113 protein-coding genes (2 of these 113 running past the window's edge) are annotated in these 111,416 nt (G+C 65.4%); 46 read left to right on the forward strand and 67 right to left on the reverse strand.

Annotated features, from left to right (window positions below; all coding sequences use genetic code 11):
- The 15 genes from QTH97_RS06925 to QTH97_RS06995 form a co-directional block, all read right to left on the reverse strand.
- Window positions 1-259: the 5' portion of an ABC transporter substrate-binding protein gene (locus QTH97_RS06925; RefSeq protein WP_286567355.1), read on the reverse strand. The gene continues 899 nt to the left of window position 1, outside the view; only the first 259 of its 1,158 coding nucleotides appear in the window; the start codon lies at window positions 257-259; its stop codon lies off the left edge, out of view.
- 41 nt (window positions 260-300) lie between these two features.
- Window positions 301-768 (reverse strand): aromatic-ring-hydroxylating dioxygenase subunit beta, encoded by a 468-nt coding sequence (locus tag QTH97_RS06930; RefSeq protein ID WP_286567561.1) that lies wholly within the window; start codon window positions 766-768, stop codon window positions 301-303.
- Complete coding sequence (locus QTH97_RS06935) at window positions 768-2,093, reverse strand: aromatic ring-hydroxylating dioxygenase subunit alpha (protein WP_286567356.1); 1,326 nt, start codon at window positions 2,091-2,093, stop codon at window positions 768-770. The genes QTH97_RS06930 and QTH97_RS06935 overlap by 1 nt, the downstream gene beginning before the upstream one ends.
- A 28-nt stretch (window positions 2,094-2,121) precedes the next feature.
- Window positions 2,122-3,267, reverse strand: coding sequence for an ABC transporter substrate-binding protein (locus tag QTH97_RS06940; protein ID WP_286567357.1), 1,146 nt, complete (start codon window positions 3,265-3,267; stop codon window positions 2,122-2,124).
- Between the two features lie 115 nt (window positions 3,268-3,382).
- Window positions 3,383-4,540, reverse strand: coding sequence for an ABC transporter substrate-binding protein (locus QTH97_RS06945; protein ID WP_286567358.1), 1,158 nt, complete (start codon window positions 4,538-4,540; stop codon window positions 3,383-3,385).
- A gap of 128 nt (window positions 4,541-4,668) precedes the next feature.
- Window positions 4,669-5,400, reverse strand: coding sequence for an SDR family oxidoreductase (locus QTH97_RS06950; RefSeq protein WP_286567359.1), 732 nt, complete (start codon window positions 5,398-5,400; stop codon window positions 4,669-4,671).
- Complete coding sequence (locus tag QTH97_RS06955) at window positions 5,397-6,209, reverse strand: cyclase family protein (protein ID WP_286567360.1); 813 nt, start codon at window positions 6,207-6,209, stop codon at window positions 5,397-5,399. Before QTH97_RS06955 ends, QTH97_RS06950 begins: the two co-directional genes overlap by 4 nt.
- A 127-nt stretch (window positions 6,210-6,336) precedes the next feature.
- Entirely contained in the window at window positions 6,337-7,590 is a 1,254-nt protein-coding gene (locus QTH97_RS06960) for an SDR family NAD(P)-dependent oxidoreductase (protein ID WP_286567361.1), read from the reverse strand.
- An 82-nt stretch (window positions 7,591-7,672) separates the two neighbouring features.
- Window positions 7,673-8,848 (reverse strand): thiolase family protein, encoded by a 1,176-nt coding sequence (locus QTH97_RS06965; RefSeq protein ID WP_286567362.1) that lies wholly within the window; start codon window positions 8,846-8,848, stop codon window positions 7,673-7,675.
- Window positions 8,845-10,467: an AMP-binding protein gene (locus QTH97_RS06970; protein ID WP_286567363.1), complete on the reverse strand. Its 1,623-nt coding sequence runs from the start codon at window positions 10,465-10,467 to the stop codon at window positions 8,845-8,847. Before QTH97_RS06970 ends, QTH97_RS06965 begins: the two co-directional genes overlap by 4 nt.
- Window positions 10,468-10,474: 7 nt before the next feature.
- Entirely contained in the window at window positions 10,475-10,957 is a 483-nt protein-coding gene (locus tag QTH97_RS06975; RefSeq protein WP_286567364.1) for an aromatic-ring-hydroxylating dioxygenase subunit beta, read from the reverse strand.
- A 141-nt stretch (window positions 10,958-11,098) separates the two neighbouring features.
- Complete coding sequence (locus QTH97_RS06980; RefSeq protein ID WP_286567365.1) at window positions 11,099-12,412, reverse strand: aromatic ring-hydroxylating dioxygenase subunit alpha; 1,314 nt, start codon at window positions 12,410-12,412, stop codon at window positions 11,099-11,101.
- 14 nt (window positions 12,413-12,426) lie between these two features.
- A complete protein-coding gene (locus tag QTH97_RS06985) occupies window positions 12,427-13,419 on the reverse strand; it encodes a PDR/VanB family oxidoreductase (protein ID WP_286567366.1) in 993 nt (330 codons plus the stop codon).
- Between the two features lie 16 nt (window positions 13,420-13,435).
- Entirely contained in the window at window positions 13,436-14,929 is a 1,494-nt protein-coding gene (locus QTH97_RS06990) for an indolepyruvate oxidoreductase subunit beta family protein (protein ID WP_286567367.1), read from the reverse strand.
- A gap of 12 nt (window positions 14,930-14,941) precedes the next feature.
- The gene (locus tag QTH97_RS06995) at window positions 14,942-17,125 is read right to left on the reverse strand and encodes a thiamine pyrophosphate-dependent enzyme (protein ID WP_286567368.1); all 2,184 of its coding nucleotides are present in this window, start codon (window positions 17,123-17,125) and stop codon (window positions 14,942-14,944) included.
- Window positions 17,126-17,209: 84 nt separating this feature from the next.
- Here QTH97_RS06995 and QTH97_RS07000 point away from each other — a divergent pair, with 84 nt between their 5' ends.
- On the forward strand, window positions 17,210-17,740 hold the full coding sequence (locus tag QTH97_RS07000) for a MarR family winged helix-turn-helix transcriptional regulator (protein WP_286567369.1): 531 nt from the start codon (window positions 17,210-17,212) through the stop codon (window positions 17,738-17,740).
- 4 nt (window positions 17,741-17,744) lie between these two features.
- On the opposite strand, the gene QTH97_RS07005 is transcribed toward QTH97_RS07000, so the two are convergent.
- The 6 genes from QTH97_RS07005 to orn all read right to left on the reverse strand — a co-directional run bounded on the left by QTH97_RS07005 (window position 17,745) and on the right by orn (window position 24,437).
- Complete coding sequence (locus tag QTH97_RS07005) at window positions 17,745-18,689, reverse strand: quinone oxidoreductase family protein (RefSeq protein ID WP_286567370.1); 945 nt, start codon at window positions 18,687-18,689, stop codon at window positions 17,745-17,747.
- Window positions 18,686-19,486, reverse strand: coding sequence for an alpha/beta fold hydrolase (locus QTH97_RS07010; RefSeq protein WP_286567371.1), 801 nt, complete (start codon window positions 19,484-19,486; stop codon window positions 18,686-18,688). Before QTH97_RS07010 ends, QTH97_RS07005 begins: the two co-directional genes overlap by 4 nt.
- Window positions 19,483-20,481 (reverse strand): 3-hydroxybutyryl-CoA dehydrogenase, encoded by a 999-nt coding sequence (locus QTH97_RS07015; RefSeq protein WP_286567372.1) that lies wholly within the window; start codon window positions 20,479-20,481, stop codon window positions 19,483-19,485. The genes QTH97_RS07010 and QTH97_RS07015 overlap by 4 nt, the downstream gene beginning before the upstream one ends.
- Entirely contained in the window at window positions 20,471-21,544 is a 1,074-nt protein-coding gene (locus QTH97_RS07020) for an NAD/NADP-dependent octopine/nopaline dehydrogenase family protein (RefSeq protein WP_286567373.1), read from the reverse strand. Before QTH97_RS07020 ends, QTH97_RS07015 begins: the two co-directional genes overlap by 11 nt.
- Window positions 21,545-21,779: 235 nt before the next feature.
- The gene (locus QTH97_RS07025; protein WP_286567374.1) at window positions 21,780-23,639 is read right to left on the reverse strand and encodes a DEAD/DEAH box helicase; all 1,860 of its coding nucleotides are present in this window, start codon (window positions 23,637-23,639) and stop codon (window positions 21,780-21,782) included.
- Between the two features lie 201 nt (window positions 23,640-23,840).
- On the reverse strand, window positions 23,841-24,437 hold the full coding sequence (gene orn / locus QTH97_RS07030) for an oligoribonuclease (protein ID WP_286567375.1): 597 nt from the start codon (window positions 24,435-24,437) through the stop codon (window positions 23,841-23,843).
- 114 nt (window positions 24,438-24,551) lie between these two features.
- Here orn and QTH97_RS07035 point away from each other — a divergent pair, with 114 nt between their 5' ends.
- The 3 genes from QTH97_RS07035 to rsgA are packed head-to-tail and all read left to right on the forward strand — an operon-like array spanning window position 24,552 to window position 27,137.
- On the forward strand, window positions 24,552-25,829 hold the full coding sequence (locus QTH97_RS07035) for a M48 family metallopeptidase (protein ID WP_286567376.1): 1,278 nt from the start codon (window positions 24,552-24,554) through the stop codon (window positions 25,827-25,829).
- Window positions 25,830-25,838: 9 nt separating this feature from the next.
- Complete coding sequence (locus tag QTH97_RS07040; protein WP_286567377.1) at window positions 25,839-26,177, forward strand: 4a-hydroxytetrahydrobiopterin dehydratase; 339 nt, start codon at window positions 25,839-25,841, stop codon at window positions 26,175-26,177.
- Between the two features lie 18 nt (window positions 26,178-26,195).
- On the forward strand, window positions 26,196-27,137 hold the full coding sequence (gene rsgA, locus QTH97_RS07045; RefSeq protein WP_286567378.1) for a ribosome small subunit-dependent GTPase A: 942 nt from the start codon (window positions 26,196-26,198) through the stop codon (window positions 27,135-27,137).
- Window positions 27,138-27,257: 120 nt separating this feature from the next.
- On the opposite strand, the gene hisC is transcribed toward rsgA, so the two are convergent.
- The 7 genes from hisC to rpsP all read right to left on the reverse strand — a co-directional run bounded on the left by hisC (window position 27,258) and on the right by rpsP (window position 32,441).
- Window positions 27,258-28,343, reverse strand: coding sequence for a histidinol-phosphate transaminase (hisC, locus tag QTH97_RS07050; RefSeq protein WP_286567379.1), 1,086 nt, complete (start codon window positions 28,341-28,343; stop codon window positions 27,258-27,260).
- A 22-nt stretch (window positions 28,344-28,365) separates the two neighbouring features.
- Window positions 28,366-29,367, reverse strand: a complete 1,002-nt coding sequence (locus tag QTH97_RS07055) for a CobD/CbiB family protein (RefSeq protein WP_286567380.1) — start codon at window positions 29,365-29,367, stop codon at window positions 28,366-28,368.
- Between the two features lie 101 nt (window positions 29,368-29,468).
- Complete coding sequence (locus QTH97_RS07060; RefSeq protein ID WP_286567381.1) at window positions 29,469-30,185, reverse strand: CoA pyrophosphatase; 717 nt, start codon at window positions 30,183-30,185, stop codon at window positions 29,469-29,471.
- A gap of 169 nt (window positions 30,186-30,354) precedes the next feature.
- The gene (gene rplS / locus QTH97_RS07065; RefSeq protein WP_286567562.1) at window positions 30,355-30,738 is read right to left on the reverse strand and encodes a 50S ribosomal protein L19; all 384 of its coding nucleotides are present in this window, start codon (window positions 30,736-30,738) and stop codon (window positions 30,355-30,357) included.
- Between the two features lie 100 nt (window positions 30,739-30,838).
- Window positions 30,839-31,585 carry a tRNA (guanosine(37)-N1)-methyltransferase TrmD gene (trmD, locus tag QTH97_RS07070; protein WP_286567382.1) on the reverse strand — a complete coding sequence of 249 codons (747 nt, stop codon included), beginning with the start codon at window positions 31,583-31,585 and terminating at the stop codon, window positions 30,839-30,841.
- A 22-nt stretch (window positions 31,586-31,607) separates the two neighbouring features.
- Complete coding sequence (rimM, locus tag QTH97_RS07075) at window positions 31,608-32,162, reverse strand: ribosome maturation factor RimM (protein WP_286567383.1); 555 nt, start codon at window positions 32,160-32,162, stop codon at window positions 31,608-31,610.
- 15 nt (window positions 32,163-32,177) lie between these two features.
- Window positions 32,178-32,441, reverse strand: coding sequence for a 30S ribosomal protein S16 (gene rpsP / locus QTH97_RS07080; protein ID WP_028248676.1), 264 nt, complete (start codon window positions 32,439-32,441; stop codon window positions 32,178-32,180).
- Window positions 32,442-32,608: 167 nt separating this feature from the next.
- Here rpsP and QTH97_RS07085 point away from each other — a divergent pair, with 167 nt between their 5' ends.
- Window positions 32,609-33,130, forward strand: coding sequence for a GNAT family N-acetyltransferase (locus QTH97_RS07085; RefSeq protein WP_286567384.1), 522 nt, complete (start codon window positions 32,609-32,611; stop codon window positions 33,128-33,130).
- Complete coding sequence (locus QTH97_RS07090; RefSeq protein ID WP_286567385.1) at window positions 33,127-33,579, forward strand: TM2 domain-containing protein; 453 nt, start codon at window positions 33,127-33,129, stop codon at window positions 33,577-33,579. Before QTH97_RS07085 ends, QTH97_RS07090 begins: the two co-directional genes overlap by 4 nt.
- Window positions 33,580-33,583: 4 nt before the next feature.
- Here QTH97_RS07090 and QTH97_RS07095 read toward each other — a convergent pair whose 3' ends face one another.
- The 5 genes from QTH97_RS07095 to hda form a co-directional block, all read right to left on the reverse strand.
- Complete coding sequence (locus QTH97_RS07095; protein ID WP_286567386.1) at window positions 33,584-34,594, reverse strand: inorganic phosphate transporter; 1,011 nt, start codon at window positions 34,592-34,594, stop codon at window positions 33,584-33,586.
- 15 nt (window positions 34,595-34,609) lie between these two features.
- Entirely contained in the window at window positions 34,610-35,254 is a 645-nt protein-coding gene (locus tag QTH97_RS07100; protein WP_028248672.1) for a DUF47 domain-containing protein, read from the reverse strand.
- Window positions 35,255-35,348: 94 nt separating this feature from the next.
- Window positions 35,349-35,807, reverse strand: coding sequence for a 2-amino-4-hydroxy-6-hydroxymethyldihydropteridine diphosphokinase (gene folK, locus QTH97_RS07105; protein ID WP_286567387.1), 459 nt, complete (start codon window positions 35,805-35,807; stop codon window positions 35,349-35,351).
- On the reverse strand, window positions 35,804-37,387 hold the full coding sequence (gene pcnB / locus QTH97_RS07110) for a polynucleotide adenylyltransferase PcnB (RefSeq protein ID WP_286567388.1): 1,584 nt from the start codon (window positions 37,385-37,387) through the stop codon (window positions 35,804-35,806). Before pcnB ends, folK begins: the two co-directional genes overlap by 4 nt.
- Window positions 37,388-37,417: 30 nt before the next feature.
- Window positions 37,418-38,104: a DnaA regulatory inactivator Hda gene (hda, locus tag QTH97_RS07115; protein ID WP_286567389.1), complete on the reverse strand. Its 687-nt coding sequence runs from the start codon at window positions 38,102-38,104 to the stop codon at window positions 37,418-37,420.
- A gap of 198 nt (window positions 38,105-38,302) precedes the next feature.
- Here hda and purM point away from each other — a divergent pair, with 198 nt between their 5' ends.
- From purM to QTH97_RS07140, 5 genes are all read left to right on the forward strand, one after another.
- Window positions 38,303-39,343, forward strand: coding sequence for a phosphoribosylformylglycinamidine cyclo-ligase (gene purM, locus QTH97_RS07120; RefSeq protein WP_286567390.1), 1,041 nt, complete (start codon window positions 38,303-38,305; stop codon window positions 39,341-39,343).
- Between the two features lie 95 nt (window positions 39,344-39,438).
- Window positions 39,439-40,416 (forward strand): AI-2E family transporter, encoded by a 978-nt coding sequence (locus QTH97_RS07125; RefSeq protein WP_444813401.1) that lies wholly within the window; start codon window positions 39,439-39,441, stop codon window positions 40,414-40,416.
- A gap of 110 nt (window positions 40,417-40,526) precedes the next feature.
- Window positions 40,527-41,105 carry an isochorismatase family protein gene (locus QTH97_RS07130; protein WP_286567392.1) on the forward strand — a complete coding sequence of 193 codons (579 nt, stop codon included), beginning with the start codon at window positions 40,527-40,529 and terminating at the stop codon, window positions 41,103-41,105.
- Window positions 41,102-41,716 (forward strand): DJ-1/PfpI family protein, encoded by a 615-nt coding sequence (locus QTH97_RS07135; protein WP_286567393.1) that lies wholly within the window; start codon window positions 41,102-41,104, stop codon window positions 41,714-41,716. Before QTH97_RS07130 ends, QTH97_RS07135 begins: the two co-directional genes overlap by 4 nt.
- The gene (locus QTH97_RS07140) at window positions 41,698-42,720 is read left to right on the forward strand and encodes a GlxA family transcriptional regulator (protein WP_286567394.1); all 1,023 of its coding nucleotides are present in this window, start codon (window positions 41,698-41,700) and stop codon (window positions 42,718-42,720) included. Before QTH97_RS07135 ends, QTH97_RS07140 begins: the two co-directional genes overlap by 19 nt.
- Before the next feature lie 16 nt (window positions 42,721-42,736).
- Here the strand turns inward: QTH97_RS07140 and QTH97_RS07145 are convergent, their stop codons facing one another.
- Genes QTH97_RS07145 through murJ form a run of 3 tightly spaced genes read right to left on the reverse strand, consistent with a single transcriptional unit; the run spans window position 42,737 to window position 45,628 of the window.
- On the reverse strand, window positions 42,737-43,156 hold the full coding sequence (locus QTH97_RS07145; protein ID WP_286567395.1) for a bleomycin resistance protein: 420 nt from the start codon (window positions 43,154-43,156) through the stop codon (window positions 42,737-42,739).
- Window positions 43,156-44,007: a SirB1 family protein gene (locus tag QTH97_RS07150; RefSeq protein WP_286567396.1), complete on the reverse strand. Its 852-nt coding sequence runs from the start codon at window positions 44,005-44,007 to the stop codon at window positions 43,156-43,158. Before QTH97_RS07150 ends, QTH97_RS07145 begins: the two co-directional genes overlap by 1 nt.
- Before the next feature lie 55 nt (window positions 44,008-44,062).
- Window positions 44,063-45,628, reverse strand: a complete 1,566-nt coding sequence (murJ, locus tag QTH97_RS07155) for a murein biosynthesis integral membrane protein MurJ (RefSeq protein ID WP_286567563.1) — start codon at window positions 45,626-45,628, stop codon at window positions 44,063-44,065.
- A gap of 119 nt (window positions 45,629-45,747) precedes the next feature.
- On the opposite strand from murJ, the gene rpsT reads away from it, so the two are divergent.
- A complete protein-coding gene (gene rpsT / locus QTH97_RS07160; protein ID WP_286567397.1) occupies window positions 45,748-46,062 on the forward strand; it encodes a 30S ribosomal protein S20 in 315 nt (104 codons plus the stop codon).
- Between the two features lie 121 nt (window positions 46,063-46,183).
- On the opposite strand, the gene QTH97_RS07165 is transcribed toward rpsT, so the two are convergent.
- Entirely contained in the window at window positions 46,184-46,519 is a 336-nt protein-coding gene (locus tag QTH97_RS07165) for a DUF3579 domain-containing protein (protein ID WP_286567398.1), read from the reverse strand.
- Window positions 46,520-46,681: 162 nt separating this feature from the next.
- Here QTH97_RS07165 and QTH97_RS07170 point away from each other — a divergent pair, with 162 nt between their 5' ends.
- The 6 genes from QTH97_RS07170 to QTH97_RS07195 all read left to right on the forward strand — a co-directional run bounded on the left by QTH97_RS07170 (window position 46,682) and on the right by QTH97_RS07195 (window position 52,974).
- Window positions 46,682-47,887, forward strand: coding sequence for an aspartate aminotransferase family protein (locus tag QTH97_RS07170; protein WP_286567399.1), 1,206 nt, complete (start codon window positions 46,682-46,684; stop codon window positions 47,885-47,887).
- On the forward strand, window positions 47,884-48,813 hold the full coding sequence (gene argF / locus QTH97_RS07175; RefSeq protein ID WP_286567400.1) for an ornithine carbamoyltransferase: 930 nt from the start codon (window positions 47,884-47,886) through the stop codon (window positions 48,811-48,813). The genes QTH97_RS07170 and argF overlap by 4 nt, the downstream gene beginning before the upstream one ends.
- 80 nt (window positions 48,814-48,893) lie before the next feature.
- A complete protein-coding gene (kynB, locus tag QTH97_RS07180) occupies window positions 48,894-49,538 on the forward strand; it encodes an arylformamidase (protein ID WP_286567401.1) in 645 nt (214 codons plus the stop codon).
- Complete coding sequence (gene kynU / locus QTH97_RS07185) at window positions 49,535-50,821, forward strand: kynureninase (RefSeq protein ID WP_286567402.1); 1,287 nt, start codon at window positions 49,535-49,537, stop codon at window positions 50,819-50,821. Before kynB ends, kynU begins: the two co-directional genes overlap by 4 nt.
- 10 nt (window positions 50,822-50,831) lie before the next feature.
- Window positions 50,832-51,674 (forward strand): tryptophan 2,3-dioxygenase, encoded by an 843-nt coding sequence (gene kynA / locus QTH97_RS07190; protein ID WP_286567403.1) that lies wholly within the window; start codon window positions 50,832-50,834, stop codon window positions 51,672-51,674.
- Between the two features lie 49 nt (window positions 51,675-51,723).
- Window positions 51,724-52,974 carry an SMI1/KNR4 family protein gene (locus tag QTH97_RS07195; RefSeq protein ID WP_286567404.1) on the forward strand — a complete coding sequence of 417 codons (1,251 nt, stop codon included), beginning with the start codon at window positions 51,724-51,726 and terminating at the stop codon, window positions 52,972-52,974.
- Window positions 52,975-52,976: 2 nt separating this feature from the next.
- Here QTH97_RS07195 and QTH97_RS07200 read toward each other — a convergent pair whose 3' ends face one another.
- From QTH97_RS07200 to QTH97_RS07215, 4 genes are read right to left on the reverse strand one after another with little or no spacing between them, the layout of a single operon-like run.
- Complete coding sequence (locus tag QTH97_RS07200) at window positions 52,977-54,155, reverse strand: FAD-dependent monooxygenase (protein ID WP_286567405.1); 1,179 nt, start codon at window positions 54,153-54,155, stop codon at window positions 52,977-52,979.
- 13 nt (window positions 54,156-54,168) lie between these two features.
- Window positions 54,169-54,447, reverse strand: a complete 279-nt coding sequence (locus QTH97_RS07205; protein WP_286567406.1) for a DUF6587 family protein — start codon at window positions 54,445-54,447, stop codon at window positions 54,169-54,171.
- A gap of 1 nt (window position 54,448) precedes the next feature.
- Window positions 54,449-56,347, reverse strand: a complete 1,899-nt coding sequence (gene feoB, locus QTH97_RS07210; RefSeq protein ID WP_286567407.1) for a ferrous iron transporter B — start codon at window positions 56,345-56,347, stop codon at window positions 54,449-54,451.
- The gene (locus QTH97_RS07215) at window positions 56,340-56,621 is read right to left on the reverse strand and encodes a FeoA family protein (RefSeq protein ID WP_286567564.1); all 282 of its coding nucleotides are present in this window, start codon (window positions 56,619-56,621) and stop codon (window positions 56,340-56,342) included. Before QTH97_RS07215 ends, feoB begins: the two co-directional genes overlap by 8 nt.
- 535 nt (window positions 56,622-57,156) lie before the next feature.
- Between QTH97_RS07215 and QTH97_RS07220 the strand changes: the two genes are divergently transcribed.
- The 3 genes from QTH97_RS07220 to QTH97_RS07230 are packed head-to-tail and all read left to right on the forward strand — an operon-like array spanning window position 57,157 to window position 59,326.
- Window positions 57,157-57,429 carry a hypothetical protein gene (locus QTH97_RS07220; RefSeq protein WP_286567408.1) on the forward strand — a complete coding sequence of 91 codons (273 nt, stop codon included), beginning with the start codon at window positions 57,157-57,159 and terminating at the stop codon, window positions 57,427-57,429.
- Window positions 57,429-58,301 carry a VirB8 family type IV secretion system protein gene (locus tag QTH97_RS07225; protein ID WP_286567409.1) on the forward strand — a complete coding sequence of 291 codons (873 nt, stop codon included), beginning with the start codon at window positions 57,429-57,431 and terminating at the stop codon, window positions 58,299-58,301. Before QTH97_RS07220 ends, QTH97_RS07225 begins: the two co-directional genes overlap by 1 nt.
- Complete coding sequence (locus QTH97_RS07230) at window positions 58,298-59,326, forward strand: XVIPCD domain-containing protein (RefSeq protein ID WP_286567410.1); 1,029 nt, start codon at window positions 58,298-58,300, stop codon at window positions 59,324-59,326. Before QTH97_RS07225 ends, QTH97_RS07230 begins: the two co-directional genes overlap by 4 nt.
- Window positions 59,327-59,365: 39 nt before the next feature.
- Here the strand turns inward: QTH97_RS07230 and QTH97_RS07235 are convergent, their stop codons facing one another.
- Window positions 59,366-62,233, reverse strand: coding sequence for an aconitate hydratase (locus QTH97_RS07235; RefSeq protein ID WP_286567411.1), 2,868 nt, complete (start codon window positions 62,231-62,233; stop codon window positions 59,366-59,368).
- Between the two features lie 130 nt (window positions 62,234-62,363).
- On the opposite strand from QTH97_RS07235, the gene QTH97_RS07240 reads away from it, so the two are divergent.
- Both QTH97_RS07240 and QTH97_RS07245 read left to right on the forward strand, forming a co-directional pair.
- On the forward strand, window positions 62,364-63,185 hold the full coding sequence (locus QTH97_RS07240) for a helix-turn-helix domain-containing protein (RefSeq protein ID WP_444813402.1): 822 nt from the start codon (window positions 62,364-62,366) through the stop codon (window positions 63,183-63,185).
- A gap of 116 nt (window positions 63,186-63,301) precedes the next feature.
- Window positions 63,302-63,802 (forward strand): pyridoxamine 5'-phosphate oxidase family protein, encoded by a 501-nt coding sequence (locus QTH97_RS07245; protein ID WP_286567413.1) that lies wholly within the window; start codon window positions 63,302-63,304, stop codon window positions 63,800-63,802.
- 64 nt (window positions 63,803-63,866) lie between these two features.
- Here the strand turns inward: QTH97_RS07245 and QTH97_RS07250 are convergent, their stop codons facing one another.
- From QTH97_RS07250 to QTH97_RS07270, 5 genes are all read right to left on the reverse strand, one after another.
- Window positions 63,867-66,452 carry a bifunctional aconitate hydratase 2/2-methylisocitrate dehydratase gene (locus QTH97_RS07250; protein WP_286567414.1) on the reverse strand — a complete coding sequence of 862 codons (2,586 nt, stop codon included), beginning with the start codon at window positions 66,450-66,452 and terminating at the stop codon, window positions 63,867-63,869.
- Between the two features lie 71 nt (window positions 66,453-66,523).
- A complete protein-coding gene (locus QTH97_RS07255) occupies window positions 66,524-67,087 on the reverse strand; it encodes a hypothetical protein (RefSeq protein ID WP_286567415.1) in 564 nt (187 codons plus the stop codon).
- A 27-nt stretch (window positions 67,088-67,114) separates the two neighbouring features.
- Entirely contained in the window at window positions 67,115-68,134 is a 1,020-nt protein-coding gene (locus QTH97_RS07260) for an HpcH/HpaI aldolase/citrate lyase family protein (RefSeq protein ID WP_286567416.1), read from the reverse strand.
- A gap of 8 nt (window positions 68,135-68,142) precedes the next feature.
- Window positions 68,143-68,919 (reverse strand): trans-aconitate 2-methyltransferase, encoded by a 777-nt coding sequence (gene tam / locus QTH97_RS07265; RefSeq protein WP_286567417.1) that lies wholly within the window; start codon window positions 68,917-68,919, stop codon window positions 68,143-68,145.
- Window positions 68,920-68,931: 12 nt separating this feature from the next.
- Window positions 68,932-69,918: a malate dehydrogenase gene (locus QTH97_RS07270; RefSeq protein ID WP_286567418.1), complete on the reverse strand. Its 987-nt coding sequence runs from the start codon at window positions 69,916-69,918 to the stop codon at window positions 68,932-68,934.
- A 184-nt stretch (window positions 69,919-70,102) separates the two neighbouring features.
- Here QTH97_RS07270 and QTH97_RS07275 point away from each other — a divergent pair, with 184 nt between their 5' ends.
- From QTH97_RS07275 to accD, 19 genes are all read left to right on the forward strand, one after another.
- Complete coding sequence (locus tag QTH97_RS07275) at window positions 70,103-70,873, forward strand: GntR family transcriptional regulator (RefSeq protein WP_444813392.1); 771 nt, start codon at window positions 70,103-70,105, stop codon at window positions 70,871-70,873.
- Window positions 70,874-71,008: 135 nt separating this feature from the next.
- Window positions 71,009-71,455 (forward strand): succinate dehydrogenase, cytochrome b556 subunit, encoded by a 447-nt coding sequence (gene sdhC, locus QTH97_RS07280; RefSeq protein WP_286567420.1) that lies wholly within the window; start codon window positions 71,009-71,011, stop codon window positions 71,453-71,455.
- A 13-nt stretch (window positions 71,456-71,468) separates the two neighbouring features.
- The gene (sdhD, locus tag QTH97_RS07285; protein WP_286567421.1) at window positions 71,469-71,834 is read left to right on the forward strand and encodes a succinate dehydrogenase, hydrophobic membrane anchor protein; all 366 of its coding nucleotides are present in this window, start codon (window positions 71,469-71,471) and stop codon (window positions 71,832-71,834) included.
- Between the two features lie 4 nt (window positions 71,835-71,838).
- On the forward strand, window positions 71,839-73,647 hold the full coding sequence (gene sdhA / locus QTH97_RS07290) for a succinate dehydrogenase flavoprotein subunit (protein WP_286567422.1): 1,809 nt from the start codon (window positions 71,839-71,841) through the stop codon (window positions 73,645-73,647).
- A gap of 31 nt (window positions 73,648-73,678) precedes the next feature.
- Window positions 73,679-74,380: a succinate dehydrogenase iron-sulfur subunit gene (locus QTH97_RS07295; RefSeq protein WP_286567423.1), complete on the forward strand. Its 702-nt coding sequence runs from the start codon at window positions 73,679-73,681 to the stop codon at window positions 74,378-74,380.
- A 13-nt stretch (window positions 74,381-74,393) separates the two neighbouring features.
- Window positions 74,394-74,696 carry an FAD assembly factor SdhE gene (locus QTH97_RS07300; protein WP_286567424.1) on the forward strand — a complete coding sequence of 101 codons (303 nt, stop codon included), beginning with the start codon at window positions 74,394-74,396 and terminating at the stop codon, window positions 74,694-74,696.
- A 25-nt stretch (window positions 74,697-74,721) separates the two neighbouring features.
- On the forward strand, window positions 74,722-76,032 hold the full coding sequence (gltA, locus tag QTH97_RS07305; RefSeq protein ID WP_286567425.1) for a citrate synthase: 1,311 nt from the start codon (window positions 74,722-74,724) through the stop codon (window positions 76,030-76,032).
- 149 nt (window positions 76,033-76,181) lie between these two features.
- Window positions 76,182-76,322 (forward strand): entericidin A/B family lipoprotein, encoded by a 141-nt coding sequence (locus QTH97_RS07310; protein ID WP_286567426.1) that lies wholly within the window; start codon window positions 76,182-76,184, stop codon window positions 76,320-76,322.
- 118 nt (window positions 76,323-76,440) lie between these two features.
- On the forward strand, window positions 76,441-77,385 hold the full coding sequence (locus tag QTH97_RS07315; RefSeq protein WP_286567427.1) for a LysR family transcriptional regulator: 945 nt from the start codon (window positions 76,441-76,443) through the stop codon (window positions 77,383-77,385).
- 31 nt (window positions 77,386-77,416) lie between these two features.
- Entirely contained in the window at window positions 77,417-78,838 is a 1,422-nt protein-coding gene (gene leuC / locus QTH97_RS07320) for a 3-isopropylmalate dehydratase large subunit (protein WP_286567428.1), read from the forward strand.
- 17 nt (window positions 78,839-78,855) lie between these two features.
- Entirely contained in the window at window positions 78,856-79,506 is a 651-nt protein-coding gene (gene leuD / locus QTH97_RS07325; RefSeq protein WP_286567429.1) for a 3-isopropylmalate dehydratase small subunit, read from the forward strand.
- A gap of 28 nt (window positions 79,507-79,534) precedes the next feature.
- On the forward strand, window positions 79,535-80,623 hold the full coding sequence (gene leuB, locus QTH97_RS07330) for a 3-isopropylmalate dehydrogenase (protein ID WP_286567430.1): 1,089 nt from the start codon (window positions 79,535-79,537) through the stop codon (window positions 80,621-80,623).
- A gap of 89 nt (window positions 80,624-80,712) precedes the next feature.
- Complete coding sequence (asd, locus tag QTH97_RS07335; RefSeq protein WP_286567431.1) at window positions 80,713-81,855, forward strand: aspartate-semialdehyde dehydrogenase; 1,143 nt, start codon at window positions 80,713-80,715, stop codon at window positions 81,853-81,855.
- A 107-nt stretch (window positions 81,856-81,962) separates the two neighbouring features.
- Entirely contained in the window at window positions 81,963-84,797 is a 2,835-nt protein-coding gene (locus QTH97_RS07340) for a motility hub landmark protein FimV (protein ID WP_353655624.1), read from the forward strand.
- A 26-nt stretch (window positions 84,798-84,823) separates the two neighbouring features.
- Window positions 84,824-85,636 (forward strand): tRNA pseudouridine(38-40) synthase TruA, encoded by an 813-nt coding sequence (gene truA, locus QTH97_RS07345; RefSeq protein ID WP_286567432.1) that lies wholly within the window; start codon window positions 84,824-84,826, stop codon window positions 85,634-85,636.
- Window positions 85,633-86,319, forward strand: a complete 687-nt coding sequence (locus QTH97_RS07350; RefSeq protein ID WP_286567433.1) for a phosphoribosylanthranilate isomerase — start codon at window positions 85,633-85,635, stop codon at window positions 86,317-86,319. Before truA ends, QTH97_RS07350 begins: the two co-directional genes overlap by 4 nt.
- Window positions 86,320-86,376: 57 nt before the next feature.
- Window positions 86,377-87,654 (forward strand): tryptophan synthase subunit beta, encoded by a 1,278-nt coding sequence (gene trpB / locus QTH97_RS07355; RefSeq protein WP_286567434.1) that lies wholly within the window; start codon window positions 86,377-86,379, stop codon window positions 87,652-87,654.
- Entirely contained in the window at window positions 87,651-88,496 is an 846-nt protein-coding gene (gene trpA, locus QTH97_RS07360; RefSeq protein WP_286567435.1) for a tryptophan synthase subunit alpha, read from the forward strand. The genes trpB and trpA overlap by 4 nt, the downstream gene beginning before the upstream one ends.
- A gap of 24 nt (window positions 88,497-88,520) precedes the next feature.
- Window positions 88,521-89,393 (forward strand): acetyl-CoA carboxylase, carboxyltransferase subunit beta, encoded by an 873-nt coding sequence (gene accD, locus QTH97_RS07365; RefSeq protein WP_286567436.1) that lies wholly within the window; start codon window positions 88,521-88,523, stop codon window positions 89,391-89,393.
- A gap of 130 nt (window positions 89,394-89,523) precedes the next feature.
- Here the strand turns inward: accD and QTH97_RS07370 are convergent, their stop codons facing one another.
- Complete coding sequence (locus QTH97_RS07370) at window positions 89,524-90,084, reverse strand: YggT family protein (RefSeq protein ID WP_286567437.1); 561 nt, start codon at window positions 90,082-90,084, stop codon at window positions 89,524-89,526.
- A gap of 49 nt (window positions 90,085-90,133) precedes the next feature.
- Between QTH97_RS07370 and QTH97_RS07375 the strand changes: the two genes are divergently transcribed.
- The 4 genes from QTH97_RS07375 (at window position 90,134) to QTH97_RS07390 (ending at window position 94,244) form a co-directional block, all read left to right on the forward strand.
- Complete coding sequence (locus QTH97_RS07375) at window positions 90,134-90,781, forward strand: LON peptidase substrate-binding domain-containing protein (RefSeq protein ID WP_286567438.1); 648 nt, start codon at window positions 90,134-90,136, stop codon at window positions 90,779-90,781.
- Window positions 90,782-90,907: 126 nt separating this feature from the next.
- Window positions 90,908-92,464: a lysine--tRNA ligase gene (gene lysS / locus QTH97_RS07380; protein ID WP_286567439.1), complete on the forward strand. Its 1,557-nt coding sequence runs from the start codon at window positions 90,908-90,910 to the stop codon at window positions 92,462-92,464.
- On the forward strand, window positions 92,458-93,738 hold the full coding sequence (locus tag QTH97_RS07385; RefSeq protein WP_286567566.1) for an Hsp70 family protein: 1,281 nt from the start codon (window positions 92,458-92,460) through the stop codon (window positions 93,736-93,738). The genes lysS and QTH97_RS07385 overlap by 7 nt, the downstream gene beginning before the upstream one ends.
- The gene (locus QTH97_RS07390) at window positions 93,735-94,244 is read left to right on the forward strand and encodes a M48 metallopeptidase family protein (protein WP_286567440.1); all 510 of its coding nucleotides are present in this window, start codon (window positions 93,735-93,737) and stop codon (window positions 94,242-94,244) included. The genes QTH97_RS07385 and QTH97_RS07390 overlap by 4 nt, the downstream gene beginning before the upstream one ends.
- Before the next feature lie 16 nt (window positions 94,245-94,260).
- On the opposite strand, the gene nagZ is transcribed toward QTH97_RS07390, so the two are convergent.
- The 19 genes from nagZ to QTH97_RS07485 all read right to left on the reverse strand — a co-directional run.
- Window positions 94,261-95,334: a beta-N-acetylhexosaminidase gene (gene nagZ, locus QTH97_RS07395; RefSeq protein WP_286567441.1), complete on the reverse strand. Its 1,074-nt coding sequence runs from the start codon at window positions 95,332-95,334 to the stop codon at window positions 94,261-94,263.
- On the reverse strand, window positions 95,331-95,726 hold the full coding sequence (gene acpS, locus QTH97_RS07400; RefSeq protein ID WP_286567442.1) for a holo-ACP synthase: 396 nt from the start codon (window positions 95,724-95,726) through the stop codon (window positions 95,331-95,333). The genes nagZ and acpS overlap by 4 nt, the downstream gene beginning before the upstream one ends.
- On the reverse strand, window positions 95,723-96,478 hold the full coding sequence (locus QTH97_RS07405) for a pyridoxine 5'-phosphate synthase (RefSeq protein WP_286567443.1): 756 nt from the start codon (window positions 96,476-96,478) through the stop codon (window positions 95,723-95,725). Before QTH97_RS07405 ends, acpS begins: the two co-directional genes overlap by 4 nt.
- The gene (gene recO, locus QTH97_RS07410) at window positions 96,475-97,233 is read right to left on the reverse strand and encodes a DNA repair protein RecO (RefSeq protein ID WP_286567444.1); all 759 of its coding nucleotides are present in this window, start codon (window positions 97,231-97,233) and stop codon (window positions 96,475-96,477) included. Before recO ends, QTH97_RS07405 begins: the two co-directional genes overlap by 4 nt.
- Before the next feature lie 15 nt (window positions 97,234-97,248).
- Window positions 97,249-98,217: a GTPase Era gene (gene era, locus QTH97_RS07415; protein ID WP_286567445.1), complete on the reverse strand. Its 969-nt coding sequence runs from the start codon at window positions 98,215-98,217 to the stop codon at window positions 97,249-97,251.
- Complete coding sequence (rnc, locus tag QTH97_RS07420) at window positions 98,214-98,957, reverse strand: ribonuclease III (RefSeq protein ID WP_444813393.1); 744 nt, start codon at window positions 98,955-98,957, stop codon at window positions 98,214-98,216. Before rnc ends, era begins: the two co-directional genes overlap by 4 nt.
- A 98-nt stretch (window positions 98,958-99,055) precedes the next feature.
- Entirely contained in the window at window positions 99,056-99,412 is a 357-nt protein-coding gene (locus QTH97_RS07425; protein ID WP_286567447.1) for a DUF4845 domain-containing protein, read from the reverse strand.
- A gap of 33 nt (window positions 99,413-99,445) precedes the next feature.
- Window positions 99,446-100,417 carry a signal peptidase I gene (lepB, locus tag QTH97_RS07430; protein WP_286567448.1) on the reverse strand — a complete coding sequence of 324 codons (972 nt, stop codon included), beginning with the start codon at window positions 100,415-100,417 and terminating at the stop codon, window positions 99,446-99,448.
- A gap of 3 nt (window positions 100,418-100,420) precedes the next feature.
- Window positions 100,421-102,232, reverse strand: coding sequence for a translation elongation factor 4 (lepA, locus tag QTH97_RS07435; protein ID WP_286567449.1), 1,812 nt, complete (start codon window positions 102,230-102,232; stop codon window positions 100,421-100,423).
- Window positions 102,233-102,756: 524 nt separating this feature from the next.
- The gene (locus QTH97_RS07440; RefSeq protein WP_286567450.1) at window positions 102,757-104,235 is read right to left on the reverse strand and encodes a DegQ family serine endoprotease; all 1,479 of its coding nucleotides are present in this window, start codon (window positions 104,233-104,235) and stop codon (window positions 102,757-102,759) included.
- Between the two features lie 86 nt (window positions 104,236-104,321).
- Window positions 104,322-105,386, reverse strand: coding sequence for a MucB/RseB C-terminal domain-containing protein (locus QTH97_RS07445; RefSeq protein WP_286567451.1), 1,065 nt, complete (start codon window positions 105,384-105,386; stop codon window positions 104,322-104,324).
- 19 nt (window positions 105,387-105,405) lie between these two features.
- Entirely contained in the window at window positions 105,406-106,041 is a 636-nt protein-coding gene (locus tag QTH97_RS07450) for a sigma-E factor negative regulatory protein (protein WP_286567452.1), read from the reverse strand.
- A gap of 13 nt (window positions 106,042-106,054) precedes the next feature.
- Window positions 106,055-106,729 (reverse strand): RNA polymerase sigma factor RpoE, encoded by a 675-nt coding sequence (gene rpoE, locus QTH97_RS07455; protein WP_286567453.1) that lies wholly within the window; start codon window positions 106,727-106,729, stop codon window positions 106,055-106,057.
- On the reverse strand, window positions 106,726-107,193 hold the full coding sequence (locus QTH97_RS07460) for a YgfX family protein (RefSeq protein ID WP_286567454.1): 468 nt from the start codon (window positions 107,191-107,193) through the stop codon (window positions 106,726-106,728). Before QTH97_RS07460 ends, rpoE begins: the two co-directional genes overlap by 4 nt.
- 31 nt (window positions 107,194-107,224) lie before the next feature.
- On the reverse strand, window positions 107,225-108,469 hold the full coding sequence (fabF, locus tag QTH97_RS07465) for a beta-ketoacyl-ACP synthase II (RefSeq protein ID WP_286567455.1): 1,245 nt from the start codon (window positions 108,467-108,469) through the stop codon (window positions 107,225-107,227).
- A gap of 94 nt (window positions 108,470-108,563) precedes the next feature.
- Window positions 108,564-108,803: an acyl carrier protein gene (gene acpP / locus QTH97_RS07470; protein WP_007830471.1), complete on the reverse strand. Its 240-nt coding sequence runs from the start codon at window positions 108,801-108,803 to the stop codon at window positions 108,564-108,566.
- 99 nt (window positions 108,804-108,902) lie between these two features.
- Window positions 108,903-109,646, reverse strand: a complete 744-nt coding sequence (gene fabG, locus QTH97_RS07475) for a 3-oxoacyl-ACP reductase FabG (RefSeq protein WP_286567456.1) — start codon at window positions 109,644-109,646, stop codon at window positions 108,903-108,905.
- A gap of 23 nt (window positions 109,647-109,669) precedes the next feature.
- A complete protein-coding gene (fabD, locus tag QTH97_RS07480) occupies window positions 109,670-110,623 on the reverse strand; it encodes an ACP S-malonyltransferase (protein WP_286567457.1) in 954 nt (317 codons plus the stop codon).
- Between the two features lie 47 nt (window positions 110,624-110,670).
- Window positions 110,671-111,416, reverse strand: partial view of a beta-ketoacyl-ACP synthase III gene (locus QTH97_RS07485; RefSeq protein WP_286567458.1) — the 3' portion only. The gene runs 232 nt beyond the window's last position; only the last 746 of its 978 coding nucleotides appear in the window; the start codon falls outside the window, past its right edge — the gene reads right to left on this strand; the stop codon is at window positions 110,671-110,673.

A 111,416-nucleotide genomic window follows, 5' to 3' on the forward strand; every position in this document is an offset into this window, starting at 1 on the left:
GCGCATTGCGGCCGGCCGTGGTCGGGTCGGAGCCGTCGTCCAGCACGATGAGCTGGATCTTGCGGCCATTGACTTCGGGCTTGTACGCGAGGGCTGCCTGCATGCCCTTGGCGTACGGCACGCCGAGCGAGGAGTTGGGGCCGGAGAGCGAAACGCTCAGACCGACTTTGAGATCGGCCGCGAACGCGCTCATCGCGAAGCCGGCACCCAGTGCGGCGGCCAACGCGGTGCGCGTCAAGGTCTGCATCAAGCTCTTCATGTCGTGACTCCTGGTGGGGGTGGAATGGTTGAGCAGCTCGCTCAGATGAACAACTGAATGGCCGGCAATGCGCGTCCGGCGTTGAGAAGGTCGACGCGCTTCTGGCGGATGGCCCAGCCGCCGGGCGTACGCACGAGCCGATGGCGGCAGGTGCCGGCGAGCAGGATCTGATCGTCCCCTCGTGCCTCGACGTAGATGAAAGGCGTGCGCAGTGTCAGTTCGCCGGTGGCCTCGTCCTCGTGCTCGATGGCGGAACGCTGCAGCACGTGCTGGCAATGGCTCGCGGGATGTTGCGAGTGCGCGCGCGGATTCTTCAATCGGTCGACGCGCAACTGCAGCAGCAGCCGGTCTTCGTAAGCCAGGGAGTTGTGGGAGTACGGGTCCGCCTGGGCCGCACCCAGCAGCGGCACCCAGTAGTGGCCGTCTTCGGTGAACAGCGCCAGCCAGTCGTCGAAACGGCCCGCGTCGAGCAGCGCCGCCTCGGCGGCGATGAAGTCTTCCGGCTGCATCACGCCGCCGTCTCCATGCCGGCCGTCATGAACTTCGCCCACGCACGGAACTGGTTGCGCATCAACAGCTCGTTGGTGCCATTGGTCGTGATCGAGGCCTGCGTGAGCTCGGCCGGATCGAAATTGCGATGCAGGCTCACCCATTCGTTGCCTTCGGCGCGCAGACCCTGCTGCATGCTCTCGAAGAGATGCACGTCGTCGTGGGCAACCACCGACATCGGCGAGAAGACGAGCCGGTTGTAGTTCATCGCACGCTCGAAAAGCAGATCGGGCGCACCGGCGGCGCGGAAGCTCCAGGCCTCGATCATCGTGCGATTGGCCGCCAACGGGCGGATGACTCGGATTGCCTGCGGCGAGCCTTTCACCGACAGGCTGGGAAAGAAGACGGAATTCTGCGGCGAGCGCTGCAGGATCTCCGCAGCGCGCTCGGCACCGTGCGCGGCGCGCATGGCTTCCTCGTACTCGGGCAACTGCGCGTAGTTCGAATGGATACTGAAGTTCACGCCGAGCACGCTGTGGCCATTGGCGAAGACGCGGCCGCCCATCTTGTCGAAGAAGTCGTAGCCGGAACCGAAGGGCAGGATCTGTTCCATCGCCATCGGTTTGGGCGCATCGGGCGCCTGCCCCTGCCACAGGGCATCGGCCGCCTGCGTGGCGGACTCGTGCGTCGACATCGGATGCACCGTGTCGTTGATGTTCTCGAGGTACATCTTCCAGTTGCAGTGGATGATGTTGCGCATCACGCCGCCGCCGACCGTCAGACGGCCTTCGGGCGAGCGGTCGACCATGTTGTCGATGGCATGCAGCACCTCGCCGAAGTAGCTCTCGAATTCCGGGCCTTCATCGGAGAGGCGCGCGAAGACGAAATCCCGGTAGACGTGGACGTGCCTGATCGCGGTGAGCCCCTGCCCCGATTCGCATTCCTTCAGCCGCGTGCCCTCGTACCCGCTCTTGAGCGGAATGGCGAGCGGCGCGCCGTCGAGCTTGTAGGTCCAGGCGTGGTACGGGCAACGGAAGAACTTGCCCGTGTTGCCACACTCGTCGGTGACCAGCCGGCTGCCCTTGTGCGCGCAGCGGTTGTAGAACACGCGGATTGCGCCGTCGGGCTGGCGGACCATCATGACCGGGCGGCCCGCGAGGTCGAGCGACCAGTAGTCGCCGGCGTTGGGCACCTGGCTCGCGTGGCCGACGTAGAGCCAGGTGTTGGCAAAGAACTGCGCCTGTTCGAGCGCGAAGAGTTCTTCGTTCAGGTACACGTCGCGATGAACGCGGTCGTCCTGCACCAGCGCTCGAATCGCGTCAGGACGGTTGCGGTAGGTGTTCATCGCGGCGCTGCCTGAAGCTGGGTCGACGTCAGGGCACCAGCTTCCACTGGCCCTTTTCGCTGCGCACGATGACGACGGCGCGCTGATCGGAACCGTAGCGGTTGTCGGGCTTGAAGTTGTAGATGCCGTGCGTGCCGGTCAACTCCTTCGTGCTGACGATCGCGTCGCGCAGCGCCGTGCGGTACTGCGGCGTGCCGGGCTCGCCCTTGACGCGCGAAGCCGCATCGGCGAGCAGCAGGTAGGCGTCGTAGGTGTAGGAGGAGAAGGCATCGGTCGGCACGGAGCCGTTGACCTTCTTGTACGCATCGCGGAAGCCCATCGACACCTTCTTGATCGGGTTGCTGTCGGGCAACTGGTCGGCCACCAGCACGGGGCCGCTCGGCACCTGCAGGCCTTCGATGGACGCTCCGCCGACGCGCACGAAGTCTGCGTTGATAAGGCCGTGCGTGCCGTAGATCTGGCCCTTGTAGCCACGGTCGGCGAGCGCGAGATAGGGCAGCGCGCCCGGCGTTCCGGAGTTGCCTGCGAACACCGCATCGGGTCGGGCCGAGATGATCTTCAGCACCTGGCCGGCGACGGAAGAATCGCTGCGCGCGTAGCGCTCGTTCGCGACCACCTTGATGCCTGCGGCCTCGGCGCTCTTCACCAGCGAGTCGTACGCCAGGTCGCCCAGCGCGTCGGAGAAGCCGATGAAAGCAACCGTCTTGACGCCGGACTTCTTCATGCGCTCGACGACGGCCGCAACCATCAGCGGGAAAGGTTGCGACACAGTGACGGTCCACGCGCCCTCGGGGCCGGGGATGGTGACGGGCGTGGGCGAGATCAGCGGCGTGTTCAGCTCGCGCGCCACTGCTGCGATGGCCATCGCACCGGGCACGCCCGAAGTTCCGATGAGCACGTCGACCTTGTCCTCGACCACGAGCTTGCGCGCATTGCGCCCGGCCGTGGTGGGGTCCGACGCATCGTCGAGCACGATCAGCTCGACCTTGTGTCCCGCAAGCGCGGGATGCTCGGCGATGGCGGCCCGGATGCCCTTCTCATAGGGAATGCCGAGCGCAGAGACCGGACCCGAAAGCGAGCTGATGAAGCCGACTTTCAGGTCGGCCGCCGTGGCGTGGGCGGCAGCGAGAGCGACGGCCGTGAGGCCGATGAGTTGAGCGATGGTTCGAATCATCTGAGGCTTTCAAAAGGGTTTCAGGAGTACCGCGGAACCGGCTTTGCCTGGCCGCAGGTACTGCCCCCTGCAAGGGGGTGGGCGGCCACACGAAGTGGGCAAGCCCGGGGGTGTTTCACGGAACCAGCTTCCATTGGCCTTTTTCGAGCTTGACGATGACGCGGGAGCGTTCGTCCGAGCCGTAGCGGTTGTCGGGTTTGAAGTTGTAGACGCTGTGGGTTCCGACCAGCTCCTTGGTGCTGACGATGGAATCGCGCAGTGCGACGCGGTACGCGGGCGTGCCCGGCTCGCCCTTGGTACGTGCCGCGGCGTCGAGGAACAGCAGCCATGCATCGAAGGAATACGCCGAGAACGCATCGGTCGGCGGAGCACCGTTGGCCTTCTGGTAGGCCGTGCGGAAATCCATCGACACCTTGCGGATCGGATTGGCGTCGGGCAACTGCTCGGCAACGATGACCGGGCCGGTCGGTGCCAGGAGGCCTTCGACCGCCGTACCACCGACGCGGACGAAGTCGGGGTTGATGAGCGCATGCATGCCGTAGATCTGGCCCTTGTAGCCACGATCAGCCAACGCGAGGTAAGGCAATGCGCCCGGCGTACCCGAGGTGCCGGTGATGACGGCGTCGGGACGCAGCGCGACGATCTTCAGGACCTGGCCGGTGACCGACGAGTCGCCGCGCGCATAGCGCTCGTTCGACACGATCTTGATGCCGGCCGGCTCGGCGCTCTTCTGCAGCGCGTCATAAACCAGATCGCCCCAGGCATCGGAGAAGCCGATGTAGCCGACCGTCTTCACGCCCGACTGCTTCATGCGCTCGACCACCGCGCTCACCATCAGCGGCGCCGGCTGCGGCAGCGTAACCATCCATGCGCCTTCGTCACCCGGCAGGTTGGCATTGGCAATGGAGATCAGCGGCGTCTTGGTTTCGCGTGCGACGGCGGCGATTGCCAGTGCACCCGGCGAGCCGGCCGTGCCGATGATGACGTCGACCTTGTCCTCGTCGATGAGCTTGCGGGCGTTGCGTGCGGCGGTGGAAGGGTCCGATGCATCGTCGAGTTGCACCATCTGGATCTTGCGGCCGTTCAGTTCCGACTTATAGGCCACCGCGGCCTTGATGCCCTTCTCGTATGGAATGCCGAGCGACGACACGGGGCCCGACAGCGAGGTGATGAAACCCACCTTGAGATCGGCTGCCCATGCACTCGCGGCAGACAGGGCGCTGAGGCCAGCGGCAATGCCCGCCAGGGCACAGATTCGGGTCAGGACTTTCATGCAAACCTCCAGGGGGTGAACAAGCACATGATTTATGAACTATTTAGATGTCAAGAATGCTAGCGAGCCGTTGGCGTGGTGACAAGCGAGGGAACGATGAGTTGAGTGGAAGTGCGCGCGTCGCACCGCTAGAGGGCCAAACTGCCCACGCTGGTGCCGCCGCACACGTAGAGAACCTGCCCCGTGACGAAGCTGCTCGCGGGGTCCACAAAGAAACGCACGGCCCGTGCCACATCCGCCGATTCACCCAATCGCTTGACAGGTATCGATGCCGCAAGGGCGCGTTCCTTCTCGCTGCCGGCTTCGACGACGTCGTAGAACATGTCGGTGCGAATCGGTCCGGGCGCAACGACGTTGACGGTGATGCCGTCGCCCGCGAGTTCCAGCGCCCAGGTGCGCGCCATGCCCAGCATGCCGGCCTTGGTCGCCGAGTAGTTCGTGCGTGTGGCGAGGCCCAGCGCCGCGCGCGACGACAGGAGCACGACGCGGCCGAAACGCTTCGCGCGCATGGCCGGAAGCGCTGCCTGAACGAGCTGTATCGCGCAACCGAGGTGAAGATCGACCAACGCATCGAGATCGTCGAGCTTCACATCCGCCAGCAGCGCGGGGCGGATCACGCCGGCGTTGTGGACCACCGTCGTCAACTCGAAGCGGTTGACCAGATCTGTCACCGCTTGCGCCGTTGCTGCGCGGTCCGCGAGATCGACTTCGATGCTGTGCAGCTTCGGGTGATCGATGCCGGAGGGGCGGCGCGCGAGCGACACCACCTCGTAGCCCTGGGCCAGCAGGTCTTCGCAGATCGCCTTGCCGATGCCCGCGCTGCCGCCGGTAACCGCGGCGACCTTGGGTGCTGCGCTCATGGCTGTGCTCCGATCAGCGCAAGAACGCGCAAGGGACTGCCACTGCCCTTCTCTATCTTGAGCGGCGGGCAGATCAGCACCGCGCCGGATGGCGGCAACAGATCGAGGTTGCTGAGGCATTGCAGGCCGTAGCGCCCGGCGCCGTGCATGTAGTAGTGGCAAGGGTACGGCGGCCTGAGGTGGTAGCCCTGTCCCGCGTCGGTGCCGATGGCTTCGGAGCCGAAGCCGAGCACGTCGCGCTGCTCGACCAGGAAGCGCACGGCTTCGGTGCTCGGTCCCGGCGTGTGCTGGCCCGTCTCGTCGAAGTTCTGATAGGCCTCGGGGTCCTGGCGCTTCGACCAGTCGGTGCGCATCAGCACCCAGGCGTCCTTCGGGATACGCCCGTGGCTCGCTTCGTATTGCTCGATGTCCTCGATGGTGAGCAGGTAGTCGGGGTCGTCCTTCACCTGCGGCGAACAATCGATCACGCAGGCGGGCGCAACGAAGTGCTGCACGGGAATCGTGTCCACCGAGTTGTTCGGAAGGTCGCGGCCGGAGATCCAGTGGATGGGCGCATCGAAGTGCGTGCCCGTGTGCTCGCCGCAGGAAAAGTTGTTCCAGTACCAGCCCGGGCCGCGCTCGTCGTACTTCGACACTTCCTCGATGCGGAAGGGCCAGCACTGGCCCATCTCGGGCGGCAGCGCGATCTGCGGGAACTCGGGCGTCAGGGTCTGCGTGAGGTCGATCACGCGGATGCGTCCCGTCGCCATTGCGCTCACCAGCCCACCGAGGATTTCGGCGGTGGACATCATTTGGGTGGCAGTGGTCATTGCGTCGTTCCTGAACTTGGTTGGGTCATCTGCCGGAAATACCGCGGATCCGGCTCTGCCGGCCCGCAGATATGGCCCCCTGCAAGGGGGTGGGCGGCCACACGAAGCGGGCAAGCCTGGGGGTGTGTCATTGGCCGCCCGCAGCGAGTTCGCGTTCGAGAATCTTGGGGTTGTCGCGCCAGCGCTCCAGCCATTCCTGCGCCACGTCGCCGGGATACACGTCCTCGACGCCGTCCCGCAACGCCTTGACGATCGCATTCGCCAATGCGCCGCCGCCAAGCTTGGGCGGTGGCGTGTGCTGGTTCCATTCGTCGTCGATGGGGCCAGGGAACACGTTGACCACGCGGATGCCGGCCGGCCGCATTTCGGCGCGCAGGCATTGCGCGAGCGAATGCGCTGCCGCCTTCGACGCGCTGAAAGTGCCGTGCGGAGGGAAATTGCTCAGCGCATAGATCGACAGCAGGTTGACCCACGCCGTCGCCCCCGTCACGCCGTCGGCAGACCGCCCCCTGAGCGCCGGACCGAACTCCTGCGCGAGCCGCAGCAAGCCGAAGTAGTTGATGTCCATCTCGGCCTTGGCAACGTCCGTGCCGCGCCGCGCGCCGATGCCGAAGCTGCGATGCACCTCGGCGTTGTTGATCACGATGTCGACCTTGCCGCCGATCTCGCCGGCCAGTTCGCTCACCGAGCGACCATTGGTCAGGTCGAGCGGCACCAGCGTGACTTGCGGCAAGGCGGTGATGTCGTCGAGCCCGCCCATCTTCTTCCATGGCTCGGCATGGCCGACCCACACGATGTCCGCACCGGCCTTGACCAGCGCACGCACGATCGCCTGCCCCACCTCGGTCTTGCCATCGGTCACAAGGACCTTGCGGAATTTCGGGTCGCTCGTCATTTCTCTCAGCATCTTGTCGTCAGCCATGTGGAGGCTCCCTTCGTTCGGAAATCCAATGAGTACGGCCTGGCCCGCGCGATCGAGCCGGGCGCCGACGCGCACGCGAGCGGGTGCATCGCCGACTTCACCATGCAGGTGGACCATCAGCGTCGGTCCTGCGTCGAGGTGCACGAGACCCAACCGCCACGGCAACCGCTCGCGAAAGAACAGGTCATTGCTGTGGTGCAGGGTGGTGCTGCTGAGCAGTTCGCCCTCGCCGCTCTGCTCGCGCCAGTGCAGGCGCGGCGAGAGGCATTTGTGGCAGGCCTCGCGCGGCGGGTATTGCACGGTGCCGCAGTCCTCGCAGGTCTGCAGTTCGAAGCGGCCTTCGGCGGCGGCGGCAGTGATGCCGAGCGCCACGCGCCCGCGCGCCCATGGCGGCAGATTCATCTGCCGCGTGCGGAGCACCGGATTCTTGCGCTTGGGGCGCATCAGGGGCATCGTCATGGCGCCTCCGCCGGGCCTCCCCAAGGCAGGCGCGCAGCCCCCTCGGGAGGCAGTGCAGCCGCGCAGCGGCAAACGTGGGGGTTCATCGTTCTGCCCTCCCGAGGATGACTGCGCCTGTGCACAGGCAACGGTCGTAGGTCACCATGCCGAAGCCGGCGACAAGGCCCATCTGGGCACCAGGCACGGTACGCGGCCCTGCAGTGTCCGTGAGTTGCCGGATGGCCTCGGTCATGCCGAGGAAGCCGCCCGCCGCGCCGGCCTGCCCGGCCGAGAGTTGGCCGCCGCTGGTGTTGTTGGGAAAGCTGCCGTCGTTCGTCATCGTGTGCGAACGCACGAAGGCGGAGCCCTCGCCTTTCTCGCAGAAGCCGAGGTCCTCGAACTGCATCATCACGATCACCGGGTAGTCGTCGTAGGTCTGCACGAAGTCGATCTCCGAAGGTGCTGCACCTGCCTGGGCGTAGAGATCGTCCCGGTCCACGCGCCAGCCGCCGCGGATCATCACGGGATCTTCCGAGTACGCGTTGTGCCGCTCGATTGCGCCGCGAATCACCACGTGGGCCAGCCCCAGGTCGCGCGCACGTTCCTCGCTCATTACCAGGAAAGCTTCCGCGCCCGCGCAGGGCATCACGCAATCGAACAGGTGGATCGGATCGGAGATCGGCCGCGCGGCGATGTACTCATCGAGCGTCAGCGGCTTCTTGAACATTGCGTGAGGGTTCCTGAGCGCGTTGCTGCGCTGGTCGACCGCGATGCGGCCGAAATCCTCGCGGGTCGCGCCGAAGGTACGCATGTAGTGCGCGGTAATGAAGGCGAAGATCGAATTGGGTCCACCCGATCCGTAGGGATAGGTCGCGTCGCGCGCGAAGTTGCTGAAGCTGCCCAGCGTCTGACGGAAGGAGTCGACGTGGTTGGTATCGGCCGCGACACAGGCAACCACGTCGGCATCGCCCGACTGCACCGCACGCGCCGCGCGCCGCAGGCACATCACGCCCGAGGCGCCACCGGTCGGCATGTGGTCGAGCCAGCGCGGCGAGAGGCCCAGATGCTGCGTCACGCCGACCGCCGTGTCGGGCGCGAGCGAGAAGCTGCTGACGCAGAGGCCGTCGATCTGCTCCTTCTTGACGCCGCTGGCCTGCACCAGCGCCTCGATCGCCTGGCCGAGGAACCAGTGCGCGGTGCGCGTCGAATAGCGCACGTAGGGCACGGTGACCGGCACGGCGACTGCCACGCCTTCGTACGAGAGTCGGCGTTTCGTCATCCTTGCCTCTTTTTCATCGAGCGCGTGTCGATGCAGTGGGCCTGCCCGGGCAGCGCCTGCGCGAGTTCGCGCAACTGGCCGCGCTGGATCTTCTGCGAGGCGGTGAGCGGCAGCGCATCGACGAAGGCGATGTAGCCCGGTGCCTTGTAGTAGGCCAGTTGCGCGAGCGCATGCTCCACGATGCTGGCCGCGACCTGCGAGGGCGAGGACGCGTCCACGTCGTCGCGCATGACGATGCAGGCCAGCACCTCGTCGCCGCGCACCGCATCCGGCGTGGCGGCCACAGCGGACGTCTTCACGGCCGGGTGCTGGTTGAGCACGCTCTCCACTTCGACCGCCGAGATGTTCTCGCCGCTGCGGCGGATCACGTTCTTCTTGCGGTCGACAAAGTAGTAGTTGCCTTCGCCATCTCGCCGCACCATGTCGCCGGTGCGGAACCAGCCGCCGGCCCAGGCTTCGCGGGTTGCTTCCTCATCCTTCAAGTAGCCGGAGAAGAAGTAGCGCTTGGGGTCGGCACCCGAAGACCGCACCAGCAGTTCGCCCGGCGTTCCGTCGGGCGCGTCGCGGCCTTCGTCGTCCACGAGCCGGATCTCGACGAACGCCTCGCGGCGGCCGAAGCAGCTCGTGCCGACATGGCGCGGCTCATGGTTCGCCATTACGCAGGCAGCGGCGCCGGTTTCCGTCATGGCCCAGGCCTCGACCAGCGGGAAGCCGAAGCGCGACTCGAAAGGCGCGTGGTTCTTCCGGTCCACGCCGGCACCAAAGCCCCAGCGAATGGCGTGCTCGCGGTCGGACGCCATCTCGGGTGCCGACAGCAGCATGGCGGGCATCACCCCCAGGTAGTGCGCGATGGTCGCGCCGCTCTCGCGCGCGCTCTGCAGCCACGATTTCGGATGGAAGCGATCGAGCTGTACCAGGCAGCCACCCGCGACCAGCACGACCATCGTCGAGAACGCCATGGCGTTCACATGGTTGAGTGGCAGCGGGGTGATGATGCGCTCTGCATCGGGGCGGACCGGGCAGAGGTCGCCGAGTTCCGCATACCACTGGCCCGCCCGCAGGAAGTATTCATTGCTCAGCATGCAACCTTTCGGGCGGCCGGTGGTGCCCGAGGTGTAGAGCAGCGCGCATTCGGTGGCGACCCCGATCGCCTCCGCGGCGCGTGGAGGCACGGTTCTCGATGGCGGCACGGCGGCGTCCGGCCCCATCGTCTCGAAGGCGATGCCAGCCGTCTCGGCGGCGGCTCGCAGGTCATCCGCGCGATGCGGGAGCGTCACGGCCAGGCCGATCTCGCTGTGACCGATCAGGTAGCTCAGTTCCGCCGCGCGCATTTCGGCATTGATCGGTACCACGCTCACGCCCAACGCGTTCAGCGCAAACCAATGGAAGAGAAAGGCCGGCCGGTTTTCCAGCAGCAGGCCGACGCGATGACCGTGGCCGTAGCCTGCCTTGGCGTAGGCCAGCTTCAGCCGCTCGACTTCGGCGGCAGCCTTGCTCCAGGAAATGGGGCCGGGTTCGACGCCGTAGGCCGTCGCAGTGACCAACTCGGTGAACAGGAACTCGGCGTGTGGCGTGCGCCGTGCGCTTGCGCTGAAGGCGTCGTGAACGGTAGCGTTCATGGTCTGCCTAGATGAAGAGCTGCACGGCCGGCAGGGCGGCATCGCAGTTGAGCAGGTTCACACGCTTCAGCGTCATGCGCAGCGCGCCGCCCTCCACCGAGAGGTGGTGGAAGAAGGTGCCTACGTAGAACTGCAGCTCGTCACCCTGCGACTCGGTGTAGTGGAACTCCGTGCGCACGACATAGCGATTCGCATCGGCATCGAATTCCTCGACCGTCGGCGTTTGCAGCAGGTGGTGGCAACGGCTCGGCGGCTGCTGCGAGAACGCGCGCGGGCTCTTGAGGCGCTCGATGCGCAGGTCGCGCAGCAGCTTGTCCTCGTAGAGATGCGAGGTGTGGTTGATGCCGTCCTCCTGGTCGGGGACGAGCGGGACCCAGTAGAACGCGTCGTCGGCGAAGAGCGCATTCCATTCCTCGTAGCGCTTGGCATCAAGCAGGCGCGATTCGTTCACCACGAAGTCGATCAGGTCCTGGCGAGTCATTTCGGTCATTCCATCATCTCCATCACACTGCAACACCCGCACGCCGCCAGTTCGCGAAACACCGTGGAACCGGCTTCGCCGGGCCACTGGTGTTGCCCCCTCGAAGGGGGTCGGCGAAGCGACACGAAGTGCGCGAAGACTGGGGGTGGGTCACATTGTTTCCGTCATGTAGCGGGCCCAGGTACGGTACTGGTTGCGCATGGGGAGTTCGCTGGTGCCGACCGTGGTGATCTCGCCGCCGGCGGTCTCCGCGGGGTCGTAGTTGCGATGCAGGCTCACCCACTCGTTGCCGCTCGCACGCAGCCCGGCCTGGATGCCGCGATAGGCTTGCAGGTCGTCATGACCCACCACCGAGAACGGCGAATTGATCAGCCGGTTGTACATGGTCGTGCGCTGGAGCAGTTCGGGCGGAGCACCCTTCAGGCGGAAGGTCCAGCTCTCGATCAGCGTCTTGTCCACCGAGATCGGACGCACCACGCGGATCGCCTGGATCGCACCCTTGATGGTGAGGTTCGGGTAATACACGGTGTTGTGCCGCGCCATGCCGAGGATCTGCGCGGTGCGCTCCTCGCCGTAGGCCGCCTTCATCGCGCTGTCGTACTCGGGGATCGCCTTGTACTTGCTGTGGATGCTGAAGTTCACTCCCGTGAAGCTGTGGCCGTTGTCGTAGGTGCGAACGCCCATGTCCTCGAAGAACTTGTAGTCGGACATGAAGGGCACGAACTGCTCGATCGCCATGGGCTTCGGCTCGTCGGCCGGCTTGTCGGCCCACATGTTCTTGGCGGTGCCGGCGGAGGATTCGTGCGCCACCATGGGATGCATGGTGTCGTTGAGGTTCTCGACGAACATCTTCCAGTTGCACTGATGCATGAAGCGCAGGCACCCGCCGGCGATTTCCAGTTCGCCCTCGGGCGAGCGGTCGGCCATGTTGTCGATGGAGCTCAGCGAGCCGCCGAAGAATTCCTCGAAGTCGGGACCGACATCGTTAATCTTGATGAAGATGAAGCCGCGGTAGCTGCGCACATTCTTCAGCGTGGTCAGGCCCTTGGCTGATTCGCACTCATGCAAATGCGTACCTTCGTACCCGTTCTTCAGCGGGATCGACAGCAGCGAGCCATCGGTCTTGAAGGTCCACGCGTGGTACGGGCAGCGGAAGAACTTGCCGGTGTTGCCGCAAGGCGCAGTCACCAGGCGCGAGCCCTTGTGCGCGCAGCGGTTCATCATGGCGCGCACCGAGCCGTCGGTGTGGCGCACGATGATCAGCGGACGGCCTGCGATCTCTGTGTTGAGGTAGTCGCCCGGCTTCGGGATCTGGCTTTCGTGGCCGGCGTAGTTCCAGGTGTTGGCGAAGAAATGTTCCTGCTCCAGTTCGAACAGTTCGGCGCTGGTGTAGAGGTCGCGGTGCACGCGGTCGGGCTGCACCAGTGCACGCACGGCTTCGGGGTTGCCTCGGTAGGAAGTCATGTCTTTCGTCTCCTTCAGATGTCCAGCACCAGCCGCTGCCCCTTGATGCGCGAGATGCAGATCTGCATGACGTTGCCCTCGGCCTTCTCGCGCGCGGTCAGCACGTAGTCGCGGTGGTCGATCTCGCCTTCGATGACCGGCGTCGCGCACACGCCGCATTCGCCGCGCTTGCAATCGAACATCGGATCGCATCCGTGCTCGATCAGGCAGTCGAGGATGCTTTGGTCGGCCGGCACCGTGAAGCGCTGGCCGGATTGGGCGAGCTCGACCTCGAAGGCGTGGTCGCCCTCCTCTACCACCGGCGTGGTGAAAAGCTCGAAGTGCACGCGGTCATGGGTCCAGCCGCGCACCTGGGTCTGGGCGAGCACGGCGTCGAGCATGACCTTGGGGCCGCACACATAGAGCCGGTCACCCGCCGGGATGCCATCCAGCAACGCGCCGATGTCGAAGGGGCCGCCATGCTCGACATCCGAGTGGACGAGGAGGTCATCGCCCAGCACGGCTTGCAGTTCGGGCAGGAAAGCCATCAGTTCGCGGCTGCGGCCGGCGTAGTGCATACGCACCGGCAGCCCTTCGGCGCGGCGGCGCGTTGCCATGCTGGCCAGGGGCGTCACGCCGATGCCGCCAGCCAGCAGCACGGTGCCGCCAGGACCGGTGTGCAGGGGAAAGTCGTTCTTCGGCACTTCGATGGTGACGAGATCACCTTCGCGCAATCGCTCGTGCATGAAGCGCGAGCCGCCACGACCCTCGTCCTCCTTGCGCACGGCGATGACGTACTCGGCCGGCGCGTCGGTGGCGCCGGCCTGCACGCCGAAGTTGATCAGCGAGTAGTGGCGCCAGTCCTGTGTGCCGTCGGGCAACTGCACCTGGATGCGAATGTGGGCGCCGGCGGTGTAGCCGGGCAGCGCGCCGCCGTCGACGGCGTTGAGCCGGAAGGTCTTGATCAGCGGATTGAGTTCACGCGCCTCGACGACGCGCAATTGCAGGGTGGCGGGCTGGGCAGACATGGGCAGGAATTCCGGTTCAGGCGAGCGCGTGCCGGGCCAGCGCGGCTCGCAGTTGGTGGCCGTGTTCGTCGGCGAGCGCCGCATCACGCAGCTCGCGAAGGGTGGCGGGCGCGATGGCCGAGCCGGCGCGCTGCAGGGCGTCCATCACGGTGTCGTAGTTGCGCAGGCCGCGTTCGTGGGTGTCGCTGTAGCCTTTGACGAGCCGCTGGCACTGCGCGACCTCGATGGCGAGCGCCGGGTTGTTTGCGGCAATGTCGGCAATGCGCTTCAGCCACTCCTCGATGCGGCGGTTTTCCTCGGCGTAGCGCAGGGTCGAACGGCGCCAGCGCTTCATCGCCGCGACGGTGCTGAGCATCAGGTAGCCGCGCAGCGAGCTGGTCTGGATCACGCGACCTTGCCGGGTGAGGCGCTCGACCAGCTTGCGCGGGAATGTCGAATTCATCAACCACCGGCCGAAGCTGGCCGGCAGGGTTTCGCAGATTTCCTGCAGGCGCGGGTGCATGTATTCGTTGATGGCGAGCACCTGGCCGTCCTGCACGCGGGCTTCGCCGCGCACGCGCTCGAAGCGGGACGAGCGGGTCTTGAGGGCGGCAACGCGAGCGGTGTCTTCATAGGACATCCACAGCGCGAGGTGGCGGGCCGTTTCGCGCAGCAGGCGGCCTTCGTCGTCGCCGGGCAAGGCGGCAATGGCAGCGACGCGGTCGAGGTAGAGGCCGGCGTAGTCGATGTCCTGGTAATCGATCAGCCTGCGCACGCCTTCCAGCAGCACCGATTGTGCGGCGGGCGGAAAGTCGCGCTGCACGCGCTCCACCAGGGCCCGCACGGCCGGATGGCGCGGCTGCGGCGGTGCCGCTTCGACCACTGCCACTTCTGGCCCCAGGGCACCTTGTGCGCGGGCAAAAGCGTCGCCGAAGGCCTTCAGGCTCGGCTTGACGCCGACGCCACCGCGCTCGATCGTGGCCTCGAACTGCGCGCGGCTGAAAGGCAGCACGCCAGCGCCAGCAAGCGCGCCGAAAAGCACGGCGCTGATCACGCTGCCCGCCGCTTCCGCGGCCTGTGCCATGTCGAAGCGGATGAAGCGCTTGGCTGCCCGCTCGGCATGCGCCAGCAAGTCGGTGCTATCGACCCGGCCGTCGCCCATCGCGCTCTTCTCCGCGATGGAATAGACACGGTGCGTCGATGCGATGAACGTAGTGCGGTCTCGCGTGACGAGACCGCGCTGCACGGCGCGGCCGGCTTCCATCAACTCCGAGGCGAGCACGACGTCGACATCACCCGGTAGCGGCATGAGCGCCAGTACGGGCTTCCCGCCATCGGCTTCAGCTTGTGCCTCGGGATAGAGCTCGACGTAGTAGATCGTGGCACCCGTGCGTTGGGCGACGCCGGGCACGGAGGTGGTCTGGGCAACGTAGCCGTTGGCCTCGCCCATGTCCACGATCCAGTCGGCCAGAACGCCGCCCCCCTCACCCCCCATGGCGAGGATTGCGATTTTTATGGGTTGTTGTCGCATCGATTTCACTCTTCAGAACGCATAGACCGCGCGGCGCTTGGCCTCGCCCTTCTGCAGCCATCCGATCACCCGCATGCGGAAGCGTTCGCGCAGCATGTCCCAGCGGCTCGGGTTGCTGACGATCTGCGCCTTGTAGAACGAGGGGCACAGAACGGCGGCATGCGAGACCTCGCCGCACACTCCGCAGCCGACGCAACTGTCGAGCACGGTTGCCACCGGATCGGTTCGCAGAGGGTCGGGATTGGGCTTGATCGAAAGCGATGGACAGCCCGAGAGCCGGATGCACGAGTGGTCGCCCGTGCAGGTGTCGGAGTCGACGCCGAACTTCTCTCGCACCATGCGCTTGCCGCTGGCGATGGCCTTGCGCACCAGCGGCTTCTCGCGGCGCTGCTTGTTGAGCATGCACTCCGATTGCGCGATAAGGACCTTGGGGCCCTTCTCCTGAGTGGTCAACGCTTCCTTGAGCGCATCGCGCATGCCGGCGACGTCGTAGGTGCGGCGCATCGTCTTCACCCACTTCACGCCGACACCGCGCACCGCGCGTTCGATCTCGTGGCCGGTGCTGCGCGTTGCGTTCAGGGCGTTGGACGAGAGGATGTCCTGGCCGCCGGTCGCGGAGGTGTAGTTGTTGTCGACGACGATAGTGAGGTTGTCGCTGCGGTTGAAGACCGCATTGGCCACGCCGCTCGTCAGGCCGTTGTGCCAGAAGCCGCCGTCGCCCATCATCGAGATCGCACGCTTGCCTGCGGGCGCATTGAGCGCCGCGGCACCCGCACCGCCGAGGCCATAGCCCATGGTGGTGTTGCCGATGTTGAAGGGCGGCAGGATCGAGAACAGGTGGCAGCCGATGTCGGCGCTGACGTGATGCGGGCCGAGTTCGCGCTCCACCAGCTTCATCGCGCTGAAGATCGGGCGCTCGGGGCAACCTGTGCAGAAGCCCGGCGGGCGGGCGTGCACGCTGTCACCCAGCGGCTTCGCAGGTTCGGGCGCGGCGTCGACGCCGATCGCCGCGACTTCGGTAAGGGGAATGATCTTGCGCACTGCAGCGGGCACGGGCAACGGCTGCAGCCGTCCATAGCGCTCGCAGAAGCTGCGCGCGCCCTTGAGCAATTCCGCCGCGGTGTACTCGCCGGCGACAGGGAGCATGTCCTTGCCATGCAAGGCAGTCGCGGACCCGGCCTGGCGCAAGATGGTCGCGAGGTTCTGCTCGACGAAGTTGGGCTGGCCCTCTTCCACGATCAGCACGGCACGCTTGCCCTCGCAGAAGCGCAGCACTTCGCTATCGATCACGGGGTAGGCGACGTTCATCACGTAGAGCGGCACCTTGGTATTGCCGTAGACATCGGCCAGTTCCAGCCGTTCGAGCGCACGGATCAGCGTGTTGTAGCTGCCACCCTGCACGATGATGCCGATGTCGTCGGCGTCTTCGGAGAAGAACTCGTTGAGCTGGCGCTCCTCGATGAAGCGCACCGCGGCAGGCCAGCGGTCTTTCACCTTTTCCTGCTCGTGCAGGAAGCTCGCGGGCGGCAGCACGATGCGGCTGACGTCGCGCTGCGGACTCTCCAGCGCTTCCTTGATCGTGAACTTGGGCCGGCGGTTGTCGCCCGCGATGAACTGGCCATGCACGTGGCAGGCGCGGATACGCAACTGCAGCATGACCGGCGTGCGGCTGGCTTCCGAGAGGTCGAAACCCTGCTTTACCGCGTCGACGATGCTCGGCAGGTTCGGGCGCGGATCGAGCAGCCACATCTGCGACTTCATCGCGAAGGCGTGGCTGCGCTCCTGCATGATGGACGAGCCCTCGCCATAGTCCTCTCCGACGATGATCAGCGCACCGCCTGTCACACCGCCCGAGGCCAGGTTGGCCAGCGCGTCCGAAGCTACGTTGGTGCCGACGGTGGCCTTGAAAGTCACGGCGCCGCGAAGCGGGTAGTTGACGGAGGCGGCCAGCGTGGCGGCGGCCGTGGCTTCGCTGGCGCTGTTCTCGAAGCGGATGCCCTGTTCGGCGAGGATGTCCTGCGCATCGGCCAGCACGTCCATCAAGTGGGAGATCGGCGCACCCTGGTAGCCGGCCACGTAGGAGACGCCGGATTCGAGCAGTGCCTTGGTGACTGCCAGAATGCCCTCACCCCGGAAGACTTCGCCACCGGAAAGCCGGAGCTTCTTGACTTCCTCTACGAACGAACGCTCAGCCATGGCGGCCCTTTCTTGTCAGGAATCGTGGGGTTCCTTTCGAAACCTCGGCCTCTATAATGTTTAGAACTGAATGTATTCACAATCATGAATAACCCTAGACAAGCAAGCAGCGTGCCCGCCGAGGGTCAGGGGCCATTCACCGAGGAGGAGCCCGCCGGGACGCTGCGTTTCGTCGACGACTACCTGCCGGCGCTGCTGGCGCAGGCGAGCCAGCTCATCTCCTCGGAGTTCCACCAGGTGGCGCGCCAGCATGGGTTTTCAGTTTCGGAATGGCGGGTGATGGCGTCACTGGCGGGCGGCGAGCCGATCAGCATCGGACAGCTTGCGCAGATCACCGTGACCAAGCAGCCGACGGTGACCCGGCTGCTGGACCGGATGGAAGCTCGCGAACAGGTCGAGCGATTGCCCCATGACAGTGATCGGCGTGTCACTCTGGTGCGCATCACGCGCAAGGGTGCGAAGGCCGTGGAGCACCTGATGGAACTGGCGCGCGAACACGAGCGCCGCGTGCTCGAACCCTTCGGGCTTCAGCGCGCCGAAGAGCTCAAGAGCACGCTGCGCCACATCATCGAATTGCACGCGCGCGCGCCAGGCGAGGCGCCGGACGTGGAATAAGCCGTCAGCGTGACGGCACGAGCACCGCGCGGCCCCGGTGGCCGCGGCGGCTGATCCAATCCATTGCCGTTGCCGCATCGTCGAGCGCGAAGGGCTGGACGTCGAGCTTGAGGCGGCCATCGGCCAGGCGCGCCAGCAATTCAGGCGCAGCCGCGCGGCCGGCAGCTTCACGGCGGAACATGTTGAGCGGCAGCAGCGCGACGTCGCGCTGCAGGAAGTGGGCGATGTCCAGCGCGATGGAATTGCCCGCGGTGTAGCCGACGAGCACGGCACGGCCGCCCGGGCGCACCCGGGTCAGCGCGGCGGCGAGGATCGGTCCGCCGACGGTGTCGATGAGCAGATCGACGGACACCGGCGCCAAGGCGGCCGACAGGTCGTCCTGCAGGACAACGATTTTCGCGGCTGCGGGCATCGCGGCAGCCTGCCCCTCACTACTCACGAGCACGCTCACTTCGGCACCGGCATCGAGCGCAAGTTGCACCACCAACGACCCGACCGCACCCGTCGCGCCCGTCACCAGGATGCTTTCACCCGGGCGCAGATGCGCGACTTCGTGCAGTGCCACCCAGGCGGAAGTGCATGGCGAGAAGAAAGCCGAGCCGATCGTTGTCGGCACCTCATCCGGCAGCGCGCCGAGCGCTTCGTCGGGCGCATCGATGAATTCGCACCACGTTCCATCGAACAAGGTGCCGAGCCCGCTGCCGCGCAGCCAGACGCGCTGGCCTTCGGCGTGGTTTTCGCTCGCCACGACCACGCCGGCCGCTTCGACGCCCGGCGTGTAGGGAAAGGGCGGGTGCTTCAGGAAGCTGCCACGCCACACGGTGCGATCGATGTGGCCGACGGTGGCCGCTTCCATGCGGACGATCGAGCGGCCCGGCCGGAGTCGGGGCTCGTCGATGTCTTCCTGCACTGGCGCCGCATGGAAGGCATGCACGCGCACGGCTTTCATTCCAGCGTCTCCAGGAATGCGAGCACTGCTTGCGCGAAGGGTCCGGGCATCTGATCGGGCAAGGGCACCATGCCGCCTTCGATGTCGACGATGCGCGCGTTCGAGAGTTGCTCGCGCAGTTCGGCTGCGTGCGGCGAGGCGAACGGATCGGCGGTGGCGCGAACGACCAGCGTCGGATGCGCAATGCGCCGGATGCGGTCCTCCATGCGATAGGCCGCGACCGCGCGGTGGCCGTCTTCGCGTCCGCCGCTCGCCTTCAGGGCATCGAGCACGAAGGCTTCGAGAAGCTCGGGCCGGTTCAGCGGATAAAAGCCCTGACGTCGCTGCCACAGGGCCGCAAGATGGCTGCCGTCTTCGCTGGACTCCACCTCGTCGATCGGCGGTCGCCCGGCGCGCGCGATGCGAAACGCTTCATTGGTGAATGGCGTGGACGAAAGCACCAGCCCGCGCACCCGATCGGGAAAGGCCGCAGCCAGTTCGACCGCGATGACGCCACCCGTGTGATGACCCACCACATCGGCGCGCTCGATGCCGAGCGCTTCGAGCAGTTCGCGCGCCACCTTGGCCCATTGCTCGATGCTGGCCGGCACATCGCCCGCGGCGGAATCGCCGAAGCCGGCCGTGTCCATCGCGATCGCCCGGTAGCGCGCACCGATCAGGGGCAGCACCTCGCGGTACTCGGCCCAGCTGCGCGGAGACTGGTGCAGCAACAGGACGGGCGGCGCATGCGGATTGCCGCACTCGGCGTAGTGGACCTGCCCCACCGAGAGATCGGCGAACGCGCGCCGGATCTTCATTCGCGCGTCTCGGCGGCGGGCGGTTGCCACAGGCCCGCGTGCTTGAGCATCCCGAGGGTTCGCGAAAGGACGTCGCGCCGGTAGGCGCCGACGTCGCGGCCCTCGTACTCGTAGAAGCCACTGCCGCTCTTCAGGCCCAGCCTGCCTTCCTCGACCATGCGATCCACGATGGCGGGTGCGGTGTAGCGGGCGCGGTCGATCGACGCTGCCATCTCGCGGCTTGCGTGATGGAGGATGTCGCAGCCGCCGAAGTCGATGAACTCGACGACGCCGAGAGCGGCAAAGCGCAGTCCGAGACCGTAGCGCGTGGCCTTGTCGATCTCTTCCGCGGTCGCGGCTCCCTCCTCGATCATGCGGGCCGCTTCGTTCATCACCAGCGCCTGCAGCCGCGGCACGATGTAGCCGGGCGATGCGCCGCAGACGACCGGCAGCTTGCCGATGGCTTCCATCAAGGCCTTGGTGCGCGCGAGCACCGCCGGGTCGGTGCGGGGATGGCAGCTCAGCTCGACCACCGGGATCACATACGCCGGGTTGAGCCAGTGCATGTTGAGAAAGCGCTCCGGCCGGTGCACCAGTGCCGCCAGTTGCGTCACGAGGATGCTGCTGGTGGTGGACGTGAGGATCGCGTCCTCGCGGCAATGCCGGTTGATGTGCTCAAAGGCATCGCGCTTGGCTGCGATCGTCTCGGGGACGCCCTCGAAAACCAGTTCGGCTGCCGCCAGCGCGGCAGGCGCATCAGCTGCCTTCACGCAATCGACACGCGCCGCGATGCCTTGCACCTGTGCGGCGTCGATCACCCCCAACTGGGCGAGGCCCGAGAGGCTGGCTTCGATTTCTGACTGGGCCTCGCCACGCAACTTCTGCCATGCCTCGTCGCTGCGCGCACGCAAGTCGACCAGCGAGATGCGGTGTCCCGCGTAGGCGAAGGCGATCGCGATGCCGCGACCCATCCGGCCTGCTCCCACCGCAGCGAAGCGCGGAAGCTCATTCGCCATCGTGCAGCCTTTGCTTGAGTTGCGCCGGCGTCAGGCTGGCGAGGCCGAGCGTTTCGAGTGTGCGCGGCCCCTTGCGCAGATCGCGGCCGAGGAAGCCCCCGACGATCGCCAGCAGACCGTGCGCGATCGGTGCATCGACACCGACGAAGCGCGCGGCCGATGCCAGAAAGGCCAGTCCGAGTTCCGTGTCCTCCGTGATGTAGCGATGCGCATAGAGGTCGATGTTCTCGCGCCAGTCGCCCGACTTCACCAGTTGCTTGTGCGCATCGCCGTACATCCACTGGTCATTGTTGTAGTGGTCGGCCAACGGATAGTGTGGCGCGCCCTGGCCCAGGGCCTCGCGAACGGCGATGCGCTCCTGGTCAAGCCGGTCGGTCACGTCGCGCACCGCACGTTGGGTGCCTTCGTTGTGGATGTCCCAGCGCTCGAAGTGCTGCAGCGGCGCCGCGTTCATCACCATCAGCGGCGGATGGATGACGGGGCCCGCGTTCATCAGCGCACCCGACAGTGCATCGCCGCAGCCATGCACGCTGGGGTAGGCCTTGCGGATCACGTCGATGGCCTCGCGCTCCTTTCGCGCCGGGTACACGCCGGTCGGCAAGCGGATGGCGCGGATGGTCACGTTCACCTCACGTTCGCCGTGCTTGCGCGCCAGGTACGGCAGCGTGCCGGTCTCGGCCCATGCGACGTCGGCGCGGCTACCCGCTGCCTTCACGATCCGCGCCATGACATAGCTGCCGAAGGTGCCGGGCGGCAGGAAGACGACCTGGCCGTCGACCAGATGCGGGGCCATCGCGCGGGCGATGTCTTCCTGCGCGATCGCCGGCGTGGGGATGACGATCAACTCCGCACCCTGCATGGCGGCGCCGATGTCGGCGGTGGCCAGCGCGATCCGCACGTCGCGCGAACCGGCAGCGTCTTTCAAGGTGATGGAGCCGGCCTTGGCGACCGGCTCCAGCGCGCCCGCGTCGCGGCGCCAGAGACGCACTTCATGATCAGCTTCGGACAGGTCCGCGGCAGCCGCATAGGCGCCGTGGCCGCCGCCGAGAATTGCGATTTTCATAGGTCGACAGTGGAAGAATGAAGTGGATGAACCGGCCGGCAGCAGGCCTCCGGAGGACTTGAGCCGTCATTACATTACTTTTCAACTGTTCATATGTCAACTAAAAAGGACGCGTATTCGCGTTTCCCATTAGAAGCCGCCGGAAGACTGGGTAGCCCGTGCCAAACGAACAAAGCCCGCATTTCCAGGGAAATGCGGGCTTTTGCAAATGGATGCGGCTCAGGGCCGCTCACGCTCAGCGGCTGGGCTTGAAGCCGCGCTTCTGCGCGTCGCGCGGAACGAAGACCTTGCCGCCGCCGGCATGCCCACGGGGAGCAAAGCCGTCGCCGCGGCCGGCACCACCGCCAGCGCCACCGCGCGGAGCGCTGTCGCCCCACCCCGGCTTGCGGCCGTAGCCACCGTCTTCACGGCCACCGCCGAAGTTGGCGTTGCCCTGGTTCTGGAAGCCGCGCGGCGCACCAGCGCCGGGGCCGCGCGAATTGCGATCGTTGAAGCCGCTGGCGCCGGCATAGCCGCCACCATTGCCGCCACCGTATCCACCGGCGTTGCCGCCGCGATGACCACCGCCACCGAACTTGCGATCGCGCGAATGGTTGTCACGGCCACGGCCGCCGAAGTCGCCTTGCGGACGCGATTGCGGGGCACGTTGTTGCGGCTCAAGACCCGGAATCACTTCGGACTTGAATTGCTGGCGGCTGTACGACTCGATGTCGAAGATCCGGCGGCGATCGCGCAGTTCGGCGAAGGTCACGGCAATGCCGTCACGGCCTGCCCGGCCGGTACGGCCGATGCGGTGGGTGTAGTCCTCGGCCTTCATCGGGAGGCCGAAGTTGAACACGTGCGTGATGGTCGGCACGTCGATGCCGCGCGCAGCCACGTCGGTGGCGACGAGGATCTGCACCTGGCCCTGACGCAGTGCCATCAGGCGTCGATTGCGCAGGCCCTGGCTCAGCGCGCCGTGCAACGCGACGGCGCTGAAGCCGTCCTGTTGCAGGTCGTTGGCAAGACCGTCGCACTCGACCTGCGTGCTCGCGAACACGATGGCCTGGTTGATGGTGGTGTCGCGCAGCCAGTGGTCGAGCAGCTTGCGCTTGTGCTGCGTGTTGTCGGCCCAGAAGAGGACCTGCTTGATGTTGGCGTGCTTTTCCTGCGGGCTGTCGATCGTCACGCGTTGCGGCTCGCGCATCACGCGGGTAGCCAGTTGCTGGATGCGCGGCGCGAAGGTTGCGCTGAACATCATCGTTTGCTGGCGCTCGATGGTGAGTTGGTTGACTTCGGCGAGGTCGTCCGAGAAGCCCAGGTCGAGCATGCGGTCGGCTTCGTCGACGACGAGGAACTTGACCTGGTCGAGCTTGATCTGCATCGAGCGCTGCAGGTCGAGCAGGCGGCCCGGCGTGGCGACGACGAGGTCGGCGTTCTGCAGGCGCGCGATCTGCAACTGGTAGGGCATGCCGCCCACCACGTTGGCGATGCGCAGGCCGCGGCAGTGCTTGACGAGGTCGATCGCGTCGTGTGCGACCTGCTGGGCAAGTTCGCGCGTGGGGCACAGGATCAGAGCGCCAGGCGTGGCGGCCTTGAAATGGCGGGCGTTGGTCGGGTCCTTGCGCTTCGGCTTCTTCGGCGGTGCTTCGCCGCGGGCAGCAGCCTCGGCGGCCAGGCGCTGAAATTCAGCCTTGGCAGCAGCCTCTGCTTCGGCCTGGCGTTGCAGCAGGGTGTGCAGCACGGGCAGCAGGAAGGCGGCGGTCTTGCCGCTGCCGGTCTGGCTCGACACCATCAGGTCGACGAAGCGCGTGGGGCCGTCGGCGTGGCCGCTGGCCGTCATGGCACGCGGGATCACCTGTTCCTGCACGGTAGTAGGCTGGGTGAAGCCGAGGTCTTCGACCGCAGCGATCAACTCGGGCGCGAGGCCCAGCTTGATGAAGCCGTTCGGCAGCTTCGGCGCTTCGGCCGGCTCGACGGCATCGAGTGCCTCGAACACGGGAGCGGCGGTGGAAGCGGTGGAGGAGGATTCGAGTTCGCGCGAAGCAGCAGCAACGGCGAATTCATCGGATTGCACAGGCGCGAACTCGCCCTGCGCTTCAAAAGCGTCGGTCATTCAGTAATCTCATACGCGAGCACAGCCGTGGGCGGCGCTCCGTCGGGTGGTGAAAAACATCAACCATCCAACGACGTTCAGCAATGACTTTCGTCTTTGCCGCGGCCCGTTCATTCGGGCGCGATGTGCAAGATAGGGAGATGCAAGAAAACGCTGCAGAACAGCGAAGCCATCGATTATCGCATGGCTCGGGGTTTTTACCTAATCCTGGATGCGGAGGAAGGTTTCACGGTAGTGCGCGAGTTCCTCGATCGATTCGTGGACGTCGGCGAGCGCCGTGTGGGCCTGCTGCTTCTTGAAGGCGTTGTAAGCGGCCGGCTTCCAGCGCTTGGCCAGCTCCTTCAGGGTGCTGACGTCCAGGTTGCGATAGTGGAAATAGGCTTCCAGCTTGGGCATGTACTTCACGAGGAAGCGGCGGTCCTGGCCGATGGTGTTGCCGCACATCGGCGAGCCGCTCTTCGGGATGTAGCGGGAGATGAACTGGATCAGCTGCTTCTCGGCGGTGGCTTCGTCGAGTGTGGAGGCCTTCACCTTGTCGATCAGGCCGCTGCGCCCATGAGTTCCCTTGTTCCAGGAATCCATGGCGTCGAGGACTTCGTCGCTCTGGTGGATGACGAGCACGGGGCCGTCGATACAGGGCGTCAGGTCGGGGCCGGTCACAACGACGGCGATCTCCAGCAGGCGCTCCTTTTCGGGGTCGAGACCGCTCATTTCGCAGTCCAGCCAGACGAGGTTCTGGTCGCTCTTCTTGAGCGTGGCTGCGGGCGCGGGCGCAGCCGATTCGATGGATTCGGGCATTCGGCGATTGTCGTCGATGACCCTGAGGGCGTCCGGGCTTCCCGCACTGGGAGCGCCCTTTTCGCCGACAGGGCAACCGGCGCGCCCCGAGGCCGCGGGCTAAACTCGACCGCCATGCCCGCCCCCACGTTCACCTCCCTCGCCTTCACCCTGGCCTTTGCCCTTGCGCTGGTCGCCGGGCTGGTCGTGAAGTTCTGGCTCGCCACTCGGCAGGTGCGCCACGTGGCGCGCCATCGCAATGCGGTTCCTCCGGTCTTCGCGCAGGCCATCACGCTCGCCGCACACCAGAAGGCCGCGGACTACACGATGGCCAAGACCCGCTTCGGAATCATCGAAATGGCTTGGGGCGCGGCGGTGCTGCTGGGATGGACCTTGCTCGGCGGCCTCGACCTGCTCAACAAGTTGCTGCTCGGATGGCTGGGCGGCGGCATGCTGCAGCAACTCGCCCTGCTCGCCGCCTTCGCGCTGATCGGCGGCCTGCTGGAACTGCCCTTCACGTTGTGGCAGACCTTCAAGCTCGAGGAACGCTTTGGGTTCAACAAGATGACGTGGCGGCTTTGGTTCGCCGACGCGATCAAGGGCATGCTGCTGGGTGCGCTGATCGGCCTGCCGATCGCGGCGCTGATCCTTTGGCTCATGGGTGCCGCCGGCAGCCTTTGGTGGATCTGGGCCTGGGGCGCGTGGATGGCGTTCAACCTGTTGCTGATGCTGGTCTATCCGACCTTCATCGCGCCGATCTTCAACAAGTTCCAGCCGCTGGACGATGCGGCCCTCAAGGACCGCGTGAACGCGCTGATGCAGCGCTGCGGCTTCGCGGCCAAGGGCCTGTTCGTGATGGACGGCAGCACGCGCAGCGCGCACGCCAATGCCTATTTCACGGGCTTCGGCGCCAGCAAGCGCGTGGTGTTCTACGACACGCTGCTGCGCCAGCTCAATGCCGGCGAAGTCGAGGCGGTGCTGGCCCACGAACTGGGCCACTTCAAGCACAGGCACGTCATGAAGCGGATGGTGGCGATGTTCGCGCTGAGCCTGGCGGGCTTTGCCCTGCTGGGCTGGCTCTCGACGCACACGTGGTTCTATACGGCCCTGGGCGTGCAGCCGAACATGGCGGCACCCAACGATGCGCTCGCCATCCTGCTCTTCATGCTGGCGGTGCCGGTCTTCGGCTTCTTCGTCGCGCCGCTGCCGGTGCTGATCTCGCGCAAGCACGAGTTCGAGGCCGACGCCTACGCGATTGCGCAGACCAGCGGCGCCCATCTGTCGGCGGCCTTGCTCAAGCTCTACCAGGACAACGCGTCGACGCTCACGCCCGACCCGGTCTTCGTCAAGTTCTACTACTCGCACCCACCCGCCTCCGAGCGCCTCGCACGCATGGCCGCGACCAGCCCCTGAAAGCCGACGATGAGCAGCATGTTCAAGACCAAGGATTGGAAGACGCACGCACGCCGCGCCATGAGCGCCACGGAAATCGTCGCGAGCCTGGCACGGCTGGAAGGTTGGAAGCTGACGGGCGACGGCGCGAACGTCGCGATCGAGAAGACCTTCAACTTCGCGAACTACTTCGAGACCATCGCTTTCGTGAACGCTATGGCGTGGGTGGCTCACCGGCAGGACCACCATCCCGATCTCTCGGTGCATTACGACCGCTGTGTCGTGCGCTTCAACACGCACGATGTGGGCGGCATTTCGTCGACCGATTTCGAGTGCGCTGCGCAAGCCGATGCGCTGATCGCGGATTGAGCCCGATGGAACGCGCCCTTGGCTAAGCAGCGCGGCGGCACGGCCAGCGGCGTGGCGCTGCGCGACGGGCTGGTGGTCGCAAGCCACGGCCGCCACTGCCTCGTCGAGACGCCGGAGGGCGAACGCCTGATCTGCCATCCGCGCGGAAAGAAGAGCCAGGCCGTCGTGGGCGACCGCATCCAGTGGCAGGCGAGCGAGGATGAAGGCACGATCGAAAAGGTCTTGCCGAGAAAGAACCTGTTCTATCGCCAGGATGAGATCCGAACCAAGTCGTTTGCGGCCAATCTCGACCAGGTGCTGATCCTCATCGCGGCGGAGCCGGAGTTTTCCGAGACGCAGTTGACGCGCGCGTTGATCGCGGCGGCCGCGGAACGCATCACACCCGTCATCGCGCTCAACAAGAGCGACCTCGCGGTGCCTTTCGAGCGGGCCTGGGGGCGGCTGGCGCCCTACCGGCGCATGGCTTATCAGGTCGTGCCGCTGGCGCTGACCGCGTCGGATCAGACGGATCGGGCGACGCTGTCGACGATGCTGGCCGGCAAGACCACGCTGGTGCTCGGCCCGTCCGGCGCCGGGAAAAGCACGCTGATCAATCTGCTCGTGCCCGGCGCAACCGCGCTGACGGGCGAGATCTCGCAAGCGCTCAACTCGGGCAAGCACACGACCACCAGCACGACGTGGTACTGGGTGGACGCGGCACGAAGCACCGGGCTCATCGATTCACCGGGTTTCCAGGAATTCGGGCTGCATCACATCGAGGCGATGCAGCTGGCGCACCTGATGCCCGACATCGCCGAGCACGCCACGGATTGCAAGTTCTACAACTGCACGCACCTTCACGAGCCGGGATGCGGGGTGATCGCGCAGGTGGATTCGCCCGACCATCCGGGCGCGATCAGCGCCTCGCGTTACAGGATCTACGGCGAGTTGTTCGCCGAACTGACCCAACCCAGGTACTGAGGTCGCCCCTGGCCTCGCCCGTTTCGTGCGGCTCTGGCGCCCCCTACCCGGCGGGCCAACCCCAGCGCCCTGGCAAAGCCTGTTCCGCGGCTGCTGCGCCGCTTGCATGGCCCTGGGGCGCTAATGTGCCGGAAGGATGTCGGCCAGCGCTCCGACCAACGTCGTGCACTGGTCGCGCGTGCCGATCGTGATGCGCAGGTACTGGGCAATGCGCGGCTGCTTGAAGTGACGCACGAGCACGGCCCGCGCCCGCAGCGACGCCGCGAGTTCGGCTGCATCGTGCCCCGGGTGACGCACGAACAGAAAATTCGCCTGCGAAGGCAGCACCTCAAAGCCGAGATCCTCCAGCTGCAGCACAAGGCCTTCGCGGGTGTCCACGATGTCGTCACGGGTCTTGGCGAACCACGCCTCGTCCTCAAGCGCGGCGATGGCACCTGCGCAGGCGAGCCGGTCGATCGGATAGGAATTGAAGCTGTTCTTGACGCGTTGGAGCGCATCGATCAGATGCGCCTGTCCGCACGCGAACCCGAGGCGCAGGCCCGCCAATGATCGCGACTTGGAGAGGGTCTGCACCACCAGCAGATTCGGGTATCGCGCAATCAACGGTAGTGCGCTTTCAGCGCCGAAATCGACATAGGCCTCATCGACCAGGACCACGCGATCGGGGCATGCCCCGAGCAGTGCCTCGATGCGGGAAAGCGGCAGGCCGATGCCGGTCGGCGCATTCGGGTTCGCAATCACGATGCCGGCGCAGCCTGCAGCCGCGCGTGCGGCCAAGGCAGCGTCGTCGATACGCAGCGCGTCATCCACTGCATGCAACTCGCACGCGATGTCGTAGAGCTGCGCGTAGACGCGATAGAAGCTGTACGTGACGTCGGGAATCAGCAGCGGCTCGGCTTGCTGGAAGAAGGCGAAGAAAGCATGGGCCAGGACCTCGTCGGAGCCATTGCCCGCGAACACCTGTTTGCTGTCCAAACCATGGCGAATGGCGATCGCTTCACGCAACCGGGTGGATTCGGGGTCTGGATAGAGCTGCAATCCACTCTCGGCCGCAGCGCAGATGGCATCGATCGCTCGCGGTGAAGGTGGATACGGGTTCTCGTTGGTGTTGAGCTTGACGAGATTCGCGATACGCGGCTGCTCGCCCGGCACGTAGGGCTCGAGGCCCGCGATGCGCGGACTCCAGAAGCTTGGAACCTTGGACACGTCCGACCCCTGGCGGACCGCCTCAACCTAGCAAGCGCGCCAGGGTGAGCAGGGCCAGCAGCACCATCCACATCACGACCGAGCGCCACACGAGGCCGACCACGCTGCGCAGATGCGCCGGCTCGGGCTCGCGCCCCGGCGTGCTGCCGCTGTCGGGGCCACGTCCGTTGACGAACGATTCACCGGCCTGTGCACGCGACAATGGATCGGTGACCGGCATCACGCTCAGCGCACCACCGCCGAGCCGGACGTTCACGGCGCCCGAGGTCGCCGCGAGGATCACGCCGTCGTTCTCGTTCGGAAAGCGGCGCGCATCATTGCGCCAGCAATCGATCGCCTCTTCGAAGCTGCCGACAACGGCGAAGCCCAGCGCGGTGATGCGCGCGGGCAGCCAGTCGATCACGCTCCACGCACGGTCCGCGGCCTGCTGCACCCAGATGCTGGACGGTTGCGTCGAGGCGCCGTTCTTGTGCGCCCAGTAGCGCGATACGAATTCGCTCATGCGGTAGAACACCGCGCCTGCAGGCCCGAGACCCACGGCCGCAAGAATCGAGAACCAGGCGAGCACCCCAAAGACGTGCCGATGCGCCGCAATCACCGAGTGCTCGATCACATGTCGCACGATCTCGCTGCGTGGCAGGTTGGCCGCATCGACATGCTGCCAATGCGCGAGCAGCGAACGCGCGAGTGCTTCGTCACCTTCGTCGAGCGCATCGCGAATGCCTGTGAAGTGGTGACTGAACTGGCGAAAGCCCAGGGTGACGTAAAGGATGGCGATGCTCCACAGCACCGCGAAGGGCAATCCGAGCGTGAGGATCAGGAGCCAATGCACGGCGAGCGCGAGCACGGTCGGCACGAAGACCGCCAGCGACCAGGCCACCCAGCCGTGATGCGGCTTGCCGGCATCGAAGTTGCGGCTGGTCCAGCGCGTCCACGCGAGCACGCCGGCGTACACGGGGTTGTGATACGCGAGCGGACGCACCTGCTCGATCAGCAACGCGCACAGGATGGCAAAGAAGCTCATTGAAGGATTCTAGAACCGCCGGATTGACTCATTTCGGGCCGGGCCTCGGGCATTACCCGCGGCCCGCCATCGCAAGTCCATGTGCCCGGGAAAAGACCGGGTCAAGCGCTCAGGAAGCGGTAGAGGTTGCGAAGCATGCCTGCCGTCGCCCCCCAGACGTACCGCTCGTGGGGGCCGTCCTGGTAGGGCATCGACAGCCATTCGCGCGACATCTGGTCGGCGCCGACCAATGAATGGCGGCGATGGTTCGCCGGATTCATCAGGAATCGGAAGGGCACTTCGAAGGCTTCCGCGACCTCGTGCGGATTGATCGCCAGCTCGAAATCCGGCCGCACGAGCGCGACGACCGGCGTCACGATGAACGAAGTGACGGTCGTGTACGTCGGCAGGCTGCCCAGCACTTCGATGTACTCCGCCGACAGGCCGACCTCTTCCCAGGCTTCACGCAGCGCGGCAGCAGCGATGTTGGCGTCCTCGGGGTCCACGCGACCGCCGGGAAACGCCACCTGGCCTGAATGCGTCGACAGGTTCGTGGTGCGCTCGGTCAGCAGGACGGTGGGTTCGTCCCTCATCACGATGGGAATGAGCACGGCCGCCTGCGCCGGCGGCCGGTCGAACATTCGCGGCTCGCGCCGCATCTCAGGGGTCCACGCAGGGGGCGCAGCGAACCGTGCGCGCAACGCGCGGGCGCTGAAGCGATCGTGGGGGACCGCCGGCAGGCCGATGTCGATCCCGCTCACCGGCACCGCACGCGGATCGAAGGACGGCAACACCGGCGGGATGACGGCATTGATGGTTTCGACGGGAGAAGCGCGCATGGACGATGAGAGGGTAGTCAAAAAAATACTTACGGAGTTAAACGGTGCAAGAACCGCGCGCGGATGACACGCGGCCCCCAAACTAAATCACGATCGCCCCGTTCCATGGAGGCACCAATGCAAAAAGCCGCCTCGGACGGCGGCTTTTTGCGCGACAAGCGGATGCTGCTTATTGAGCGGCCGACGCTGCCGACGACTTGCCCGGCAGCTTTTCCTTGATGCGAGCCGAACGGCCGCTGCGATCGCGCAGGTAGTACAGCTTGGCGCGGCGCACATCGCCACGACGCTTGACTTCGATGCTGGCGATCAGCGGGCTGTAGGTCTGGAACGTGCGCTCCACGCCTTCGCCGCTGGAGATCTTGCGCACGGTGAAGCCGCTGTTGAGGCCGCGATTGCGCTTGGCGATCACGACGCCTTCGTAGGCCTGCAGACGCTTGCGGTTGCCTTCGACGACTTTCACGCTGACGATGACCGTGTCACCGGGCATGAAATCGGGGATCTTCTTGCCGAGCCGGGCGATTTCTTCCTGCTCGAGGGTCTGGATGAGGTTCATGATTTCCTGATGTTCGATCATGTCCACGCTACACAAAAGGCGCCTTGCTCGACGAGGTCGAATGCCGGCGCGGCTGGGCAGAGGATCGGAGAACCGAAGATTATAGCTTTTTTTGAAGCGTCTTTTCATCCGCCGCGCTGAGCCGGCCTGCGCTTCGGGCTGAATCGATGAGATCAGGGCGCTTGTCGCGGGTGATGAGCAGCCGCTGGTCGCGGCGCCAGCGCTCGATCTGGACGTGGTGGCCGGACATCAAGGCGGCGGGCACACCCTCACCGCGCCATTGCTCTGGGCGCGTGTAGTGGGGGCAGTCGAGCAGGCCATCCAGCGCCGGATTGAAGCTGTCCTGAACATGGCTGGCTTCATCGCCCAGCACGCCAGGCTGCAGCCGCGCGACCGCATCCAGCAAGGCCATCGCGGCAATCTCGCCGCCCGACAGCACGAAGTCGCCGAGGCTGATCTGGTGAGTGACTCTCGCGTCGATGAAGCGCTGGTCGATGCCCTCGTAGCGGCCGCATACCAACACCGCGCCTTCGCCGGCCGACCAGCCTTCGACCGTCTCATGCCGCAGGGTTTCGCCGATCGGCGAGAACAGCACGACGGGTGCGGAAGTGCCGCGCGCAGCCAGCGCCGCATCGAGGCACGCCGACAGCGGCTCGGCCATCATCACCATGCCGGGACCGCCTCCGAAGGGCCGGTCGTCCACTCGCCGGTAGTTGCCTTCGGCGAAGTCGCGCGGATTCCACAGCACGACCTCAACCTGCTTCGATTCGTATGCGCGGCGCGTCACGCCGCTCGCGAAGAACGGCGCAAAAAGTTCGGGGAACAGTGTGAGAACGTCGAAGCGCATGAAGGCGCCGAGCCGGCCCGGATCAGTAGTCGGGCTGCCAGTCGACCGTAATCAGCCGACCTGCCAGATCGACCTTGTCGACGAAAGCCGAGACGAAAGGAACCATGCGTTCCACCGGCTTGTCGCCTTCCTGTGCGTCGAGCACCAGCGTCGTTTGCGGGCCGGAGGCCAGCAACTCGCGTACCGTGCCCAGCGCAACGCCCTCGCGATTGACGACCGCGAGGCCGATCAGGTCGACCCAGTAGTACTCGTCATCGCCTGCGGTTGGAAAGCTCGAACGGGGTACGAAGACCCGCGCACCGCGCAGCGCCTCGGCCGCATTGCGGTCCGGCACGTCCTCCGACGAGGCGACGATGCAGTCGGAATGTTCCTTGGCCTCGCGGATGGCGAGCCTGAACGCGCGGCCCGTTGCTGCGCCCGGGGGCTGCAGGAACCAACGCTTGGAAGAAAAAAGTGCCTCGGGTTGGGCACTGTGGGGCAGAACCTTGAACCAGCCCTTGATGCCCCAGGCGTCGGCGATGCGCGCCACTTCGATCGCATCCGCCGGCAATTCGGCGGTCTCGAGTGTGGGCAGCATCGCCGGGCCGGCGGCTTAGGCAGCCGCTTTGGGAGCGGCAGCCGCGGCCTGCTTGATCAGGCGGGTCACCGTCGGGGAAGCTTGCGCGCCAACGCTCTTCCAGTAGGTCAGGCGATCCTGCGCAATGCGGATGCTTTCTTCATTTTCCTTGGCGGTCGGGTTGTAGAAACCCAGGCGCTCGATGAAACGGCCATCGCGGCGAACGCGCTTGTCCGACACGACGATGTTGAAAAACGGACGGCCTTTGGAACCGCCGCGGGAGAGTCGAATGACGACCATGATTTATCCTTCGGGTGGTGCAGCAAACCCGAAAAGGTTCGCCCACAGTGTTCTTCCAGCGTCGAGACACGCGACATGGCCACCCGGCCAGCGACACGCTGAAAAGCCCTCGATTATAGCCCGCTATTCATTTTTCCCCTTCCTTGGCCTCGCCAAGCGCTTTCCGAATGACCCTGATTCGACCCAGCCGCGACGAAGATGTCGCCGCCATCACCGCCATCTATTCCCACCATGTGCTGCACGGCACGGGCACCTTCGAAACCGAGCCGCCGACCGCCAGCGACATGGCCGCCCGCCGGACCGACGTCCTCTCCAAGAACCTTCCCTACCTCGTCGCCGAGCGCGAGGGCGAACTCCTCGGCTTCGCCTACTGCAATTGGTTCAAGCCGCGTCCCGCCTATCGGTTCTCCGCCGAGGACTCGATCTACCTCGCCGACAGCGCCCGCGGGCAAGGCCTCGGTGCCAAGCTGCTCGCCGCACTCGCCCAGGCCGCCGAGTCCGTCGGAGTGCGCAAGCTGATCGCGGTGATCGGCGATTCCGCCAATGCGGGCTCCATCGGCGTGCACCGTGCGCAAGGCTTCAGCCATGTGGGTGTGTTCAAGGACTGCGGCTGGAAATTCGGCGAATGGCGAGATGTCGTGCTGATGGAGAAGGTACTGGGCGAAGGCAGTTCGACCAAACCCGAATGAAAAACAAGACCGTGGCTGCGTGGCTCGCCTTCCTGGGCGGCCCGCTGGGGCTGCATTGCTTCTATCTTCGTGGCTTTTCAAGCCTGCTCGGATGGCTGCTCCCGATTCCGACCGCTCTCGGGCTGTACGGTATCGAACGCATCCGCTCCCACGGCCTCGACGACGGCTTGAGCTGGGCGCTGGTTCCGCTGCTCGGCTTCACCATCTCCGGCTGCGCGCTCACCGCCATCGTCTACGGATTGATGTCACCGGAAAAATGGAACGCCCGTTACAACCCGGGGCGTGCCGATAGTGCGACCAGCACGGCCGGCAACACGAACTGGCTCACCATCGGCGCGATCGTCCTGGCGCTGTTCTTCGGCAGCACCATCCTGATGGCCAGCCTGGCGTTCAGCTTCCAGCGCTACTTCGAGCACGAGATCGAAGCAGGCCGGAGGATTTCCCAATAGGCAATCAGAAGACCTGGATGCCGATCCAGTAGGCGATCGCGGCGACGAAGGCAGACGCGGGGATCGTGAAGATCCAGGCCCACACGATGTTGCCGGCGACGCCCCAGCGCACCGCGCTCGCGCGCTGCGCCGCGCCCACGCCAACGATCGCGCCGGTGATGGTGTGGGTGGTCGACACCGGAATGCCCAGCGCCGTCGCCAGGAACAGCGTCAACGCGCCGCCCGTCTCGGCACAGAACCCGCCCACCGGCTTGAGCTTGGTGATCTTCTGCCCCATCGTCTTGACGATGCGCCAGCCTCCGAACATGGTACCGAGCGCAATCGCGGCATAGCAGCTGACGATCGTCCAGGTAGGCGGCGAAGCCGCATCGGCTGCTGCATAGCCGGTGGCGATCAGCAGCATCCAGATGATGCCGATGGTCTTCTGGGCATCGTTGCCGCCGTGACCCAGGCTGTAGGCGCCGGCCGAGACCAGTTGCAGGCGCCGGAACCATCGGTCCACCCGCGACGGCGTGGACCGCCTGAATCCCCAGGCGACTACCACCATCATCATCGAACCCAGCAGGAAGCCCAGCAGCGGCGAAACGAAGATGAATGCCACCGTCTTCCAGATGCCCGCGGCGACCAAGGCGCCCGACCCCGCCTTGGCGATCACCGCGCCCACGATGCCGCCGATCAGCGCATGTGACGAGCTGCTCGGAATGCCGTAGTACCAGGTGACGAGGTTCCAGCTGATGGCACCCACCAGCGCGCCGAAGACGACATGCACATCGACGACCCCCGGTTGCACGATGCCCTTGCCAATCGTCGCCGCCACGCTCAGGTGGAACACGAAGATCGCGATCAGGTTGAAGAAGGCCGCAAAAACGACCGCCTGGCCGGGCTTGAGAACACCGGTCGACACGACGGTGGCGATCGAATTCGCCGCATCGTGAAATCCGTTCATGAAGTCGAATGCGATGGCCAGCGCGACCAGCACCACCACCACCCAGAGGGCGACCTGAACCGTTTCCATTCGAAACCCGCGGGCTCAGGAGTTCTCGAGGACGATGCCCTCGATCACGTTGGCGACGTCCTCGCACTTGTCGGTGATCGTTTCGAGCAGCTCGTAGATGGCCTTGAGCTTGATGACCTCGCGCACGTCCGGCTCTTCGCGGAACAGCTTGCTCATCGCACTGCGCATCACGCGGTCGGCATCGGACTCGAGCCGGTCGATCTCCTCGCAGGTCTTGAGCGTTGCTTCGGCCGTCGCCGGGTCGGTGATCTTGCCGAGGAACTTGACCGCGTCCTTCACCCGTTCGCAGCACTTCACGCTGAGCATGGTGAGGCGAGTGATTTCCTCGGTCATGTGGCGCACGTCGTAGAGCGCCATGGTTTCCGCCGAGTCCTGGATGAGGTCGGCCACGTCGTCCATCGTGTTGATCAGCTTGTGAATCTGCTCGCGGTCGATCGGCGTGATGAAGGTCTTGTGAATCAGGCGATTGACGTCATGGGTGACGCGATCGGCCGCGCGCTCGGCGTTGTCGACATCGCGGTTGTACTGCTCTCGCAGGTGCAGATCGTTGTAGTTGGCCACCAGATGCTCGAAGGCGCGCGCGGCTTCGACGATACGGTCGGCGTGCTGATTGAACATCTCGAAAAAATTCCCCTCACGGGGCAGCAGCTTGCCGAACATGGCGCTCTCCTGGGTTCGCGGTGGTCACAGCGCAGATGTGTGACACCTTCGTGAAAAACCGCGCAAGTGTAATGGGCGGGCCTGAACGCGGCTCTCAGAGCCGCTCGATCCGTTGGTCGGCCACGAGGGCGATCTGCTCTCGGGTGACTTGCTCCGGCGCGACTTCGGCGAGCGGCAAGAGCACGAATGCGCGTTCGTTCATGCGCGGATGCGGAAGGGTGAGGGATTCGGTTTGAACCGCGACATCGCCATGGCGCAGCAGATCGAGGTCAAGCGTGCGCGGCGCATTGCGATAGGGGCGCTGGCGGCCCGCGACAGCCTCCAGGCGATGGAGCTCAGTCAACAGCGCGTGCGGATCCAGGGCCGTCTCCAACGTTACGACGGCGTTGATGAAATCCGGGCCCGTCGCATCGACGGGAGCAGTCCTGTAGAGCGATGAACGCGCCATCAAGCGCGTATCCGGCAAGGCTGCCAGGTCAGCGATGGCGCGCTCCACGGTCTCGCGCGCATCGCCAAGGTTGGCCCCGATCGCGACGTAGGCCTTCACGGTCATTCAGCGGCGACGCTGCTGCCGGACTCCCCTCCGCCAGTGCGCGGCTTGCGGCGGCGGCGGCGCTTGCGCGGCGCGGCGGCGACTTCGCCGTCGGGCGGCAGAGCCGGCTCGGCCTCCGCCTTGGGCGCAGCCGCCCGATGCCCCGGGGACGCATCCGCCGGCGCACGCGCCGGTACGCGTTGGCGTGCCTTCTTGTGCTGTTCGTCGCGCACCTGGTCCATCAGGTCCTGGCGGCGAACATCATCGGCGGTGCTGAATTCCTGCCACCACTCGGCGATCGCCTCGCCGACTTCGCCGACGTCGGCACGCAGCCGCATGAAGTCGAATGCCGCGCGGAAGCGGGCTTGGTCGACCAGGCTGTAGGGTGTGGCACCGCTGCGCTTGTCGAAGCGCGGCTGCATCATCCAGATCTCGCGCATGTCCGCTGCCAGCTTGCCGCGGCCCGAGACGTCGCCAATACGCGCGTTGAACACATCGTCGATCGAATCCTGCAGCGCCGGGAACGGCGCCTGCGGGCGTTGGCCGTGCCGCGCGTCCATGCGCTTTGCCCAGCCGTCGCGCACGTCCGCCCACAGCACGCAGGCCAGCAGGAAGCTCGGCGCGACGGGCTTGCCTTCCCCGACGCGGCGGTCGGTGTCCACCAAGGCCGCGTTGACGAAGGGTTGCTCGGCGCGCTCGACCACGACGTCGAGCAGTGGGTAGATACCGGTCGCGAGGCCCAGCTTGCGCAGTTGCGCCACGGTCGCGACCGCATGGCCAGTCTGCAGCAGCTTGAGCATCTCGTCGAAGAGGCGGCTTTGCGGCACATCGGCCAGGAGTCGGCTCGACTCGACCAGCGGCGCCGCCGTCTTGGGTTCGAGCTTAAAGCCGAGCGCAGCCAGCTTCGCCGAGAAGCGGATCGCGCGAATGATGCGCACCGGGTCTTCGCGATAGCGTGTGATCGGGTCGCCGATCATGCGGAGCGTGAGTTTCTTCGCGTCCTTGATGCCGTTGTGATAGTCGACCACGATCTCGCTGGCCGGGTCGTAGTACATCGCGTTGACGGTGAAGTCGCGCCTTGCAGCGTCTTCTTCCTGCGGGCCCCAGACGTTGTCGCGCAGCACGCGGCCGCTGGCGTCGACGGCGTGCTTCATGCCGGCGAGTTCACCCTTGCTCGTGCGTTCGTTGCCGGCCACCTGCTCGGCGCCCGCGCTGTCCATGTAGGCGCGGAAGGTCGATACCTCGATCACCTCGTGTTCGCGCCCGCGGCCATACACCACGTGCACGATGCGAAAGCGCCGGCCGATGATGAAGGCGCGGCGGAAGAGGCCCTTCACCTGCTCGGGCGTGGCGTTGGTCGCGACGTCGAAGTCCTTCGGCCGCAGGCCCAGCAGCAGGTCGCGCACCGCACCGCCGACCACGTAGGCCTCGAAGCCGGCGCCTTGCAGGGTGGTTACAACATTCTTCGCACGTTCATCGACCAGCGCCGGATCGATGCCATGCACCGAGGCGGCGACCTCCTGGCGTTTGCCGAAACGGGCCTTGCCGAGCGGCGCATCACCGGATTTGCCGAGGAGTTTGTCGATGAATTTCTTGATCATTGGGAGGGAGGGTTCGGTGCGCTGGGCACCCTATTCATTTTCGAGCATCGACCGGATCAGCGGGATGGTGATCGCGCGCTGCGTCTGCAAGGCATAGCCATCGAGCTGCGTGAGCAGTTCCATCAGGCTTCCGAGGTCGCGGCTGAATCGATGCAGCATGTAGTCGAGCACATCGTCCGACAGCATCAGGCCGCGCGTGTCCGCGGCTTGGCGCAGGACCGCGCGCCGCTCGGTCTCGCTCAGCACCTGCAAGTGGAACACATGGCCCCAGCCGAGGCGCGTGCGCAGGTCCTCGCGCAGATGCAGATCGGCCGGAGGCACGGCACCGGCCGCGACGACGCCTCGTTGCAGGCTCTGGGCATTCACGAACCAATTGAACGCCGCATGCTGCTGGACCGCGGTGAAGAGATGCACGTCATCGAGCAGCACGGCACCCCATCGCTCGTCGAATTCTGGCGGATTCGACATCGCCGGGGTCAGCCAGCCGACGCCGGCACCCTGCTCGCGCAACGCGCCGCCGACCGCTTCAAGCAGATGGGACTTGCCGCAACCGCCCTCGCCCCACAGATAGGTCGGCACCGGGGAATGGAGCGTGGGCGCGCGCGCGTCGCCGACCCACAGCGTCAGGTGACGCAGCGCCGGCTCGTTCGGACCGGCGAAGAAGCCCGCCAGCGTCGGACCGGTCGCCAGGCCGATATCGAGCGCAAGTTGCTTCATGCCAGGACCGCTGCGAGCGGCTGAGGGGGCGCGGATGACGCGAAAGAAGGGTTCATGGGGCAGGACTGAACAAGCCTGAGGGAGGGCAGCCGATGAGCGCCCTTAAAATCGTGGCGAATTCTATCGGCCCGACCGCATCGGTTGCCGGCGTCATTGTCCTCCTCCTTCCGCCCCTCCCTTCCTCCAGTCCGGCCCGCCATGAACTCCAACTCCACCACTCCGCTCAGCTACAAGGATGCGGGCGTCGACATCGACGCCGGCGACGCGCTGGTCGACCGGATCAAGCCCCTCGCCAAGAAGACCATGCGCGAGGGCGTGCTGGCCGGCATCGGCGGGTTCGGCGCCCTGTTCGAAGTGCCCAAGCGCTACAAGGAACCGGTCCTGGTGAGCGGCACCGACGGCGTGGGCACCAAGCTCAAGCTCGCTTTCGAATGGAACATGCACGACACCGTGGGCATCGACCTGGTGGCCATGAGCGTGAACGACGTGCTGGTGCAAGGCGCCGAGCCGCTTTTCTTCCTTGACTACTTCGCCTGCGGCAAGCTCGACGTGGACACGGCCGCGGCGGTGGTGGGCGGCATCGCCCGCGGCTGCGAACTCAGCGGCTGCGCGCTGATCGGTGGCGAAACGGCCGAGATGCCCGGCATGTACCCGGCCGGCGAGTACGACCTCGCGGGCTTCGCAGTCGGCGCAGTCGAGAAGTCGTTGATCCTGACCGGACAGGACGTCAAGCCCGGCGACGTGGTGCTGGGACTGGCCTCGTCCGGCGTGCACTCCAACGGATTCAGTCTGGTGCGCAAGGTGATCGAGCGCGCGGGCGACGCCCTGCCCGCGACGCTGGACGGCAAGCCCTTCCGCGAAGCCGTGATGGCGCCGACACGCCTCTACGTGAAGCCGGTGCTCGCCGCGCTTGCCAAGCACCCCATCAAGGCCCTGGCGCACATCACCGGTGGCGGCCTGCTCGAGAACATCCCCCGCGTGCTGCCCGAGGGAACGGCGGCCCATCTGCGCAAAGGCAGCTGGCCGCAGACCGAACTCTTCGCCTGGCTGCAGAAGGTCGCCGGCATCGACGACATCGAGATGAACCGCACCTTCAACAACGGCATCGGCATGGTGGTGGTGATCGACGCGGCCGAAGCCGCCGCCTGCGCAGCCACTTTGCGCGCGGCCGGCGAAACGGTGCACGAGATCGGCGTCATTGCCGAACGCGGGGCCGGCGCGCCAGTCGTCGTCGCCTGAACAGCCTGCGCCGCGTGAGCGAGCTGACCCGCACCCCGTCGCGTTCCCTGGTCACGGCGAGCTATCTGCTCATTGCCGGGACCCTCCTTTTGATCATGTGGCAGGGCTTGCTGCCGGGCCTGCTGTGCGTGTGCATCGGCTTCCTCGGCACGCGCTGGATCGCCCGGCTGCTGCATTCGGGCCTTCGCCGATCGAGCAAGATCAGCGCGAACGACCCGGCATGGGCCATGACGCCGCCGTTTCCGCGCATCACCGCAGCGACCGTCGTGATGCTGGCGCCGATCGGGCTGCTCATCCTCGGCTTTTCGGAGGCGCGCGAATTTGTGCTCAACGCGCCGGAGCAATACCAGGAACTGCTTGATTTCGTCGCGCGGACGGTGCTGGAACTGCGCCTCAAGCTGCCGCCGGACATCGCCGCCTACCTGCCGGAAGGCGCCGCGGAAGTACAGCGAACCATCGCCGGCTTCCTGCGCGCGCAGGCCGGCTCGCTCGCGCTGACAGGCCGGGCGTGGCTGGGCGGGCTGCTGTTCGCCTATGTGGGCCTGATCATCGGCTCGCTGGCCGCCATCGCGACGCAAATCCCTTCACGTCGTCCGCTCGCCCAGCAGCTCAAGGAACGGATCGTCCTGTTCGGCGAGGCCTTCGGCCAGATCGTGGCGGCGCAGTTCTGGATCGCCGCCTTCAACACCTTCCTGACGGCCATCTTCCTGCTGTTCCTGCTACCCGCATGGGAGATGGAACTGCCCTATACGCCGGCGCTGATCACCTTGACCTTCGTCGCCGGGCTGGTGCCGATCGTCGGCAATCTCGTGTGCAACACGGTGATCACGCTGGTGGGCCTGTCGGTGTCGCCCCTGGTCGCGCTGGCCTGCCTGGCGTTCCTGATCCTGATCCACAAGGCCGAATACCTGATCAACGCCAAGGTGGTGGGCAGCCGCACGCAGATGGCGGTGTGGGAGCTTCTGGCCGTGATGTTCGTGGCCGAGGCGGTGTTCGGCCCGGCCGGACTGGTCGCAGCGCCGCTCTTCTATGCGTACCTCAAGAAAGAACTGAAGGCGGCAGGGCTGGTCTAGAAGGCCATGTCCTGAATTGATCGATTCCAGTCCGACCCAGCACGGACGAATCGGCTCCCATACGTGAGAATTTGGCGCATCATCCACCTTTCGCCAGGAGTTGCTGCGTCATGAAGAGCTGTCTGATAGTGATCGACGTACAGGAGTCGTTCCGCCACCGCCCCTATTTCGGCGAGCGCGACCTGCCCGCCTACCTCGGCGCCCAGAACGCGCTGATTTCGGGGTTTGCCGCCGCTGGCGCTCCCATTGTCCGGATCTTCCACAGCGACGGACCCGCCGTGGCGAGCAATTCCTTCGCCGTCGAATCGGGGCATGTGCGGCCGCTCGAAGGGCTGGCCGACTTCGAGGCCGCGGCGACCTTCACCAAGCGCCGCCACAGCGCGCTGGTGGGCACCGGACTGGACGTCTGGCTGACGCAGAACCGCATCGACCGCCTCGTCATCAGCGGCATACGTACCGAGCAATGCTGCGAGACGACGGCGCGCCACGCCTCCGACCTCGGGTGGCAGGTCGACTACGTGCCCGAAGCCACGCTGACCTTCGACATGGTCCAGCCGGACGGCAGACCGCTGACCGCGGCCGACATCAAGGCCCGGACTGCCACGGTCCTCGACGGGCGGTTTGCCAAGATCTGCGGCGCGGACGAAGCCCTCGCGCGCCTCGACGCCAGCGCACGGGAAGCGGCGTGACCGCCACCACGCTGCGCGTCGCGATCCTCGCGTTCGACGACGTCGAGGCGCTGGATCTCGCCGGCCCCTACGAGGTCTTCACCACGGCCAGCCGCATGGCCCAGCGAGCCGCGCCGGACGCGCCACCGCTCTTCGAGGTGGCGTGCGTCGCGCGCAGCCTGGCGCCGGTGCGCATGCGAGCCGGGCTCTCCGTGCTGCCGGGGCATTCGTTTGCCGAAGCGCCGCCCGCGGACGTCCTGATCGTGCCGGGCGGCGTGGTCGACGACGCGATGCAATGCACCGCCACGCTGCAGTGGATTGCAAGCGCCAGCCGCGATGCCCGCATCACCGCGTCGGTCTGCACCGGTGCCTTCCTGCTGGCGGCCAGCGGCGTGCTGCGCAACGAGCGCATCACGACCCACTGGGAAGACATCGCGGACCTGCGCACCCGTTTTCCCTCACTCAACGTACAGGAAGGCTTGCGCTGGATCGATCAGGGCAGCATCGTCACGTCGGCCGGGATCACCGCCGGCATCGACATGAGCCTGCACCTCGTGGCCCGGCTGGCCGACGAGGCGCTGGCCCTGCGCACCGCGCGTCAGATGGATTTCGCATGGACGAGGCCCGACTAGCCGACGGCGCACCCATCCGCGTCGTCTTCGCACTGCTGCCCCACAGCCTGATCCTCGATTGGGCCGGCCCGGCGGAAGCGCTGCGCATTGCCAACAGGCTGCTGGTCACGAGCGGCAGGCAGGCCCGCTTCGAACTCGTCTTCGCCAGCCCCCGGTCGACGTCGACGAGTTCCGTCGGCGTCGATCTCGCGGGGCTGCAGCCGCTACCGTCGCACTGGGACGCTCCGGCGTGGGTGGTGGTGGTCGGCCTGCCGGGTGACACGGTGGCCGTCGACAACGATCAGGCTCAGGCGCTGTTGCACTGGTTGCGCGGCCTGCGGCTCGAGAGCGGACGACTGGACCTCATCACGATCTGCGCCGGCACCCTTCTCGCGGCCCACGCGGGCTTGCTGAACGGAAGGCGCGCGACAACGCATCACCACCATCTGGACGAACTGCAACGTGCCGCCCCGCGCTGCGAGGTGGTCGCCAACCGCGTCTTCGTCCTGGATCCACCGCTGTACAGCAGCGCCGGCGTCACGACAGGCATCGACCTCACCCTTCAACGCATCGCCGAAACCTGCGGGGAATCGCTCGCCGCGCGCGTGGCGCAGACGATGGTCGTCGCCATGCGGCGCGGCCCGAACGACCCGGAACTGTCGCCCTTCCTCGCCTATCGCAACCACCTGCATGCCGCCCTGCACCGCGTGCAGGACGCGGTCAGCGAACAACCCCAAGCCGACTGGACGGTCCCCCGCATGGCCGACGTCGCCCACACATCGCCGCGACACCTGACACGTCTGTTCGTCGAGCACACCGGTGTAGCCCCTCTGGCCTACCTGCGCCGCCTGCGCCTCGCGACCGCGCAACTTGCCCTGCAATCAGGCGCCAACGTCACCCGCGCCGCAGGCATCTCGGGCTTCGGCTCCGACACCCAACTCCGCCGAGCCTGGCGCCAGTTCGGACTTCCAGGCTCCCCTTCAGCCTCCGGCTCCCCGGGGAGGGGCGGCGGCCACGCGAAGTGAACAAGCCTGGGGCGAGCTAAAGGTATCCGCAGAAGCGAAGGATGTGCCCATCGGGCTCGCGGATCGCGAACTCGCGCAAACCCCAGGGCTGGGAGACCGGCGGCTCGATCACCGTCACGCCGCGCTTGACGTAGGCCGCGTGCAATCCGTCCACGTCGCGTCCCACGTGAATCACGATCTCGCCGCGCCAGGGACTGGCCTCGCGCCGGCCGCACTGCCAGAGCCGCAGGTACACCGGATCCCCGTAACTGCGGTCACCCTTCTTCACCCGCGCATAGCTCGGCGGCTCACCGGCGATGAAATCGAGTTCGAAGCCGAGCACATCGCGGAAATAACGCGCCGCGCGCGTGACATCCGCCACCGGCAGCACGGGTTGAATGCCATGGAATTCGTGCAGCGTCCCGAGGTCCACCGCGGAAGCCTTGACAGGCTCCATCAGCTTTCCGCCCGGCGAAGCGCCGCCACGCGCTCGGCGATGGCATCGATGTCGAGCGCGTCTTCGGCGTGCGCCAGATAGGTTTCGAGGTCGCGCACCGCGGGTGCGCAGTTGCCCTGCTCCGCATGGGCCAGGCCACGGTCGCGATGCTCGCCCCACGCTTCGGGCAGCAGGGCGATCAAGCGATCCTGCACCGCGATCGCGCGCTGCCAGTCTTCCTGCGCGTGGTGGATTTCCTTGAGGTTGCGCAACATGCGCCCGATGATTTCGCGCGGCGTCGCGGGCTGCAGGTACAGGCCGAGCGGCACGTCGAAATCACCCACCAGGCCGTTGCTGCGCTTGTAGGGCTCCAGCCGTTCGCTCAGTTCCTCGCGCGAGAGCGACTTGCCGGTGAACGGGTCGATCACGACTTGCCCTTTTGGCAGCGTGACCTTGAGCATGAAATGGCCTGGAAAACCTACGCCGCGTGCCTGCAAGCCAAGGCCCTGCGCAAGCTCCATCCAGAGCACGGCGAGCGAGATCGGAATGCCCCGGCGGGTGCGAAGCACCGCGTTCAGGTAGCTGTTGTCGGGATCGTAGTAGTCGTTGACGTTGCCGCCGAAACTCAGGTCGTGAAAGAAGAACTGGTTGAGCGCCCGCAAACGCTGCAACGGCGCCGCATCGGCCGGCAGGCGTCGCTTGAGGCGGGCGAGCAACTGGTCGACGTCACCGAGCACCTGTTGCACGTCGAGGTCGGGATATTCGTCCTGAGCGAGGCTGGCTGCCGCTTCGAGCAACGGAAACTGCTCGTCGCTCTTCACGAGTGAACTGAAATACTCGAGAGCAGTGGGCGTCGAGAAGCTGAACGTCATGTGGCTTTGTAGAGGAGCAATCGGGGAGCGTCAAGGCGGTAACGCCGAAGTGCATTCAGCGTCGCATGAAGCTACGCAGCTTGACACCGGCGATGGCGAGCACCGCGAAATAGCTGGCCGCGGCGCCCGCGATCAGCGCCGCCAACAGGCCGATGCGCTGCAGGCGCACGGCACGCAGGCCGATCCAGTCGAAATGCTGTGCGCCCCAGACGAGCAAGGCCGCAAGCACCAGTGTCGCAACCAGCACCTGAAGGGTGAACTTGCCCCAGCCGGGCAACGGCTTGTAGCTGCCCCGACGGATCAGCCCGACCAACAGCCAGGTGGAATTGACCAGGGCACCGATGCCGATCGTGAGCGTCAGCGCAGCGTGCTGCAACACCGGGACCAGGAAGAAGTTGAGGACCTGCGTCAGCACCAGCACGCCGACCGCGATCAGCATCGGCGTGCGCATGTCGTGCTTCGCGTAGTAGCCGGGCGCCAGCACCTTGATGGCGACCGTGCCGACCAGACCGACGCCGTAGCCCATCAGCGCCGCAGTGGTGCGTTGCACGTCCAGGTCACTGAACGCACCGTTGTGGAACAGCACGGCGACCAGCGGCTTCGAGAAAACGAGCAGCGCCACCGCACAGGGCGCGGAAAGCAGCACGACGAGGCGCAGCCCCCAATCGAGCAGCGACGAATAGCGGGCATCGTCCTTTGCGGCTCGTGCGCCAGCGAGTTGCGGCATGAGCACCACGCCCAGCGCGACGCCCAGCAGTGCCGTCGGGAATTCCATGAGGCGATCGGCATAGGTGACCCAGGTTACGCTGCCAGGCGCCAGATGCGACGCGATCTGCGTATTGATCAGCAAGGAAATCTGCGCCGCGCTGACGCCGATCAGTGCCGGCAGCATGAGCTTCACGATCTTGCGCGTGGTCGGATCGGCCCAGGCCGCGCGGATCGCCCGGAGGCTCACGCCGATGCGCGGGAGCATTCCCAGCCCGTGCAGGGCAGGCAATTGCAGCGCCAGTTGCAAGACGCCGCCCACCATCACGCCCACGCACTGCGCATAGATCGGTTCGATGCCATGCCGCTTGAACCAGGGCGCGCCGATGAGGATCGAGAGGATCAACGACACATTCAGCAGCACCGGCGATGCCGCAGGCACGGCGAACTTGCGCCAGGTGTTGAGGACGCCGCCGGCCAACGCCACCAGCGACATGAATCCGATGTACGGAAACATCCAGCGCGTCATGACCACCGCGGCGTCGAATCCCTGGGAAGTCTGCTTCAGGCCGCTGGCCATCGCCCAGACCATCAGCGGCGCGCCGACGACGCCCGCCACGCACAGAAGGACCAGCGTCCAGGTCAGCAATGTCGCAACGTGGTCGACAAGTTGGCGGGCACCTTCATCGCCGCTCTCCGCACGGGTGGCCGCCAGAACAGGCACGAAAGCCTGGCTGAACGCGCCTTCGCCGAAAACCCGACGGAACAGGTTGGGGATGCGAAAGGCGACATTGAAGGCATCGGTCAGGGCACTGACCCCGAACACCGAGGCCATGAGCAGGTCGCGGATCAGCCCGGTCACCCGGGAGGCAAGCGTCAACAGCGAGACGGTGGAGGCGGATTTGAGCAGGGACACAGGCCGGAAGTGTATGTGGCCGCGCGCCCTCTTCCAGGCGGCTGTGACGGCCCGGCGCCCTTCGCCTATAATGGAGGGCTTTGCTGCATCATCCCCAGACACCTTAGGAAATCAATCCCATGGCATCCACCAAGCCCAAGAAGAAGAACCCGCGCCTCGCGTCGGGCCGTAAACGCGTCCGCCAGGACGTCAAGCTCAACGCCGCGAACACTTCGCTGCGCTCCAAATACCGCACCGCCGTGAAGAATGTCGAGAAGGCCGTCCTGGCTGGCGACAAGACCAAGGCGGCAGAACTCTTCGCGAAGGCCCAGAGCATCGTCGACACCGTCGCCGACAAGGGCATCTTCCACAAGAACAAGGCTGCTCGCGACAAGAGCCGCCTGTCGGCCAAGGTCAAGAACCTGGCCCTTGCCCCTGAAAAGGCCGCCGCCTGACGCTTTCAGGCAAACAGCCCGGACTGGTTCGCCGGTCCGCCGTTTGATCGGGGTGCGCTGCAGCAAAAGTGAAAAACCGCCTTCGGGCGGTTTTTTCATGGGCGCTTCATGGTGCGAGCCGCTATTTCTTGCTGGCTTCCGCAAGCGGCGGCACATCCGGCACGAGGCAAGCCTCGGCCACCTGGAGTGCGTTGTCCTTCGCGAAATTGAGGCAGAAATCCCAGGCCATCGGCTCGGCGTCGCGCAAGGCGCGGTTCACCACGACGCACTTGACTCCGTTGATGACGGTGGGGACGCACCACGGCGAATAGTTAAGGTGGCTTCCGGGCTGCGGACCGCCCGGACGGAACGAGCACATCACGCCCGCCAATCGTTCTGCCCAGTCGCTAGGGCGAAATGTCCGGCCATCCAGGGTGATGCCCTGGATGAAAACTTCTTTTGCGTCGGGAGAAACCATCAGTTGGGAGAAGAAGGCACAGGCTCATGCTGCGCCGCACAATGATTCTATCCGGGGGGTCCCCCGAGTGACCTTTGCAGGGGCATTGCTGTGATGCGCAATCCTCACCGAAGCGGTCAAATCACACGCCTAGAATCCGCGTTCCCTTTTCCGGAGAACCGCATGAGCGCCACTGCCGCCCCCTCGTCGCCCCACGTCATGAACACCTACGGACGCCTGCCGATCGCGCTGTCGCACGGCCAGGGCTGCCGAGTGTGGGACACCGAAGGGCGAGCGTACCTGGATGGCCTCGGCGGCATCGCCGTCAACACGCTGGGCCACAACCATCCCGAATTGGTGCCCGCGCTGCAGGACCAGATTTCGAAGCTGATCCACAGCTCGAACTACTACCACGTGCCCGGCCAGGAACAGCTCGCAGCCAAGCTGACGGAGCTTTCGGGCCTCACCAACGCCTTCTTCTGCTGCACTGGCCTGGAGGCCAACGAAGCCGCGCTCAAGCTCGCGCGCAAGTTCGGCCATGACAAGGGCATCGAGCGGCCCGAAATCGTGGTGTACGAAGCCGCCTTCCACGGCCGCAGCATCGCAACGCTGTCGGCTACCGGCAATCCCAAGGTCCAGCAAGGCTTCGGCCCTCTGGTCGAGGGCTTCATCCGCGTTCCGCTCAACGACTTCGACGCGCTCAAGAAGGCGACCGAAGGCAATCCGAACGTGGTGGCCGTGTTCTTCGAGACCATCCAGGGCGAAGGCGGCATCAACCCCATGCGCTGGGAATACCTGCGCCAGGTGCGCCAGCTCTGCGACGAGCGCGACTGGCTCATGATGATCGACGAGGTGCAGTGCGGCATGGGCCGCACCGGCAAGTGGTTCGCGCACCAGTGGGCCGGAATCAAGCCGGACGTGATGCCGCTGGCCAAGGGCCTGGGCTCGGGCGTGCCGATCGGCGCCGTTGTCGCCGGACCGCGCGCCGCCCACATCTTCGGCCCGGGCAACCACGGCACGACCTTCGGGGGCAATCCGCTCGCCATGCGCGCCGGCATCGAGACGATCCGCATCATGGAAGAGCAGAAGCTCCTTGAGAACGCGGCCACGGTCGGTTCGCATCTCAAGGCTGCTCTCGAGCGCGAATTTGCCGGCCTGCCGGGCGTGAAGGAAATCCGCGGCCAGGGCCTGATGCTCGGGATCGAGCTCGACCGGCCCTGCGGCGTGATCCTCAACCGCGCGTGCGACGCCGGCCTGTTGCTGAGCGTGACCGCCGACAGCGTGATCCGCCTGGTCCCGCCGCTGATCCTCAGCATGGCCGAAGCCGACGAGATCGTCGCGATCCTCGCGCCGTTGGTGAAGGCCTTTCTCGCGGAGCCGCAGCCATGAGCGATACACCCGCCATCCGGCACTACCTGCAGTTCTCGGACTTCTCTGCGGACGAGTACGCGCACGTCCTGGCGCGCGCCGCGCTGATCAAAAAGAAGTTCAAGGCGTACGAGAAGCACCAGCCCCTGGTGGACCGCACGCTGGCGATGATCTTCGAGAAGGCGTCGACCCGCACGCGCGTGAGCTTCGAGGCCGGCATGTACCAGCTTGGCGGCAGCGTGGTGCACCTCACCACCGGCGACAGCCAGCTCGGCCGCGCCGAGCCTATCGAGGACAGTGCCAAGGTCATCAGCCGAATGGTCGATCTCGTGATGATCCGGACCTTCGAGCAGACCAAGATCGAAGCCTTCGCGGCGCATTCGCGCGTGCCGGTCATCAACGGGCTGACCAACGAGTTCCATCCCTGCCAGATCCTCGCGGACATCTTTACCTTCATCGAGCATCGTGGCTCTATCGCTGGCAAGACCGTGGCCTGGGTGGGCGATGGCAACAACATGGCCAACACCTGGCTCCAGGCCAGCGAGATCCTCGGTTTCAAGGTGCACGCGAGCACGCCGAGCGGGTATGAGGTCGACCAGTCGATCGCCGGCATCCGCTCGGCCGAGAGCTACAAAGTCTTCAAGGACCCGATGGAGGCTTGCCGCGGTGCCGATCTGGTGACCACCGACGTCTGGACCAGCATGGGTTATGAGGCCGAGAACGAGACCCGCCGTGCGGCCTTTGCCGACTGGTGCGTCGACACCGAAATGATGCGCGCGGCCCAGCCCGACGCCCTCTTCATGCACTGCCTGCCCGCGCACCGCGGCGAGGAGGTCGAGGCCGACGTGATCGACGGCCCTCAATCGGTCGTCTGGGACGAAGCCGAGAACCGCATGCACGTGCAGAAGGCACTGATGGAATTTCTTCTTCTCGGGCGCCAGACCTGAGTTTTTCGCGAGCGTTGGTGTTTCCAATCTGTTGGAAATAACCGACACCACGAGTCCTGTCGCGGCGCTAACTTTGCGGCATGAACTCACGACTCTGGGACATCTCGCCGCCGGTGCACGAGGGCGCACCGGTTTTTCCGGGCGACACACCCTATCGCCAGCGTTGGGCAGCGACCATCACGCCGGACTGCCCCGTCAACGTCAGCGAAATCACCTTGTCGCCGCACGTCGGCGCGCACGCTGACGCGCCGCTGCACTATGACCCGGCCGGCTCGACCATCGGCAACGTCGATCTCACCCCCTACCTCGGTCCCTGCCGCGTGATCCATGCAATCGCGCGCGGGCCGCTGATCGAGTGGGAGCACATCGCCCACGCCGTCGACAGGCTTCCACCGCGCGTGCTGGTGCGCACGTATGAGCGCGCACCGGTTGATCGCTGGGACGGCCGGCTCGCCGCCTTTGCCCCCGCCACCATCGAACGCCTGGCATCGCTGGGCGTGAAGCTGGTCGGCATCGACACGGCGAGCATCGATCCGGCCGACAGCAAGACGCTCGACAGCCACCAGGTCATTCGCCGCCTCGACCTGCGTGTACTGGAGAACCTCGTGCTCGACGACGTGCCGGAGGGCGACTACGAGTTGATCGCCCTCCCCCTCAAGCTGGTGAGCGCCGATGCCTCGCCCGTGCGCGCGATCCTGCGTGAACTCCCTCCTGCCCGACCATGACCTTCGACGAATGCAAGCGCCTCGACGCGCAAGATCCCCTGGCCAGCTTGCGCGACCAATTCTTCCTGCCCGAAGGTGTCATCTACCTGGACGGCAATTCGCTTGGCGTGCTGCCCAAGGCGGCGCCCGCGCGCATCTCCGAAGTCGTGGCGAAGGAATGGGGCGAAGGCCTCATCCGGTCGTGGAACAGCGCCGGCTGGTTCGACTTGCCGCAACGGCTCGGCGACAAGGTGGCACGCCTGATCGGTGCGGCGCCCGGCGAAGTCGTCTGTACCGACAGCACCTCGGTCAATCTCTACAAGGTGCTGTTCGCGGCGCTGAGCCAAGCCGGGGACGCAGGCAGCCGGCGCCGTGTCGTGCTCAGCGAGCGAAGCAACTTTCCCACCGACCTCTACATCGCCGAATCGCTGTGCCGTGAACGTGGCTTCACTCTCAAGCTGATCGAGGCGGGCGAACTGCCTGCCGCACTCACGGACGAGGTGGCAGTGCTGATGCTGACCCACGTGAACTATCGCACCGGCGCAATGCATGACATGAAGTCCATCACGGCCGCAGCGCACGCAGCCGGCGCGCTGGCGGTGTGGGACCTGGCACACAGCGCGGGTGCGGTGCCGGTCGCACTCAACGAAAGCGACGCCGATTTCGCGATCGGCTGCGGCTACAAGTACCTGAACGGCGGCCCCGGCGCGCCGGCCTTCGTCTGGGTGCACACACGGCACGCCGGCCAGTTCGAGCAGCCGCTGTCGGGCTGGTGGGGTCACGCCGCGCCTTTCGAGTTCACGCCGCACTACCGGCCGGCTCCAGGCGTCGCGCGCTATCTCTGCGGCACGCAACCGATCGTCGCGCTGGCGAGCCTCGAATGCGGGCTCGACACCGTGCTCGCTGCCGAAGCCTTCTCGGGCGGCCAAGGCAGCATGGCGGTGCTGCGCACCAAGTCGCTGGCACTGACCGATGCGTTCATCGCGCTCGTGGAAGCACGTTGCGCCGGCCGCTTCACGCTGGTGACTCCGCGCGATCACGCCCAACGCGGATCGCAGGTCTGCCTGGCGCTGAGCGATGGCGGGTCGGGCGCGTACGCCATCGTGCAGGCGCTCATTGCGCGCGGCGTGATCGGCGATTTCCGCGCCGGAGACTCGCAGATGCCCGACATCCTCCGCTTCGGCTTCACGCCCCTTTACCTCGGGTTCGAGGACGTGTGGCACTCGGTCGAACACCTCGTGCAAGTCCTGGACGGCGAGGAATGGAAGCGGCCCGAGTTCAACCAGAAGCAGGCCGTGACCTGAGGAACGCCCGATGAACAACAGCACCGAACAGATCGTCCACGACGAAAAGGCGCAGCTCGATTTCAGCGCCTCGATGAGCTATACAGACTATCTGAGTCTCGACACGATCCTGAACGCGCAGCATCCGCGGTCGCCGGCACACGACGAACTGCTCTTCATCGTGCAGCACCAGACCAGCGAGCTCTGGATGAAGCTCATGCTGCACGAGCTGCGCGCCGCGATCCGCTGCATCGCGGAAGACGACCTGTCCAGCGCCTTCAAGATGCTGGCACGCGTGTCGCGCATCATGGAGCAATTGGTGCACGCCTGGGACGTGCTCGCCACCATGACGCCGCCCGAATACAGTGCCATGCGACCTTACCTCGGCGCCTCCAGCGGTTTCCAGAGCTGGCAGTACCGTTGCATCGAATTTGCACTGGGCAACAAGAACGCGGCGATGCTCAAGCCGCATTCGCACCGTCCCGAGTTGCTGGCCGAGGTGGAGGCCGCCTGGCGCGCGCCCTCGCTCTACGACGAAGCACTGAGCCTCCTGGCGCGGCGCGGGCTCGACGTGCCGGCCGATCATCTGCAGCGCGATTGGTCGAAGCCCTACGAATCGAGCGACGGCGTCGAGCAGGCGTGGCTGGTGGTCTATCGCGACCCGAAAAAATACTGGGAGCTCTACCAGCTGGGCGAGGAACTCACCGATCTCGAGGATGCCTTCCGCCTCTGGCGCTTCCGCCACGTGACCACGGTCGAACGGGTGATCGGCTTCAAGCGTGGCACGGGGGGCACCGGCGGCGTAAGCTACCTGCGCAAGATGCTCGACGTGGTGCTGTTCCCGGAGATCTGGAAGCTCAGGACGGATCTCTAGGCTGGCCGGCGATCGGACCCGCATCCCATCACGACAAAGAGGAGACGAGATGGACAACGATTTCTTCGGCAATGAGGAACTTGCGCTGCTGCGCTCCCATGGCATCGCGCTCTTTGCGCGGCGCGTGATCTTCGACGCACAGCCGCCGATGACGCAGGAGCAGATCGCGGCGGTGCAGGCTGTCTGCGCCGGGCCGCTTCCGCCCGAACTGCTCGCGCTGTGGCGACTCACGGCCGGTGGGCGAGTCGACTACGACCTCCACCTCCGCATGAACGGCAACGAGGAATCGGTCGGCTGGAGCGAACTGTTCTGGAACGGCAGCGACTCCTTTCATGACCTGCAGGGCTGGATCGCGCACGAACTCGAAGGCGCGAAGGAAGCCGCCGCTGATAGCGACGAGGCCTGGGATGGCAAGCTGACCCTGCTGCCGATCGGCGGACTCGAAGACTGCGACCGAATCTATGCGGTGGTGGAGTCGGGCGCGGACTACGGCCACGTCCTGGCGTGGAAGCAAGGCCTGCCGGCGGCCTGGGCGCACGAGATGCACGAGGACGGCATGACCACCGTTGCGCACGACCTGTGCGCGGCGTTCGAGGCGCTGCATCTCGACGAGGACCCGCTGGAACCCGCGGGCGAATACTTCACCGGGCAGGCGCTGCTCGAATATCTCGACCAGCGCCACCAGGAGCACGGCCTGACCATCGAATTGATGGACAAGCTGATCGCGTTCTATCGCAGGGCGATGGTCGACTGGCGAGCATCGCTGGCCGACGGATCATTGGGTCAGAACGGCCCGCTCTCGCGCATCGCGCTGCGCCACGCGGTCGCGACCGACGACGCGGAGCTGATTGGCCGGCTCGTTGCCGCCGGCGTGGCGGTGGACGGCCCGCTGCACGGCAGCGCGATCGCCACCGACCTGGCGCTGAGCCACGGCGCGCATGCCGCGGCCGCGGCGCTGGTCAACGCAGGAGCGCCTGTGGCGCCCGATGCGCTGGACTACATCGACAACGCCGTCTCGCCTGAGCTGGTCAGCCTGTTGCTGGCACACGGTGCCCAAGCCAGCCCCACGGCCATTGCCGAGTGCGTCGCCTGCGGCGCACCTGCGGCCGCGCGGCTGATCGCCAGCGCCTATGGGCAAACCCATGACGACCTGCCGACGGCCTACGCGGCGGTCCGCGATGGGTTGCTGGCCGAACTCGAATCGTCACTGATCGAGGTGCGCGAGGGCCGGCTGACGCACTACCTCGGCCTCGCGGGGCTGACCAAGCGCGTCGACCACCTGCGCAGCTTCAGTCTCTGAGTTCAGGCGTCATAGAGCCAAGGCACGTCGAGCAGGCGCGCGCCCAGCAGGCGTAGCGCTGCGTCGCGTCCCACGCGCACGAGGCCCGTGGCATGGAAGATCTCGCCATTGCGACGGGCTCGCGCCTGCACTTGCGCGTTGCGCTCCCACCGTGCAGCGGCGTAGCGCGCCAGCGCGGCCGGGACTTCGGGCGCGGCCCCTCCGTCGAGCGCCTCCGCCAACGCGACCGCATCCTCGATTGCCATGCCGGCGCCCTGGGCCAGGTAGGGCAGCATCGGGTGCGCGGCATCGCCAGCCAGCGCCACGCGCTCGCCGGCCATCTCATGCGGGCCGGTCAGCGGCGGGCGATCGCTGAGCGTCCAGGCGCGCCATGACGGCACCGCTTCGAGAAGGGCCTGCAGTCCGATGCACGTGCGGCCGGTCGCGGCTTGCAGCGCGCCCAGGCTCGTCGCCTGATCCCAGTCGCGCGCGTCACCGACAGGCGCCGCTTCGGCGAGCACGACCACGTTGAGCGCCTCGCCACGGCGCACAGGGTAAGCCACCGCATGCAGTCGCGGTCCGAGCCAGACGCCAATCTGCGTGCTGCGGAGCGATGCAGGCAATGTCGCCTGATCGATCAGCGCGCGCCATGCCGTGTGGCCCGTCGCGCGGGGCGGCGAGGTGTCGTCCACCACACGCGGTCGCACCGTACTCCAGAGGCCATCGGCGCCGATCAAGGCGTCCCCTTCCCAGGCGCGCGTCTCGGTGCTCGATGCGCAGACCAGGTCTCCCCTTGCGACCACCTGCGTCACGCGGGCGCCGGTGGTGAGCGTGACGGCGCCGGTTCCGCGCACCGCGGCCAGCATCAGCGCATGCAAGTCCGCGCGATGAACGCAGAGATAAGGTGCGGCATAGCTGTGCAGCATCGCGTTACCGAGCGGCATGCGGGCGATTTCGCCGCCACTGGTCGCACTGCGGATGACCAGCGCATCCGGCCGGGCGGCGACCCGCACCAGCGCTTCCGAGACACCGAGCGCCTGCAAGCGCCGCGTGACGTTGGGACCGAGCTGGATGCCCGCGCCAATTTCGCTGAACGCCACAGATTGTTCGAGCAGGTCGATTCGATGGCGTCGACGGGCCAGCGCGAGTGCCGTCGCGAGGCCCGCGATGCCTCCGCCTGCAATCAGGATATGGGCCGACATCGAGCGCGCGCCTTCAGTGCGAGCGCGTCAGAGGCGGTTGGACGTCTGCACCTGTCTTGGAACCTGCGCCGGTCGAGCAGTTGCCGCAGGTATCGCACGAGCCGCAACCCGACGTCTTGCCCAGCGAGGCCGCAAGTTGACGTGCACCCTCCGCATCGACCAGCCCCGCGCGCTGCGAGCCGGCTGCAAGCTTCGTGGCCGCCACACGGCGCCAGCTGCGCGGCATCCAGCGCCAGACGGCATAGATCGCAGCCAACGCGACGATCAGCGCTACGACGATCTGTTGTGTCATCTCATCCTCCTGTGAGTGCCAGCGTCACCCGATAGGTGATCCAGCACGCAATGTAGGCGAGTCCGAACAAATAGCCAGCCATGATCCACACGTAGCGCCAGGAACCGGTCTCCCGCTTGACGGCAGCCAGCGTCGAAAGGCACTGTGGCGCAAACACATACCAGACCAGGAGCGACAGCGCCGTAGCCAGCGACCAGCTGCCCGCGATCAACGGTTCGAGCTGGCCCGCCACGTCGTCCCCGGTCGCAGAAAGGGCATACACCGTACCCAGGGCGCCGACCGCCACTTCGCGCGCCGCCATGCCGGGCACCAGCGCGATCGAGATCTGCCAGTTGAAACCGATGGGCGCAAAGATGTGTTCGAGCCCGCGGCCGATCATGCCGGCCAGGCTGTACTGGATGGCCGGCCCGGTCGCGCCTTCGGGCGGCGACGGGAAGGTCGAGAGAAACCACAGCAGGATCGTGAGCGTGAGAATGATCGTGCCCACGCGCTGAATGAAGATCCAGGCCCGCTCGTAGAGCCCCAGCCCGAGGTTGCGCAGATTGGGCCAGCGGTAGGCCGGCAGCTCCATCAGCAGCGGCGAATGCTGCTTGTTGTCGCGAAAGCGCTTCATGACCCAGGCCACGGCCATCGCCGAGACGATACCGAAGACATACAGCGCGAAGAGCACCACGCCCTGCAAGTTGAACGCGCCCCCAACCGTGCGCGCCGGAATGAATGCGGCGATCAGCAGCGCATACACCGGCAGCCGCGCCGAACAGGTCATCAGTGGCGCAATCATGATCGTCGTGATCCGGTCGCGCCAGTTGCTGATGGTGCGCGTGGCCATCACGCCGGGAATCGCGCAGGCGAAGCTCGACAGCAATGGGATGAAAGAGCGCCCCGACAGGCCCACGGTGCCCATCACCCGGTCGAGCAGGAAGGCCGCGCGCGGCAGGTAGCCCGAGTCTTCGAGCGCAAGGATGAACAGGAAGAGGATCAGGATCTGCGGCAGGAACACGATCACGCCGCCGACGCCGGCGATGATGCCGTCGACCAGCAGGCTCTGCAGCATGCCCTCGGGCACGACGCGCTTGATGAGTTCGCCGAACGCGGTGGTCCCGTCCTTGATGGCGTCCATCGGCACCTCGGCCCAGCTGAACACGGCCTGGAACATCAGGAACATCGTGACCGCCAGAACCACCATGCCCCACAGCGGGTGCATCACGACGCGATCGATGCGGTCGCTGGTGGCCAGACTGCCGACCGGCTCCCTGACGGCGAGGCCCAGGATGCGGCGCACTTCCCGCTGCGTGTCGAGCACGTCGTCGAGACCCGGTGCGTGCCAGGGTTTCGGCACTGCGGCTGCGACGGGCGAATCGAGCGCTTCGAGCAGGCCTTGCGCTCCACCGCTGTGCACGCCGACCGTCTCGATCACCGGCACGCCGAGTTCGCGGGAGAGCACGGCGACGTCGACCGCGATGCCCTGCTTCTTGGCCATGTCCGTCATGTTCAGCGCCACGACCATCGGCAAGCCTAGTCGCTTGGCCTCGAGCACCAGCCGCAAGTTGAGGCGCAGATTGGTGGCATCGGTCACGCACACGAGCAGTTCGGGCGGCAGCTCCGTGCTCTTGCCCGTGACGACGTCGCGCGTGACGGCCTCGTCGGCCGACAGCGCATTCAGGCTGTAGGCGCCCGGCAGGTCGAGCACGAAGACGCGCCGGCCGGCGGCCGTCCGCAGCGTGCCTTCCTTGCGCTCCACCGTGACGCCCGCGTAATTGGCGACTTTCTGCCGGCTGCCCGTGAGAAGGTTGAACAGGGCCGTCTTGCCGCAGTTGGGATTGCCCAGCAGTGCGATGCGATCCGGCGGACTCGTCGACACGGCCGCGCCCGGTTGGAAGGTCAAGGTCGCTTCAGCCATGTCCGATCGCTCCCGGCGTGACGCGAATCAGCGAAGCCTCATGGCGGCGCAATGCAAAAGTGGTGTGGCCCAGGCGAACGGCCAGGGGCTCGCGGCCCGGCACGCCGTTCGCGACGATGCACACCGCCTCGCCCGGGACGAATCCGATCTCGGTCAGCCGAAGCACCAGTTCGCGATCCTCCGGCGCATCGGGACGCACCACGTCAAGCACGGTGGCCCACTGATGGTTGGGAAGCTGATGGAGGCTGATGGCGGCCAAGGCCGCGCCGGTCATTGTGGTCACCCGCGGAATCCAGAACTGCAAAATGAGAATTATTCTCGAAAAACAGAAGCAGCGAGCAACTCGGTACGAAGGTCCCGTGCATTGATCCGGCCAGCAGTTGCCTCAACCAAACGCCGAGTCCCTCGTAGTTACTTAAAGAAACACGAAAAAACAACAAAAGTCGAACTATAGTAGCCAAAAAAATCGGCTCAGGGGGAACAGTGATTCATCACAAAGCTATTGGCCAAAGGCCATTGGCACGTCCGTTCACGCGTCGGACGTCGCCCGCGAACTTCACGTTTCGCGGGATCGGTCATCTTCACATTTCGACAGGTCAGCCGTGATCAAGGCTGCGATAAGGCGTGCCCTCCGGGGCAGCGCTGCCCTGCCCGTCGTTGCCGTTCTGGCTGCGTGTGGAACTCCGCCGCCCTCGGACTATGGAAACAATTGGAGTCCGGTAAACCGATTCCAGGATGCCCCTTCAGAGATACCCCTGTCCCGGGCATATAGTTTTCATGCCACTCCCATCGACGAGTCGCTGAAAGCGATGCTTGAGCGATGGGCGTCGGATTCAGGCCTGACGCTCTCCTATCGGCTTGATTTCGACCTGACGCTGCACAAACCCGTGGCACGGATCCGCACTGCCGACATTCAGATTGCCGCGTCCGAACTCAGCGCTGTCTATGCCGCTCAAGGGATCTCTGTCAGTTCCGACGGAAAGCAGATCCTGGTGCAACACATCAGCAGCATCCGCATTGACCCACACCTGGACGAGCTGGCCGCACAGCCACGGTTCTCCTGCAAAGGCGAGTCTTGCTGATGTTCAACAAGAAATCATCCACTCCGAAGATCGACCACGCAGTTGCCAAGGCCGTCGATTTCGAACTCACGATTGCGGATCTCGCCCAGCGCAGCGAGCGCCGCGCATGGGGCGTCGCCTTCGGCGCCGTCGGCATGGCGCTGATCCTTTCAGGCGGCTACCTCTACATGTTGCCGCTAAAGGAAAAGGTGCCCTTCCTCGTCATGGCCGACGCCTATACCGGCACCAGCACGGTTGCCCGTCTCACAGACGACATCGTCAACCAGCGCATCACTGCCAGCGAAGCCATCAACCGCAGCAACGTCGCTCACTTCGTGCTGGGCCGTGAGTCTTACGACCTGGCATTGACCAACCTGCGTGATTGGACGACCGTCCTGACGATGTCGTCGCCCGGCGTCGCTGCGGCCTATACGAGCCTGCATGCCTCGCTCAACCCCGACAGTCCCTACAAAGTCTATGGCAAGGATCGAGCCATACGCGTGAGGATCCTAAGCATCGTCCTGCTCAACAGCGGCGCCGGCGGCACCCCGACAGGCGCAACGGTCCGCTTCCAGCGCAGCTTGTTCGACAAGCAGACCGGCGCAACCCGCCCGATGGACAGCAAGATCGCGACGCTGGAATTCGCCTACAAGCCCAATCTGAAAATGGAGGATCGGTACCGGATCGAAAATCCGCTCGGCTTCCAGGTCACCAGCTACCGGGTCGACAGCGACTACGCCACGGCGCCACCCGAGGAGATTCTGGTCCCCTCTACCTCTACGCCCGTCCCCTCCCAACAGGCTGGCGATGCTTCGGATTCCCTTTCTGATGGCAACAGCCAGGCGTTCGATATCGTCGTTCCGCCGCCGCCCAACGGAGGGCAGGTCAGATGATTCTGCCGAACCGATTTGCTCTCGTCACCGTCGTGTGCGTTATCACGGCCGCGGCCATGCACGACTCCAACGCACAGGCGGTGCAGTTCTACGAATACCAACCCGACCGCATCTATCCGGTGCGTACCGGCCTGGGTATCACTACTCAGATCGAGTTGAGCCCGCACGAGAAGATCCTCGACTACAGCACAGGCTTCAGTACCGGCTGGGAACTGACCCGACGCGACAACGTGTTCTATCTGAAGCCCAAGAACGTTGATGTGGACACCAACATGATGGTCCGTACAGAGACCCATTCCTACATCTTCGAACTGAAGGTTGTCGCTACTGACTGGAAGACATTGGAGGCCGCGCGCAACCGCGCTGCCTTGCCGCTGCTGCGTGGACTCAACCCGGTCGACCCGGCCAACAGACTCAAGGCGCAGGCAATCGATGCCGGTGCGGTCTTGGCTGCAAGTGCGGCGGCCGATGGATTGGTACAGGGTGCACAGGCAGCCGCGCGTACCGCTCAGTGGGCCAGTCAGACAGTCACAAGGGGCTTGCAGACTGCGGGCGACGGCATCTCTCGCACCTACGACTCGTTCTTCGGCAGCCTTCCGGTGGCGCCTGCCGCCTCGCCGCCTCTTCTGAATCAGCGAGGTCATCCGGACCATGCCCTGTTCAAGCAAGCACAGTCATGTGTCCACCGGATTGATGCCCAGAATGACCGCGCACCCGATCAGCGCAGCGATCAACTGGCCGCCGCACTCGTCGTGGCCGCGCGCCGCGATGGCCTGAGCCGCATCGATCACCTGAGTCTCGCTACCGACGCTTCGAATGTATTCGCTGTGCAGGGCGAGTTAGCCTCGCCGTTCAAGCAGATCGCGTGCGTGGCCACGGTGCAGTCGCTCAACACGCCGATCGCGCAGAGCACGCAAGCCTTGCAGCAACTCATGCAGCAGGAGGCGTTGGAGTCGCAACAGCAGCATCTCCAGCATCAAGCGCTGCCACGCGTGCAGCATCAGCGGTCCGGACCTGCAATGTAGGGACGTCGATTCGGTAGCGTTGACCTTCGTTGCTTGGCGCTATTGCGCCAACAACTGCCGAAGCACGAATGGCAGGATCCCGCCGTGCTTGTAGTAGTCGACCTCGATCGGCGTATCGATCCGCAGGCGCACCGTCACTTCCTGATGGGTGCCGTCCGGCCGATGAACGACGATCTTCACGTCCATCTGCGGCTTGAGTTCGCCGCCGATGACCACGTCGATCTTCTCGTCGCCCGTGAGACCAAGGCTTTCCCACGAATCCGCGCCGCGGAATTGCAGTGGCAGCACGCCCATGCCGACCAGGTTGGCGCGGTGGATGCGTTCGAAGCTCCGCGCCACCACCGCCTTGATGCCCAGCAACTGCGTGCCCTTGGCAGCCCAGTCGCGCGACGATCCGGTGCCGTATTCCTCACCGCCGAAGACCACGGTCGGCACACCCTGCTTGATGTACTTCATCGCCGCGTCGTAGATGAACATCTTCTCGTTGCCCGGCTGGAACAGCGTCACGCCGCCCTCCTCGCGCGAGCCGTCAGGTCCGGCGGGAATCATGAGGTTCTTGATGCGTACGTTGGCGAAAGTACCCCGCATCATCACGTCATGATTGCCGCGGCGCGAGCCGTAGCTGTTGAAGTCGGCCTTCGAGACGCCATGCGCCTTGAGCCAGATGCCAGCGGGCGAGCTTTCCTTGATGGAGCCGGCCGGCGAGATGTGGTCGGTCGTGATCGAATCGCCGAAGAGCGCCATGATCCGCGCACTCGTGAATCCGGCATCCGCCGCGTGTGGCTTCATCTTGAAGCCTTCGAAGAATGGCGGCTCGGCGATGTAGGTGGACTTGGGCCAGTCGTAGACCTGGCCAGTCGTGCCCTTGATGCTGCTCCAGAGCTTGCCGGGGTTGTCCTTGATCTGCTCGTAGTTCTGACGGAAGACCTTGGCGTTCATCGCGAAGCGCAGGTTGTCGTCGATCTCCTTCACGCTGGGCCAGATGTCGCCGAGGTAGACGTCCTGCCCGTTCTTTCCCTTGCCGACCGGCTGGGTCATCAGGTCGACCATCACGTTGCCGGCGATCGCAAAGGCCACCACCAGCGGCGGCGACGCCAGGAAGTTCGCCTTGAGATTGGGATGGATGCGCGCCTCGAAATTCCGGTTACCCGACAGCACCGCGGCACCGATCAGGTTGTTCTTGGTGATGACCTCGTTGATCTCGGGCGTGAGATCCCCCGCGTTGCCGATGCAAGTCGTGCAGCCATAGCCGGCCAGATAGAAGCCCAGCTTCTCGAGATAAGGCAGGAGGCCGGATTTCTCCAGGTACTCGGTGACGATGCGAGACCCGGGAGCCAGCGAGGTCTTGACGTGCGGCTTCACGGTGAGGCCGGCTTCGACCGCCTTCTTCGCCAGCAAACCAGCGGCCAGCATCACGCTCGGATTCGAGGTGTTGGTGCAGGAGGTGATGGCGGCAATCAGCACGTCACCGTTGCCGATCGACACTTGCTCCTTTGGCGCGGGCGGCGCGGTTGCGCCCACGTGGGCCGCCGCCTTGGTCGAGCGGTTGGCGACCATCTCGACGACCTGACGCGGCGAGCCGGGCGGCGGCGCCGCGGCCTCCTGCTCACCGGTGCTGCCGCCTTGCGTCAACGGATAGCGCAACTTCAGTGTGTCGGCCGGCTGGTTGAAGCCGTTGGCCTCGTTCGGCTTGCTGTAAAGCTCGGAGAACTTCGTCGCCAGGTGGCCCAGGTCGATGCGGTCCTGCGGCCGCTTCGGACCGGCCAGGCTGGGCGACACAGTGCCGAGGTCGAGCTTGACGACCTTGGTGTACTCCAGTTCCCCGGGTGCCGGCATGCCGAAGAGCCCCTGCGCCTTGTAGTAGGCCTCGAAGCGCTCGACCTCCGCATCGGTGCGGCCCGTGCCCTTGAAGTAGGCGACCGTCATCTCGTCGACAGGGAAGAAGCCCATGGTGGCGCCGTACTCGGGAGCCATATTGCCGATGGTCGCGCGGTCGGGCACCGCGATCGAGGCGGCGCCGGGGCCGAAGAATTCGACGAACTTGCCGACCACCTTCTCGCCACGGAGGATTGCCGTGACGTACAGCACCAGATCGGTCGCCGTCACGCCCTCGCGCAGTTTGCCGGTGAGTTCGAAGCCCACCACGTCGGGCGTCAGCATGTAGACCGGCTGGCCCAGCATCGCGGCCTCGGCCTCGATGCCGCCGACGCCCCAGCCGACCACGCCGATGCCGTTGATCATCGTCGTGTGGCTGTCGGTGCCGACCAGAGAATCGGGGTAATACACCGGCGGGTCACCCTTGTCGTGCGGGCTCTTGTAGACGCCGCGCGCGAAGTACTCCAGATTGACCTGGTGGACGATGCCGAAGCCGGGCGGCACCACGCCGAAGGTGTCGAAGGCCTGCATGCCCCACTTCATGAACTGGTAGCGCTCGTTGTTGCGCTGGAACTCCAGCTTCATGTTGAGGTCGAGCGCCTTGGGCGTGCCGTAGTGGTCCACCATCACCGAGTGGTCGACCACCAGATCCACGGGCACCAAGGGCTCGATGGTCTTGGGCGACTTGCCCAGCGACTGCGCCACGCTGCGCATGGCGGCAAGATCGGCCAGCAGCGGAACGCCGGTGAAGTCCTGAAGCACCACGCGGGTCACGACGAAGGGCACTTCGTCCGTGCGCTCCGCGTTGGGCGCCCAGTTCGCGAGCTGCTCGACGTGCTCGGGCGTGACCTTCTGGCCGTCGCAGTTGCGCAGCACGGATTCGAGCACGATACGGATCGAAACCGGCAGCTTCGCGACGTTGGGGTATTGCTTGGCGAGTTCCTTGAGTGACCAGTACTTGCCGGACTTGCCCGATGCGGTCTTGAAGGTTTTCAGCGTGGGGGCAAAGGCGTGCGCCGGGTCTTTGGCCATGTGGAAACTCCTGTGATTCGTGGAAGCCCCAGAAAGATAGCAGGGTTCGATGACATCGGCTGTAGGCCAGGCGATGACCTGGGAGGTCATGGCATTCGCGCAGGGCTTCACTAGGATGGCGGCCATGAGCATGCCAAGCACCCCGCCGACCGCGGCCGATCCGTTCGGGACCCACCTTCGCCACTGGCGCCAGCATCGGCGCCTGAGCCAGCTCGATCTGGCGCATGAGGCCCAGGTCTCGACCCGCCACCTCAGCTATGTCGAAACCGGCCGCGCCGAGCCCAGCCGGGAGATGGTGCTGCGCCTGGCCGAGCGGCTCGAAGTACCGCTGCGTGAGCGCAACGCGCTGCTCGTCGCGGCCGGCTATGCACCCATGTACCGTCAGCGCTCGCTGGACGATCCCGCGCTGGCGTCGGCGCGGCGGGCCGTCGAGCTCGTGCTCAAGGGGCACGAGCCCTTCCCGGCGCTGGCCGTGGACCGCCACTGGAACCTCGTGGCGCACAACGCGCTGGTGCCCCTTTTGATGGCCGGCGCAACGCCCGAGCTGGTGAAGCCGCCGATCAATGTCCTCCGCCTGAGCTTGCATCCCGATGGCCTTGCGCCGCGGATCGCCAACCTGACGCAATGGCGCGCCCATCTGCTGGAGCGGCTGCAGCAGCAGATTGCCGCCACCGGGGATGCCACGCTGGTCGCCTTGCACGACGAACTGGCTGCATATCCGACGCCCAGCGTCAGTCACGATGCGCCGGCAGCCGGGGGCGAACTTGCCAACGTGGTCGTGCCCTTCCAGCTCGTCACCCCCAGCGGCGTGCTGAGCTTCATCAGCACCACCACCATCTTCGGCACGCCGGTCGATGTCACGTTGCAGGAACTGGCCGTCGAATCGTTCTTTCCGGCCGATGCGCAGACAGCGAAGGCGCTGGCCACGCTGGCTGAACAATCACCCACCTGACGACTTTCGCAGCGTCGGTCCAGGACGACACGCGAAAGCGTCATGCCTGCGCGCGGGCGTCACGGCCATGGCCCTAGGTTGAAGCTTTTCAACCCATCCATCTCCGGAGAACGCGCATGAGCACCACCGACGAACAAGCCAAGCTGTGGGACCTGATCAAGGACACCCGCTACGGGATGCTGACCCATCGCCACGACGACGGGCAATTGCACAGCCACCCGCTGACCACGCAAAACAAGAAGGTCGACGAAGGCGCGAGCCTTTACTTCTTCGTGCCAAAGGATGGCGACATCGCCCGCCATGTCGTGGACGACCCCGTTGTCAACGTGTCCTACGCCAACACCGACGCAGACAGCTATGTCTCGATCTCCGGCCAGGCAACACTGGTCGATGACCAGGCCAAGAAGGAAGAACTGTTCACGACGATGGCCAAGGCATGGTTCCCCAAGGGCGCAGGCGACCCGAACCTGGGCCTGCTGGCCGTCCGCATCGTCGACGCGGAGTATTGGGACGTGGACGACAGCAAGATGGTCCAGCTCTTCAAGATGGCGAAGGCGGCAATCACCGGCAAGCCGCCAACGAATCTTGCCGAGCACAAGAAGCTCGACGTGGCTTGAACCGCGCGTTCCCCAAGAAAAAGCCCCGCCGAAGCGGGGCTTTTTGATTGCAGCATCGGCCCGATCAGGCGGCGACGGTCGCGGCGACGTCCTTGTACTCGTCGATCTTGTCGAAGTTCAGGTATTGGTAGATCTGCTCGCTGGAAGCATCGATCACGCCCACGTTGGTCATGTACTCCTCCCGGGTCGGAATGCGACCGAGGCGCGAGCAGATGGCAGCCAACTCAGCGCTGCCGAGGTACACGTTGGTGTTCTTGCCCAGGCGGTTCGGGAAATTGCGCGTGCTGGTCGACATCACCGTCGCGCCTTCGCGAACCTGTGCCTGGTTGCCCATGCACAGCGAGCAGCCGGGCATCTCGGTGCGCGCGCCGGCATTGCCGAACACGCCGTAGTGGCCTTCTTCGGTAAGCTGCTGCGCATCCATCTTGGTCGGCGGCGCGATCCACAGCTTGACCGGGATGTCGCGCTTGCCTTCGAGCAGCTTCGACGCTGCGCGGAAGTGGCCGATGTTCGTCATGCACGAACCGATGAACACTTCGTCGATCGCGGCGCCGGCCACATCCGACAGCGTCTTCACGTCATCGGGGTCGTTCGGGCAGGCGACGATCGGCTCGTGGATGTCGGCCAGGTCGATCTCGATCACGGCGGCGTAGTCGGCGTCGTCGTCACCCTTGAGCAGCTGCGGGTCCTTCAGCCAGGCTTCCTGCGCGGCAATGCGGCGGGCCAGCGTACGGCCGTCGGCGTAGCCTTCGGCAATCATCCAGCGCATCAGGGTGATGTTGCTGTTGATGTACTCGATGATCGGTTCCTTGTTCAGGTGCACCGTGCAGCCGGCCGCCGAGCGTTCCGCCGAGGCGTCGCTGAGTTCGAAGGCTTGTTCCACCTTCAGGTCCGGCAGGCCTTCGATTTCGAGGATTCGGCCCGAGAAGATGTTCTTCTTGCCCTTCTTCTCGACAGTCAGCAGGCCTTGCTTGATCGCGTACAGCGGAATCGCGTTGACCAGGTCGCGCAGGGTCACGCCGGGCTGCATCTTGCCCTTGAAGCGCACGAGAACCGATTCGGGCATGTCGAGCGGCATCACGCCGGTCGCGGCAGCGAAGGCCACGAGGCCCGAGCCCGCCGGGAAGCTGATGCCGATCGGGAAGCGCGTGTGGCTGTCGCCGCCCGTGCCGACCGTGTCGGGCGTCAGCAGGCGATTGAGCCAGCTGTGGATCACGCCGTCGCCGGGACGCAGCGAGACGCCGCCGCGCGTAGCCATGAAGTCGGGCAGCTCGTGGTGCATCTTCACGTCCACCTTCTTCGGGTACGCCGCGGTGTGGCAGAACGACTGCATCACCAGGTCGGCGCTGAAGCCGAGGCAGGCGAGGTCCTTCAGCTCGTCGCGGGTCATCGGACCGGTGGTGTCCTGGCTGCCGACCGAGGTCATCTTCGGCTCGCAGTAGGTGCCGGGGCGCACGCCCTGGCCTTCCGGCAGGCCGCAGGCGCGGCCGACCATCTTCTGCGCGAGCGAGAAGCCCTTCTTGGTGTCGACCGGGCTGACCGGCAGGCGGAACAGCGTGGAGGGCGCCAGGCCCAGCGCTTCACGCGCCTTGGCCGTAAGGCCGCGGCCGATGATCAGCGGAATGCGGCCGCCAGCGCGCACTTCGTCGAACAACACGTCGCTCTTGACGGAGAACTCGGCGATCACCTTGCCGTCCTTCAGCGCCTTGCCCTCGTAGGGACGCAGTTCGACCACGTCGCCCATGTTCATCTGGCTGACGTCGAGCTCGATCGGCAGCGCGCCGGAGTCTTCCATCGTGTTGTAGAAGATCGGAGCGATCTTGCCGCCGAGGCAGACGCCGCCGAAGCGCTTGTTCGGCACGAAGGGAATGTCCTCGCCGGTGAACCACAGCACCGAGTTGGTCGCGCTCTTGCGCGACGAGCCCGTGCCGACCACGTCGCCGGCGTAGGCCACCAGATGGCCGCGGGCGCGCAGGTCCTCGATGAACTTCACCGGGCCGCGCTTGCCGTCTTCCTCGGGGACGATGCCGGGACGTGCATTCTTGTGCATCGCCAGCGCATGCATCGGGATGTCCGGACGCGTGGTCGCGTCAGGTGCGGGCGACAGGTCGTCGGTGTTGATTTCGCCGGCCACCTTGAAGATGCTGACGGTGATGCTTTGCGGCACTTCGGGACGGCTGGTGAACCATTCCGCGTCGGCCCAGCTTTGCAGGACGGCCTTGGCGTTGGCATTGCCCTTGTCGGCCTTTTCCTTGACGTCGTGGAACTGATCGAACATCAGCAGCGTCTTCTTGAGGCCTTCGGCCGCGACGGCGCCGACTTCGGCATCGTCCAGCAGATCCACCAGAGGTCCGATGTTGTAGCCGCCGAGCATGGTGCCAAGCAACTCGGTCGCGCGGGCACGCGTCAGCAGCAGGCTCTTTTCGGTGCCGTGCGCCACGGCAGCAAGGTAGCTGGCCTTGACCTTGGCCGCGTCGTCCACGCCCGCGGGCACGCGGTGCGTCAGCAGGTTGAGCAGGAACTCGGCGTCGGCAACGGCGGGCGACTTCATGAGCTCGATCAGCTCGGCGGTCTGCTTGGCGGTGAGCGGCAGTGGCGGAATGCCGAGCGCGGCGCGCTCGGCGACATGGTCAACGTAGGCTTGCAACATCTTCTTTTCTCCGGAAACACAAATGGGCGGGCGGCTCCCGCATCAAGCAAGAGCCGCGCCTTGCTTACTCTTTACTGCTTGGTGGGCTGCGCGTCGCCTTCGAACAGGCTCTTGGGCGGGTTCTTCTTCATGTCCTCAGCGAATTCCACCTGCTTGGCGGCCTGGCATTCGTCAGCCAGGCGCAATCCCTGCTTCTGGCTCATCAGCATCGACTTGTTGCCCAGTTGCAGCCACATGGCCTCGCGCACCGGGTCCTCGAGCCGGACCGCGCCGGTGCGGCTGGAGACCGGATGCAGGCGGTACTTGACGCCGGCATGCGTCAGGACGAAGAAGCCGGGCTTCTTGGGATCGGCCTCGATGTTCACGCTGGCGCCGAGTTCGCACTTGATCGTGCCGGTCAGGATGGTTTCAGCGACCTTCAGGTCCTGCTCCGACAGGGTGACGTCGGTTTCTTCGCTGATCGGCTTGGCCTCTTCGACCTTCTTGATGACGCGCTTGGGCACCACCTTCTGCACGATCTTCTTGCCAGTCGTATTGGCGGCCGGCTTCGCTGCGGAACCCGTAGCGTTGTTCTGGGCCATTGCGGCCATCGGCATGACGAAGGCGGCAGCGGCAATCAGCGCAATAGTCTTCATGGATGTAGTTCTTTCGCGGGTTGGATTTCAGGATGATGAGGATGCAAACCACGCCTGCGCCTCGGGGGGCAAGGAGCGGCCTGTGGCGTGCGCCCGTTCGAGTACCTGCCAAAAATGGCGGTAGCTGGCACGGTCATGCAATGTGCCATCGATGCTGACCGGCGCCCACGCGGCGTCGGCTGCAGCAGCAGTGATTTTTGTAGCGATTTGAATCTGCCGGTCGTCGGGCGCGAAGGCCTCGAGGATGGGACGGATCTGGTTCGGGTGGATGCTCCACATGCGCGTGTAGCCGAATTCGCTGGCGGCTTTCTTCGCTGCCGCGCGCATCGCATCGATGTTGTTGAACTCTGTCACGACGCAGTGCGAAGGCACCTTGCCGTACGCGTGCGCGGCGGAGGCGATATCGAGCTTGGCGCGCACCACCAGCGGGTGCGAGAACTGCCCTGCCGCGCCCATGCCTTCGGCCGGAATCGCGCCGCCATGGGAGGACACGAAATCCATGAGCCCGAAGCTCAACGACTGCACGCGCGGGTGCGCGGCGATCTCGAAGGCGCGATGAACGGCGAGTGGGGACTCGATCAGCACATGCAGCGGAAGCGCTTCGGCGCCGGCGGCATCGAGCGCTTCGACCGCATCGCGCACGTCGTCGACGGATTCCACCTTGGGAACCATCAAATGGCTCAGGCGGTGGCCGGCGCGTCCGGCGATCGTGATCACGTCGCCGGCAAAGCTCGGATGGTCGACCGGATGCACCCGTGCACCGACGCGCATGCCGGGCGCAGCGGACAGAGCGAGTTCGGTGACCAGCGCGGCATGCTCGGCCTCGCCGCCCACCGGGGCGCCGTCCTCGCAGTCGAGCGTCACATCGAACACGCAGGCGCCGAATTCCGCGGCCATCTCTGCCTGCAGCGCGAGACTCTTTCGCATGCGGGCTTCGACGCCGCTGTAGTGGTCGCACACTGGAAGCACGACCGCACCGGCCTGCGCGCCGAGGAGAACCTCGCGCGGATGAAGACTGGACGAAGAAGATGCAGAAGATGCGTTCATTCGGGGGGTCATGCCTTTCGCTGCGCCACGATGAACATGCGAGGGAACGCCAGCAGCAGGCGGCCGTCGCTGCGCGGCGGATAGGCTGTCGCGATGCGCCGTTCGTACTCGGCCAGGTAGCTGCCGCGCAATTCAGGCGTCAGACGGTCGACGAAGGGCTTGAGCCCGGTACCGCTCACCCATTCGACGATCGCAGCTGCCGAGGCCATCGGATGCTGGTACGCGGTGCGCCAGACATCGACCTTCGCAGCATCGGCGGCGAGCAGGTCGTAGTAGCCGTCGATCGACAGGAGTTTCGTGCGCAGCTTGTCGGCGTTGCCGATGGCCTGCGCCCAGGGCGCCTCGGCCGCGACCTCGCGCATGATCCGATGCGTGGGTTCCTCGCGGTTGTCGGGCATCTGGATGGCCAGGACGCCGCCCGGCGCCAGCGCAGCAAAGAGCCGTGGAATCAGCGTTTCGTGGTCAGGCACCCACTGGAGGGCTGCATTCGCGTAGATGAGATCGGGTGGCAGCCCGGGCTGCCACGTGGCGATGTCGCCGAATTCGAAGCGGGCTTGCGGCAGGCGTTCCCGCGCGCTCGCCAGCATGGCCTCGGAGTTGTCGATGCCGACAACGGCAGCGCCGGCGAACCGCTGCACGAGAAGCTCGGTGGAATTGCCCGGCCCGCAACCGAGATCGACCACTTGGGCCGCTCCGGTCAGCGGGACGCGCGCCAGCAGTTCCGCTGCCGGGCGCGTGCGCTCGTCTTCGTAGCGACGATAGAGCGCGGGGTTCCAGTCGAGCATTCGGACGTTGCTTCAGAGCAGGTGGGCGACGCCAGCTTGCTCGTCTTGAAGTTCCTTGAGCGTCTTGTTGATGCGCTCCTGGCTGAATTCGTCGATCTCGAGGCCTTCGACCAGCTTGTACTCGCCGTTCTCGGTGGTGACGGGGAAGCCGAAGATCACATCCTTCGGAATGCCGTACTGGCCGTCCGACGGGATGCCCATCGTGACCCACTTGCCGTTGGAGCCCAGGGCCCAGTCGCGCATGTGGTCGATGGCAGCGTTGGCAGCCGAGGCGGCCGACGACAGGCCACGGGCCTCGATGATCGCGGCGCCGCGCTTGCCGACGGTCGGCAGGAACACGTCGGCGTTCCAGACCTGGTCATTGATGAGGTCCTTGACGCCCTTGCCGCCGACGGTGGCAAAGCGGTAGTCGGCGTACATCGTGGGCGAGTGGTTGCCCCAGACGGTGAGCTTCTCGATGTCGCCCACTGCCGTGCCGGTCTTGGCGGCGATCTGGCTGGCAGCGCGGTTGTGGTCCAGGCGCAGCATGGCGGTGAAGTTCTTGCGCGGCAGGCTCGGTGCGCTCTTCATCGCGATGTAAGCATTGGTGTTGGCGGGGTTGCCGACCACCAGCACCTTGACGTTGCGGCTCGCCACCTGGTCGAGGGCCTTGCCTTGCGCCGTGAAGATCTGGGCGTTGGCAGCCAGCAGGTCGGCACGTTCCATGCCGGGGCCGCGTGGACGGGCACCGACCAGCAGCGCGTAGTCGGCGTCCTTGAACGCAACCAGCGGGTCGCCTGTCGGGATCACGCCGGCGAGCAGCGGGAAAGCGCAGTCCTCGAGTTCCATGATCACGCCCTTGAGCGCCTTCTGGGCCTTTTCGTCGGGGATCTCGAGCAGTTGCAGGATGACCGGCTGGTCCTTGCCGAGCATTTCGCCGGAGGCGATGCGGAACAGCAGGGCGTAACCGATTTGGCCAGCGGCACCGGTGACGGCAACGCGAACAGGCTTTTTGCTCATGGGAAAACTCCAGGAAATGATGAAAACGGTGCACGGCCGCGGAGCGCGGCCACGAGGTCGGCCAGGACGATGACGCCCCAGGCTTCAGGCCGTCTTTGATTTTATGCCGATTTGAGCTTTCGATGGCGCGTGTCTTATGTCTTATATAAGATGTGGGCCCTGAAGGCACCTTCGCGGTGCACAGATGGACCCCATGACCACCTCCCCCACCGCCACTGCGGAGCTCTCGACACCGTCGTTCAGTCCGCTCTACCAGCAGATCAAGTCATTGATCCTGCAGAGCCTGCATGCCGGCGAATGGAAGCCGGGAGAACCGATCCCGAGCGAAATCGAGCTCGCCGCGCGCTTCCGCGTGAGCCAGGGCACCGTGCGCAAGGCCATCGACGAACTCGCCGCAGAAAACCTGGTGGTGCGGCGTCAGGGCAAGGGCACTTTCGTTGCGACCCACGCCGAGCAGCACGTGCAGTACCGCTTCCTGAAGCTGGTGCCCGACAGCGGCGACGTCGACACCGAAGGCCCCGCCGAGCGCGAGATCGTCGACTGCCGCCGCCAGCGCGCCGCGGCCGACGTGGCGCGCGCATTGTCGCTGCGCACCGGCGACCCGGTGCTGCAGGTGCGACGCGTGCTGGCCTACCGCGGCACGCCGACCATCCTGGAAGACCTGTGGCTGCCCGGCGCCCCCTTCAAAGGGCTCACCGCCGAGCGCCTGACCGCGTGGCATGGGCCGATGTATTCGCTGTTCGAAACCGAATTCGGCGTGCGCATGGTGCGCGCCGAAGAAAAGATACGCGCGGTGCTGCCGGATGCAGCGCAGGCCGCGCTGCTCGCCGTCACCACCGCGACACCCTTGCTGAGCGTCGAAAGAGTCGCCCACACGTACCACGACACCCCGATGGAACTGCGCCGTGGCCTCTATCGCACGGACACGCACCACTATCGCAATGAGTTGGGATGAGCGCGCAGCATCCGACCGCCCCAGTGCGATGACCGGGCAACTTGAGCAGCGCCATGGTGCGTTGCAATAGAATTTTGAGTTGTTTGCATTTTTGCTACAGATCAAGCCGCCCCTCGAAAAATACCGAAAGCCCCCATGACAGAGCTGGCCACACCTCCCCGACCGCCACGGCGCGAGTTCCGCAACATCAACGCCATCACCGACCTGACCACCTACCGGCTCCCGCCGGCCGGCATCGTGTCGATCCTGCACCGCGTGAGCGGCGCGCTGATGTTCCTGCTGCTGCCGTTCATCATCTGGATGTTCGACACCTCCGTGTCATCCGAGTACTCGTTCGCCCGCTTCAAGGCCGCCTTCAACAGCGGCCTTGGTTTCGTTCCGGGCTGGTTCGTCAAGCTGGTCGCACTGGCGTTGATCTGGGCCTACCTCCATCACATCATCGCCGGCCTGCGCCACTTGTGGATGGATGTGAGCCACGCCGCGGTGAGCAAGGAGTTCGGCCGCAGTTCGGCCCTCGCCACGCTGGCCATCAGCATCGTGCTGACCATTGCCCTCGGCGCCAAGCTGTTCGGCCTGTACTGAGAAGGAGCATCCCATGTCTGTGAATTACGGCTCCAAGCGCACCGTCGTCGGCGCGCACTACGGCTTGCGCGACTGGCTCAGCCAGCGCATTACCGGCGCATTGATGGCGCTTTTTACCGTGATCCTGCTCGCGCAGGTGATCTTCACGCGCGGTCCGGTCGGCTATGACGCATGGGCCGGCATCTTTGCCTCGCAATGGATGAAGGTCCTCACCTTCGTGGTCATCGCCTCGTTGCTGTACCACGTCTGGGTCGGCATGCGCGACATCTGGATGGACTACGTCCAGCCGGTCGGCATCCGCCTCGTGTGCCAAGTTTTCACGATCGTCTGGCTTGTAGCGTGCGCGGGTTGGGCCATTCAAGTGCTCTGGAGAATCTGACCCCATGACCTACACCAAAGAACAAATCACCAAGCGAAAGTTCGACGTCGTCATCGTCGGCGCTGGCGGCTCCGGCATGCGTGCCTCGCTGCAACTCGCACGCGCGGGACTGAACGTGGCCGTGCTGTCCAAAGTGTTCCCGACGCGTTCGCACACGGTCGCTGCCCAGGGCGGCGTCGGCGCATCGCTCGGCAACATGAGCGAGGACAACTGGCACTACCACTTCTACGACACGATCAAGGGCTCCGACTGGCTCGGCGACCAGGACGCGATCGAGTTCATGTGCCGGGAAGCACCGAAGGTCGTGTACGAGCTCGAACACTTCGGCATGCCCTTTGACCGCAATCCGGACGGCACCATCTACCAGCGGCCCTTCGGCGGCCACACGGCCAACTACGGTGAAAAGCCCGTCCAGCGCGCCTGCGCGGCGGCCGACCGCACCGGCCACGCGATGCTGCACACGCTCTATCAGAAGAACGTCGAAGCCCGCACGCAGTTCTTCGTCGAATGGATGGCCCTGGACCTGATCCGCGACGCCGAAGGCGACGTGGTCGGCGTGACCGCGCTCGAAATGGAAACCGGCGACCTGCACATCCTGCAGGCCAAGACCGTGCTGCTGGCCACCGGCGGCGCAGGCCGCATCTTCGCTGCGTCGACCAACGCCTTCATCAACACCGGCGACGGCCTCGGCATGGCCGCACGCTCAGGCATTCCGCTGCAGGACATGGAGTTCTGGCAATTCCACCCGACCGGCGTGGCCGGCGCCGGCGTGCTGCTGACCGAAGGCTGCCGTGGCGAAGGTGCGATCCTGCTGAACAGCAACGGCGAGCGCTTCATGGAACGCTACGCGCCCACGCTGAAGGACCTCGCACCGCGCGACTTCGTCTCGCGGTCGATGGACCAGGAAATCAAAGAGGGCCGCGGTTGCGGTCCGAACAAGGACTACGTGCTGCTCAAGCTGGACCATCTCGGTGCCGAGACGATCCACAAGCGCCTGCCTTCGGTGTACGAGATCGGCGTCAACTTCGCCAACGTCGACATCACGAAGGAACCGATCCCGGTCGTGCCCACCATCCACTACCAGATGGGCGGCATCCCCACCAACATCAACGGCCAGGTCGTGATCCAGAAGGGCGAGGACAACAGCGCCGTCGTCAATGGCCTCTACGCCGTCGGCGAATGCTCCTGCGTGAGCGTGCACGGCGCCAACCGCCTGGGCACGAACTCGCTACTCGACCTGCTGGTATTCGGCCGCGCGGCCGGCAACCACATCGTCGAGTTCAACGACAAGCTCAAGGAACACAAGGATCTGCCGGCCGATGCGGCCGACCGCACGCTGGAGCGCCTCAACCAGCTCGAACGCTCCACCAGCGGCGAATACGCGCAGGACGTGGCCAACGAGATCCGCGCGGTCATGCAGCAGCACGCCGCCGTGTTCCGCAAGCAGGCATCGATGGACGAAGGCGTGCAGAAGATTGCCGCGGTGCGCGAGCGCGTTGCAGCCGTCACGCTCAAGGACAAGTCGCGCGTGTTCAACACCGCTCGGATCGAAGCGCTGGAAGTCGACAACCTGATCGAAGTGGCGCAAGCCACCATGGTCTCGGCCGCCGCACGCAAGGAATGCCGCGGCGCCCACACGGTGGAAGACTACGAGCGCCCGGCCGACGACCCGGTCGCACCGCTGGGCCGCGACGACGCCAACTGGATGAAGCACACGCTCTGGTACAGCCAGGACAACCGCCTCTCGTACAAGCCCGTCAAGCTGCAGCCGCTGACCGTCGAGTCCGTGCCGCCCAAGGTCCGCACGTTCTAAGCCCACGAGAAAGCATCACAAGGTCATCACGATGAAGCGCACATTTCAAATCTACCGCTACGACCCGGACAAGGACGCCAAGCCCTACATGCAGACGGTCGAGATCGAACTCGACGGTCACGAGCGCATGCTGCTCGACGCCCTCATGAAGCTCAAGGCGCAGGACCCGACGCTGTCCTTCCGCCGCTCGTGCCGCGAAGGCGTCTGCGGCTCGGACGCCATGAACATCAACGGCAAGAACGGTCTGGCCTGCCTGACCAACATGCTGACGCTCAAGGGCACGATCGTGCTGAAGCCCCTGCCCGGCCTGCCGGTGATCCGCGACCTGATCGTGGACATGACGCAGTTCTTCAAGCAGTACAACTCGATCAAGCCCTACCTGCAGAACGACACGGTGCCGCCCGAGAAGGAGCGCCTGCAGTCGCCTGAGGAGCGCGACGAGCTCAACGGCCTCTACGAATGCATCCTGTGCGCGAGCTGCTCGACGAGCTGCCCGAGCTTCTGGTGGAACCCCGACAAGTTCGTCGGCCCGGCTGGCTTGCTGCAAGCCTACCGCTTCATCGCCGACAGCCGCGACGAAGCGACCGGCGAGCGCCTGGACAACCTTGAAGACCCCTATCGCCTGTTCCGTTGCCACACGATCATGAATTGCGTGGACGTGTGCCCCAAGGGCCTGAACCCGACCAAGGCAATCGGCAAGATCAAGGAACTCATGGTGCGCCGCGCCATCTAGTGAGTTGAATCCCATGCAAGCCACCGACGACTTCGACCAGCCGATCAGCGAACGCGCGCTGAGCAAGCTGAAATGGCGTTGCCGGCGCGGCCTGCTCGAAAACGACCTGTTCATTGCGCGCTTCTTCGAACGGCATGAGGCAAACCTGACCCGCGGGCAGGCGCAGGCACTGGAGACATTGATGGACCTGTCGGACAACGATCTGCTCGACCTTCTGCTTCGGCGAAAGGAGCCTGAGCCCGCATGGGCCGGGGCCGGGGTGGTCGAACTGTTGCAGCTGATGCGCACCGACGGCGCGCAATCCTTATCTTCCTGAACAATCCCTTTGAAAGACACTCGAAATGAAAGCATCCGAGACCAAGGCCACTCTGTCGTTCAGTAACGGCGGACAGAACGTCGAGCTACCGATCTACAAGGGCACGATGGGCCCTGACGTGATCGACATTCGCAAGCTCTACGCCCAGACGGGCATGTTCACCTACGACCCGGGCTTCATGTCGACGGCCTCTTGCGAATCGGCGATCACCTACATCGACGGCGACAAGGGCGAACTGCTGTACCGCGGCTACCCCATCGAGCAGCTTGCGACCAACTGCGACTTCCTCGAAACCTGCCACCTGCTGTTGTACGGCGAACTGCCGAACGCAGACCAGAAGGTCGGCTTCACCAAGCTCGTGACCAACCACACGATGGTCAACGAGCAGATGCAGTTCTTCCTGCGCGGCTTCCGCCGGGATGCCCATCCGATGGCCATCATGACCGGCCTGGTCGGGGCGCTCTCGGCCTTCTATCACGACAGCACGGACATCAACAATCCGAAGCACCGCGAGATCGCCGCGATCCGCCTGATCGCGAAGATGCCGACGCTGGTCGCCATGGCCTACAAGTACACCGTGGGCCAGCCCTACATGTACCCGAAGAACGAGCTCAGCTATGCAGGCAACTTCCTGCACATGATGTTCGCCACGCCGTGCGAGGAGTACAAGGTGAGCCCCGTGCTCGAGCGCGCGCTCGACCGCATCTTCATCCTGCACGCCGACCACGAGCAGAACGCATCGACCTCCACCGTGCGCCTGTGCGGATCGTCGGGCACGAACCCCTTCGCCGCAATCGCAGCCGGCGTGGCCTGCCTCTGGGGCCCGGCCCACGGCGGTGCCAATGAAGCGGCGCTCAACATGCTCTACGACATCCAGAAGGCCGGCGGCGTCGAGAAGATCGGCGAGTTCATCAAGCAGGTCAAGGACAAGAGCTCGAATGTCAAGCTGATGGGCTTCGGGCATCGCGTCTACAAGAACTACGACCCGCGCGCCAAGCTCATGCAGGAGACCTGCAAGGAAGTGCTCGGCGAACTGGGCCTGGAAAACGACCCGTTGTTCAAGCTGGCCATGGCGCTCGAGAAGATCGCCCTCGAAGACGAGTACTTCGTGTCGCGCAAGCTCTACCCGAACGTCGACTTCTACTCCGGCATCGTGCAGCGCGCGATCGGCATTCCGGTGCCGCTGTTCACCGCCATCTTCGCGCTGGCACGCACCGTCGGCTGGATTGCCCAGCTCAACGAAATGATCGGCGACCCCGAGTACAAGATCGGCCGCCCGCGCCAGCTCTTCGAGGGCTCGGCGAAGCGCGACGTGCAACCCATCGCTCAACGCTGAACCTCCGTTCGGCGCTCAACCAGGAAAGCTGCCTTCGGGCAGCTTTTTTGCGTTTTGGCTGACAAAGGCAGTCAGGTCGGCGCGATAAGTTTCATCGGGGGGAATGAATCCATTCGCCTTTTCGCCAATTTGAACGAAGGAGTTCCATCATGAAGAAGCTTGCAGCGTTGATCACTGTCGCCTTTGCTTTCGCCGTTCCGCTGGCTGGTTGCAACACCGTCAAGGGTGCCGGCCAGGACATCCAGAAGGGCGGCGAAAAGATGGAGGATGCGGCGAAGAAGAAGCAATAACGTCCCTGGGGCGCTCATCGCCCCACGGCAATGAAGTCATCGCGCATCGCGATGACTCTCGCCTCAAAACGGAGAGAAAATACGGGCCTCCATCTCAGAACGAGATGCCAAAGCCCGTATGACCTCCTCCGAACGCAGCTTCGCCCGACGCATCGACCTGACGTCCTTGCAACTGTTCGTGGCTGTCTGCGAACTGGGCAGCATCGGCCGCGCAGCAGAACGTGAGTTCATCGCGGCCTCGGCCATCAGCAAGCGCTTGTCGGACCTCGAAGCGACGCTCGGTACCCCTCTTCTCTATCGCCATGCACGCGGCGTCGATCTCACGCCCGCAGGCGAAAGCCTGCTTCACCATGCCCGGTCCGTGCTCTACAGCCTCGAGAAGATGCAGGGCGAACTCAGCGAATACGCCGACGGCGTGCGGGGCCATGTGCGAGTGCACGCCAACATCTCGGCGATCGTGCAGTTCCTGCCCGAAGACCTCGGCGCCTTCACGCGCGAGCATGACGCGATCAAGATCGACCTCGAGGAACACCTCAGCAGTGAAGTCGTGCGCGCTGTGCACGAGGGAGCGGCCGATCTCGGCATCTGCCATCTGCCCGAAGGCGCGAGCGAACTGCAAAGCCTGCCCTACCGCGAAGATGCATTGGTGCTGATCGTCCCGACGGGCCATCCGCTGGCAGGACACCGGGCGATCGATTTCGCGGACTCGCTCGACTTCGACCACGTCGGCTTGCACACCAACAGCTCGATCTATGTCGCCATGCACCAGGCTGCGCTGGCGGCGAATCGCACGATCCGGCTGCGGATTCACGTCACCGGCCTCGACGCCATGTGCCGCATGATCGAAAACGGCCTCGGCGTGGGCGTGATGCCGCGACGGGCCTTCGAACTGATGCGCGGCGGCATTGGGCGCAGCCTCCAGAGCGTGGCGCTGAACGATCCCTGGGCGGCGCGCGAGATCCGGCTGATCGCGCGGGACTTCTCGACGCTCCCGGTCGCGGCGCGCATGCTCGTCAAGCACCTGCACACGCCGGCCGGGGCGCCCGCCCAACTCGCCGCATAAGACAAGATTTCCCCCCACGAAAGAGACCACCATGGCACGCACCCTCTACGACAAACTCTGGGACGAACACGTCGTCCACACCGAGGAAGACGGCACCGCGATCCTCTACATCGACCGTCACCTGGTCCATGAAGTGACCAGCCCGCAGGCCTTCGAGGGGCTGCGCGAAGCCGGCCGCAAGCTGTGGCGCATCAGCTCGGTCGTGGCCACGGCCGACCACAACACGCCGACCACCCATTGGGAGCGAGGCTACGACGGCATCGCCGACCCGATCAGCAAGGAACAAATCACCACGCTCGACAGCAACATCAAGGAATTCGGCGCCGCCGCGTTCTTTCCGTTCCTGAGCAAGCGCCAGGGCATCGTGCACGTGATCGGGCCTGAATCGGGCGCCACGCTGCCGGGCATGACCGTGGTGTGCGGGGACTCGCACACATCCACCCACGGCGCCTTCGGTGCGCTCGCGCACGGCATCGGCACCAGCGAAGTCGAACACGTCATGGCAACGCAGACCTTGCTTGCCAAGAAGGCCAGGAACCTGCTCGTGAAAGTCGACGGCAAGCTGCCGCTGGGGTGCACGGCCAAGGACATCGTGCTCGCCGTCATCGGCAAGATCGGCACCGCCGGGGGCACGGGCTACACGATCGAGTTCGCCGGCTCTGCGATCCGCGACCTCACGATGGAAGGCCGCATGACCGTGTGCAACATGGCGATCGAAGCCGGTGCACGGGCGGGCCTCGTCGCCGTCGACGAAAAGACGATCTCCTACGTCAAGGGCCGCCCGCTCTCGCCCACCGGCGTCGAGTGGGACCAGGCTGTCGAATACTGGAAGACGCTCCATTCGGACCCGGGCGCGCACTTCGACACCGTGGTCGAGCTCGACGCGGCCCAGATCAAGCCGCAAGTGACCTGGGGCACCTCGCCCGAAATGGTCGTGCCGGTGGATGGACGCGTGCCCGACCCGGACAAGGAAAAGGACGCCAACAAGCGCGGCGCCATCGAGCGCGCCCTGACATACATGGGCCTGGAACCGAACAAGCCGATGAACGACATCCTCATCGACAAGGTGTTCATCGGCTCTTGCACCAACAGCCGGATCGAGGACATGCGCGAAGCCGCCGCCATGGTGAAGAAGCTGGGCCAGAAGGTCGCCAAGAACGTCAAGCTGGCGATGGTCGTGCCCGGCTCGGGGCTCGTGAAGGAACAGGCCGAGCGCGAAGGCCTGGACCAGATCTTCAAGGCGGCAGGCTTCGAATGGCGTGAACCCGGCTGCTCGATGTGCCTCGCGATGAACGCCGACCGCCTCGAACCCGGCGAGCGCTGCGCGTCGACCAGCAACCGCAACTTCGAAGGACGCCAGGGCGCAGGTGGCCGGACCCACCTGGTCAGCCCGGCCATGGCCGCAGCCGCTGCGGTCCACGGCCATTTCGTCGACGTCCGCCAATTCGCCTGAACCAGGAGCCAGACACCATGCAGAAATTCACCGTGCACAAGGGCCTCGTGGCGCCGATGGACCGCGAGAACGTCGACACCGACGCGATCATCCCGAAGCAGTTCCTGAAGTCGATCCGCAAGACGGGCTTCGGTCCGAACCTGTTCGACGCCTGGCGCTATCTGGATCCGGGTGAGCCGGGGCAAGACCCGAAGACGCGCAAACCCAACCCGGACTTCGTGCTGAACCAGCCTCGTTACGCGGGCGCCTCGGTGCTGCTTGCGCGCAAGAACTTCGGCTGCGGCTCGTCGCGCGAGCACGCGCCCTGGGCGCTCGACCAGTACGGTTTCCGCGCCATCATCGCGCCAAGCTACGCGGACATCTTCTTCAACAACAGCTTCAAGAATGGGCTGCTGCCTATCGTGCTGAGCGAATCGCAAGTCTCGCAACTCTTCGACGAAGCCTTGGCCTTCCCTGGCTACAGCTTGACAATCGACCTCGAGCGCCAGGTCGTGATCAAGCCGGACGGCGTCGAGCTCCCGTTTGAAGTGCAGGCTTTCCGCAAGTTCTGCCTGATCAACGGGCTGGACGACATCGGCCTGACGCTGCGCCACAAGGACAAGATCAAGGCCTTCGAGGCCGAGCGCCTCGCCCAGAAGCCGTGGCTGACGCACCAATTGATCGCCTGACCCCATTCCATCTTCAGAACAGACTCCCATGAAAATCGCAGTTCTCCCCGGTGACGGCATCGGCACTGAAATCGTCGCCGAGGCGCTTCGCGTTCTCGAAGTGCTTGACCTCTCGTTCGAGACCGAATCGGCGCTGGTTGGCGGCGCAGCCTACGAGGCCCACGGCCACCCGCTGCCCGAATCCACGCTCAAGCTCGCCAAGGAAGCCGACGCCGTGCTGTTCGGCGCGGTCGGCGACTGGAAGTACGACAAGCTGGAGCGCTCGCTGCGGCCCGAGCAGGCCATCCTGGGCTTGCGCAAGAACCTGGGCCTGTTCGCCAACTTCCGTCCGGCCATCTGCTACGAGCAACTCGTCGATGCGTCGAGCCTCAAGCCCGAGCTGATCGCGGGCCTGGACATCCTCATCATTCGCGAGCTGACGGGCGACATCTACTTCGGCCAGCCGCGCGGCCGCCGTACCGCGGTCGACGGCCACTTTCCGGGTGCCGAAGAAGCCTTCGACACGATGCGCTACTCGCGTCCCGAAGTCGAGCGCATCGCCCACGTCGCGTTCCAGGCGGCACGCAAGCGCAGCAAGCGCGTCACGAGCGTGGACAAGGCCAACGTGCTGGAGACCTTCCAGTTCTGGAAGGACATCGTGACCGAGGTCGGCAAGGAATACCCGGACGTCGAACTCGACCACATGTACGTCGACAACGCTGCGATGCAACTGGTCAAGGCGCCGAAGAAATTCGACGTGGTGGTCACCGGCAACATGTTCGGCGACATCCTCTCCGACGAAGCTGCGATGCTCACCGGCTCGATCGGGATGCTGCCCTCCGCATCGCTCAATTCGAGCAACCAGGGTCTCTACGAGCCCAGCCACGGCAGTGCGCCAGACATCGCCGGCAAAGGGGTTGCCAACCCATTGGCTACAATCCTGTCCGCTGCCATGATGCTCCGCTTCTCCCTGAACCAGCCCGAGGCTGCCGACCGAATCGAGTCGGCGGTCAAGCACGTGCTGGCCCAGGGTTTGCGCACGGCAGACATCTGGTCCGCAGGGACCACCAAGGTAGGCACCCGCGAAATGGGCGATGCTGTGGTGGCTGCCATCACCAAAAAGACGATTACCGGCTAACCGCAGCCCGATTCGTCACGCCCTCCCCCGGCTCTGACGAGCCGGGCGCAAAGAGAAGACAACTTTCTTTTTTACAAGGGCAAACTGAAATGGCGAATGCAAATCAACCTCTGGTCGGCCTGGTGGGCTGGCGCGGCATGGTCGGCTCGGTCCTCATGGACCGCATGCAGGCCGAAGGCGACTTCGGACTGATCGAGCCGGTCTTCTTCTCGACTTCCAACGCCGGTGGCAAGGCCCCGGCGATGGCCAAGAACGAGGCCACGCTCAAGGACGCTCACGACATCGACGCACTGAAGAAGTGCGACATCATCGTCACCGCCCAGGGCGGCGACTACACGACCGAGGTGTTCCCCAAGCTGCGCGCCGCCGGCTGGAAGGGCCACTGGATCGACGCAGCCTCCACCCTGCGCATGAACGAGGACGCGATCATCGTGCTCGATCCGGTCAACCTCCCGGTCATCCAGAACGCGCTGGCGAAGGGGGGCAAGAACTGGATCGGCGGCAACTGCACCGTCAGTTGCATGCTGATGGGCGTCGGCGCCCTCTACAAGGCCGGCCTCGTCGAGTGGATGACCAGCATGACCTACCAGGCGGCTTCCGGCGGCGGCGCCCAGCACATGCGCGAACTGCTGACCCAGTTCGGCACCATCAACGCCGAAGTGCGCGCCCTCCTGGACGATCCGAAGTCGGCCATCCTCGAAATCGACCGCAAGGTGCTCGCCAAGCAGCAGTCGCTGACCGCCGCTGAGACGGCCAACTTCGGCGCGCCGCTCGGCGGCAGCCTGATCCCGTGGATCGACAAGGATCTCGGCGACGGCATGAGCAAGGAAGAGTGGAAGGGCGGGGCCGAAACGAACAAGATCCTTGGCCAGGGTGCCGGTTTCGGAACGGCCGCGACGCCGGTCGACGGCTTCTGCGTCCGCATCGGCGCCATGCGCTGCCACAGCCAGGCGCTGACCTTCAAGCTGAAGAAGGACGTGCCGGTGGCCGACATCGAAGCGCTCATCGCCGCCGACAACGAATGGGTCAAGGTCGTGCCGAACACCCGCGAGGCAACGGTCAAGGACCTGACCCCCGTCGCCGTCACCGGAACGATGACGATCCCGGTCGGCCGCGTGCGCAAGCTTGCGATGGGCCCCGAGTACGTCGGCGCCTTCACCATCGGCGACCAGCTGCTGTGGGGCGCGGCAGAACCGCTGCGTCGCATGCTGCGCATCCTGCTCGAAGCCTGAAAACCCGCCGGCGCACCTCGCATTGCGCCGGCCCGTTGCACTTCCGCAACGGCGAATGCATGACGAAGTTTGCACGCACTGGGTAGATAAGGCCTGTCGCCTTGTCAGTGCGGGGTGATGATGTTAACGTCCCCTTACACTTTTGGGCCGAGCTGCCCCCTAACAGCATGACACGACATCCGTTGCCCGCGGCCCGCCCTTCGGCCATCCGCCCGACTCCGACGATCTCTGGTCGGAACCAGCTTTCCGTTCTCAGTGCTGCTGTTGCCTTGGCCCTGGGCGCGTTCGGCGCCGATGCCAGCGCTTTGGCGCTCGGCCGGCTCAACGTCCAGTCGGCTCTGGGCGAACCGCTTCGCGCGGAAATCGAAGTCACCGAGATCACCCCGGCGGAAGCGGATGGTCTCAAGATCAATATCGCTTCATCCGAAGCCTTCCGGGCGGCCGGCGTCCCCTACAACTCCGCGTTGTCGGATGTGAAGGTCGGGGTCCAGAAGCGCGCCGACGGGCGCTACGTAGTGCGGCTGTCCAGCGACCGCATGGTCAGCGAGCCCTTCATTGACCTGCTGCTCGAAGCCAACTGGAGTTCGGGCCGGATCATGCGCGATTACACGGTCCTGCTCGATCCGCCGACCAGCCGCCAGGCCGCCAGGACCGCACCGCTGGCACCGACGGCGCCCCAGATCAGCCCGACACGGCCGCAAGTTGCTGTCCCGGCCGTCGTCCAGGCGCCTCCCGCGGCCCGCAGGCAGCGCCCGACGCCGGTTGCACCGGTCGCCCCGGCGGAGGCAGATGCCGTCCGCACCGGCGGCGGCGAGCAGATCACGGTTCGCCCCGGCGACACCGCCAGCAAGATCGCGGGCGCGTACAAGCCGGCCGACGTATCGCTCGATCAGATGCTCGTGGCCCTGTTGCGCGCCAATCCCAATGCCTTCATTGGTGGGAACATCAATCGGATCAAGGCGGGCGCAGTACTGGAAGTGCCGGGCGCGCCCCAGGCCGAATCCATTCCACCGTCCGAAGCGCGCCGCACCGTCACTGCACAGAGCCAGGATTTCAGCGAGTACCGCCGCCGCCTCGCCGACAACGCACCGACTTCGCAAGTGGCCGACGCCGGCCGCCAGGCCGAAGGCAAGGTGCAAGCCAATGTCGAGGACCGCAATGCGGCCAATGCGCCGACCGACAAGCTCAAGATCTCGCAGGGCATCGCACCCGGCCGCGCGACCGAAGAGCAGCTCGTGCAGGCGCGTCAGGAACAGGCCAACAAGGCCCGTGTCGCCGAACTGTCCAAGAACATCGAGGACATGAACAAGCTGAAGGCCGAGACGGGCAAGTCGCCGTCGGCCGCAGCAAGCCCCGCGCCTGCCACGCCCGCCGCCGTACCGGCTCCGGCAGCCTCGGCCCCCGCAACTCCGGCGCCTGCCGCTGCAGCCTCCCCGGCGGCAACCCCGGCACCTGCCGCCGCCGCGACACCTGCGCCCGCCGCCGCAACGCCGCCGGCCGTGGTCGCGCCGGTTGCAACTGTCGCAGCCGCTGCCGCAACGCCCGCGGCCGAGCCCGCCCCTGCCGCTGCAGCCCCGGCGCCTGTCACCGCGGCGCCTGCCTCGGCAGCCGCGCCCGTCGTCGCGAAGCCGGTCAAGGCCGAAGCGCCCCCGCCGCCTCCACCGCCGAGCTTCTTCGCCGAGCTGATGGAGAACCCGCTCATGGTCGGCGCTGCCGCGCTGATCGCACTCTTGATCGGCTTCCTGCTCTACCGCGTGCTGGGCCGCAAGCGCCGTGATGCCGGCGACAGCGTGTTCATCGAAAGCCGCATTCCCAAGGACTCGTTCTTCGGTGCCAGCGGCGGCGAATCGGTCGATACCAAGAACCGCGGCAATTCCGTGGTGTCCTCGCTGTCGTACTCGCCGAGCCAACTGGATGCCGGCGACGTCGATCCGGTGGCGGAAGCCGACGTTTACCTCGCCTACGGCCGCGACCTGCAAGCAGAGGAAATCCTCCGCGAAGCATTGCGCGTCAACCCGGACCGCACCGCGATTCACCTCAAGCTGCTCGAGATCCACGCGAAGCGTCGTGACCTGCGCGCCTACGAGGCTCTCGCCGCCGACGTGCACAAGCTGACCGGCGGCTCCGGCAGCGAATGGAACCGTGTCGTCGAACTGGGCAAGGATCTCGACCCTGGCAATCCGCTGTACGAGACGGGAAGCCGCGGCGTGTCAGCCGCGGAAGCCGCGGCCTTCGCAGGCACGCTGGCCGCCGCGACGGTCACTGCATCCGCCGCACCTCCCGCGCCGGCCGCAAGCCCTGTCGAAGAACTTGAAGCCGCCGCACCGCCGCCCGCCTTCGTACCCTCGGTTGCTCCGCTGGACTTCGACCTGGATCTGAGCAAGCCATCGGTGGCCCCCGCCACCGCGCCGGCGCCTCTCAGCGCCAGCCTCCCGCCTGCTCCTGCCCCGGCGCCGGAGCCCTTCGTATCGACGCTGCGTGAGGCACCGCGTGCCATTCCCACCGCGATGGGCATGAATGGCGTGAACGGTCACGTGAACGGCCACGCCGCAGGCAGGCTCGACCTCGAGAACGACTTCGACACGGCCCCCGGCGCCCTCGAACCGATCACTCGCGCTCCGTCGCTTCCGGAAGAAGAACGCACACAACCGGCTCCCTTGCGCGCCGGTGCCGGTCTCCCGGCGGATTCCGGCTTCATCGAGTTCGACATGAGCTCGCTGGCCGGCCTGTCGAATCGCACACCCGCCGACACGGAACGCGGCCGGCTCGAGCCGCTCGAGGAAAGCGGCGAAAGCCCGCACGCGATCAAGCTCTCGCTGGCACGTGAACTCAAGGCGCTGGGCGACGTCGAAGGCGCCCGTTCGCTGGTCGAGGAAGTGGCTGCCGAAAGCTCCGGCGACATCAAGGCCGAAGCCAAGCAACTGCTCGGCCAGCTTCACTGAGTGGCCGCGCCGCCACCCATGTCCTCGTGAGGCTGGCGCTCGGCGTCCGCTACAACGGCCAGGCGTACCAGGGCTGGCAGAGCCAGCTCTCGGGCCTCACTGTTCAGGACAAGCTGGAAGCGGCGCTCACGCAGTTTGCCGCCCAACCCATCTCCACGCTCTGCGCGGGCCGCACCGACGCCGGTGTCCACGGCCTGATGCAGGTGGTGCATTTCGACACTTCCGTCGAGCGCACACCCTTCTCCTGGGTGCGCGGCACCAACCGCTACCTACCCGACGACATTGCGGTGCAATGGGCGCAACCGGTGCCGGAGCAGTTCCACTGCCGCGCCAGTGCGCTCGCACGCCGCTACCTGTATGTGCTGTCGCAATCGCCGGTCAGGCCAAGCCTTGACGCGGGCCGGGTTGGCTGGTCGATGCATCCGCTCGATGGCGATGCGATGCGGGCCGCCGCCGCCATGCTGCTGGGCCAGCACGACTTCAGCTCGTTCCGTGCTTCGGCCTGCCAGGCGCGGTCGCCCGTCAAGGACGTTCGCCGCATCGCGATCACCCGCCACGGCGAGGCGGAGCGCTGCCGCTGGCATTTCGAGTTCGAGGCCGACGCCTTTCTGCACCACATGATCCGCAACATCATGGGTTGCCTGGTGCGCATCGGCCGCGGCGACGAACGCCCGGAGTGGATGCGCGAGGTGCTGGAAGCGCGCAGTCGCGTCGTCGCTGCGCCGACCTTCTCGCCCAACGGGCTTTATTTTCTCGGACCGCTCTATGCGGCCGGCTGGGGCTTGCCGCCCGAGGCAACGATGGACGGCACGGGCGCTGCGTATGATGGCCCGCCATGACTGCCGCCGTCGCCACTGCCCGTACCCGAATCAAGATCTGCGGGCTTACCCGTGAGCAGGATGTGGATGCCGCCGTCCAGGCCGGTGCCGATGCGATCGGCTTCGTTCTCTACCCGGCCAGCCCGCGCGCGGTGGCTGTCGAACGCGCGGCCCAGTTGGCGGCGTGCCTGCCGCCATTCGTGACGCCGGTGCTCCTGTTCGTCAACGAAACCGCGGAAACGACCGTGAATGCGCTGTCCAAAGTGCCCGGCGCCATGGCCCAATTCCACGGCGACGAAACGCCCGCCCGATGCTGGGATGGCTGCGGCCGGGGCGCCTACCGCTTCATGCGCGCAGCCCGGATTCCCCTGGGTGCGGCCGGCGCCGGCTTCGACCTCGTAAAATACGCATCCGATTACTCCCGCGCCCAGGCCATCCTGCTCGACGCCCATGTCGAAGCGTATGGCGGTGGCGGCAAGGCATTCGATTGGTCACTTCTTCCACCCGCCGTCGACGCTCACCTCGTCTTGAGTGGTGGGCTCACACCTGCAAACGTGGGCGATGGCATTCGTCAGCTGCGGACGCGCTGCAAATCGCTGTCCGTTGACGTGAGTTCGGGCGTCGAAGCCTCCAAGGGCATCAAGGACGCCGCAAGGATTCGCGATTTCGTGGCCGCGGTACGTGCGGCCGATGCCTCTTCCTGATTTGCCGCTGGCCGCCGCCTCGATCGTCTGGCGCCGGCCGGCCCACCGATCGAGACCATGAACACCTACCAGCAACCCGACGCCAGCGGCCACTTCGGCATCTACGGCGGCACCTTTGCCAGCGAAACGCTGACCCACGCGATCAGCGAACTGCGAGACGCCTACGCGAAGTACAAGGACGACCCCCAGTTCCAGGCCGAATTCCACTACGAGCTCGCACATTTCGTGGGCCGGCCTTCGCCGATCTACCACGCAGCCCGCACGAGCCGCGAAATGGGCGGCGCGCAGATCTATCTGAAGCGCGAAGACCTGAACCACACCGGCGCCCACAAGGTGAACAACACCATCGGCCAGGCGATGCTCGCGAAGCGCATGGGCAAGCCCCGGGTGATCGCCGAGACCGGTGCCGGCCAGCACGGCGTGGCAACTGCCACGATCTGTGCGCGGTACGGCCTCGAATGCGTGGTCTACATGGGCAGCCAGGACGTCCAGCGCCAAAGCCCCAACGTCTACCGCATGAATCTGCTGGGCGCGACGGTGGTGCCGGTGGAATCCGGCAGCAAGACCCTCAAGGACGCGCTCAACGAGGCGATGCGCGACTGGGTCACCAATGTCGAAAGCACCTTCTACATCATCGGCACGGTGGCCGGCCCGCACCCGTACCCGACCATGGTGCGCGACTTCCAGAGCGTGATTGGCAACGAGTGCATCGAACAGATGCCGGCCATGCTGGCTGCGCAGGGCATCACCGGCGAAGCCGAGGGCAAGCAGCCCGACGTGGTGGTCGCCTGCGTGGGCGGCGGCAGCAACGCGATGGGCATCTTCCATCCCTACATTCCGTTCGCGAGCACCCGCCTGATCGGCGTCGAGGCGGCGGGCGAAGGCCTGGACAGCGGCAAGCATTCGGCCTCGATCCTGCGCGGCAGCCCCGGCGTGCTGCATGGCAACCGCACCTACCTGCTGCAGAACGAAGACGGCCAGGTGACTGAAACGCACAGCATCAGCGCGGGCCTCGACTACCCCGGCGTGGGCCCGGAACACGCCTATCTGGCCGATATCGGCCGCGCCGAGTACGTCGGCGTCACCGACAGCGAAGCGCTCGAGGCCTTCCACTACCTGTGTCGCACCGAAGGCATCATCCCGGCGCTCGAATCGAGCCATGCGATGGCCTACGCCATGAAGCTCGCCAAGACCATGCGTCCGGACCAATCGATCCTGGTCAACCTCTCGGGCCGCGGCGACAAGGACATCGGCACGGTCGCCGACCTGTCGGGCGTGGACTTCTACGATCGGCCGTCCATGCGCGGCCTCAGCGTGAAGGGAGGCAAGGCATGAGCCGCATTGCTGCAACCTTCGACGCCCTGCAGAAGGACGGCCGCAAGGCGCTGATTCCCTATGTGACGGCCGGCTTCCCCTTTGCCGACATCACGCCCGAACTCATGCACGGCATGGTCGAGGCGGGTGCCGACGTGATCGAACTCGGCGTTCCGTTCTCCGATCCGATGGCCGACGGCCCCGTGATCCAGCGCGCCGGCGAGGCCGCGCTGGCGCTGGGCATCGGCATGAAGCAGGTATTGGCCATGGTCGCGGCGTTCCGGCAGAGGGACGACCGCACGCCGGTCGTGCTGATGGGCTATGCCAACCCGGTCGAGCGCTACGACCTCGTGCACGGCAAGGGGACTTTCATCCGCGACGCGGCCGCTTCGGGCGTCGACGGCCTGCTGGTGGTCGACTACCCGCCCGAAGAGTGCGAAGACTTCGCCGCGGACCTCCAGGCGCATCACATCGACCTGATTTTCCTGCTCGCGCCGACCAGCACCAGCGAACGCATGGCGCAGGTCGGTCGCATTGCGTCGGGCTACGTCTACTATGTCTCGCTCAAGGGCGTGACGGGTGCCGGCAACCTCGACACCGAGGCCGTCGGCCGGATGATTCCGCAAATCCGGCAGCACGTGAAGGTGCCGGTCGGCGTGGGGTTCGGCATCCGGGATGCCCGTACAGCACAGGCCGTCGGCTCCGCGGCGGATGCGGTCGTGATCGGCTCCCGCATCATCCAGTTGATCGAAGACCAGCCCCGCGATGCCGTTGTGCCGCGCGTGCGCGACTTCCTGACCGAGATCCGCCAGGCGCTCGACGCCCTGCCCGCCGCCACGCCCAAGAACGCGGCTGGCCGATAATCCACGCCAACACTAGGAGCCCCCATGAGCTGGCTTGAAAAACTGCTACCCGCCAAGATCGCGCCGACAGACCCGAGCGAGCGCCGCCAGATGCCGGAAGGCCTATGGATCAAGTGCCCGAGTTGCGAAACGGTGCTCTACAAGACCGATCTCGAGCACAACCAGAATGTCTGCCCAAGTTGCGGCCATCACCACCGCATCGGTGCCCGCGCCCGGCTCGACGCCTTTTTGGATCACGAAGGCCGCTATGAGGTAGGCCAGGAGGTGTTGCCGGTCGACGCCCTGAAGTTCAAGGACAGCCGCAAGTACCCCGAGCGGCTCAAGGAAGCGCTCGAGAACACCGGTGAGACCGATGCACTCGTCGTCATGGGCGGCTCGGTGCACAGCATCAACGTCGTGGTCGCCTGCTTTGAGTTCGACTTCATGGGCGGCAGCATGGGCAGCGTGGTCGGCGAGCGCTTCGTGCGCGGCGTCGAGACCGCCATCGAGCAGAAGGTGCCTTTCATCTGCTTCACGGCCACCGGCGGTGCGCGCATGCAGGAAGGCCTGCTGTCCCTGATGCAGATGGCCAAGACCAACGCCTCCCTTACCCGCCTTGCGAAGAAGGGCCTGCCCTACATCAGCGTCCTGACCGACCCGACCATGGGCGGTGTGAGCGCGGGCTTCGCGTTCGTCGGCGACGTGGTGATCGCCGAACCCAAGGCGCTGATCGGCTTTGCCGGCCCGCGCGTGATCGAGTCCACCGTGCGCGTGACCTTGCCGGAAGGTTTCCAACGGGCGGAATTCCTGCAGACCAAGGGCGCGATCGACTTCATCTGCGATCGCCGCGAACTGCGCAAGACGGTCGCCAATACGCTGGCCATGCTGCTGCGCCAACCCGCCGACGCGGTGGTGTAGTCGCACGGAGCCGGCGAGCCCGGCTCGTTCGTGGAACACCGCGGAACCGGCTCTGCCCGGCCGCCGGCGTTGCGCCCGGCACGGGGCGGGCGGCTACATGAAGTGTGCAAGCCTGGGGGAGAGCAACAAGCTAGCGTCCCAGGGTAAAGACCGAGGCCATGACATTGCCCAGGATGATCGCGCCGACCTGCAGCAAGACGATGGCTGCCAGCGGCGACAGATCGACTCCACCCACCAGCGGAATAAAGCGCCGCAGCGGACGCACCAGCGGCTCCGCCAGCCGCGCGATCAGGTCGTGCAGCATCGACGAGGCGCTTGGCACCCACGAGAGCACGGCATAGACGATCAGCAAGGCCGTGAGCCCCGACACCGCGAGCTGCAGCAAGCCGACGAGCGACACCAAAGGCAGGATCGCCCAGCGCCCCAGCGCGCCCATCAGCAGCCACAGCAGCAGGAACTTCGCCAGCACCAGCAGCCAGGCAGCCACGCCGCTCGCCAGGTCCCAGCGCTTGACCGACGGCACGATGCGCCGCAGCGGCAGCACGATCCAGTCGGTGACCGCGAACACGAAACGCCCCAGCGGATTCCCGAAGGGAACGCGGTGGTATTGCATGTAGAGACGCAGCAAGCAGGCGCCGCCCAGAAGGCCGACGATCACGTCGAGCAGGAACGAAGGAATCTGATAGAGCATGGCGCGAGGTCGTGAGCGGAATGCGATGATAGCCACGCAAGGTTCATCGATGACGACACAACCCCTTCTGAGTTCCCTCCCCTTGTTCCCCCTGGGCACCGTGCTGTTCCCTGGCGGTCTCCTGCCCTTGCGGATCTTCGAGGTGCGCTACCTCGACATGATCGGCAAATGCCACAAGGCTGGCTCTCCGTTCGGCGTGGTCAGCCTCACGCAGGGCTCGGAGGTCCGTCGAGCCGGCGCCGAGCCCGAGAGCTTTGCGGCGGTCGGCACGCTCGCCGTCATCCGCGAGTTCGAAATGCCGCAGTCAGGACTCATGCAGATCGAATGCGTCGGCACGCAGCGCTTTCGCGTCCGCTCCAGCGAATTGCAGAAGTACGGGCTGTGGACGGCCGAGGTCGACTCCGTGCCCGACGACATCGCCCTTGAAGTCCCCAAGGACCTTCAGCACACGGCCGACGCACTGCGCCGCCTCCTCGACACACTTGAAGAGCGCCGTCGCATGGAAGGCGATCAAAGCGTTCGCTTGCCCATCGCGAAGCCTTATCGCTTCGACGATTGCGGCTGGGTCGCCAATCGCTGGTGCGAATTGCTGCCGGTGCAGCCGGAACTCAAGCAGCGGCTGATGGAGCTCGACAGCCCGCTCATGCGCCTCGAATTGGTCGGCGATTTGCTCGCGCGTACCGGCATCGCTGGGTAGCTCGCTACAAATTCAATAGCATCCCAAGCAGCAGCGGCGAGCGCTGCAGGTCGGTCCTTCAGGGGGCTCGGGCGGCTAAAATGGCGGGTTGCGCGCGCTCCCGCCCGCGCCCCATCCTGCCTCCCCATGTCCGACCATCTGACCCCCTCCGTACCCGTTCCTGCCCCCACGCCGGTCGCCGTGACCGACGACAACCAGCTCATCGCCGAACGGCGCGAAAAGCTCAAGGCACTGCGTGCCGCCCAGGCCGACGGCAAGGGTGTCGCTTTCCCGAATGACTTCAAGCCCGGCGACCGCGCCGCCGCCCTCGTCGCGGCACACGGCGAAACACCGTCCGACGTGCTCGAAGCCACTCCCATCGCGGTCAGCGTTGCCGGCCGCATGATGCTCAAGCGGGTGATGGGCAAGGCCAGCTTCGCGACGATCCAGGACGCCACGGGTCGCATCCAGCTCTACATCACGCGAGACGCGGTCGGCGAAGAGGCCTACGCCGAATTCAAGCACTGGGACCTCGGGGACATCGTCGGCGCCGAAGGCTCGGCGTTCAAGACCAAGACCGGGGAGCTCTCGGTCAAGGTCACGAAGCTGCGGCTCTTGACCAAGAGCCTGCGTCCGCTGCCGGACAAGTTCCACGGCATGGCCGACCAGGAGCAGAAGTATCGCCAGCGCTATGTCGACCTGATCACCGATTCCACCGCGCGCGAGCGTTTCGCAGCCCGCAGCCGCGCCGTCAGCGCGTTGCGCGAGTTCATGGTGGCCAACGACTTCCTCGAAGTCGAGACGCCCATGCTGCACCCCATTCCAGGCGGAGCGAACGCCAAGCCCTTCAAGACGCACCACAACGCCCTGGACCAGGAGATGTTCCTGCGCATCGCCCCCGAGCTGTACCTCAAGCGGCTGATCGTCGGCGGCTTCGAGCGCGTGTTCGAGATCAACCGGAGCTACCGCAATGAAGGCATCTCCGTGCGGCACAACCCCGAGTTCACCATGATGGAGTTCTACGCGGCCTACTGGAACTACCGCGACCTGATGGACTTCACCGAAACGCTGATCCGCACGATCGCCGACAAGGCGGTGGGCACGCAGCAACTGACTTACCAGGGCAAGGCGGTCGACCTGAGCCAGCCCTTCGAGCGACTGACGATCCGCGAGGCGATCCTCAAGCACACCGATGCCGGCACGAACGTGGATGACGCCACCTGGCTCGTCAACGCGCTGCGCAAGATCGGCCTGAGCGAGGAAAAGGACAAGCTCTCGCAACGCAGCCTGGCCAGCCTGCAGGTGATGTACTTCGAGGAGACGGTCGAGGAAAAGCTCTGGCAACCGACCTTCATCATGGAGCACCCCACCGAGATCTCGCCGCTCGCACGGGCCAACGACGAGCGCCCGGAGGTCACGGAGCGCTTCGAGCTCTACATCACCGGTCGCGAGTTCGGCAACGGCTTCAGCGAGCTGAATGACGCCGAGGACCAGGCCACGCGATTCAATGCGCAGGTCGCGGCCAAGGACAGCGGCGACGACGAGGCGATGTTCTACGACCACGACTTCGTGCGCGCGCTCGAATACGGCATGCCCCCGACCGGCGGCTGCGGCATCGGCATCGACCGCCTGATGATGCTGCTGACCGACTCGCCGAGCATCCGCGACGTGATCCTGTTCCCTGCGCTGCGTCGGGAATCTTGAGCACGCACGCACCCGCCATCGGGATCGACTTCGGCACGTCGAACTCCGCGGTCGCCTTCGTGGCGGACAACGGGTTGGCGCGTCCGTTGACGCTGGAAGGCTCCGCCACCGCCATCCCGACCGCCCTCTTCTTCAACGCCGAGGATCGCACCACGCACTTCGGACGCGATGCCATCGCGCACTACCTGTCGGGCACCGAAGGCCGGCTGATGCGCTCGCTGAAGAGCCTGCTGGGCAGCTCGCTCATGCAGGAGCAGACCGAGATCCTCAACGAGCGGGTCAGCTTCGAGGACATCGTCACGCTCTTCCTTGCGGAACTCGGCGCGCGCGCTCGCAAGCAGTTGGGCGCGCAACCCGGGCGTGTGGTGATCGGCCGGCCGGTCCGCTTCGTCGACGACGACGAAGAACGCGACAGGCTGGCGGAAGACACCTTGCGCCGGGCTGCGGTGAACGCCGGTCTCGGCGACGTCGAGTTCCAGTACGAACCGATCGCGGCGGCCTTCGACTACGAACGGCGCGTCAGCCGCGAATCGCTGGTACTGATCGTCGACATCGGCGGCGGCACGTCCGACTTCACCGTCGTGCGTCTGGGCCCCGAGCGCACCGCTCGCGCCGACCGGGCCAGCGACGTGCTGGCCACCACCGGCGTGCACATCGGCGGCACCGACTACGACCAGCGCCTGAGTCTCGAGTGCGTGATGCCGCAGCTCGGCTTCCGGCACATCGGGCCTCAGGGCCGCGAGGTTCCGAGCCGGACCTTCTTCGACCTGTCGTCCTGGCATCTGATCAACTGGCTCTACACGCCGAAAGCCATCCGGCAGGTGCAGGACCTGCGCACCAGCTACCTCGACATGCGCCTGCACGAGCGGCTGGTGAATGTGCTGGTCGATCGGCAAGGCCACCGCATCGCCAGCGAGGTCGAGGAGGCCAAGATCCGCACCTCCATGACGAACGATGGCGTGGCGATCGACCTGTCTTGCGCGGAACCTGGCCTGAGCGCGGCACTCGGCGCCGACGACATGGCGCGGCATCTTGCAGCGCTGCTCGACAGCGTGGTGGCCTGCGCACGTGACTGCGTCCGGCGCGCGGACCTCGCGGGCGGCAAGCTCGACGCGATCTACCTGACCGGCGGCTCCTCCGCATTGCGGCCCTTCCAGGGTGCGCTGCGGGCTGCGTTTCCGGGCACGGACCTGGTCGAGGGCGACCTGTTCGGCGGCGTTGCCGCCGGCCTGGCCTACGCCGCGGCCAACGCGCGCACGCCGCAACCCGCATGAAGTACCTCGCCGCGTACCCCGCGGCGCTGCGCGCCCAGGTCGAGCAGCTGGTCGTGCAAGGGCGTCTCGGCGAGTGGCTGCTCAAGCGCTACGGCAGCACGCACGACATCCGCACCGACCGCGCGCTCTACGACTATGTCAACGATCTCAAGAGCCAGTTCATGCGGAACGCCGAGCCGCTCTCCAAGGTCGCCTTCGACAACAAGCTCCACGTGATCCGCAACGCGCTCGGCACTCACACGACCGTCTCGCGCGTGCAGGGAAGCCGGCTGAAATCCAAGCGCGAGATCCGCGTGGCGAGCCTGTTCAAGGAAGTGCCTGCCGAATGGCTGCGCATGATCGTCGTGCATGAGCTTGCGCACATGAAGGAGCGCGAGCATGACAAGGCCTTCTATCAGCTCTGCGCCCATATGGAGCCGGACTACCATCAGCTGGAATTCGACCTGCGCCTGTACCTGACGCACCTCGACGGCGGCGGCGAGCGGCTCTGGTCGGCTGCGGCCTGAGGGCTCACGCCCAGGCCTAGGGACGCGGCAGCATCCCGATGGCGCATCGGTACACGGGTGATTGCTGCAGCGCGGCCCAATCCGATGCGGGAGCACAAGGCAGAAGGCTTCGCCGGCGCAGCTCACTGGCTGCATTCGGCACCCACCTGCCACTGCGCTGCGCAGCGGCGAAACCGTCGAGCAGTTCGTCCAGCGCGGCGCCCTCGCCCACGCTCTGGTTGCACAGCAAGGCCAGGTCACAGCCCGCCCCGAGTGCGGCGAGCGCAGCATCGGTGTAGCTCAGCAGTTCACCCTGCGCGCGGCGCGCAGCCTCCATGCTCAGGTCGTCGCTGAACACAGCGCCCTCGAACGCAAGCTTGTCGCGCAGAACCTGCTGCAGCCACTTCGCCGAGAAGCCGGCCGGCCGATCGTCCACCTTGGGATAGATCACGTGGGCCGGCATCACGGCGGCGAGCGTGCCGGTCAGCCAGTCGTAGGGGCGCGCATCGTCGGCGAGGATCGCCTTGAGGCTGCGCCGGTCCACGGGGATCGCGACGTGGGAATCGGCCTTGACGAAACCGTGCCCCGGAAAGTGCTTCCCGCAATTGGCCATGCCCGCTTGCAGCAGACCGTGCATCAGGCTGCGGGCCAGCATCGCGACCACGCGCGGATCGCGGTGAAAGCTGCGGTCGCCGATCACGCTGCTTTCGCCATAGTCGAGGTCGAGCACCGGCGTGAAGCTGAAATCGACGCCGCATGCCCGAAGCTCGGCTGCCAGGACGTGGCCGCATGCGACGGCGACCTGGGTAGCACGCAGGGCATCGTCCATCCAGAGCTCGCCGAGCACGCGCATCGACGGCAGGCGCGTGAAGCCGTCGGTGCGAAAGCGCTGCACGCGGCCGCCTTCATGGTCGACGCAGATCAGGATATCGGGGCGCAACGCCTTGATCTCGGCGTTCAGGGCAGTCATCTGAGCCCGGTCATGCCAGTTGCGCGCGAAATGGATCACGCCGCCCACCAGCGGGTCGGCGAGCCGGCGGCGATCGGCCGCAGTCAGTTCGGTGCCCGCGACGTCGATGATCAGCGGGGCATGCAGTGCGTTGTCATTCATTGGTGGCGTTCGACCACGACGAAGCTCGCCGCGTAGTCGGTTTCATCGGTGACAGTCACGTGGGCGCTCAGGCCCTCCGCTTCGAACCATTCCTTGAGGCCGCCGTGCAGAACGATCACGGGCTTGCCGCTCTTCAGGTTGGCGATCTCGCACAGACGCCAGCTCATCGGCATGTGCATGCCCGTGCCAATGGCCTTGCTGAATGCTTCCTTGGCCGAGAAGCGCGTGGCCAGGTAGCGCAGGCCGCGTTGTGGCCAACGCGCGCTGCGGGCCTGCCAGATCGCGTACTCGGCGTCGCTCAGGACCCTCTGCGCAAAGCGATCGCCCTGGCGCTCGAAGGTCGCGGCGATGCGCCGGACGTCGCAGATGTCGGTGCCGATGCCGTAAATCACTTGGCGTCGGCGATGCGCTGCAGGTACTCGCGCGTCGCCGCCGTGTAGCCGAGTTCCAGCGAGTCGGCGACGAAGGCATGGCCGATCGACACCTCGCGCACGGCCGGAACGGAACGCAGGAACTCGGTCAGGTTGTCGCGGCTGAGGTCATGGCCGGCATTGACTTCGAGGCCGGCGGCGTGCGCCGCGCGCGCCGCGTCGACATAGAGCTTCAGCACGGCATCCGCCTTGGGGGTGTCGCGGGACGCGGCGTAGCCCTCGGTGTAGAGCTCGATCCGGTCGGCGCCCACGGCCTTGGCCGCGGCCATCATGTCGGGATTCGGGTCCATGAACAGGCTCACACGCACGCCCAGCGCCCGCGTTTCGGCGATCAGCGGCCGCAGGCGTTCGGCATCCTCGGGGAAGCTCCACCCGTGGTCGCTGGTCGACTGGGTCTCGCTGTCGGGCACGAAAGTGGCCTGATGCGGGCGGAGCTCGCGCACGAACTCCATCAGGTTGTGAAAAGGGTTGCCTTCGATGTTGAATTCGGCCTTGGGCCAATCCTTGCGCAGCAGCGCGGACAGGTCACGCACGTCCTGCGGACGGATGTGGCGTTCGTCGGGCCTCGGGTGCACCGTGATGCCGTGCGCGCCGGCATCCAGGCACAGCGCGGCGGCAAAGAGCACGCTCGGGATGCCGAGCGGCCGGGTGTTGCGCACCAGCGCCACCTTGTTGAGGTTGACGGACAAGGCGGTGGATTTCAGAAGGCTCATAGGGCTTGCAGGTCTCGCATCATCTGCCGCGTACGCAGCGTTGCAACGCCGCAATGGTAGTTGAGCGAGGTGCGCAGGAGACTGCGCAATGCGCCGTTGACGCCGGCGCAGGCTCTCAAGGTGGCGGTGAAGGGCGCGCGATCGTCGAGCGCGGCTTGCAGCACCTGCCAGTCGGCACCTTTCAGCGCGGCCTCGTCGTCGGCCGCTTCGCGCAAACCGGCCTCGGGCACCAGCGCATAGCGGGCATCGGGCGACAGGGGTGCCAGCGTGAGCGTCTGGGCGTCGAGCGTGGGCAGAAGGCCGACCTCGCGCAGCAGCAACAGCTCGAAGGCGCGCAGCGCGGCCGATTGAGTGGCGGCCTGCGCGCCCGCATGCTCGCTCGCCAGCACCTGGACCACCGCAGCGTAGGCATCGAACAGCGCCTCGTGGGGATCGTCGCGGGCCAGGAGGCGCAGCAGGAGTTCGTTGACGTAGTAGCCCGACAGCAGCGCCTCGCCGGTCGGCATCACGTGCCCTCCCATCCACTCGGCGCCTTTGAGCGTCCGGATCTCGGCGTCGCCGCTGAAGTTGAGCTGAAGCGGCTGCAGCGGCAACAGCACGGGCCGAAAATTGGAACTGGGCCGCTTCGCGCCCTTGGCCACGATCGCGATGCGTCCGAGGTGACGCGTGAAGGTTTCGAGGATCAGGCTCGATTCGCTCCAGTCATAGCGATGCAGCACATAGGCCGGCTCGTGCGAAACGCGCTTTAAGGCCATACGCCCGGGGCGTGCTCATTCATAGCCGAAGGAGCGGACCCTCGCTTCATCGTCGGCCCATCCGGAACGCACCTTGACCCAGAGTTCGATGAAGACCTTGGCGTCCATGAGCTTCTCGAGTTCCTGCCGTGTCTCGGTGCCGATGCGCTTGATGCGCTCGCCCTTGTCGCCGATGACCATGGCCTTGTGGCCGTCGCGCTCGACGACGATCGTCGCGGCGATCTTGAGCAGCCGCTTATGGCCCTTGCGGGCGGGAGGCTCTTCCTCGAACTTGTCGATGATGACGGTGGAGGTGTAGGGAAGCTCGTCGCCGGTCAGGCGGAACAGCTTCTCCCGCACCATTTCGCTGGCAAGGAACTGTTCGCTGCGGTCCGTCAGTTCATCCTCGGCGTACCACCAGGCTTGCTCAGGCAGGTACTTTTCGCAGATGCCGAACAGGCGCTCGATGTCTTTCGGGTTCTTGGCCGACATCGGCACGAACTCGGCGAAGGCGTGCTTCTGCTGCATGGTCTGCAGCCACGGCGCGATGTCGCCGCGGCGATGGACGTTGTCCAGCTTGTTGGCAATCAGCACCGTCGGGATGCCGGAGCCGAGCAGCTTCAGCACCCGCTCATCCGCCGGCGTGAAGCTGCCGGCTTCGACGACGAACAGGATGAGGTCGACGTCCGACACCGCACCCACCACCGTCTTGTTGAGCGAACGGTTCAGCGCGTTGGCGTGCAGCGTCTGGAAGCCCGGCGTGTCGACGAAGACAAACTGCGTCGCGCCCAGCGTGCGCATGCCGGTGATGCGATGACGCGTGGTCTGCGCCTTGCGCGAGGTGATGCTGATCTTCTGGCCCACCAGCGCATTGAGCAGCGTCGACTTGCCCACATTGGGCTTGCCGACGATGGCGACAAGGCCGCAGCGCTGGCCTGTTTCGGCGCCGGGGGCTCCGGCCCCGCCTTCAGGCGCTGGAGGATGGGATTCGATGGGGTCGTTCATGGGGATGCCTTCGCGCCGCGCGCCTTGAGCCGGATCAACATGGCCGCCGCGGCGGCCTGCTCACCGGCGCGGCGCGAGCCGCCGATGCCGCGCTCGCGAAGGCCCAGTTCAGGCACCTCGCATTCGACATCGAAAGTCTGCTTGTGGGCCGCGCCGAGCGTGCCAACCACGCGATAGACCGGCAGCTTCATTTTGTGGCCCTGGAGCCATTCCTGCAATTCGGTCTTCGGGTCCTTGGCCGCCGCATCCATGCGCGGGTTGATCTCGACGGATTCGTAGAGGCGGTGCACCAGCGCCTGCGCGGCGCCATAGCCGGCATCGAGGTAGACCGCGCCGATGACCGCCTCCAGCGCATCGGCCAGGATCGACGGACGATTTTGACCACCCGAGCGCGACTCGCCTTCGCCAAGACGCAGCAGCGGCGACAGCGACAGCTTGAGCGCCAGTTGGTGCAGCGTGTCCTGCTTGACCAGATTGGCCCGCACGCGCGACAGATCGCCCTCCGGCAGTGCCGAAAGACGCGCGTAGAGCAGATGCGACACGGCGAGGTTGAGCACCGAATCGCCAAGAAACTCGAGGCGCTCGTTGTGATCGGCCGAAAAACTGCGGTGCGTCAGCGCCAGTTGAAGCAGCCGAACGTCGGAGAAGGGATGCTGAAGACGCGCCTGCAGCGCGCCAAGCCCAGCTTCACTCACGGCGCGTTCAACGCCATGGCGCAGGCCGGGAAAGCCAGGCCCCATCCAGAAACACCGTGGAGCCGGCTTAGCCGGTCCACCGGTGTTGCCCCCTCCAAGGGGGTGGGCGGCCACACGAAGTGGGCAAGCCTGGGGGTGTGCATTTACTTGGATTGGCCCTGGTATTTCAGGACCAGGTAGGCAGGACCGAAGAGGTGGATTTCACGATCGTAGGCAAAGGACACGACCACCTTGTCGCCGTCCTTCTTCACGTCGAGATCCCTGCCGCTGACCGATTTGAAGTCGTCGATGGCCTGGGCACGGTCGAAGATGGCGCGGACTTCCGGCACCGTGGTGCCCTCCTTCGCCCTGTTCGCAGCCTTGGTGATCGCCTGGTATTCGATCAACGTGGGAATCACCTGCGCAACGACCACGCCGACGCAGGCCACCACGATGGCCACGAACAGCAGCCCCACGAACGAGATGCCGCGCTGTTGATGCCTTGTCTGCTTTGCTCTCATGCCCTCTACCCCTCGATTGAAACGCTCGAATATTTATTGGAAGCCGCCGATGCGCTTGAAATTGCCGAAATTCATCCAGACCAGGAAGGCTTTGCCAACGATGTTCCTGTCAGGGACGAATCCCCAATAGCGCGAGTCCAGGGAATTGTCCCGGTTGTCGCCCATCATGAAATAGTGACCCTCGGGCACCTTGCACACCACGCCTTCAACACTGTAGCGGCAATTCTCCTGATAAGGGAAAGCCATGATCTCGGCTTCGGACAACCCCGCACGGCGGCTGTCGTCATTGAGCAATTTGTGTTCCTTGTCGCCCAGCTTTTCGGTGTATTGCTTGAGGTAGCGCATGGCCTCCTCGTCAAAATACTCGGGAATCGCATCCTTGCTCACCGGCTGGCCATTGATCGTCAGCTTCTTGTTGAGGTAGGCCACCTCGTCGCCCGGCACGCCGATCACGCGCTTGATGTAGTCCATGCTCGGCTTGGGCGGGTAACGGAAGACCATGACGTCGCCCCGCGCGGGCGGGCGGCCATCGGTGATCTTGGTGTTGATGACCGGCAGGCGCAGGCCGTAGACGAACTTGTTCACCAGGATCAGGTCACCGGTGAGTAGGGTCGGCATCATGGAACCGGACGGGATCTTGAACGGCTCGAACAGGAACGAGCGCAGCAGGAACACAGCCAGGATGACGGGAAACAGGCCGGCAGTCCAATCCAGCCACCACGGTTGCATGACCAGGCGCTCGCGCGCCTTGGTGTCGACGGTATCGACCTGGGTGATTCCCTGTTTTGCGAGTTCTTCGCGTCGCTGCGCCAGCGATGCGTCGAGCGCCGCCGCAGCGCGACGGCGCTTCGGCAGGAAATAGAAGCGCTCGGCCACCCAATAGATTCCGGTGACGAGCGTCGCGAGAAACAGCAGCAGCGCGAAGTTGCCTTCGACCACGCCGAAATACCAGGCGCCGATGTACCCTGCAAAGGCTGCAAGGATCAATGAAGTGAGGAATGCCATCTTTTAGTCTTCGACCTGAAGGATGGCGAGGAAGGCCTCTTGCGGGACTTCGACCGAGCCGATCTGCTTCATTCTTTTTTTGCCCGCCTTTTGCTTCTCGAGCAGCTTCTTCTTGCGGGTGATATCGCCGCCATAGCACTTGGCGAGCACATTCTTTCGGAGGGCTTTGATTGTCTCACGCGCAATGATGTTGGCCCCGATCGCAGCTTGGATCGCGACGTCGTACATCTGGCGGGAAATGATCTCGCGCATCTTGGACACCACTGCCCGGCCGCGGAATTGGCTCTGGCTGCGGTGCACGATGATGGACAGCGCATCGACCTTGTCGCCGTTGAGCAGGATGTCGACCTTGACGACGTCCGACGCGCGGTATTCCTTGAACTCGTAGTCCATCGAGGCATAGCCGCGGCTGACCGACTTCAGCTTGTCGAAGAAATCCAGCACGATTTCGCCGAGCGGCATCTCGTAGGTCAGCATGACCTGCCGCCCGTGGTAGGCCATGTTCATCTGCACGCCCCGCTTCTGATTGGCGAGCGTCATCACGGAGCCGACGTATTCCTGCGGCATGTAGAGGTGCACCGTGACGATCGGCTCGCGGATCTCCGCCATCTTGCCGACGTCGGGCATCTTGGAAGGGTTCTCGACCATGATCACTTCGCCGTCGTTCTTCACGACCTGGTAGACCACGCTCGGCGCGGTCGTGATCAGGTCCTGGTCGAACTCGCGCTCCAGCCGCTCCTGCACGATCTCCATGTGCAGCAAGCCCAGAAAGCCGCAGCGGAAGCCGAAGCCCAGCGCCTGGCTCACTTCGGGCTCGTAGCGCAGCGAGGAATCGTTGAGCTTGAGTTTCTCGAGCGCATCGCGCAGCGAGTCGTACTCGCTCGCTTCGGTCGGATAGAGGCCTGCGAACACCTGCGGCTGGATTTCCTTGAAGCCGGGAAGCGCCTCGGTCGCGGTGGCAGCGGCGCCGCCGGTCCCGGGCTTGATCAAAGTGACGGTGTCGCCGACCTTGGCCGCTTGCAGTTCCTTGATGCCGGCGATGATGTAGCCCACTTCGCCCGCTTCCAGCGACGCGCGGGGCTCATTGGCCGGCGTGAACACGCCGATGTTGTCCGCGTTGTACATCGCACCGGAGGCCATCATCTTGATGCGCTCGCCCTTGGCGAGGCGGCCGTCGACCACACGCACCAGCATCACCACGCCGACGTAGGCATCGAACCAGCTGTCGATGATCATCGCGCGCAATGCGCCAGCGGGATTGCCGCGAGGCGCGGGCATTCTGGTCACCACCGCCTCGAGGATCTCGTCGATGCCCATGCCCGTCTTCGCGGAGCACGGAATCGCATCTGTCGCATCGATACCGATCACGTCTTCGATCTCGCCGCGCGCGTTGTCGGGGTCCGCGTTGGGCAGATCCATCTTGTTGAGCACAGGCACCACTTCGACACCGAGATCGAGCGCGGTGTAGCAGTTGGCAACGGTCTGCGCTTCGACGCCCTGGCTTGCATCGACGACGAGCAATGCGCCTTCGCATGCAGAGAGCGAGCGACTCACTTCGTATGAGAAGTCGACGTGGCCCGGTGTATCGATCAGATTGAGGTTGTAGACCTGCCCATCGCGCGCCTTGTAGTGCAGCGCAGCGGTCTGTGCCTTGATGGTTATCCCACGCTCTTTCTCGATGTCCATCGAGTCGAGCACTTGCGCTTCCATCTCGCGTTCGGCGAGGCCACCGCAACGTTGGATCAAGCGATCCGCAAGCGTCGACTTGCCGTGATCGATGTGCGCAATGATCGAAAAGTTTCTGATGTGATTCATCAACGGGAACGCTTAAGTACTTGAATTGGCTCGTGCGCAGAAGGCGACAGGCAAGAAAAAAGGGCGCGTCCACAAGAGACGCGCCCTGAACCAACAAGCAATGGCAACTGCAGTAGTTGGAACTTCATTGTAGGCAAAAAGGGGGGCGCGTACAGCCGGGCCGGAGCCCTGGAACGGTCGTTGCGGGTCAGCAACATGGGACTTGTAAACAGCTTATCAACAGAATCGGTGGACCGTTTCCTTAACAACTTGTGGGCGAACTGTGGAGCGCCGGTGGATGGGCAGCGGGTATCTCGCATCGTGAAGATTCCGGGGTCGCTTATGCGCCGACTGGTACCCGACAGCACTCTATTCTACCGAAAATCATCATTAGACGACTTTTAAGTTAGTGAGCACCAACCAAAATCGATCGTGTCGCTGGCCAAGAAAAATTTCATCATGCTGCTGTCCGCACGCGACAGCGTCCCAAAAAACGGGCCCCAAACCCGACTGAAGGGTGGGGCCACTTGACGCATCGCGCCGGATCAGCGTGAAGGCCGGATCAGCGCATATTGCGCCCAGTCGCCCCGGCGGAACAGCAGGGTGACGGGCTTGCTCTTGTCGCTCTTGGACAGTACAGCCTCGAACTCCTTGACGGTGGCGATCTCCGTGTTGCTGATCGCGAGAATCACGTCGCCTTCGCGCAGCCCGGCTCGCGCGGCGGCATCGGTCGCCGCGTCGATCTTGACCCCACCCTTGACCTTGAACTCTTTCTTCTGAATGTCAGTGAGATCGCTGAGCACGAGCCCCATGGACTTCGTGGCAGCCGATGGCGGCTTGTTGGCCGGCTCCTCACGATCCGCCACGCGCTTGGCGGGCTTTTCGGGCTCGATCTCGGCGATGGTCACGTTCAGGTCGCGCGAACTGCCGCGGCGGAACACGGTCACCAGACTCTTCGTACCCGGCTTCGTGTTGCCGACGAGGCGCGGCAAGTCGCTGGGCTTCTCGATGGACTTGCCGTCGAACTTGGTGATGATGTCGCCCGGCTCGATGCCGGCCTTCTCGCCCGGCGAGCCCGACTCGACGCCGCGCACGAGAGCGCCCTGCGCCTTGCCAAGGCCGATGGACTCCGCCACGTCCTTCGTGACCTGGTCGATCTGCACGCCGATGCGGCCGCGCGAAACGCGTCCGAATTGGCGCAGTGCATCACTCACGCGAATCGCCTCGTCGATCGGGATCGAGAACGAGATGCCCATGAAGCCGCCGGACCGCGAATAGATCTGGCTGTTGATGCCGATCACCTCGCCGCGCATGTTGATCAGCGGGCCGCCCGAGTTGCCAGGGTTGATGGCAACGTCGGTCTGGATGAAGGGCAGGTAGTCGCCCGTGTCGCGCTGCTTGGCGCTCACGATGCCGGCGGTGACGGTGTTCTCCAGGCCGAACGGCGACCCGATGGCCATGACCCATTCGCCCACGCGCACCTTGGACACGTCGCCGACCTTGACCGCCGGGAGCCCCGTGGCATCGATCTTCACGACCGCCACGTCAGTGCGCTTGTCGGCGCCGATGATCTTTGCCTTGAACTCGCGCTTGTCGGGCAAGGTCACCAGCACCTCGGATGCGCCGTCGACCACGTGTGCGTTGGTCATCACATAGCCATCGGACGACAGGATGAAGCCGGAGCCCACGCCGCGCGGACGCTCCTCCTCCTGGGGCTGCTGGGGACGGTTCGGTCGCGGACCCTGCCGCGGAACACCGGGCATCGGCTGGCCGAAGAATCGCCGGAAGAATTCCTGCATCTCCTCGTCCATCTCGCCGTTGTTGCCCCCCTGCGCCACCTTCTCGACGGTTCGGATGTTGACCACTGCCGGGCCGACCTGGTCGACGAGGTCGGTGAAGTCCGGGAGCACGCGCGCCTGCGCGTTCGCGGGTGTCGCAGGCAGCAGCGCGGCAGTCGAAGCAACCGCCATGGCGCAGGCCAGAAGACATGAACGGAATGTGTTCCCTTCGATCTTGAACATCATCGGTTTCTTTCGTTGAGACTAGGACTGGAACAAGGATATTCTGCGAACGCTCGCGGAACTGCAGGCGAGAGCCTCGACCTGCCGGCTCACCGCGTACGCGTCAGGCTCTGTGCAAGCGCGTCGAGTGTTTGCGGCGGCACTTCGCCAACCGCAGTCAACCACCAATCGCCGTCCTTGTCGACCAGGCGGCGGGTGAGCGTGTAGGTGGCACCGAGTGCAAGGAGGACCTCCTGCGGCTTGCGTTGCGCGTCGTAGGGCTCGACGAACAGCGAGACCGAAGCCAGTCCGTCCGAGAAGGTCCATTGCATCGTGTGGCCTTGCGCATCGTTCCCCATGGCGCGCCGATAGCAGTTGACGGGCTTGAAGCCTGCCACTGGCGCCTTGAGCGACCAGCCCTCGCGCTGCGCCGTCGTGCGCTCAAGCTCGGACTTCTCGACGCGGTAGCCCGCGGTGCTGCCCATCATCTGGGTCAGGGAGTGCGTCTTGACCGGCGCATCGAGCTGAAGCTCGGAAAAAGCGGACTGCTCGATCACCTTGCTGTCGCCATCGATGGTCTGCAGCTTGACGACCAGGCCCGAGCGACGCTCGCTCCAGACGCGGTAGCCAAATCGGAAGCTGTCGCGAGGCTCCACCTGCACCACGTCCGCATCGAAGCCCGCCACGCGGTCCTTGCCGATCACGCGCACCCCGTACAAGGCGGCGATGGACGAGTCGGGATTGCCCAGCAGGTTGGGGAACAGCTCGAGGTTCTCGCGCTTCTCGCTCTTGACGACCTTCGATTCGGGCAGGAAGGTCACGACCTTGTCGTTGCGACGAAAGGTCGAGCGCGGTGGGCCGGACAAGGCCTCGATGCGCTCCATCTGGAGATCGCCCTCGGAGACGTGCCAGATTCGGGCACTGGAGAGCGTGCCCGTCGCAGCCGAGACGACGAAAGTCCCGATGTAGCTGCGTTGCCGCGAGGCCGTGTGCATGCGCTGGAGCCACTCGACCACGCCCAAGGTCGGCGTTTCGCCGCCCGTCGCATTCGAAGGACTGGGCGTCTTGGGCGGCGACGAAGCGGTCCGACTCTGGGCGATAGCGGCCTGCGCCATGCACAGGGCCGCCATCAAGGTCACGAAGCCACGCACAGAAATCGGCATTGGAACAATCATCACGACGTGCAGGGCGCGATCAGCGCGACGGCCTCTCGAAAGTCGCGTTGCGCAGGAAGCCCGAGGGCATCTGCGACGCCCCGCCTGCCTGCTGGTGCGCTTCGAGCAACTGATCCAGGCGCGGATCGCGCAGCATGATCTGCGGGTTGCCGTTGCCGACCATGACACGCGTCGGCGTCAAGGCTTGGGCCGCTGGCTGGGCGGCAGCCACGATGGCCGGTGCCGCCTGCGGCACCGCGGCCAACTGTGCCCCGGGCGCTCCGGGGCCGCCCATCCCGACCCAGTTCCACCCGATGGCGGCCGCCGCAGCCAGGGACGCCGCGCCGGCAACCAGCTTCCATCGGAACACCGGCTCGTTGGCAGCCTCGACGTGGCGCCGCGCCGGCGCCGACTCAGGGAGCACCGGTATCAAAGACGGGATCACGGGCTCCGCGGCAAGCCGTCCCTGCAGGCGGGACAGGAAGAGCGAGGTGTCGCTGCAGGTCGCGTGGACGCCGGAACGCAGCACGTCCCCGACCAGGTGGTAGGTCTGCCACGTCGCGCGCAGGTCGTCATCGACGCAAAGCTTGTCGATCACCTGGGCGAACTCGTCGTCCTGCAAATGACCATCGGCGAGCGCCGAGACCTGTTCGTGGACCGTATTTGTCTTGTTCATTTCATTCACCTGCTTACCAACGCTTGCCAGACTGGTTGTCCAGCAAGGGCTTGACTCTGGCCGATATGGCTTCGCGGGCCCGGAAGATCCGCGACCGCACCGTGCCGATCGGACAATTCATGACCTCGGCAATCTCTTCGTAACTCATGCCCTCGATCTCGCGCAGCGTCACCGCCTGCCTCAGTTCGGCAGGCAGCGCTTCCATCGCCGCCTCGACGGCCGCCGCTATTTCATTGGCAGCCATCACGGATTCGGGGGTCTCGTCGCTGATTGGTTCGTTTCCGGGCCGGTAAGTTTCATCCTCGTCTTCAGAAGACGAACGCAGGGCGCTCTCGGAAACCGTCGGATCGCGCTTCATGTCGACCAAGGCCTTCTTGGCCGTGTTCACGGCGATCCGGTAGAGCCAGGTGTAGAACTGGGCCTCGCCCCGGAACTGGTGCAGGGCGCGGTAGGCGCGAATGAAGGTTTCCTGCGCGATGTCCTCGATCAGGTTCACGTCCCGGACCATGCGGCCGATGAGCCGTTCGATCCGGCGCTGGTACTTGATGACGAGCAGTTCGAATGCCTTCTGGTCACCCGCGACCGTGCGCTGGACCAGTTGGAAGTCGACCTCGCCCGGCCTCGCTCCCGCGGCGGGCGCATCGGTCAGACCGGCGTCCGGTGGCGCCGGGGGCAGCGAAGTAGTCATGAAGAGGAATGATGCACGTCGGCGGCCTTCGAGTCGGCCTTTTGGGCGATCGGCCCGGCCGACGGCGCGCGCGAATATAGCGCACGGCGCAGATCGCGCCAGCGTTCCGGCATGGCCTGCCGGTCCACCCACACCCACCGCCGCGCTCGCGTGGGCTCAGATAGCCTCACGAGCAGCAGGGATTGCAGGTCGAGCGCGACGCTCGCCCGTGCGGTTCGAAGCGCCGCATGGCCCGAGATCGACCAATGCTGGCCGTCGAAGCTCAGATCGGCCGGGTCCGCATATCGAAGGACGCCGGTCCATGCGGCGAGACCCGCCACGCCAGCGCTGAGCACCAATACCCCCTGACGCCAGTCGAAACCGGCCGCCTGCACGCAGGCAACGGTAACGCCGCAGACGCCAAGGGCCCATAGAACCAGCAGAAGCCGCTCCGCATAGCGAGAACGCCCCACCGGGTAGTTCACCGATGGGGCGCTGTGCATGAGACGAAAAGGATCAAACGCGCTTGAACACCAGCGTGCCGTTGGTGCCGCCGAATCCGAAGTTGTTCTTGACCGCCACATCGATCTTCAGATCGCGCGCCTCGTTGGCGCAGTAGTCAAGATCGCACTCCGGGTCCTGGTTGAAGATATTGATCGTCGGCGGGCTCTTCTGGTGATGCAGCGCCAGCACCGTGAACACCGATTCGATGCCGCCGGCGCCGCCAAGCAGATGCCCGGTCATCGACTTCGTCGAATTGACCACCAGCTTCCTGGCATGGTCGCCAAAGGCATTCTTGATCGCGTTGGTTTCGTTCAGGTCGCCCAGCGGCGTCGAAGTGCCGTGGGCATTGACGTACTGGACCTCGTCGGCGTTGACGCCTGCGTTGGCCAGCGCCATGGCCATGGAACGGCGCGGGCCGTCCACGTTGGGGGCGGTCATGTGGAAAGCATCACCACTCATGCCGAAGCCGGAAACTTCCGCATAGATCTTGGCGCCCCGCGCCTTCGCGCGTTCATATTCTTCCAGCACCAGCACGCCGGCGCCCTCGCCCAGCACGAAGCCGTCGCGGTCCTTGTCCCAGGGCCGGGAAGCCGTCTTCGGATCGTCGTTGCGGGTCGACAGGGCGCGAGCCGCCGCGAATCCACCGAGACCGAGCGGAGACACCGTCGACTCCGAGCCACCTGCGATCATCACGTCGGCATCGCCGTACTCGATCATCCGGGCGGACGTACCGATGGCATGCAAGCCGGTGGTGCATGCAGTCACGACCGCGATGTTCGGGCCCTTGAAGCCGTATTTGATCGAGACATGCCCCGAGATCATGTTGATGATCGAAGCCGGCACGAAGAAGGGCGACACGCGGCGCGGACCCCGCGCGACCAGTTCGCCATGCGTGTCCTCGATCAGGGGCAGGCCACCGATGCCGGAACCGATGTTGCAGCCGATGCGTACCGCATCTTCTTCCGACAGCGCATCACCCGTGGGCAGGCCGCTGTCCTGTACCGCCTGTATCGCGGCAGCGAGCCCGAGATGGATGAAGCGGTCCATGTGACGCGCTTCTTTCTCGGGGATGTAATCCTTGATGTCGAAACCCTTCACCTCGCCTGCGAATTTGCAGGAGAAGCCGCTCACATCGAACTTGGTGATGGTGTCGATGCCCGAATTCCCGGCCAGCAAATTGGCCCAGGATTCGGCAACGGTGTTTCCGACAGGAGCGAGGCAACCGAGTCCGGTCACGACGACGCGGCGTTTGGTCATGCCGGCAAACCTTTCTGGGAGCACTGAGGCCGTTGTACGGTGTGCGCGAGCGTTGAGGCTGCGGACCGAAGGAACGGTGGCTCAGCGTGGCCGATCAGGCCTTTTGATTCTTGGTGGCGTAATCGACGGCGTTCTGGACCGTCGTGATCTTCTCGGCGTCTTCGTCCGGGATCTCGATGCCGAACTCGTCTTCGAGCGCCATCACGAGTTCGACCGTGTCGAGCGAGTCCGCGCCGAGGTCAGCCACGAAGGCCTTTTCGTTGGTGACTTGGGACTCTTCCACGCCGAGTTGTTCGGCAATGATTTTCTTGACACGTGCTTCGATATCGCTCATTTGGTTCCCTCTGAGGGTTGTAGGTAATCGGTGGATTTTAGCCGGCCGCATTGTGGCATTTGCCGCACGGCCGTCGGTGAAAGGTGTTGCGCAGCGCGCTTACATGTGCATGCCGCCGTTCACGTGCAGTTCCTGCCCCGTGACGTAAGAGGCCTGGGGTGAAGCCAGGAAGGCGACCGCATGGGCGATGTCCGCTGGCTTGCCGAGGTGGCCCAGTGGTATCTGGGCGAGCAGCGCCTGCTGCTGCGCTTCGGGCAGGCTGGCCGTCATGTCGGTTTCGATGAAGCCTGGAGCCACGCAGTTGACGGTGATGCTGCGGCTGCCGAGTTCGCGGGCCAATGCACGGGTCATGCCCGCCACGCCGGCCTTCGCGGCCGCGTAGTTGGCTTGGCCCGCATTGCCGGAGGCTCCCACCACGCTGGTGATGCTGATGATGCGGCCGTAGCGCTGCTTCATCATCGGGCGAATGACGGCTCGCGAGAGGCGGAAGACGGCTTTCAAATTGGTGTCCAGCACCGCATCCCAGTCCGCGTCCTTGAGGCGCATCGCCAGGGTGTCGCGGGTGATGCCGGCGTTGTTGACCAGCACGTGGACGGCGCCATACACCTTGACGATCTCTTCGATCAGCGCCTCGACCGCCGCGCCGTCATTCACGTCCAGGGCACAGCCGCGGCCGTCGTAGGCGCCCAGGGCGGCCGTGATCTTCGCGGCCCCTTCTTCCGTGGTGCCAGTGCCAATGACCTTGAGGCCGCGCTGGGCCAGCTCCAGCGCGATGGCAGCGCCAATGCCGCGGGACGCGCCTGTCACCAGCGCGATCTGGCCTTCGAATTTGGGAATGCTCATGTGATGACCTTGATGCTCGATGCTCAGGCAGCGAGCAGTTGTCTGGTTTCGGCAAGGGTCGCCGGGTCGTAGAGCGAAGCCGCAGCCAGCTCCGGCGCGATGCGCTTGGCCATGCCGGCCAGGACCTTGCCCGGACCGCATTCGATGACCGCAGCGACCTCGCGCGATTTCAGTGCCTGCACGGTTTCGACCCAGCGCACCGGGCCCGCCGCCTGACGAACCAACGCATCGCGAATCCGATCGGCATCCGTCTCGACAGTCACGTCGATGTTGTTGATGACGGGAATCTGCGGCGCAGCCAGGTTGACCGAGGCCAGGCGCTCCCGCAGCGCTTCGGCCGCCGGCTTCATCAGGCTCGAATGGAAGGGCGCCGAAACCGGCAGCGGAAGCGCACGCTTGGCACCGTTTGCCTTCAGCACTTCGCAGGCCTTGTCGACGGCCGCCTTGCTGCCGGCGATCACCGTCTGCATCGGATCGTTGAAGTTCACCGCCTCCACGACCTCGGCGCTGCCCGGGCCGAAGCCGGCCGTCACTTCGGCGCAACCTGCCTTCACCTTGTCGGCGTCCATGCCCAGAATGGCCGCCATGGCGCCCACTCCGACCGGCACGGCCTGCTGCATCGCCTGGGCGCGGAAACGCACCAGCGGCGCCGCCTGAGCCAGCGTGAGCACCCCGGAAGCCACGAGCGCGGAATACTCGCCGAGCGAATGGCCCGCAACGACCGACGGCCTGTCTCCGCCTTCGGCGAGCCAGGCCCGCCAGGCGGCGACGCCGGCAACGAGCATCACGGGTTGCGTATTGGTCGTCAGGGCCAGGACTTCCTTGGGCCCTTCATGAATCAGGCGGGTGACATCTTCGTCCAGGGCGTCGGATGCCTCGCGCAACGTTTCAAGTACTGCGGGGTGATCGCCCCAGGCGTCGAGCATGCCGACCGCCTGCGAGCCCTGACCCGGAAAGACGAAAGCGAAGGACTTCATTGTTGTGTCTCCAGTCGCGCCGCTGCCACCTGGGGCAGCGCACTGTATTAGTAGTTGAGCAGCACCGCGCCCCAGGTGAAGCCGCCGCCGACGCCTTCGAGCATCAGCGTGTCGCCCTTCTTCACCTTGCCTGAGCGCACCGCGTTGTCCAGAGCCAGCGGAATCGACGCCGCCGAAGTGTTGCCGTGTTCGTCGACGGTCACGATCAGCTTCTCGCGATCGAGCTTCAGCTTCTTCGCGGTGCCTTCCATGATGCGGATGTTGGCCTGATGGGGAATCAGCCAATCGATGTCCGCCTCCGTCTTGCCAGCCTTTTGCAGCGTCGCGCGCGCTGCGTCCTCGAGGACGCGCACGGCCAGCTTGAAGACGGCTTGCCCATCCATATGGAGCAAGGGAGTTCCGAGCACCGAGCCGCCGGATACGTGGCCGGGCACGCAAAGAATGCCCACGTGCTTGCCATCGGCATGGAGGTCGCTCGCCAGAATGCCTGGCTCTTCGCTGGCTTCGAGGATGACTGCCCCGGCACCATCGCCGAACAGTACACAGGTAGTGCGGTCGTTGAAGTCCAGGATGCGGGAGAAGACCTCGGCACCCACGACCAGAGCGCACCTGGCGCTGCCCGTGCGAATCATCGCGTCCGCCACCGTCAGCGCATACACGAAGCCGCTGCAGACTGCCTGCACGTCGAACGCCGGGCATCCTGCGATCCCCAGCTTGTTCTGAAGGATGGCTGCCGAGGAGGGGAAGACCATGTCAGGCGTCGAGGTCGCGACGATGATCAGGTCGATGTCGC

It is taken from the genome of Variovorax gracilis (assembly GCF_030317115.1).
Lineage (GTDB): Bacteria > Pseudomonadota > Gammaproteobacteria > Burkholderiales > Burkholderiaceae_C > Variovorax > Variovorax gracilis.

Excerpts from the sequence above, each read along its gene's own strand:
- QTH97_RS07005 (WP_286567370.1), bottom strand. The coding sequence starts at position 18,689 with ATGAAAGCCGTGCGCGTGCATGCCTTCCATGCGGCGCCAGTGCAGGAA.
- rpsP (WP_028248676.1), bottom strand. The coding sequence starts at position 32,441 with ATGGTCGTCATTCGACTCTCCCGCGGCGGTTCCAAAGGCCGTCCGTTT.
- lepB (WP_286567448.1), bottom strand. The coding sequence starts at position 100,417 with ATGGCATTCCTCACTTCATTGATCCTTGCAGCCTTTGCAGGGTACATC.
- QTH97_RS06980 (WP_286567365.1), bottom strand. The coding sequence starts at position 12,412 with ATGACTTCCTACCGAGGCAACCCCGAAGCCGTGCGTGCACTGGTGCAG.
- QTH97_RS07450 (WP_286567452.1), bottom strand. The coding sequence starts at position 106,041 with ATGAACAAGACAAATACGGTCCACGAACAGGTCTCGGCGCTCGCCGAT.
- sdhA (WP_286567422.1), top strand. The coding sequence starts at position 71,839 with ATGACCTACACCAAAGAACAAATCACCAAGCGAAAGTTCGACGTCGTC.
- QTH97_RS06940 (WP_286567357.1), bottom strand. The coding sequence starts at position 3,267 with ATGATTCGAACCATCGCTCAACTCATCGGCCTCACGGCCGTCGCTCTC.
- purM (WP_286567390.1), top strand. The coding sequence starts at position 38,303 with ATGAACTCCAACTCCACCACTCCGCTCAGCTACAAGGATGCGGGCGTC.
- QTH97_RS07040 (WP_286567377.1), top strand. The coding sequence starts at position 25,839 with ATGAGCAGCATGTTCAAGACCAAGGATTGGAAGACGCACGCACGCCGC.
- QTH97_RS07195 (WP_286567404.1), top strand. The coding sequence starts at position 51,724 with ATGGACAACGATTTCTTCGGCAATGAGGAACTTGCGCTGCTGCGCTCC.
- QTH97_RS07205 (WP_286567406.1), bottom strand. The coding sequence starts at position 54,447 with ATGACACAACAGATCGTCGTAGCGCTGATCGTCGCGTTGGCTGCGATC.
- leuD (WP_286567429.1), top strand. The coding sequence starts at position 78,856 with ATGCAGAAATTCACCGTGCACAAGGGCCTCGTGGCGCCGATGGACCGC.
- QTH97_RS07085 (WP_286567384.1), top strand. The coding sequence starts at position 32,609 with ATGACCCTGATTCGACCCAGCCGCGACGAAGATGTCGCCGCCATCACC.
- QTH97_RS07225 (WP_286567409.1), top strand. The coding sequence starts at position 57,429 with ATGTTCAACAAGAAATCATCCACTCCGAAGATCGACCACGCAGTTGCC.
- trmD (WP_286567382.1), bottom strand. The coding sequence starts at position 31,585 with ATGCGCTTCGACGTTCTCACACTGTTCCCCGAACTTTTTGCGCCGTTC.
- fabD (WP_286567457.1), bottom strand. The coding sequence starts at position 110,623 with ATGAAGTCCTTCGCTTTCGTCTTTCCGGGTCAGGGCTCGCAGGCGGTC.
- QTH97_RS07275 (WP_444813392.1), top strand. The coding sequence starts at position 70,103 with ATGGACCCCATGACCACCTCCCCCACCGCCACTGCGGAGCTCTCGACA.
- rnc (WP_444813393.1), bottom strand. The coding sequence starts at position 98,957 with ATGGGGCCTGGCTTTCCCGGCCTGCGCCATGGCGTTGAACGCGCCGTG.
- QTH97_RS07090 (WP_286567385.1), top strand. The coding sequence starts at position 33,127 with ATGAAAAACAAGACCGTGGCTGCGTGGCTCGCCTTCCTGGGCGGCCCG.
- sdhD (WP_286567421.1), top strand. The coding sequence starts at position 71,469 with ATGTCTGTGAATTACGGCTCCAAGCGCACCGTCGTCGGCGCGCACTAC.
- QTH97_RS07270 (WP_286567418.1), bottom strand. The coding sequence starts at position 69,918 with ATGAGCAAAAAGCCTGTTCGCGTTGCCGTCACCGGTGCCGCTGGCCAA.
- lepA (WP_286567449.1), bottom strand. The coding sequence starts at position 102,232 with ATGAATCACATCAGAAACTTTTCGATCATTGCGCACATCGATCACGGC.
- trpA (WP_286567435.1), top strand. The coding sequence starts at position 87,651 with ATGAGCCGCATTGCTGCAACCTTCGACGCCCTGCAGAAGGACGGCCGC.
- kynU (WP_286567402.1), top strand. The coding sequence starts at position 49,535 with ATGACCTTCGACGAATGCAAGCGCCTCGACGCGCAAGATCCCCTGGCC.
- QTH97_RS07295 (WP_286567423.1), top strand. The coding sequence starts at position 73,679 with ATGAAGCGCACATTTCAAATCTACCGCTACGACCCGGACAAGGACGCC.
- QTH97_RS07020 (WP_286567373.1), bottom strand. The coding sequence starts at position 21,544 with ATGAAAATCGCAATTCTCGGCGGCGGCCACGGCGCCTATGCGGCTGCC.
- fabF (WP_286567455.1), bottom strand. The coding sequence starts at position 108,469 with ATGACCAAACGCCGCGTCGTCGTGACCGGACTCGGTTGCCTCGCTCCT.
- QTH97_RS07405 (WP_286567443.1), bottom strand. The coding sequence starts at position 96,478 with ATGAGCCTTCTGAAATCCACCGCCTTGTCCGTCAACCTCAACAAGGTG.
- QTH97_RS06975 (WP_286567364.1), bottom strand. The coding sequence starts at position 10,957 with ATGACCGAAATGACTCGCCAGGACCTGATCGACTTCGTGGTGAACGAA.
- QTH97_RS07350 (WP_286567433.1), top strand. The coding sequence starts at position 85,633 with ATGACTGCCGCCGTCGCCACTGCCCGTACCCGAATCAAGATCTGCGGG.
- acpP (WP_007830471.1), bottom strand. The coding sequence starts at position 108,803 with ATGAGCGATATCGAAGCACGTGTCAAGAAAATCATTGCCGAACAACTC.
- QTH97_RS07425 (WP_286567447.1), bottom strand. The coding sequence starts at position 99,412 with ATGAGAGCAAAGCAGACAAGGCATCAACAGCGCGGCATCTCGTTCGTG.
- QTH97_RS07095 (WP_286567386.1), bottom strand. The coding sequence starts at position 34,594 with ATGGAAACGGTTCAGGTCGCCCTCTGGGTGGTGGTGGTGCTGGTCGCG.
- QTH97_RS07230 (WP_286567410.1), top strand. The coding sequence starts at position 58,298 with ATGATTCTGCCGAACCGATTTGCTCTCGTCACCGTCGTGTGCGTTATC.
- rpoE (WP_286567453.1), bottom strand. The coding sequence starts at position 106,729 with ATGACTACTTCGCTGCCCCCGGCGCCACCGGACGCCGGTCTGACCGAT.
- QTH97_RS07200 (WP_286567405.1), bottom strand. The coding sequence starts at position 54,155 with ATGTCGGCCCATATCCTGATTGCAGGCGGAGGCATCGCGGGCCTCGCG.
- QTH97_RS07015 (WP_286567372.1), bottom strand. The coding sequence starts at position 20,481 with ATGGCGAATGAGCTTCCGCGCTTCGCTGCGGTGGGAGCAGGCCGGATG.
- feoB (WP_286567407.1), bottom strand. The coding sequence starts at position 56,347 with ATGGCTGAAGCGACCTTGACCTTCCAACCGGGCGCGGCCGTGTCGACG.
- sdhC (WP_286567420.1), top strand. The coding sequence starts at position 71,009 with ATGACAGAGCTGGCCACACCTCCCCGACCGCCACGGCGCGAGTTCCGC.
- rpsT (WP_286567397.1), top strand. The coding sequence starts at position 45,748 with ATGGCATCCACCAAGCCCAAGAAGAAGAACCCGCGCCTCGCGTCGGGC.
- QTH97_RS06950 (WP_286567359.1), bottom strand. The coding sequence starts at position 5,400 with ATGAGCGCAGCACCCAAGGTCGCCGCGGTTACCGGCGGCAGCGCGGGC.
- QTH97_RS07010 (WP_286567371.1), bottom strand. The coding sequence starts at position 19,486 with ATGAAGATCCGGCGCGCGTTCGCCGATCTCTCGGTGGGGCAGGTCCAC.
- leuB (WP_286567430.1), top strand. The coding sequence starts at position 79,535 with ATGAAAATCGCAGTTCTCCCCGGTGACGGCATCGGCACTGAAATCGTC.
- QTH97_RS07235 (WP_286567411.1), bottom strand. The coding sequence starts at position 62,233 with ATGGCCAAAGACCCGGCGCACGCCTTTGCCCCCACGCTGAAAACCTTC.
- QTH97_RS06935 (WP_286567356.1), bottom strand. The coding sequence starts at position 2,093 with ATGAACACCTACCGCAACCGTCCTGACGCGATTCGAGCGCTGGTGCAG.
- QTH97_RS07300 (WP_286567424.1), top strand. The coding sequence starts at position 74,394 with ATGCAAGCCACCGACGACTTCGACCAGCCGATCAGCGAACGCGCGCTG.
- QTH97_RS07215 (WP_286567564.1), bottom strand. The coding sequence starts at position 56,621 with ATGACCGGCGCGGCCTTGGCCGCCATCAGCCTCCATCAGCTTCCCAAC.
- QTH97_RS07250 (WP_286567414.1), bottom strand. The coding sequence starts at position 66,452 with ATGTTGCAAGCCTACGTTGACCATGTCGCCGAGCGCGCCGCGCTCGGC.
- QTH97_RS06945 (WP_286567358.1), bottom strand. The coding sequence starts at position 4,540 with ATGAAAGTCCTGACCCGAATCTGTGCCCTGGCGGGCATTGCCGCTGGC.
- QTH97_RS07125 (WP_444813401.1), top strand. The coding sequence starts at position 39,439 with ATGTGGCAGGGCTTGCTGCCGGGCCTGCTGTGCGTGTGCATCGGCTTC.
- QTH97_RS07055 (WP_286567380.1), bottom strand. The coding sequence starts at position 29,367 with ATGAGCTTCTTTGCCATCCTGTGCGCGTTGCTGATCGAGCAGGTGCGT.
- argF (WP_286567400.1), top strand. The coding sequence starts at position 47,884 with ATGAGCGATACACCCGCCATCCGGCACTACCTGCAGTTCTCGGACTTC.
- QTH97_RS06970 (WP_286567363.1), bottom strand. The coding sequence starts at position 10,467 with ATGAACGCTACCGTTCACGACGCCTTCAGCGCAAGCGCACGGCGCACG.
- QTH97_RS07315 (WP_286567427.1), top strand. The coding sequence starts at position 76,441 with ATGACCTCCTCCGAACGCAGCTTCGCCCGACGCATCGACCTGACGTCC.
- QTH97_RS06965 (WP_286567362.1), bottom strand. The coding sequence starts at position 8,848 with ATGACGAAACGCCGACTCTCGTACGAAGGCGTGGCAGTCGCCGTGCCG.
- fabG (WP_286567456.1), bottom strand. The coding sequence starts at position 109,646 with ATGAGCATTCCCAAATTCGAAGGCCAGATCGCGCTGGTGACAGGCGCG.
- kynA (WP_286567403.1), top strand. The coding sequence starts at position 50,832 with ATGAACAACAGCACCGAACAGATCGTCCACGACGAAAAGGCGCAGCTC.
- rplS (WP_286567562.1), bottom strand. The coding sequence starts at position 30,738 with ATGAACCTCATCCAGACCCTCGAGCAGGAAGAAATCGCCCGGCTCGGC.
- QTH97_RS06995 (WP_286567368.1), bottom strand. The coding sequence starts at position 17,125 with ATGGCTGAGCGTTCGTTCGTAGAGGAAGTCAAGAAGCTCCGGCTTTCC.
- recO (WP_286567444.1), bottom strand. The coding sequence starts at position 97,233 with ATGGCCTTAAAGCGCGTTTCGCACGAGCCGGCCTATGTGCTGCATCGC.
- QTH97_RS06930 (WP_286567561.1), bottom strand. The coding sequence starts at position 768 with ATGCAGCCGGAAGACTTCATCGCCGCCGAGGCGGCGCTGCTCGACGCG.
- QTH97_RS07445 (WP_286567451.1), bottom strand. The coding sequence starts at position 105,386 with ATGATTGTTCCAATGCCGATTTCTGTGCGTGGCTTCGTGACCTTGATG.
- QTH97_RS07165 (WP_286567398.1), bottom strand. The coding sequence starts at position 46,519 with ATGGTTTCTCCCGACGCAAAAGAAGTTTTCATCCAGGGCATCACCCTG.
- leuC (WP_286567428.1), top strand. The coding sequence starts at position 77,417 with ATGGCACGCACCCTCTACGACAAACTCTGGGACGAACACGTCGTCCAC.
- QTH97_RS07390 (WP_286567440.1), top strand. The coding sequence starts at position 93,735 with ATGAAGTACCTCGCCGCGTACCCCGCGGCGCTGCGCGCCCAGGTCGAG.
- QTH97_RS06955 (WP_286567360.1), bottom strand. The coding sequence starts at position 6,209 with ATGACCACTGCCACCCAAATGATGTCCACCGCCGAAATCCTCGGTGGG.
- trpB (WP_286567434.1), top strand. The coding sequence starts at position 86,377 with ATGAACACCTACCAGCAACCCGACGCCAGCGGCCACTTCGGCATCTAC.
- QTH97_RS07035 (WP_286567376.1), top strand. The coding sequence starts at position 24,552 with ATGCCCGCCCCCACGTTCACCTCCCTCGCCTTCACCCTGGCCTTTGCC.
- QTH97_RS06960 (WP_286567361.1), bottom strand. The coding sequence starts at position 7,590 with ATGACGATGCCCCTGATGCGCCCCAAGCGCAAGAATCCGGTGCTCCGC.
- folK (WP_286567387.1), bottom strand. The coding sequence starts at position 35,807 with ATGACCGTGAAGGCCTACGTCGCGATCGGGGCCAACCTTGGCGATGCG.
- QTH97_RS07025 (WP_286567374.1), bottom strand. The coding sequence starts at position 23,639 with ATGACCGACGCTTTTGAAGCGCAGGGCGAGTTCGCGCCTGTGCAATCC.
- QTH97_RS07255 (WP_286567415.1), bottom strand. The coding sequence starts at position 67,087 with ATGAAGACTATTGCGCTGATTGCCGCTGCCGCCTTCGTCATGCCGATG.
- orn (WP_286567375.1), bottom strand. The coding sequence starts at position 24,437 with ATGCCCGAATCCATCGAATCGGCTGCGCCCGCGCCCGCAGCCACGCTC.
- QTH97_RS07245 (WP_286567413.1), top strand. The coding sequence starts at position 63,302 with ATGAGCACCACCGACGAACAAGCCAAGCTGTGGGACCTGATCAAGGAC.
- QTH97_RS07375 (WP_286567438.1), top strand. The coding sequence starts at position 90,134 with ATGACGACACAACCCCTTCTGAGTTCCCTCCCCTTGTTCCCCCTGGGC.
- QTH97_RS07000 (WP_286567369.1), top strand. The coding sequence starts at position 17,210 with ATGAATAACCCTAGACAAGCAAGCAGCGTGCCCGCCGAGGGTCAGGGG.
- nagZ (WP_286567441.1), bottom strand. The coding sequence starts at position 95,334 with ATGAATGACAACGCACTGCATGCCCCGCTGATCATCGACGTCGCGGGC.
- era (WP_286567445.1), bottom strand. The coding sequence starts at position 98,217 with ATGAACGACCCCATCGAATCCCATCCTCCAGCGCCTGAAGGCGGGGCC.
- QTH97_RS07440 (WP_286567450.1), bottom strand. The coding sequence starts at position 104,235 with ATGATGTTCAAGATCGAAGGGAACACATTCCGTTCATGTCTTCTGGCC.
- QTH97_RS07060 (WP_286567381.1), bottom strand. The coding sequence starts at position 30,185 with ATGCGCGCTTCTCCCGTCGAAACCATCAATGCCGTCATCCCGCCGGTG.
- lysS (WP_286567439.1), top strand. The coding sequence starts at position 90,908 with ATGTCCGACCATCTGACCCCCTCCGTACCCGTTCCTGCCCCCACGCCG.
- QTH97_RS07310 (WP_286567426.1), top strand. The coding sequence starts at position 76,182 with ATGAAGAAGCTTGCAGCGTTGATCACTGTCGCCTTTGCTTTCGCCGTT.
- QTH97_RS07130 (WP_286567392.1), top strand. The coding sequence starts at position 40,527 with ATGAAGAGCTGTCTGATAGTGATCGACGTACAGGAGTCGTTCCGCCAC.
- QTH97_RS06990 (WP_286567367.1), bottom strand. The coding sequence starts at position 14,929 with ATGCGACAACAACCCATAAAAATCGCAATCCTCGCCATGGGGGGTGAG.
- QTH97_RS07240 (WP_444813402.1), top strand. The coding sequence starts at position 62,364 with ATGCCAAGCACCCCGCCGACCGCGGCCGATCCGTTCGGGACCCACCTT.
- pcnB (WP_286567388.1), bottom strand. The coding sequence starts at position 37,387 with ATGATCAAGAAATTCATCGACAAACTCCTCGGCAAATCCGGTGATGCG.
- tam (WP_286567417.1), bottom strand. The coding sequence starts at position 68,919 with ATGCTCGACTGGAACCCCGCGCTCTATCGTCGCTACGAAGACGAGCGC.
- kynB (WP_286567401.1), top strand. The coding sequence starts at position 48,894 with ATGAACTCACGACTCTGGGACATCTCGCCGCCGGTGCACGAGGGCGCA.
- QTH97_RS07140 (WP_286567394.1), top strand. The coding sequence starts at position 41,698 with ATGGACGAGGCCCGACTAGCCGACGGCGCACCCATCCGCGTCGTCTTC.
- QTH97_RS06985 (WP_286567366.1), bottom strand. The coding sequence starts at position 13,419 with ATGTCTGCCCAGCCCGCCACCCTGCAATTGCGCGTCGTCGAGGCGCGT.
- QTH97_RS07260 (WP_286567416.1), bottom strand. The coding sequence starts at position 68,134 with ATGAACGCATCTTCTGCATCTTCTTCGTCCAGTCTTCATCCGCGCGAG.
- gltA (WP_286567425.1), top strand. The coding sequence starts at position 74,722 with ATGAAAGCATCCGAGACCAAGGCCACTCTGTCGTTCAGTAACGGCGGA.
- QTH97_RS07150 (WP_286567396.1), bottom strand. The coding sequence starts at position 44,007 with ATGACGTTCAGCTTCTCGACGCCCACTGCTCTCGAGTATTTCAGTTCA.
- asd (WP_286567431.1), top strand. The coding sequence starts at position 80,713 with ATGGCGAATGCAAATCAACCTCTGGTCGGCCTGGTGGGCTGGCGCGGC.
- rimM (WP_286567383.1), bottom strand. The coding sequence starts at position 32,162 with ATGCTGCCCACACTCGAGACCGCCGAATTGCCGGCGGATGCGATCGAA.
- QTH97_RS07220 (WP_286567408.1), top strand. The coding sequence starts at position 57,157 with ATGCTTGAGCGATGGGCGTCGGATTCAGGCCTGACGCTCTCCTATCGG.
- QTH97_RS07100 (WP_028248672.1), bottom strand. The coding sequence starts at position 35,254 with ATGTTCGGCAAGCTGCTGCCCCGTGAGGGGAATTTTTTCGAGATGTTC.
- QTH97_RS07370 (WP_286567437.1), bottom strand. The coding sequence starts at position 90,084 with ATGCTCTATCAGATTCCTTCGTTCCTGCTCGACGTGATCGTCGGCCTT.
- QTH97_RS07145 (WP_286567395.1), bottom strand. The coding sequence starts at position 43,156 with ATGGAGCCTGTCAAGGCTTCCGCGGTGGACCTCGGGACGCTGCACGAA.
- hda (WP_286567389.1), bottom strand. The coding sequence starts at position 38,104 with ATGAAGCAACTTGCGCTCGATATCGGCCTGGCGACCGGTCCGACGCTG.
- QTH97_RS07170 (WP_286567399.1), top strand. The coding sequence starts at position 46,682 with ATGAGCGCCACTGCCGCCCCCTCGTCGCCCCACGTCATGAACACCTAC.
- accD (WP_286567436.1), top strand. The coding sequence starts at position 88,521 with ATGAGCTGGCTTGAAAAACTGCTACCCGCCAAGATCGCGCCGACAGAC.